This window comes from Variovorax sp. P2_H12, from assembly GCF_056403395.1.
The window spans coordinates 54,767-165,077 of the sequence record NZ_JBFUFO010000033.1 but is presented as its reverse complement, the minus strand read 5'-3'; the positions used below and the strand labels follow the sequence as shown (position 1 = coordinate 165,077).

Below are 110,311 nucleotides of genomic sequence, written 5' to 3'. Positions count from 1 at the left end.
GGCATCCGCGACCTCGAACAGGGCGAGGACATCACGCTGCCCAAGCGCGACGTGTCCGAGCCGGTGTTCGGCCACGGCCAGGGCGGTGACCGCGAGTACGTGCATCCGGGGAACAAGGAGTACGTCAAGGGCGACCGCATCGAACGTCCGCAGGGCGGCGGCGGCTCGGGCAGCGGCTCGCAGGCCGGCGACGGCGAAGGGGGCGAGGACGACTTCGTCTTCCGCCTGACCAAGGAAGAGTTCATGCGGGTGTTCTTCGAGGACCTCGCCCTGCCCCACCTGATCCGCACCCAGCTGGCCGAGGTGCCCGAGTGGAAGAGCCAACGCGCCGGCTTCGTGAGCGACGGCAGTCCGAGCAACCTTCACGTGGTGCGCTCGATGCGCGGCGCGCTGGCCCGGCGCATCGCGCTCGGCGGGGATTCGCGGCGCGAGATCCGCGAACTCGAGGCCCATCTGCTGCACCTGCAGCGCAGCCCGCGCGCCACGGACGCGCTGATTCAGCGCGAGATCCGCGAGACCGAGGCCAAGATCGAGGAGTTGCGCGCCAAGGCCAAGCACGTGCCCTTCCTCGACCCGATCGACCTGCGCTACCGCAACCGCATCAAGGTGCCGATCCCGTCGGCCAAGGCCGTGATGTTCTGCCTGATGGACGTCTCGGGTTCGATGGACGAGGCGCGCAAGGACATGTCCAAGCGTTTCTTCATGCTGCTCTACATGTTCCTGACGCGGCACTACGAGAAGATCGACCTGGTCTTCATCCGCCATCACACGCAGGCCTCGGAAGTTACCGAGGATGAGTTCTTCCATGCCACCGAGACCGGCGGCACCGTGGTCTCCAGCGCACTGACGCTGATGCTCGACATCGTGCGCGCGCGCTATCCCAGCGGCGAGTGGAATATCTACGGCGCGCAGGCCAGCGACGGCGACAACTGGCATCAGGACAGCGGCCGCTGCCGCGAGCTTCTGAGCGATCACCTGCTGCCGCTGGTGCGCTACTACGCCTACGTGCAGGTGGCCGAGGCCGAGCAGAACATGTGGGAGGAATACAGCCAGTTGGTCGACGCCCACAAGAACTTCGCAATGCGCAAGGTGAGCGACGCGCAGGACATCTATCCGGTGTTCCGCGACCTGTTCAAGAAAGAAAGAGGTGCGGCGTGAACGACAAGACACGGACGCCCTTGCCCAGTCCCTCCGACTGGACCTTCGAGCTGATCGAGCAGTACCACACCGAGATCGCGCGGGTGGCGCGCGGCTACAAGCTGGACACCTACCCCAACCAGCTCGAGATCATCACGGCCGAGCAGATGATGGACGCCTATGCCTCGGTCGGCATGCCAGTCATCTATCGCCACTGGTCCTACGGCAAGCAGTTCATCGCCACCGAAAAGAACTACCGGCGCGGCCACATGGGCCTGGCCTACGAGATCGTGATCAACTCCGATCCCTGCATCGCCTACCTGATGGAAGAGAACACCATGGCCATGCAGGCCCTGGTGATCGCCCACGCGGCCTATGGCCACAACAGCTTCTTCAAGGGCAACTACCTGTTCAAGATGTGGACCGATGCGTCGTCCATCATCGACTACCTGGTCTACGCCCGGAACTTCATCTCCGAATGCGAGGAGCATCACGGCGTGTCGGCGGTCGAGGACCTGCTCGATTCCTGCCACGCGCTGATGAACCATGGCGTCGATCGCTACCGCAGGCCGCAGCGGCTGTCGCTGAGCCAGGAGCAGGCGCGGCGCGAGGAGCGCGAGCACCATCTGCAGCAGCAGGTCAATGACCTCTGGCGCACCTTGCCGCGCAAGAGCGGCCGCAGCGCGGAAGATGAAGAGGCCTCGAAGCGCTTTCCGTCCGAGCCCCAGGAGAACCTGCTCTACTTCATCGAGAAAAATGCACCATTGCTGGAGCCCTGGCAACGCGAAGTGGTGCGCATCGTGCGCAAGATCGGGCAGTACTTCTATCCGCAGCGCCAGACGCAGGTGATGAACGAAGGCTGGGCCACCTTCTGGCACTACACCCTGCTCAACACGCTCTACGACGAAGGCCTGCTGGCCGACGGCTTCATGATGGAATGGCTGCAGTCGCATACCAACGTGGTGTTTCAGCCGCCGATCGGCCATCGCGCCTACAGCGGGATCAATCCGTATGCGCTGGGCTTCGCGATGTTCACCGACCTCAGGCGCATCTGCGAGAAGCCGACCGAGGAAGACCAGCGCTGGTTCCCCGATCTGGCGGGTTCCGACTGGGTCGCGTCGCTCGACTATGCGATGCGCAATTTCAAGGACGAGAGTTTCATCGGCCAGTTCCTGTCGCCGAAGCTGATGCGCGAATTCCGCTTCTTCACCGTCAGCGACAAGGAGAGCGAGTCCGAACTCGAGGTGTCGGCGATCCATGACGACAGCGGCTACCGGCAGGTGCGCGAATCGCTGTCTCGCCAGTACGACCTGAACCATCGCGAACCCAACATCCAGGTGTGGAGCGTGAACCTGCGCGGCGACCGCTCGTTGACGCTGCGCCACACGCAGCACAACAACCGGCCGCTGCACGACGATTCGAACGAGGTGCTCAAGCACGTGGCCCGGCTATGGGGCTTCGACGTCCATCTCGAGAGCGTCGACAGCCAGGGGCGGATCAATCACCGCAAGGTGCCGGGGCCGCAGGCCAACTGAGCGCCGGGCGTCACTTGAGCTTTCTGCGGGCCGTCAATGCCTGCTCGCGCGCATGGCAGCCTTCGACGTGGTCGTTGACCAGCCCCATGGCCTGCATGAAGGCATACACGGTGGTCGGGCCGACGAAACTCCAGCCGCGCTTTTTCAGGTCCTTGGACATCGAGATCGATTCGGGCGATGTCGTCATGGTCCTCAACGCCTCGTGCGTGATGCGCTTCGGACGCGAGGCCGGATCGGGCTCGAAGCCCCACGCATAGGCAGCCAGCGAGCCGAACTCGGCGCGCAGCTCGATGACCCGCCGGGCGTTGTTGATGGCCGACTCGATCTTGCCGCGATGGCGCACGATGCCGGCATCGGCGAGCAACCGCTCGATGTCCTTCGGACCGAAGCGCGCCATGCGCTCGGCATCGAACTCCGCGAAGCCGCGCCTGAAGGCCTCGCGCTTGTTGAGGATGGTGAGCCAGCTCAGGCCGGCCTGGAAGCCTTCGAGGCACAGCTTCTCGAACAGACGACGCTCATCGGTGACCGGGAAGCCCCATTCGCTGTCGTGGTAGTCGCGGTAGACCTGCGTCGATTCGCACCAGCGGCAGCGCCAGGCGCCATCCGCACCTTCGAACAGGCCGGGTCGCTCGAGCGTCACGCCGCGCTCACGCGCACCAGCGCCTCGATCGCGAGCGGATAGCCCTTGACGCCGAGTCCGACGATGATTCCCCGCGCTGCCGGCGAGATGTACGAGTGATGGCGGAACTCCTCGCGGGCATGCACGTTGGAGATGTGCAGTTCGATCAGAGGCACGCTCGCACCCTTGATCGCATCGTGCAGCGCGATGGAAGTATGGGTATAGGCCCCGGGGTTCATCACCACGCCGAGCATGCGCCCGGCCGCGATCTCGCGCCCGGCCTCGTGGATCCAGTCGATCAACTGGCCCTCGTGGTTGGACTGGCGGCATTCGACTTCGACGCCGAGCGTGGCGCCTGTTTCCTGGCACATGCGCTCGACGTCGGCCAGCGTCTCGTAGCCGTATTGCGCGGGCTCGCGGGTGCCGAGCAGGTTGAGATTCGGGCCGTTGAGGACAAGGACTTTCTTCATGACATGGCGCTCCAATTGGCAGGCATCTTATAGTGCCCGGTTCCTGAACCGAATCCGCAAGACCCATGAAAACCAAAGCCGCCGTCGCCTGGAAATCCGGAGCCCCGCTGACCATCGAAACCGTCGACCTCGAAGGGCCGAAGTTCGGCGAGGTGCTGGTCGAGATCAAGGCCACCGGCATCTGCCATACGGACTACTACACGCTCTCGGGCGCCGACCCCGAAGGCATCTTCCCGGCCATCCTCGGCCACGAGGGCGCTGGTGTCGTGGTGGACGTCGGCCCCGGCGTGACGACCCTCAAGAAGGGCGATCACGTCATCCCGCTCTACACGCCCGAGTGCCGCCAGTGCAAGTTCTGCCTGAGCCGCAAGACCAACCTGTGCCAGCTGATCCGCGGCACCCAGGGCAAGGGTCTGATGCCCGACGCCACCAGCCGCTTCAGCCTCGACGGCAAGCCGATCTTCCACTACATGGGCACCAGCACCTTCAGCAACTACACGGTGGCGCCCGAGATCTCGCTGGCCAAGATCCGCGAGGACGCGCCCTTTGACAAGGTCTGCTACATCGGCTGCGGCGTGACCACCGGCATCGGCGCGGTGATCTTCACGGCCAAGGTCGAGGCCGGCGCCAACGTGGTCGTCTTCGGCCTGGGCGGCATCGGCCTGAACGTGATCCAGGGCGCGAAGATGGTGGGCGCCGACAAGATCATCGGCGTCGACCTGAACCCCGAGCGCGAGGCGATGGCGCGCAAGTTCGGCATGACGCATTTCATCAACCCGAAGGACACGCCCAACGTGGTGGACGCCATCGTGCAGCTGACCGACGGCGGCGCCGACTACAGCTTCGAGTGCATCGGCAACACCCAGGTGATGCGCCAGGCGCTCGAATGCACGCACAAGGGCTGGGGCCGCAGCATCATCATCGGCGTGGCCGAGGCCGGCGCCGAGATCAGCACGCGGCCGTTCCAGCTCGTCACCGGGCGCAAGTGGGAAGGCTCGGCCTTCGGCGGCGCGCGCGGGCGCACCGACGTGCCGAAGATCGTCGACTGGTACATGGAGAACAAGATCAACATCGACGACCTGATCACGCACACCATGCCGCTGGAGGACATCAACAAGGGCTTCGACCTGATGAAGCGCGGCGAGTCCATCCGTGGGGTGGTGATTTACTAACCCCCAGGTTGGGCTCACTGCGTGTAGCCCGCCCACCCCCTTTCAGGGGGCGATACCGGCGGCCCGGCGAAGCCGGATCCGCGGTATCCCTGGAAGGAAACCGTGCGATCTAGGAGCTTCGATGGATTTCATGCAACCCCTGCGAACGATCGAAGCTGGCGTGCTCGAGATCGCGTACTTCGAGGCCGGGCCGTCCGATGGCCCGCCGGTGCTGCTGATGCACGGCTTCCCCTACGACATCCACAGCTACGCCGAGGTCGCACCGATGCTGGCGGCGGCGGGCTGCAGGGTCATCGTGCCGTACCTGCGCGGCTACGGCGCCACGCGCTTCCTGAGCGATGCCACGCCCCGTTCGGGCGAGCAGGCGGCGCTGGGCGCCGACCTGCTCGCGCTGCTCGATGCGCTGGCGATCCCGCGTGCCGTGCTGGCGGGCTACGACTGGGGTGGGCGCGCGGCCTGCGTGGTGGCGGCGCTATGGCCCGAGCGTTGCGCCGGGCTGGTCTCGTTCAACAGCTACAACATTCAGGACATCGCGCAGGCGATGCGCCCCGAGGCCGCCGAGAACGAGCACCGGCTCTGGTACCAGTACTACTTCCACAGCGAACGCGGCCGCGCCGGGCTGGCGGCCGACCGGCGCGGCATCACGCGCCTGCTCTGGCGGCTCTGGTCGCCGACCTGGCCCTTCGACGAAGCCACCTTCGAGCGCAGCGCGGCCGCCTTCGACCACCCCGACTTCGTCGAGGTGGTGATCCAGTCGTATCGCCATCGCTTCGGCCTGGTGCCTGGCGATCCTGCCTATGCCGCCATCGAGGCGCGGCTCGCCGCCCAGCCACCGATCTCCGTTCCCGCCATCACCTTCGACGGCGCCGACGACGGCGTGCGTCCCGCGAGCGATGCATCGGCACATGCCCACCGCTTCACCGGCCCCCGCTCGCACCGCATCGTGCCCGGCGTGGGCCACAACATGCCGCAGGAGGCGCCGCGCGTGTTCGCCGATGCGGTGCTCGAACTCATCCCCACAGCGAAGACATGACAGACAGCCCCAAGATCCTTTCCGAACACCGCTGCTTCGGCGGCACGCAACGCTTCCTCGAACACGACTCGCGCGAGATCGGGCTGCCGATGCGCTTCTCGGTCTTCCTGCCGCCGCAAGCAGCGCGCGGGCCGGTGCCGGCGGTGCTGTACCTCGCCGGCCTGACCTGCAACGAAGAGACCTTCATGGTCAAGGCCGGCGCCCAGCGGCTGGCGGCCGAACTCGGCCTGGCGCTGATCGCACCCGACACCAGTCCGCGCGGGCCCGGCGCCGAGGACATCGAGGGTGCGACCGCAAGTTGGGATTTCGGCATCGGCGCCGGCTTTTACCTCGACGCCACCGAGGCGCCCTGGGCCGCCCACTGGCGCATGGAAAGCTGGCTGATCCGCGAGCTGCTGCCGCTGGTCGCGAGAAGCCAACCGGTGGACGGCGAGCGCCTCGGCGTCTTCGGCCATTCGATGGGCGGCCATGGCGCGCTGACGCTCGCGCTGCGCCATCCGGGCCGCTTCAAGTCGCTCTCGGCCCTGGCGCCGATTTGCGCGCCGACGCAGTGCCCATGGGGCGAGAAGGCGTTCAACGGCTACCTCGGCGCCGATCGCAGCCGGTGGCTGACGCACGACGCCAGCGCCCTGATGCAATCGCAATCCGTGGCACCCTTCCCCGAAGGCATCCTGGTCGACCAGGGCCTGGCCGACAAATTCCTCGCCGAGCAGCTCCACCCGCATCTGTTCGAGGCCGCCTGTGCGAGCGCCGGCCAGCCGCTCACGCTGCGCCGCCACGAAGGCTACGACCACGGCTACTACTTCATCCAGAGCGTCGTTGCGGACCACCTGGCGCACCATGGCCGGAGCCTCTTGCGGGCCTGAACACGCGATGACAGCCGCACCCGCCTTCCTCCCCTTGCTGAGCTACGAAGTCAACAGCGCGTCGGACGCGCTGCGTCGCAGCGCCGCCCTGCGTTTTCGCAGGGAGCACGACGTGAGCCTGATGGAATGGCGCACGCTCGCGCTGATCGAGCACCTGCAGCCGGTCACCCTGCGCGCCCTGACCGACTACTCCAGCACCGACAAGGCGCAGATCAGCCGCATCGTGAGCGCGCTGGTGGAGCGCGCCATGGTCGAGCGGCGCGCGCACAGCACCGACGCCCGATCGGCCCAGCTCTCCCTCACCGCCGCGGGCCGCAAGAAGGCCAGGAGCCTGGCGCGCACCGCGCAGTTGCGCGACCGCAGTTTTCGTGAAGAACTGAGCGAGGAAGAGGCCGCCCAGCTGGTCGCCACCCTGCGCAAGCTCAAGGCCAAGGCGCTCGCGCTGATCGAGGAAGAAGAAAAGACGCAGCCCTGAACGCCGTCCGCACCACTTTCAACCGCCCGCGTCCGCGGGTCGCGGATCGTGGAAATTGCCGGCCTCGAAGCGCACCAGATCGTCTCCGGGGTCGAAGCCGACACCGGCCGGATCGCCGCCTTCGGCCACCACCTTGACCTGCGTCGCCAGCAGCCGGCGCAACAGCACGATGCCGCGATCGCTGGTGGCGAGGTTTTCGTGCGAATGCCAGGTGATGTCGCCCTGGCTCTTCTGCGCTTCGTAGTCGCCCGGAAAACGCCGGTGCTCGTCGGCGCTGAGTTCGCTCCAGAACTTGCCGCCCTGGCGCGAACGGAATCCCGTCAGCTCGCCGGGCGTGCGCACCCGCGCCACCGTGTAGATGCGGAAGTGCGTGTCGTCGATCGGCAGCACGAAGCCGAGCGACTCGACCCGCGCGTACTGGCCCACGCGCGGATTGGGGACCACGCGCCAGGTCGGCACGCAGGCCTCGGTCACGCGGCGAAAGATCGAGCCGTCGTCGAGCGTGCGCAGCGAGGTCACCTTCACGCCGCGCGGCGTGGCGTCGAAGCGGATGGTCGGCGCCCGCAGCATCGCGTCGGTGAACTGCACGCCCGAGAAGCTCCCGTGCAGCACCATCACGTGCCAGGGATCGACCACGTTCTCGTAGTGCTGGAACCAGTTGCAATCGACGATCACCGGGCCGCCGCCACCGATGCTCTGGTCGTCGGCCTCGAGGAACTCGCCGTCCTCCAGGGCTTCGAAGGGCTCGAAGCGCGGCAGCACCGGCTGTCGGTCCGGTGGGCCCATGTAGGTCCACACCAGGCCGTAGCGCTCCGCCACCGGATAGGCCGGCTGCAGCATGCGGCCGACGCGAGAGCCGCCGTCAGGCTCGCAGGGCTGCTCCAGGCATTGCCCGCCGGGGCCGAACTTCCAGCCGTGGTAGCAGCAGCGGATGCCGTCGTGCTCGACCTTGCCGTAGAGCAGCGAAGCGCCCCGGTGCGCGCAGCGCGGATGCAGCAGGCCGGCTTCGCCGCTGCCGGCGCGGAACAGGATCAGGTCTTCGCCGAGCACCCGGATCTGGCGCGGCGTATCTGTCGCATCGCTCGTCAGGCCGACGGGGTGCCAATAGCGGCGCAGCAGCTCGCCCATGGCGGTGCCGCGCCCGGTGCGCACGAGCTCGTCGCGCACGACGGGTTCCGGCAGCTCGTAGGCACTGCGGATCGGAATGATGCGGAGGTGGTCTTGCGGTACGTTCATGCGCGGGAGTCCTTGGGATCGTTTCATTCCGGCTCGACACCGGCGGCCTTCATCAGCGCCAGCCATTGCGGCGCGTCGCGCTTGTAGACCTCGGCCAGTTCCTCCGGCGTGCTCGCGATCGGGTCCTGGCCCTGGTCGACCAGGCGCTGCGAGACTTCGGGCGTGCGGATCGCGGCCACGAAGGCCTTGTTCAGCCGGTCGATCACCGGCTTGGGCGTGCCGGCGGGGACATACACAGCCACATAGCCCGCCAGCTCGAAACCCGCGAAGCCTTGCTCGCCGAAGGTGGGCAGCTCGGGCAGCCCGCCCGAGCGGCGCGGCCCCGTCATGCCGAGCGCCTTGATGGCATTCGCGCGTACCAGCGGCCTGGCGCTGACCGGGCTGGAGAAGGTGGTGTCGAGCACGCCGCCGCGCACGTCGCTGAGCGCGGAGACATCGCCCTTGTACGGCACGTGCTGCATGTCGAGGCCGTAGCGCGTGCGCAGCAACTCGCCGAAGAGGTGCGCCGAGGAACCCTTGCCCCAGGTGCCGTAGGAGATCGGGCGGTTCTGCGCCTTGGCCCACTGCGCGAACTCCTGCAGGTTGTTGTAGGGCGCGGTGGCAGGCCCGGCGAACATCACGCTGCCGAGCGAGACCAGCGTGACCGGCGCGAAGCCGGCGACCGGGTCGTAGGGCAGCTTCTTGAAGGCGCCGGCATTGTTGATCGTCGTGCTGCTGGTGGTGACCAGCACCGTGTAGCCGTCGGGCGCCGCCTTGGCGGCGGCATCGGCACCGACGATCGTCGCGGCGCCGGGCTTGGCGTCCACCACCACCGGCTGGCCGACCTCGAGCGCCACCTTGTCCGTCATCGCGCGCACCGCGACGTCGATCGCGCCGCCTGGCGCGAACGGCACGATCACGCGGATCGGCTTGGCCGGAAACGGATCCTGGGCCCAGGCCGCGGGCCACGCGCCCGCCGCCATGGCCGCCGCAAGGAGGCGGATCGCATCCCTGCGCCCGCCGTCGAATGTCTCGTGCATCGCGTCTGTCTCCGTGGGATTTTTATGTTGTTGATACTATCAACCATATCTGCCGACGTCAACGAACGACAATCGGAGACTTCACCGCCCTTTCGAATGAACGACACACCTCCCCCGCTCCCCGAGCGCGAACAGATCGCCCTGCTCGAGCCTTTCGAGGGCCTGGGCCTGGGGGACATCCGCGTGGTCGCCACGGCACAGGACGCGCAGGCCGCCACGGCGGCGCTGCTGGCGAGCCGCGTGGTCGGCTTCGACACCGAGTCCAAGCCGACCTTCGCCAAGTTCGAAGTCTCGGGCGGACCGCATGTGGTCCAGTTCGCGACCCGCGACCAGGCCTGGCTGTTCCAGCTGCATCGCACCGAGTTCCACGGCGCGCTGGCCGCGCTGCTGGGCTCGGCCGAACTGGTCAAGGCCGGCTTCGGCCTGTCGACCGACCTGAGCCTGATCCGGCAGCGCTTCGGCGTCGAGCCGCAGGCCGTGCTCGACCTCGACACCGAGTTCCGCCGCCGCGGCTACCGCAAGTCGGTCGGCGTGAAGTCCGCCGTGGCGCTGGTGTTCGACCGCCGCTTCGTCAAGTCGCGCAAGGCCACGACCTCGAACTGGGCCAACCGCCAGCTGACCGACGCGCAACTGCGCTATGCGGCCAACGATGCGTATGCAGCGATCCGGGTCTTCGACGCGCTGGGGCTCCGCCCCGACGGCTGAGTCACCGCGCGCTCAGACCCAGACCCGCACGCGCGCCACCAGCTCGGGCAACGGCGCGGTGGCGTCCACCTCCAGTACCCCCGGTTCGCCGACCGGGGATTCCAGCGTCGCGAACTGGTTGGCGACCAGGCTGGCCGGAAACATGTGCGCGCCGGCGCGCGCCGCCACGCGACGCTCGGCCTCCTCGCGCGTCAGCGCCATGAAGACGAAGCGCAGGCCCGGAACTGCGGCGCGCAACCGCTCGCGGTAGTCGCGCTTGAGGGCCGAACAGGTCAGCACCGCCCCACCCTGGTGACGCGCCATTTCAAGGCCCAGCGCGGTCAGCCAGCCCGCACGGTCGGCGTCGGTGAGCGCAATTCCGGCGCGCATCTTGGCAACGCTTTCGGGCGAATGAAAGTCATCGCCTTCGATCAGTGGCAGTTCCATGTCCCGTGCCAATGCGGCGCCCAGGCTGGACTTGCCGCAACCGGAAACCCCCATCACCACCCACCAGGGAGTCGTCGTTGGTGGGGGAACGCAATTTTTTGCCATTCACTGCATTGTGTAACCAACTCGACCCATCCCGCTAGAACAGACTGCCCTGCCCTGCGGCGCCAGGTGGTCGGAACGCGCCGAGGTCGAGTGCGATGCGCTCGCGGTTGAAGCCGATGCGCCGGGCCGCCTTCTCGAAACGCTGACGGATCAAGTCGGCCCACAGCCCGCTGCCCTTCATGCGGGTCGCGAAGTCGGCGTCGTAGTCCTTTCCGCCACGCATCTCGCGGATGCGCGCCATGATGCGGTCCGCGCGCTGCGGGTAGTGCAGCTCGAGCCATTGCTTGAACAGCGGCGCCACCTCCCACGGGAGCCGGATGACCGTATAGAAAGCGCAACGCGCACCCGCCTCCCAGGCGGCCTCCAGCACTTGTTCCATGTCCTCGGTGACGAAGGGAATCTGCGGCGCCACGCTGACGCCGACCGGCACGCCCGCATCGGCCAGCGTGCGCAGGGTGCGCAGCCGCCGGTGCGGCGCGGCGGCGCGCGGCTCGAGCTTGCGCGCCAACTCGCCGTCGAGCGTGGTGATCGTGACGTAGACCGCCGCCAACCGGTCGGTCGCCATCGGCGCGATCAGGTCGAGGTCGCGCTCCACCGCGCTCGACTTGGTGACCAGGCCGAAGGGATGGCGGGTTTCCTTCAGCAGTTCGATGACCGAACGCGTAAGCCGCAGCTCGCGCTCGATCGGCTGGTAGCAGTCGGTGGCGGTGCCGATCGCGATCTGGCTGGGACGATAGCCCCTGCGGCCGAGTTCGCCGCGCAGCACCTCGGCGATGTTGCGCTTGGCGATCAGCTTGGTCTCGAAATCGAGGCCGGGCGAGAGATTGAGGTAGCTGTGCGTGGGCCGCGCGAAGCAGTAGATGCAGCCGTGCTCGCAGCCGCGGTAGGGATTGAGCGATCGATCGAAGGGGATGTCGGGCGAATCGTTGTCGCTCAGCACCGACTTCACGTCCTCGAAGCGGACCTCGGTCGCCAGCGGCGGCAGGCCCTCGGACTCGGCCTCGCCTTCTTCCAGCGTGCCCCAGCCGTCGTCGAAGGCATCGCGAACGTCGCGCTCGAATCGATGCGGCAGGCGCGTGGCCGCGCCGCGGCCCTTGAGGGCGTGGACGGGGATGAAGGTGTCGGCCATGGGGCGATCCGCATACTGTATGAAATCACAGTATTTCACGGTTTAACCCGGGCTGCAGCAACCGTTTGTACATATCTTCGGGAATTTTCGATCTCGAAAAGTAGCGTGCGCTCACAGACAGCAAAGCCGCCGAAATCTGAAGATCGCAACCACAAGAGTTTCTAGGACGGATGGGGTGCATGCGGTCGATGTACGGAATCACGCGCGGGCCGCGAGGCTGGAAAGTTCAATTGAAGCGCAGCGGCGTCACGCTGTTCAGGCAGTTCGGCTTCAAGATGCACCAGGGCGAGGCGATCGCGCTGTTGCGAGCCCAGGGATGGCGCGATCAGATGGTCAAGAAGCATCCGCCCGTTCCGCGGCGCAAGAGAGCCGACGTCCTCAGACGCAATAACAAGACCGGCATTCCGGGCGTGACCTGCCAGTTGGGCCCCGACGGCAAACCCCGCGCCTGGACCGCAAGGACCTATCTCGGCCCAGGCGAAATAGCCAACAAGTACTTCAGCGTCGGCCGCTATGGCCTCGAAGCCAAGCTGCTGGCTATCGCCGAACGTCAAGCGCAGCTTCGCCGGATGTCAGGACTGGCTTGCCCCCATCCGGACGAAGCGGATCTGCGCCTGGCGCCACCAAGGTCGTTGCCGTCGGATGGCCTTGCGCCTGTGACCGCAAGGGAAATAGTCCGCAGCAACAACAAGAGCGGCGTCGCCGGAGTTGCCTACCGACGGCAACACCCGGGAGATCCCGGTCGATGGACGGCCACCACCCGAGCGAGAGATGGCAAGCACCTGCGGCTGTCCTACTCCGTGCGGGAGCACGGAGAGGAGGCGGCCAAGGCGCTGGCCATCGCGGCGCGGCAAGACCAACTAAGGCAAATGGCAGCCAAGGCGAAGCGGAGGCCGGCGGAGCAAGCGTCCGCGTGCCCGGAGGGCAGCAATTCCGCCAAGGCAGCAGCATCGGATAACCCAACGAATGACGGAACGCGCGATCTGTAAAGCCCTGGCTCCGTGAAGCAGAGCCAGAGTTGGCACACAGGAAAAGGTTGGGGGCGGGCCTCCAGGCCTCCGAGAACCTGCTTGACGCCGTCCAGGCGTCGGCGCAATCGTCGGACAGGCGCTATGCCATCGGGGCGGCCGATATCCTGGAACTGATCAGCACCCAGGGGATGCTTGCCGAAGCACAACAAGAGCGCATTCGCTGCCGGGCCGAATGGCGATCGGCTCGGCTCCGGCTTCTTGCAAGTGCAGGCAGGTTAGGTCGCATGGAACTGGACCTTGCGGAACGCGCCGTTCGATGAACACGCTTGACGCATCCAGACACTCGGCTAAGCTGCAGATCGTCCGCCAGCACACCATGCCCCGCCGTCCCGAAAACCTCTACCCGCAGTACCACGCCCACATCTACTTCGGTCCCGGTACGGTCGCCCAGGCGCGCAAGATCGCCGAGGACGCGGGACACGAACTTCTGGTCGTGGTCGGCCGGGTGCACGAGCGACTGGTCGGCCCGCACCCGCACTGGAGCTGCCAGATCGCCTTCGACGCCGCCGAGTTCGACGAGGTCGTCGCGTGGCTGGACAACCACCGTGGCGGCCTGGACGTGTTCGTGCACGGCGTCACCGGCGACGATTACCTGGACCACACCGCGCACGCCATGTGGCTCGGCAACGAGTCGGCGCTCGACCTGCGCATGTTCCGCCGCCCGGGCGGCTGAACCCGCAGCGACCGGGCCTCAGAACTCGGCGTCGAGCTCGTCGATCTCGTCGGGCTCCTGCTTCGCCGCCTTGATCCATTCCTGCATCGCCGGCAGTTCCATGATGCGCTTGCAATAGCCGGCGCAGGCGGCGTCCAGCGTGACGTCGTAGGTGATGAAGCGCGTCACCACCGGCGCGTACATCGCGTCCGCCATGCACGGCTGCTTGCCGAACAGGTAGGGGCCGCCATGGGCCTGGAGGCATTCGCGCCAGATCGCGACCACGCGGTCGATGTCGGTCTGGGCGCGCGACCAGATCTTGAAGTTCGGGAACCGGGCCTTGACGTTCATCGGCAGCGAACTGCGCATCGAGCTGAAGCCGGAATGCATCTCGCCGCAGATCGCCCGGCAGATCGCCCGGGCCTCGGCATCGGCGGGCAGCAGCCCGGCCTTGGGCTTGATCTCGTGGAGGTACTCGCCGATTGCGAGCGTGTCCCAGACCTTGATGCGGCCGTGCTGCAGCGAGGGCACCAGCATCGAGGCCGACAGCAGCAGCATCTCGGCCTTCATGGCCGGATCGTCCGGCGGGATCACCTTCTCGCTGACATCCAGCCCCGCAAGCCGGCACATCAACCAGCCGCGCAGCGACCACGCACCGTAGTTCTTGCTGCTGATGGTGAGGACGGGTTTGGCCATGGGGACGCTCCTGGGCTGCCGGATCGGCTTTGCGGGTGTGCAAGGCCCATGCCAGAACAGGGCACCGCGGCGGCTTGGCCCGCAACTTGCCTGCACTCCAGGCATGCTGTACCGGGCCTACCAAACACACACCGACCTGCTCTCGCCGTCCCGGCTCGCAGCCCAGTACCTCGGCAGCGGCGCGTGGCAGGCCCCTTCGGACCGCGGCGCCCGCCGCCGGATCGCAGCGGCCATGGAGGTCTATGCCCACATGCGCCTGACCCACACGCGGCCGGACTACGGCATCCAGAGCGTGGTGTGCGAGGGCGAGGAGGTCCCGGTGCACGAAGAGGTGGCGCTGGTCGCGCCCTTCGGCACGCTGCTGCACTTCCGCAAGAACACCAAGGCGGTGCAGCCCAAGGTGCTGCTGGCCGCACCACTGTCGGGCCATTTCGCGACCTTGCTGCGCGAAACGGTGCGCACCCTGCTGCGCGACCACGACGTGTACCTGACCGACTGGCACAACGCACGCGACGTGCCGCTGTGGAACGGCGGCTTCGGCCTGGACGACTACACGCTGCAGATCGTGAGTTTTCTCGAGGCGATCGGCCCCGGCGCCCACATGGTGGCGGTCTGCCAGCCCTGCGTGGCGGCCCTGGCGGCCACCGCGCTGATGGCGGAAGACGGCAACCCGGCCTCGCCGCTGAGCCTGACCCTGATGGCCGGACCGGTCGACTGCCGCATCAACCCGACGGCCGTGAACAAGCTGGCGACCGACCGCCCGATCGGCTGGTTCGAACGCAACCTGATCAGCCGCGTGCCCTGGCCGCACGCCGGCGTGATGCGGCGCGTCTATCCGGGCTTCCTGCAGCTCAGCGCCTTCATGAGCATGAATCCGGACCGCCACAAGGAACAGTTCAGGAAGCTCTACCACCACCTGGTCGAAGGCGAACTCGAGCAGGCGGCCACGATCCGCGATTTCTACGACGAGTACCTGGCGGTCAACGACCTGCCGGCCGAGTTCTACCTGGAGACGGTGGCGCGCGTGTTCCAGACCTACGACCTGCCGCGCGGCGAGCTGACCGTCGGCGAGCGCAAGGTCGATCCGTCGGCGATCCGCCGCACCGCCTTGATGACCGTGGAAGGCGAACGCGACGACATCTGCGCGGTCGGCCAGACCGTGGCAGCCCAGGACCTCTGCCCGAGCATCCGCCCCTACCTCAAGACCCATCACCTGCAGGCCGGCGTCGGCCACTACGGCGTCTTCAGCGGCAGCAAGTGGAACGCCCAGATCTACCCCCGCGTGCGCGAGATGATCCACACGGCGCAAGAGCTGCACTAGGCCGGCGTCACCAGGGCAAGCCGCAGATGCGCAATCAGCGCCTGCGACACCACGTTGCGCATCGGCCCGGGCAGGTAGACCAGCACCACGCGGCGCTCGACGTGCGGCTTCACGAGCGGGAGCACCACCAGGTCATCGTCGCGAAGCGACGAGGTGTAGAGCTTCGGCATCAGGCCCAGCGCCAGCCCGCCGCGCACCAGGGCGTAGAGCGTTTCCGAGTAGCTCACGCGATAGGGCTCCGAACCCTGCGCGAACTGGGCGCGGGCCGGGTCGCCGAGCGCCGGCATGCTGCCGCTCTCGAACAGCACCAGGCGCTCGCCGCCGATGGCCTCCCAGTCCGCCTCGCCAAGCGCGGCCAGCGGATGGTCGCGCCGCACCACCAGCACCAGCGGATCGCGGAACAGGTCGACGCATTCCAGCCCGCCCGGCGGCTCGGTGATGGCCGCCACGGCCAGGTCGAGCCGGCCGCTGCGCACTTCGGCCAGCAGCTGGTTCGACGGCGCGTCGCGCCAGGCGAACTCGATCCCGGGCGGCGCATCACCGCCGATGAACCCGGCCACCGCCGTCGCGACGCGGGCGCTGGCCGAAGGGATCACGCCGATGCGCACGAAGGCGCGTCCGCGCTGCACCGTGCTCTCGATATCGCGCAACGCGACCTCGAAGGTATTGACCAGGTAGTCCGTGCGCGCCAGCACCTCGGCGCCGACCGGCGTGAGCTCGAGCCGGTGCGTCGAACGGGTCAGCAACTCGGCACCGAGGAGCTTCTCCATCTGCTTGATCGCGTTGCTCAGGGCCGGCTGGGTGATCGACAGCCTGCGCGCGGCGCGGCCGAACTGGCCCTCCTGCACCAGCACCGAGAAGCACTGGAGCTGGCGAAGCGTCAATGCACGCAGGGGCAAGGAGCTCATCGCTTGGTTATCAATTGAATGAATGAAATTATAGGAATTCAAAATTTTCCTTATTTCATCACCCTCCCTAGACTGGCCGGCATGAGCACTGCCGTCGCAACGCCTGGCGCCCTGGAGCCCTTCCTGCGAGCGATCCCGAAGGTCGAATTGCACTGCCATCTGTTCGGCACGGTCCGGCACGGCACCTTCGCGGACCTCAACCGCCGGGCCGGTTCGCCGCTGGCCGACGACGAGATCGAGGGCTTCTACACCCGCGGCGAGAAGCCGGTCGGCGTGCTGCGGGTGCTGCGCGCGCTCGATGCCCAGCTGGTGCGCAGCGCCGACGACCTGCACCGGCTCACCTTCGAATACCTGCAGGACGCGGCGTCGCACAACGTCCGCTACAGCGAGTTCTTCTGGAACCCGACGGGCACCGTGCACGCATCGGGCATCGGCTATCGGAAAGCGCAGGATGCGATCGTCAACGCCATCCATGACGCGCAACGAGAGTTCGGCATCGTTGGCCGGCTGATCGCGGCGATCGATCGCGAGGCCAGTCCCGAGGCGGCCGTCGAGATGGTGCGATGGGTCACGCAGAGCCGGTGCGAGGAAGTGATCGGCATCGGCATCGACTACCGCGAGGTCGATCGGCCGCCCGAGCTCTTTCTCGCGGCCTACCGCGCCGCCCGGCGCGCGGGCCTCAAGACCACCGCGCACGCCGGTGAGTTCGGCATGCCCTGGACCAACGTGCGCACCGCCCTCGATCTGCTGCAGGTCGACCGCATCGACCACGGCTACACCGTGGTCGACCAGCCCGGGTTCGCGCGCGAATGCGCCGAGCGCGGCGTGCTGTTCACCGTGGTGCCGACCAACTCCTACTACCTGCGCACCCTGCCGCCGGAACGCTGGGCGCTCGACCATCCGATCCGCCGCATGCCGGGCCTGGGCCTGCGGATCCACCCGAACACCGACGACCCGACCCTGCACAAGGTCACGCCCACCGGGGCCTGGCTGATGATGGTGCGCGACTTCGGTTTCGGCCTGGACGACCTGCGCGGCTTCATGCACAACGGACTCGACGGTGCCTGGATCGATGATTCCTTGCGCCGCCACTGGCGCAGCCAATGGAGCGCCGAGTTCGATGCGCTGCGGGCCCTCCTTCCACAAGAACCCACCACGCTGAACCCATGAACACCCCGATCCCGAAACCCCTGCTGCTGGCCTCGATGCTGATCGCGGCCCTGCCCGGCGCCGCCAGCGCACAGCCCTCCGCCTGGCCCGGCGCCAAGCCGATCACGCTGATCGTTCCCTATTCGGCGGGCGGCAGCGTGGACTTCAACGCACGGCTGGTCGCAACCAGGCTCGGCGAACGCCTCAAGCAGTCGGTCGTGATCGAGAACGTGACCGGCGCAGGCGGCGCCATCGGGGTCGCCAAGGCGGTGAATGCGGCGCCGGACGGCTACACCCTGGTCGCCGGCCCGGACAGCGCGATCGCGATCGGAAAACTGATCAACCCCGCTGCCTTCAAGTTCGACCCGCTGAAGGACCTGGCGCCGGTGGGCATGCTGAACACCGCGCCCATGGTGCTGGTCGCCCGGCCGGGCCTGCCGGTGAAGGACTTCGCCGACTTCGTCAAGCTCGCGAAGGCCTCGCCCGGCAAGTACAACTACGCCACCTCGGGCGTCGGCACCGTGCTGCAGCTGGCGATGGAACTGCTGAAGGAGCGCACCGGCATCTTCGTCACCCACGTGCCCTACCGCGGCGGTGCGCAGATCGCGACCGACGTGATCGGCAACCAGGTCGACCTCGCGATGCTGGTCAGCACCAGCGCCATCCCGCATGTGAGCGGCAACCGGCTGAAGGCGCTCGGCGTGACCGGCGGCCAGCGGCTCGATGCGCTGCCGCAGGTGCCCACCTTCAACGAGATGCCGGGCCTGAAGGGCTACTCGATGGTGAGCTGGACCGGCATCTTCGCCCCGGCCGCCACGCCAGCCCCGATCGTGAGCCGCCTCAACCAGGAACTCAACGCGGTGCTGAAAGACCCGGAAGTGCGCGCCAAGCTGCAGGAGCAAGGCGCCATCCCCGGCAGCGGCTCGGCCGAAGAGCTCGCCCAGTTCATCAAATCGGAATACGCCCGCAACCAAAAAATCGTGCAAGCCGCCAACATCAAAGAATGACCGGCCCCGGCCGGCGCAGCCAGGCCCGTTGGTGAAACACCGCGGAACTGGCTTCGCCAGGCCGCTGGTGTTGCCCCCGGTAGGGGGCTGAGGAGCCGCGGCTCCGAGCCTGCCTGCGCAGGCTTGGACGGCTCCGAAGGGCCGCTGTCTCTGGCAGCGACTCGAGGCGCCCGGACACGCAGTGCCGGGCAACCTGGGGGCGAGCTACTGCTCTTCGGGCCAGTCGCGAATGTAGGCCTTGAGCATCTTGTTCTCGAAGTTCTGGCTGTCGACCACCGCCTTGGCGACGTCGTAGAAGCTGATCACGCCCATCAGCATGCGCTTGTCCATCACGGGCATGTAGCGCGCGTGGCGCTCGAGCATGATGCGGCGGATCTCGTCGAGGTCGGTTTCGAGGGTGCAGGTCACGGGATGGTCGTCCATCGCCTTGCGCACCAGGGTGCCGCCGACCTGGCCGCCGTTGGCGACGATGGCGACGATCACTTCGCGGAAGGTGAGCATGCCGACCAGGTCGCCGTGCTCCATGACCACCAGCGAGCCGATGTCCTTGTCGGCCATGACGTCGACCGCACTGGCCAGGGGCTCGTCGGGCGTGACCGTGAAGAGCGTGTTGCCCTTCACTCGCAGGATGTCGCTGACTTTCATGTAATTGCTCCTCACTTGCTCGGCGGCGTGCCGATTTGAATATAGCCCACAATGGCCGCCCGTCCACCGACCCCGCGATTTCGCCGTGCAGGATGCACGCGTAACGGGGCATTGCAGAAACGATCTCGAAAGGCGCTCATGTCCGGCTACTCCGACCCCGGCTTCGACACGCTGGCATTGCATGCCGGCGCCGCACCCGACCCCGCCACCGGCGCGCGGGCGGTGCCGATCCATCTCACCACCTCCTTCGTCTTCGAGTCCAGCGACCATGCCGCGGCGCTGTTCAACCTCGAGCGCGCCGGCCACGTCTACTCGCGCATCAGCAACCCGACCAACGCCGTGCTCGAGCAGCGCGTGGCGGCGCTCGAAGGCGGCATCGGCGCGATCGCCACCGCCAGCGGCCAGGCGGCACTGCACCTGTCGATCGCGACGCTGATGGGTGCCGGCTCGCACATCGTCGCCAGCACCGCGCTGTACGGCGGCTCGCAGAACCTGCTGCACTACACGATGCGCCGCTTCGGCATCGACACCACCTTCGTGAAGCCGGGCGACCTCGACGGCTGGCGCGCCGCGATCCGGCCCGAGACCAAGCTGCTGTTCGGCGAGACCGTGGGCAATCCGGGCCTCGACGTGCTCGACATTCCCGCGGTCAGCGAGATCGCGCACGCGGCCAAGGTGCCGCTCCTGGTCGATTCCACCCTGACCTCGCCCTACCTGATCAAGCCCTTCGACTGGGGCGCCGACCTGGTCTATCACTCCGCCACCAAGTTCCTCTCGGGCCACGGCACCGTGATCGGCGGCGTGGTGGTCGACGGCGGCAGCTTCGACTGGGAGCGCTCGGGCAAGTTCGCCGAGCTGACCCAGGCCTACGACGGCTTCCACAACATGGTCTTCAGCGAGGAGAGCACGGTCGGCGCCTTCCTGCTGCGCGCACGCCGCGAGGGCCTGCGCGACTTCGGCGCCTCGATGAGCCCGCACACCGCCTGGCTGATCCTGCAGGGCATCGAGACGCTGCCGCTGCGCATGGAGCGCCACATCGACAACACGCAGAAGGTGGTGGAGTTCCTGGTTTCGCATCCCTTCGTGTCGCACGTGGGGCATCCGCTGCTCGAATCGCACCCCAGCCATGCGCTGGCCAACAAGCTGCTGCGCCATGGCGCCAAGGGCGCCGGTGCGGTGTTCAGCTTCGACCTCAAGGGCAACCGCGAACAGGGCAAGAAGTTCATCGAGGCGCTCAAGCTGTTCAGCCACCTGGCCAACGTGGGCGATTGCCGCAGCCTGGTGATCCATCCCGCGAGCACCACGCATTTTCGCATGAGCGACGAGGCGCTGGCGGGTGCCGGGATCTCGCAGGGCACCATCAGGCTGTCGATCGGGCTCGAAGACCCGGCCGACCTGATCGACGACCTCAAGCGCGCGCTGAAGGCGGCGGAAAAGGCAGGTGCGTGATGGAGTTCGTCGTCAACGGCCACGCCACCTACTGCTACACCGGCGGCAAGCCGCTCGACCCCGCCAAGCCGACCGTGGTCTTCATCCACGGCGTACTCAACGACCACAGTGTCTGGATCCTGCAGAGCCGCTGGTTCGCCAACCACGGCTGGAACGTGCTCGCGGTCGACCTGCCGGGGCACTGCCGCAGCGAGGGCCCGCCGCCCGCCACGGTCGAGGACGCCGCGGCCTTCGTGGTCGCGCTGCTCGATGCGGCCGGCGTCGCCAAGGCGGCGCTGGTCGGCCACAGCTTCGGCTCGCTGATCGCACTCGAGACCGCCGCCCGCGCGCCGGAACGCGTCTCTCACCTGGCGCTGGTCGGCACCGCCTATCCGATGACCGTGTCGCCGGCGCTGCTGGACGGCGCGCTCAACGATCCGCAGCGCGCGATCGCGATGGTCAACACCTTCTCGCATTCGATGCTGGCGCCGCCGCTCGGTCCGGGCGCCTGGCTCTACGGCAGTTCGCGGGCCCTGATGCGCCGCGTGCTCGCGAGCAACCCGAACGCCAATGTGTTCCACATCGGCTTCAAGGCCTGCAACGACTACGCCAACGGCGAACAGGCGCTGGCGAAGCTGAAGTGCCCGGTGCTGTTCCTGCTCGGCGAGGCCGACCAGATGACGCCGCCGCGTGCGGCCCGCACGCTGGCGCAGAAGGCCGCAGGTGCCAAGGTCGTGACCGTCAAGGCCGGCCACGCGCTGATGTCCGAGGCGCCCGACGAGGTGCTGTTCGCGTTGCGCGATTTCATCAAATGAAACACCCCCCGAAGCGCCTGCGGCGCCTCCCCCTCTCAAGGGGGCGATACCGGCGGCCCGGCGAAGCCGGTTCCGCGGTATCCCTGGCCTTGGGCTGCGACGGTTTCAACGAGCCCGATCCGGCGTCAGCGCAGCATCAGGCGACCGAGTAGGCCCCAGGTTCGCGCTGGAGCGCGCCGAGCAGGGTCGCCACCTCGGGCGCCGATGCCTGCGCCGGCTGCAGCGCATCGAGCAGGCGCGCCAGGGTTTCGGCGTGGGGCAGCAAGGGCCCGATGAAGCGGGTTCCGGCCTCGCTGGCGATCAGAAGCGTCGGAAAGGTCTCGACGTCGAAATCGTCCGCGATGTCCGCGTGGTCCTCGATGTCGACCCAGGCGAAGCGGAACTGCGGATGGGCGCGCGCCACTTGTTCGAACAGCGGACGGTACTCGCGGCAGGCACCGCACCATTCGGCGCACAGGCAGACGACCCAGAGACGGTCGTCGGCAGCGGAGACGGAAAAGTCGGTCACGGCAGGGTCGGAAGATGGAGGGGTGGCGGAGAATCCGGCGCCATTATCGATTCGCCAGCAGATCCTGCAGCCGCAGGCTGTCCAATGGGCCTTGGTGCCAGAGGCTGCGCAGCGGCGGCGCCTGCGGCATCAGCAGCTCCCGCAGCAGCGGCTCGAGCGAGTCGGCGGGGTCGGCCAGCAGCACGAAGCGCGGGTCGTCGTTGTCGCGCTCCTCGGCCAGCGGCGCGATCCAGTCGAGCGCCACCAGGGTCTCGAGCACCGGCGCGAGCTGCAGCGCATCGACCCTCATGCGGGCCACCAGCTCGGCTGCGCCCAGGCCGCTGGCGGGCGTGGACTTGGCGGCGTGGAGGTACTGCAGCACCTCGGCCGCGAGCTGCAGCGTCCAGCCGGCGGCGCCMCCGCGCCGCGCCACCCCGGTCAGCAGGCTGGGCAGGTAGGCCGCGATCACGGCGCCGAACAACACGATGACCCAGGCCACGTAGATCCACACCAGCAGGATCGGCACGGTCGCGAAGGCCCCGTACAGCACCGAATAGGTCGGCACCAGGCTCAGGTAGTAGGCCAGCACGCGCTTCGCGGCCTCGATCGCGACTGCGACGAAAACGCCCCCGGCCCAGGCGTGCGACCACCTGACGTGGGTGTTCGGCACAAAGCGGTAGAGCGCCGCCATGCCGCCGGCCAGCAGCACGAATTCGAAGGTGTCGAACAGCAGCTTGACGATCGCACCGCCCACCACCTCGCGCGAGGCCGAGAAAAAGGCCGCCGTGGTACTCAGGCTCAGCGCCAGCACCGGTGGCCCGAGCGTGATCACAGCCCAGTAGATCAGCACCCGCTGGGCCAGCGGCCGCGGCTTGCGCACCCGCCAGATGTTGTTGAGCGTCTTGTCCATCGTGAGGATCAGCGCCACCGCGGTCACCAGCAGCACCACCAGCCCGGCCACGCCCAGGCCGCTGGCCTTGCTCGCGAACTGGTTCAGGTAGCCCAGCACCTGGCGCGCGATGTTGTCCGGGATCAGGCTGTCGATCAGCCAGCGCTGGACCCGGCCCTGCATCGTGCTGAACATCGGGAACACCGTGAACAGCGCCGCCGCCACGGTGAAGAAGGGCACCAACGCGATGGTGGTGGTGAAGGTCAGGCTGCTGGCCGTCAGGCCCAGGCGGTCTTCGCGAAAACGCTCGCCCAGCACGGCGGCGGTGTTGCCCCAGGGAAAGCGCGAAAGATCCCTCCAGAGTTGCCGGCGATTCATGGCCGGTATCATGCCACCGGGTCCTCCGCCGCTCCGGCGCAACCCGTTCGAACTGACCTGCCGTGACCGCGTCCCACCTCCCTCCCGCCTCCGTTTCCGCCACCCGCTGGCTCGCCGTCGGCAGCCTCGTCGGGCTGATCGTGCTCGGACTCGCCTGGGAGCTGTGGCTGGCACCGCTGCGCCCGGGGGGATCCTGGCTGGCGCTCAAGGTGCTGCCGCTGGTGGTGCCGCTGGCTGGCCTGCTCAAGAACCGCATGTATACCTATCGCTGGGTCAGCCTGATGGTCTGGCTCTATTTCACCGAAGGCGTGGTGCGCGCCTGGAGCGACACCAACGGTGTCGGCGAGGTGCTGGCGCTGATCCAGGTCCTGTTGTGCCTGGCGCTTTTCACGGCCTGCGCCTGGCATGTGCGGCTGCGGCTGCGCAACGCCGCCCAGGCACGCAAACTCGAAGGGGCGACGCCATGAGCGTTTTGTTGGACAGGCTTCGCTCGATCGTCGGCGCGGCGAATGTGCTGACCGAAGGCGACCTCAGCGCCTGGGAGCAGGACTGGCGCAAGCGCTCGCGCGGCAAGGCGCTGGCGGTGGTGCGCCCGGGCAACACCCTGCAGGTGGCCGAGGTGGTCACGGCCTGCGCCGCGGCCGGCACCACGCTGGTCCCACAGGGCGGCAACACCGGCCTCGCGGTCGGCTCGATTCCGGACGAGAGCGGCACCCAGGTGCTGTTGAGCCTGCAGCGTCTGAACCAGATCCGCAACATCGACGCCGCCAACCTCACGATGACGGTCGAAGCCGGCTGCGTGCTGCAGACCTTGCAGGAAGCGGCGCGCAACGCCGGCTTCCTGTTCCCCCTGAGCCTGGCGGCCGAAGGCAGCTGCACGATCGGCGGCAACCTGGCGACCAACGCCGGCGGCACCCAGGTCGTGCGCTACGGCAACACGCGCGACCTCTGCCTCGGGCTCGAGGTCGTGACGCCGCAAGGCGCGGTCTGGGAAGGCACCAGCGGCCTGCGCAAGGACAACACCGGCTATGACCTGCGCGACCTGATGATCGGCAGCGAGGGCACGCTGGGCGTCATCACCGCCGCGACCATGAAGCTGTATCCGCTGCCGGCCGCCCAGCTCACGGCCTGGGCGGCGGTGCCTTCGCTCGACCATGCGGTCAGGCTGCTCGGCCTGGCGCACCAGCGGCTGGGCCCCGGCCTGACCGGTTTCGAAGTGATGGGCCGGTTCGCGCTGAGCCTGGTCGCCAAGCACTTCCCCGCCCTGCGCGTGCCGTTCATCGACGATGCGGCCGTGCCCTATTGCGTGCTGCTCGAGAACTCCGACAGCGAGTCCGAGGACCATGCCCGCGCGCGCTTCGAGGCACTGCTCGAAACGGCATTCGAGGACGGCTGCGTGACCGATGCGGTGGTCGCCGAAAACCTCACGCAGGCACACCAGCTCTGGCACATCCGCGAGAGCATCCCGCTGGCGCAGGCCGAGGAAGGCCTGAACATCAAGCACGACATCTCGATCGCGGTGTCGCGCATCCCGGCTTTCGTGGCCGAGACCGACGCGCTGCTGGCGCGCGAGATCCCGGGCGTGCGGCTGGTGAACTTCGGCCATCTCGGCGACGGCAACCTGCACTACAACGTGCAGGCGCCGGAGGGCGGCGACAACAAGGCCTTCCTGCGCGACCACGAGGACCGCATCAACACCCTGGTCTACGACGCGGTCGAGGCCTTCGAAGGCTCGTTCTCGGCCGAGCATGGCGTCGGCTCGCTCAAGGTCGACAAGCTCGAGAAGCACAAGTCGCCGGTGGCGCTCGAGATGATGCGCGCCATCAAGCGCGGGCTCGATCCGCAGAACATCCTGAATCCGGGTCGGGTGATCCGGATGGAGACTCCCCAATGAACCGCCCCATCCGCTCCCAATACGAAGACTTCATGCGCCACGTCGACACGACGGGCGTGCAAAAGGGCGACCGCACCGGCACCGGCACCAAGAGCGTGTTCGGCTACCAGATGCGCTTCGACCTCCAGGAGGGCTTCCCGCTGGTCACCACGAAGAAGGTGCACCTGAAGTCCATCATCCAGGAACTGCTGTGGTTCCTGACCGGGTCGAGCGACAACAACTGGCTCAAGGCGCGCGGCGTCACGATCTGGGACGAATGGGCGCGCGAGGACGGCGACCTGGGCCCGGTCTACGGCGTCCAGTGGCGCAGCTGGCCGACGCCGGACGGCGGCCACGTCGACCAGATCCAGCAGGTGATCGACACGCTCAAGAGCAACCCCGATTCGCGCCGCATCATCGTCAGCGCCTGGAACGTGGCCGAGCTGTCGAAGATGGCGTTGATGCCCTGCCATGCCTTCTTCCAGTTCTACGTCGCGCCGCCGCAGGCGCCGGGCGAGCGCGGCAAGCTCAGCTGCCAGCTCTACCAGCGCAGCGCCGACATCTTCCTGGGCGTGCCCTTCAACATCGCGAGCTACGCGCTGCTCACGCACATGGTGGCGCAGCAATGCGACCTGGACGTCGGCGACTTCATCTGGACCGGCGGCGACTGCCACATCTACAGCAACCACGCCGAGCAGGTGGCGCTGCAGCTGAGCCGCCAGCCCCTGCCCTACCCGACGCTGCACATCAAGCGCAGGCCGGCCTCGATCTTCGACTACCAGTACGATGACTTCGAAGTGGTCGGCTACGAGCACCACCCCGCCATCAAGGCGCCCGTGGCGGTCTGAACGCGATGCGCATCAACCTGATCCTCGCGCGCGCCGCCAACGGCGTGATCGGACTCGACGGTGTCATGCCCTGGCACCTGCCCGAAGACATGGCGCATTTCAAGCAGCAGACGATGGGTGCGCCGGTGATCATGGGCCGCAAGACCTGGGACTCGATCCCGGCGCGCTTCCGCCCGCTGGCCGGCCGCCGCAACATCGTGGTCACGCGCAATGCCGAGTGGCAGGCCGAAGGCGCAGAGCGGGCGGGCAGCCTCGATGAGGCGATCGCCCTGTGCGAGCGCGGGCAGGCCACCGAGGCCTGGGTGATGGGCGGCGCACAGATCTATGCCGAGGCCGAGCCGCTGGCCCAGCGCGTGGTGCTGACCGAGATCGACCGCGACTACGACGGCGACGCCTGGGCGCCCGAATTCGGCGCCGGCTGGCAGCAGACGGCGCGCGAATCGCATGTCGCGGCCAACGGCTTGCCGTTCAGCTTCGTGACGCTCGAGCGAGGCTGAATCGCCCCTGTGGACGGGCAGACGGCCCAGACGGCCGATTCTTCTCGACGCTCGACGGCTTCTGCCGCTGCACTTGCGGTACATCGTAGGGTACGACAGGCCCACCGCTCGACGACCCTGCCGCCGGCCCCGCGCATCACGCCTCGCACCGAGGCGGTCTGACAGCGTCGGCGCGGCGCACGCGCTCGCCACGGGCGGCCTCGTCGGCCGTCAACGGCCCGAGTGAGGCACGCTTGCACACCTCCCGCCCCCTTGCGCGCGGTCCTGGCCGACCTGCGCCCCATGCTCCAAAACCCTGATTGATTTAATTATTGATGTTATTACGATCACCGCCTCGATCCACGCTTCCTCCTCCATGTCCTCCGCTCCCACCATCGCCGACATCGCCCGCACCGCCGGTGTGGGTACGGCCACGGTCGACCGGGTGCTCAACCGCCGACCGGGCGTCAATGCCGAGACCGTCCAGCGGGTGATGCAGGTGGTCGAGGAACTGGGCGCCCCGCAGCAGCCGGGCCGGCCTCGCCGAGGCGCGAACGCGCGCTTCGCCTTTGTGCTTCCCGCCGATGCCTCGCCCTTCCTCGACCTGGTCGAGCGGCAGATCGCGCAGGCCGCCGGCGATTTCCGGCACGCCCACATCACCGAGATCACGCACCGCCTCGACGCCACCGACCCGGCGCGCTTCGCCGAGGAGCTCGCGCAGGTGAGCGACTGCGAAGGCATCGCCTTGCTGGCGCCCGACCTGCCGCCGATCAAGCGCGCCATCAACGAACTGGTGCGCACGGGAGTCCACGTCGTGACCCTGTTCTCCGACGTCGCGGGCTCCATGCGCGAGACCTGCATCGGCGCCGACAATCGCGCCGCCGGCCGCACCGCCGGCCTGCTGCTGGGACGGATGGCCAACGACAGCCGGCGCGACACCTTGCTGCTGTCGTCGCAGGCGACGCGGCTGTCAGCCGAGATCGAGCGCCGCATCGGCTTCGCCCACGTCATCGAGGAGCGCTTCCCCCGACTGCGCATGGTGCGCACGCCGGACCTGCCGGCCGATGACGACGGCGCCTGCCGCGCGCTGCTCGATGCACTGAAGAACGGCATCGACCCGGCGCGCGTGGCCGGCATCTACAACGTGGGCTCGGGCAGCGCCGGCGTGGCGCGCGCGCTGGCCGAGGCCGGGCTGGCACCCCACGCCGGCGTGGCGGCGCACGACTTCACCGACGAGAACGCCTCGCTGCTGAGCGCCAATGCCCTCTCCTACGTCCTGCACCAGGACATCCATTACTGCGTGTTGACGGCGGCGCGTGTCCTGCGCGCGCTGTGCGAGAACGTCCGTGGCGCACTCAACGTGGTGCAGCCGCGCATCGAGATCCTGACGGCCGAGAACCTTCATTGAGCGGACGCCCGGTATGTGCCCCTGAACCCAAACCTTTTGGAGACAGCTCATGAAATCGATGTCGAAGATGCTCCCGGGGGTGATCGCCCTCGCCGCAGCCACCGTGCTCAGCCTGACCAGCGCCGACGTGCGCGCGCAGGACAAGACCATCACCCTGTGCTGGGCTGCCTGGGACCCGGCCAACGCGCTGGTCGAACTCTCGAAGGACTTCACCACCAAGACCGGCATCAAGATGAAGTTCGAGTTCGTGCCGTGGACCAGCTTTGCCGACCGCATGCTCAACGAGCTCAACTCCAAGGGCAAGCTGTGCGACCTGATCATCGGCGACAGCCAGTGGATCGGCGGTGCGGCCGAGCAGGGCCAGTACGTCAAGCTCAACGAGTTCTTCAGCAAGGAAGGCATCAAGATGACGGACTTCGCGCCCGCCACCGTGGTGGGCTACGCCGAGTGGCCGAAGAACACGCCGAACTACTGGGCGCTGCCGGCGATGGCAGACGCGGTCGGCTGGACCTACCGCAAGGACTGGTTCGCCAAGCCCGAATTGCAGGCCGAGTTCAAGAGCAAGTACAACCGCGACCTGGCGCCGCCGAAGACCTGGGCCCAATTCAAGGAGGTGGCCGAGTTCTTCCAGGGCCGCATGATCGACGGCAAGAAGGTCTACGGCGCCTACCTGTTCACCGAGCGCGGCTCCGAAGGCATCACGATGGGCGTGACCAACGTGCTCTATCCGATGGGCTTCAAGTACGAGGACCCGAAGAAGCCGTATGCCATGGACGGCTTCGTGAACTCGCCCGACGCGGTGCGCGGCCTCGAGTTCTACAAGGCGCTCTACAAGGGCAGCACGCCGCCCGGCCTGACCAATGCCTACATGACTGAAGGGCTCGATGCCTTCAAGTCGGGCCAGGTCGCGATGATGATGAACTGGTTCGCCTTCTTCCCGGGCCTCTACAAGGACCCGAACGTCGGCGGCGACAAGATCGGCTTCTTCGTCAATCCGTCGGACAAGGCCAAGGGCGTGCAACTCGGCGGCCAGGGCATCTCGGTGGTCTCCTATTCGCCGAACCGCAACGAGGCGCTGCAATACATCAAGTGGTTCGCCAACCCCGAGGTGCAGAAGAAGTGGCAGGCCATCGGCGGCTCGTCGGCCGCCAAGGCGGTGCTCAACGACCCGGCATACCCGAAGAGCTCGCCGTTCGCGCAACCCTTCCTCGACTCGATGGACATGGTGGTCGACTTCTGGGCCGAGCCTTCGTATGCGCAGCTGCTGCTGTCGATGCAGAAGCGCGTGCATGATTACGTGGTCGCCGACAAGGGCACCGCGAAGGAGGCACTCGATGCGCTGGTGGTCGATTGGAAGAAGGTCTTCAAGGACGACGGCAAGTCGAAGTAGGCGCCCTCCTTCGGCACCCACCCAACTGTCACCGATGCAAAACCCGGCCGTCATCGTCACCCGCGCCGCACAGGCCAAGCCGGCCGGCGCGGCGGTGCGGATGCGCGGCCTCTCCGACCGCGCGATCGCATGGCTGTTCGTCGGCCCGACGATGCTGCTGCTGCTGGCGATCAACATCTTCCCGCTGATCTGGACGATCAAGCTGTCGTTCACCAACTACCGCGCCAACCGGCCGAACGCGGCGGTGGTCGATGTCGGCATCGACAACTACGTGTCGGTGCTGACCGACCCCGACATCTGGCTGGCGATGCAGGCCACCGCCCACTTCCTGTTCTGGACCATCTTCCTGCAGGTGCTGATCGGCTTCTCGCTGGCCTACCTGATCGATCGCAAGTTCCGCGGCCACGGCTTCTGGACCACGATGATCCTGATCCCGATGATGCTGTCGCCCGCGGTGGTCGGCAACTTCTGGGCCTTCCTCTATCAGCCGCAGACCGGCCTGTTCAACTACGCCGTGTCGTACCTCTCGGGCGTTCCGGCGTCGTCGTTCGAGATGATCGGCTCAGTCAAGCTCGCGCCCTGGGCGATCATCATCGTCGACACCTGGATGTGGACGCCCTACGTGATGCTGATCTGCCTCGCCGGGCTGCGATCGATCCCCGACTACATCTACGAGGCGGCCGAAGTCGACCGGGCCTCGAAGTGGCGCCAGTTCTGGTCGATCACGCTGCCGATGGTGCTGCCCTTCATCATGCTGGCAGTGCTGTTCCGCGGCATCGAGAACTTCAAGATGTTCGACATGGTCAACCTGCTGACCTCGGGCGGTCCCGGCTCGGCCACCGAGCTGGCGTCGATCACCCTCAAGCGCGAGGCCTTCGAGAAATGGCGCACCGGCTATTCGTCGGCGTTCGCGATCATCCTTTTCGTGGCGGTGTTCGGCCTGGCGAACATCTACGTCAAGGCGCTCAACCACGTGAAGAACCGCTGAAGGCATCACCATGAGCACYGGCATCAGCACCGCGCACTCCGTCGTCGAACCGAGTTCACGCACCCGGACCTTCGCGGGCGCCATCGTGGTCTTGTACGCCCTGGTCACGATGATCCCGCTGGCCTGGATCATCCTGACCGGCTTCAAGACGCCGCCCGATTCGATCAGCTATCCGCCGAAGGTGCTGTTCACACCCTCACCGCAGGGCTACTGCAACCTCTTCACCACGCGCTCGCGCCAGACGCCCGAATACATCGCCGCGCTGCCGCCGCCGAGCGACATCTGCGACAAGGTGGCGCGCGACGACAACATGGTGGTGGCCGGCCGGTCGAACTACATCCCACGCTTCGTCAACTCGCTGATCATCGCCTTCGGCTCCACCGTGCTGTCGGTCGGCATCGGCGTGATGGCGGCCTACGCCTTCTCGCGCTTCGACGTGCCGCTGAAGGACGACCTGCTGTTCTTCATCCTGTCGACGCGGATGATGCCGCCGATCGCGGTGGCGATCCCGATCTACCTGATGTACCGCGAGCTCGGGCTGTCGGACACGCGCCTGGGCATGATCCTGCTCTACAGCGCGGTCAACGTGTCGCTCGCGGTGTGGCTGCTCAAGGGTTTCATCGACGAGATCCCGCGCGAGTACGAAGAGGCGGCGATGGTCGACGGCTACACGCGGCTGCAGGCCTTTCGCAAAGTGGTGCTGCCGCAGGCCACCACCGGCATCGTCGCCACCTCGATCTTCTGCCTGATCTTCGCCTGGAACGAATACGCCTTCGCGGTGCTGCTGACCTCGGGCACGGCGCAGACCGCGCCGCCCTTCATTCCGATCATCATCGGCGAAGGCGGGCAGGACTGGCCCGCGGTCGCGGCCGGCACCACGCTGTTCCTGATTCCGATCCTGGTGTTCACGATCCTGCTGCGCCGGCACCTGCTGCGCGGCATCACCTTCGGCGCCGTGCGCAAGTAGGAGTGATTTCAGCCATGCCGACCGCCCTGCCCCCGACCGCACCGCGCCGCTGGCCGCGCTGGCTGCGCCGCGGACCGATGGAGATCGTCGCCTGCATCGTGATCACCGCGGGCCTCGTGATGATGCTGCAGCCGCTCGCGATGAGCCTGTTCACCTGGTCGTTCCTGACCACCCTGGTCGGCACCGCGCTGTTCATGGTGGTCTCCAAGTTCCCCGTCTGAGCCATGGCCGAGATCCGCGTCCACCAGCTGCACAAGGCCTTCGCCGACTTCACCGCGGTGAAGAGCTCGAGCTTCACCGTGCGCGACGGCGAGTTCTTCTGCCTGCTCGGTCCCTCGGGCTGCGGCAAGACCACCACGCTGCGGATGATCGCCGGACTCGAGCTGCCGACCTCGGGCCAGATCTTCCTCGGCGACGAGGACGTCAGCTTCAAGCGCGCGTCGGCACGCGACATCGCCTTCGTGTTCCAGATGTTCGCGCTCTATCCGCACATGAACGTGCGGCGCAACATCGGCTTCCCGCTGGTCTCGCAGGGCATGGCGCGCGCCGAGATCGGCCGCCAGGTCGAGCAGGCGGCGCGCACGCTGCGCATCACGCACCTGCTCGACAAGCCGGTCTCTCAGCTGTCGAGCGGCGACCGGCAGCGCGTCGCGCTCGGCCGCGCCATCGTGCGCCAGCCGCTGGCCTTCCTGATGGACGAGCCGCTCGGCGCACTCGACGCCGAGTTCCGCGAAGTGATGTGCCAGGAGCTGCGCGCGCTGCACGACCGGCTGCGCGCCACCACCGTCTACGTGACGCACGACCAGATGGAGGCGATGGCGATGGCCGACGTGATCGCGATCATGAACGACGGCGTGATCGAGCAGCTCGGCGCGCCGCTCGAGGTCTACGAGCGGCCGGCCAGCGTCTTCGTGGCCGACTTCATCGGCGCGCCGTCGATGAACTTCCTGCCCTTCGAGGCGGGCCTCGCGAACGGCGAGCAGGCGATCCGGATCGGTGCCGCGCCGGTCGACGTGCCGGCCTTGCGCGAAGACGTCGCGCCACGGGCCCTGCTGTGCGGCGTGCGGCCCGAACACGTGCGCTTCGACGCGGCATCCGCGTTGCGCGCCGAAGTGCTCGCCACGGAATACCTGGGCACCAGCACGGTCGTGACGCTGGCCACCGCACAGGGCGCGACGGTGCGCGCCAAGGTCGACGTCGCGCTGCCGGTGGCGCGCGGCGACCACGTCGGGCTGGCCTTCGATGCCTCGGCGATCTCGCTGTTCGATGCGGCCTCGGGCCGTGCGCTTCGCACCGCCCGCGACGAGGCCCCGCAGCGAGCCCGGCAGGGAGCGCGCCATGGCTGAGCTTCGACTCGCGAATGTAGGCAAGCGCTTCGGCGCGGTGCAGGCGGTCGACGGCCTGAGCCTGGACATGGCCAGCGGCGAATTCTTCGTGCTGCTGGGCCCGAGCGGCGCCGGCAAGACCACCACGCTGCGCCTGGTGGCCGGCCTCGAACGGCCGGACGCCGGCCGCGTATCGATCGGCGGGCGCGACGTCACCGGCCTGGCGCCGGCGCTGCGCGACGTGGCCTTCGTGTTCCAGCAGTATTCGCTCTATCCGCACCTGAGCGTGTACGACAACCTGGCCTTCCCGCTTCGCTCGCCGCTGCGTCCGGTGCCGGAGACCGAGGTGCGGCGCAAGGTCGAGGACGTGGCGCGCATGCTGCGCATCCACGACAAGCTCAAGAACCCCGCGACCCGGCTCTCGGGCGGCCAGATGCAGCGCGTGGCGATCGGCCGCGCGCTGGTGCGCAGCCCCTCGCTCTACCTGATGGACGAACCGCTGTCCTCGCTCGATGCCAAGCTGCGCAACGACCTGCGGCTCGAACTCAAGCGCATCCAGCAGGACCTCGGCGCCACCCTGCTGTACGTGACGCACGACCAGATCGAGGCCATGACGATGGCCACCCGCATTGGCGTGCTCGACGCCGGCGCGCTGGTGCAGGTCGGCACGCCGCAGCAGATCTACGAGAACCCGAGCAGCGCCCACGTGGCCTCGCGACTCGGCTCGCCGCGCATCAACCTGTTCGCGCGCGCGCTGGTTCCGGCGCTCGACGCGCCGCCGCTTGCGACGACCGTCGGCGTGCGGGCCGAGCACCTGCGGCTGCATCGCCCAAAAGGGGCGAGCACTGCACATCGCCCCGCCCGGGTCCGGCGCATCGAGCGACTGAGCGACCTGCACCTGGTGCACGTCGGCCTCGACGACAGCGAGCAGGAGCTGATCGTCTCGGCGCCCGCGAGCGAGAGCTTCGAGCCGAACGACGCGGTGCAGGTCGAGCTGACGCGCCCGCTCTGGTTCGATGCCGAGGGCCGGCGCATCATCGCCTGAACACGCACACATCATGGGAACGGAGCACGCATGGCCGACATCGAACTGATCCGCAACGCAACCCAGACGCTGATCGACCACGTCGATGAGCTGACCGCGCTCGACCAGGCCATCGGCGACGGCGACCACGGCCTCAACATGCGGCGCGGCGCGCTGGCCATCCAGGCCAAGCTCGACGAACTGGGCGGCCAGTCGCTCAACGAGGCGCTGCGCACGATGGGCATGACCTGCATGTCGACCATCGGCGGTTCCTCGGGTCCGGTGTTCGGCACGCTGATGGTCACGCTCGGCAAGGAGCTGCCCGATCCGCCCACGGCGAGCAGCCTGGCCAGCGCGCTGGACGCGGGCATCAAGGCCCTGACCCGGCTGGGCAAGGCCGAGGTCGGCCAGAAGACCTTGCTCGACGTGCTCGACCCAGTGCGGAGGGTGCTCGCCGAAGGCGGCGGCGACCTGGCCGGCCGGGTCCGCGCATGCGCCTTCACGAGCGCCGACGCCACCGCCGCGATGGATGCCATCAAGGGCCGCGCGTCCTTCCTCGGCGAGCGGGCTCTGGGCCACGTCGACCCGGGCTCGCGCTCGGTGGCACTGATCATCGGCGCGATCTGCGACAGCCTGCAATCGCCCGCCCGACCGACTTCCCTTTCCGCCTGAAAGCGCACCATGAAGAAGCTCATCAACGAGGTCGATTCCCTGCTGTCCGAATCCCTGGACGGCTTCGCGGCCGCGCACGCCGATATCGTGACCCTCGGCGAGGGCGGCCAGTTCGTGCGCCGGCGCGCACCGAAGCCCGGCAAGGTCGCGCTGATCTCGGGCGGCGGTTCGGGGCACGAGCCGCTGCACACCGGCTTCGTCGGCCACGGCATGCTCGATGCGGCCTGTCCGGGCCAGGTGTTCACTTCGCCCACGCCCGACCAGATGCTGGCCGCGGCGCAGGCCGTGGACACCGGCGCCGGCGTGCTGTTCATCGTCAAGAACTATTCCGGCGACATGATGAATTTCCAGATGGCCGCCGAGATGGTCGACTGCGACAACGAGACGGTCATCGTCAATGACGACGTCGCCGTCGAGAACTCGACCTACACGACCGGCCGCCGCGGCGTCGCCGGCACCCTGATCGTCGAGAAGATCGTCGGCGCCGCGGCCGAACGCGGCGATGGCCTGGCGGCGCTCAAGGCGCTCGGGGATTCGGTCAACAAGGCGACGGCTTCGATGGGTGTCGCGCTCAGCTCGTGCACCGTGCCGGCGGCCGGCAAGCCAACCTTCCAGATCGGTCCGGACGAGATGGAGATGGGCGTCGGCATCCACGGCGAGCCCGGCCGGCGCCGGGTCAAGCTGGCGTCGGCCGACGACATCGCGGCCGAGCTCAGCGGCGCGATCCTCAAGGATCTGTCGCTCAAGCCCGGCCAGGAGGTGCTGCTGCTCGTCAACGGCTTCGGCGGCACGCCGCTGATGGAGCTGTACCTGATGGTGCATGCGGTGCGCAGGGTGCTCGACGGCCACCGGCTGAAGGTGGCGCGCCATCTGACGGGCTCCTACGTGACCTCGCTCGAGATGGCGGGCTGCTCGGTCACCGTGAGCGCCATGGATGCCGCGACTTTGGCGCTGTGGGACGCGCCGGTGCATACGGCGGCGCTGCGCTGGGGGATGTAATCCGGGCTTCCGGCGGCTAAAGTCCTAGGAAATCATCCTGGACTTTCCCCTTCATGAAAATTGCCACCTGGAACGTCAACTCCCTCACCGCCCGCCTGCAGCACGTGCTCGACTGGCTGATCGCCAACCCGGTCGACGTCCTGTGCCTACAAGAGCTCAAGATGAGCGACGACAAGTTCCCGCTTGAGGTGCTCAAGGCCGCCGGCTACGATGCGGCCGTGTTCGGACAGAAAACCTACAACGGGGTCGCGATCCTGAGCCTGGCGCCGGCGCGCGACGTGCTGAAGAACATCGGCGGCTTCGCCGACGAGCATTCGCGCGTCATCAGCGCGACCATCGACACACCGGCCGGCGAACTGCGCATCGTCAACGGCTACTTCGTCAACGGACAGGCGCCCGACAGCGACAAGTTCGCCTACAAGATGAAGTGGCTCGAAGGCCTGCACGACTGGCTCGAACAGGAACTGGCCGCCCATCCGAACCTCGTGCTGCTCGGCGATTTCAACGTCGCGCCCGAAGACCGCGACAGCTACGACCCGGTCGGGCTCGCCGAGACCATTCACCACACGACCCAGGAGCGCGACCACTTCAAGGCGCTGCTCGCGCTCGGCCTGACCGACAGCTTCCGCCTGTTCGAGCAGCCGCCGAAGAGCTACTCCTGGTGGGACTACCGCATGCTCGGCTACCAGAAGAATCGCGGGCTGCGCATCGACCACATCCTGGTGAGCGAGCCGCTGGTGCCGCGCGTCAAGGGCTGCGTGATCGACCGCGTGCCGCGCAAGTGGGAGAAGCCCAGTGACCATGCGCCCGTGATCCTGGAGCTCGAACCATGAAAACCACCGCACTGCTGCTTGGCATGGCCGCGGCGCTCGCGCTCGGCGGCTGCGGGGTACTGAAGCCGGACGCCAGGCGGGACGCCGCGTCCCGGGCAGGGCCGAGCAGCGGCGCAGGGCCGTCGGTCGGGGCGTCTGCCGAGCGCCAGATCACGGTCCAGACGCCGGCGGTGCGTGCCTACCGCAAGGTGGGTGCCGCCGCCATCTACAAGAAATATCCGCAACGCATCTACAAGGGCAAGATTCCGCCGCTGGTGTACGCCGTGGTCGTCACCGAGACCGACGTCGATGCCGACGGCCGCGTCACCGCCGTGCACTTCAGCCGGACGCCCAGCCATGCGCCGGAGGTCAGCGGCATGATCGCCGATCTGATCCAGGGCGCGTCGCCGCTGCCGAGCCCGGGCAAGATCGGCGCCCACACCTATGTCGACACCTGGCTGTGGGACAAGAGCGGCCAGTTCCAGCTCGACACGCTGACCCTCGGCCAGCGAAATCGCTAGGATAAGAAATCACCCCCGAAGCGCCTGCGGCGCTGCCCCCTCGAGGGGGCGATACCGGCGGCCCGGCAAAGCCGGTTCCGCGGTATCCCTGGTATCGGACTGCGCCGGTTTGATGCAGCGTCACACGAAGCGAGGAGCGCGGAGACCACGTTCACTCCAGCCCGAGTTCCTGGATCTTGCGCGTGATGGTATTGCGGCCGATGCCGAGCTTCTGAGCCGCCTCGATGCGGCGGCCGCGCGTGCTGGCCAGCGCCGTCAGGATCAGGCGCGACTCGAAGCGACGCGACAGCGCGTCCCAGACGTCGGTGCGACCCGCGGCCAACATGCTTTGCGCCTCGAGTTCCAGGCCACCCTCCCACGCCAATGCCGAAGCTGCGGCGGCAGAAGGCGTCGCAACGGCCGGTAATCCGGCCATCGGCGCGGCGGCCTCGCCCTCGGTCGTCACCGCGACCGGCGCGGCGGCAGCCGCCTGCGGCTGCGCGAGCGCCGTCGCCATCACTTCGGGCGGCAGGTCCTTGGCCTCGATCAGCTGCGCCGGCGCCATCACGGTCAGCCAGTGACAGATGTTCTCGAGCTGGCGCACGTTGCCGGGAAAGCCGAAGCTCGCCAGCTGAGCCAGCGCCGCATCGGAAATACGCTTGGGCTCGACACCCAGCTGCTTGGCGCTTTGCTGCAGGAAGTGCCGCGTGAGCGACGGCACGTCCTCGCCGCGTTCGCGCAGGGCGGGCAATCGCAGACGGATCACGTTGAGCCGATGGAAAAGGTCTTCGCGGAAGCCGCCGAGCTTCACGCGCTGCTCCAGATCCTGGTGGGTCGCCGCGATCACGCGCACGTTGGCCTTGACCGAGTTGTGGCCGCCGACGCGGTAGAAATGGCCGTCGCTGAGCACGCGCAGCAGACGCGTCTGAAGGTCGAAGGGCATGTCGCCGATTTCATCGAGAAACAGCGTTCCGCCCTCCGCCTGCTCGAAGCGGCCGCGCCGCATCGTCTGCGCGCCGGTGAAGGCGCCGCGCTCATGGCCGAACAACTCGCTCTCGAGCAGGTCCTTCGGAATCGCCGCGGTGTTGATCGCGACAAAGGGGCCGGTCGCGCGCGGCGAATGCTTGTGCAGGGCGCGCGCCACCAGTTCCTTGCCGGAGCCCGACTCGCCGGTGATCAGCACCGTGACATTGCTTTGCGACAACCGCCCGATGGCGCGGAACACATCCTGCATCGCCGGCGCCTGTCCCAGCATCTCGGGCGCCGCCGCCATGCGCTCCTCGGCCACTTCCTCGCGCTGGCTCTCGTCGACCGCGCGCCGGATCAGTTCGACCGCGCGCGGCAGGTCGAAGGGCTTCGGCAGGTATTCGAAGGCGCCGCCCTGGAAGGCCGAGACGGCGCTGTCGAGGTCGGAGAAGGCCGTCATGATGATGACCGGCAGGCCCGGATGCTTGGCCTTGATCTTGTCGAGCAGGTCGAGGCCCGAGCCACCGGGCATGCGGATGTCGCTCACCAGGACCTGGGGGCCTTGCGTCTCGTCGTCGGCCGCCGCTTCGAGGGCGGCGAGCACTTCGCGCGTGTTGGTGAAGCTACGGGTCGGCAGGTCTTCGCGCAACAGCGCCTTTTCCAGCACGAAGCGGATTGATTGATCATCATCCACTATCCAGATCGGCTTCATGCAGCTCCTTGTTGCTTGGCTGCTAGGGCAGCGGTATCAGTATCTTGAAATCGGTCCGTCCCGGGACGCTGTCGCACTCGATCACGCCATGATGCTGCTGGACGAAAGTCTGCGCCAGCGTCAATCCCAAGCCAGTCCCGCCTTCCCTGCCCGACACCAGCGGATAGAAAATGCGGTCCTTGATCGCGTCCGGCACGCCCGGTCCGTTGTCGATGACATGCAATTCCAGTGCCAGTCGATACCACTGCTTGTTGAAGATGACCTGGCGCGCGATTCGGGTCTTGAAAGTGATCTGCGCATCGCCCGCGGCACGCCGCTCGGCGAGCGCCTGGGCGGCGTTGTGGACGATGTTGAGCGTGGCCTGGATCAGTTGCTCGCGGTCACCGCGGAACTCCGGGATCGACACATCGAAGTCCCGCTCGATGTGCAGGTCGCGCGGAAACTCCGCCAGGATCACCGAACGCACCCGCTCGCAGACCTCGTGGATGTTGACGTCGCCCACCACGTGAGGGCGCCGGTGCGGCGCCAGCAACCGGTCGACCAGCGTCTGCAGCCGGTCGGCCTCGTGGATGATGACCTGCGTGTACTCGATCAGGTCGCGCGACTCGACCTCCATCTGCAGCAGCTGCGCCGCGCCGCGGATACCGCCGAGCGGGTTCTTGATCTCGTGCGCGAGGTTGCGGATCAGCTCCTTGTTGGCCTGCGCCTGGTCGAGCAGCCGTTCTTCGCGGTCCTGCCGCACCTGTTGCTCGAGCGGCGTCAGCTCGATGATGAGTTCACCGGCCTTGTCGCTCTGCGCCAGCGTCACCAGCACCGGCATCAGGTCGTGGTTGACGCGCCGCAACAGGGCCTCGTAGCGCAGCGTGGCGAAATCGTTGCTGCGGGCGCCGTCGATCGCGGTTCGCAGCACCTGGGGCTCATGGAAGCAGGCGCCGAACTGCGAGCCCTCGAGCGTGCGGCGCGAGGTGCCCAGCGCATCCTCGAGGCCCGAATTGGCGAACAGCACCGAGCCGTCCGCCCGCACCACCGCGATAAGCGTCGACAGCAGGTCGAAAGCCTGGAAGCGCTTGCCCGGCCCCGCCGATTTGCCAAAAGCCATGATTTTTGAGTGAGTCTTTTCGTGGAACACCGCGGAACCGGCTTCGCCGGGCCGCTGGTGTTGCCCCCGGAGAGGGGGTGGGCGGCTACACGCGGTGAGCCAACCTGGGGGTGAACTTCATCTCGGAAGGCGGCCGATCTCGCGCTGCAGGCCTGCGATGTCGCTCTCGTTGCGCGCGAGCTCGGCCTTCATTTCCGACACCCGGTCGAGATACTTCTGGTAGTTCTTGCTCTCGCTGCCCTGCTTCTCGGGCTCGCCGTTGTTGTATTCCTTGAGCAGCTGGGCCTGCCGCTCCTGCGCCTTGCGCAATTCGGCCTCGAGCACCGAGCGGGCCTCGCCGTCGCGTGCGCGCTGATCGACGCCGTCGACCCGCGGACTGCCCGCCGGCGCCCGCACCGCCGCGCCGGGAGCCGCCGAGGCGACCGGCCGCGTGCCCTGCACGATGGTCAGGTTGCCGCCTTCCATCACCTTGCAGCCGCGCTGCTGGGCGATGACCGCGTTGTTGGTGTATTCGTTGCCGCAGCGCCAGACGCGCTCTTGCTGCGCCTGGGCCTGCAAGGGCACGCCGGCCGCCGCCAGGGCGGTCAGCAGGAAAACAGAGAGGGTCTTCATGGTCTTGAGTTAGTGCGCCGCAAAACGGCATTTTCATGCAATTCGAAACCGATCCGGCCCAGATGTTCCCTCCCAATGAAAAAGGACGGCCGAGGCCGTCCTTTTTTGATTCCAATCAGTTGAGGACAGAGCAAAAACTGCTGCGCAGTTTCTTGGTCTGTCCCGCAAGGCCTCACAGGGAGTAATACATGTCGAACTCGACCGGATGGGTCGCCATCCGGAAGCGCGTGACTTCCTGCATCTTGAGGTCGATGTAGGCATCGATGTACGAATCGGTGAACACGCCGCCCTTGGTCAGGAAAGCACGGTCCTTGTCGAGGTACTCGAGCGCCTGGTCGAGGCTGTGGCAGACGGTCGGGATCAGCGCGTCTTCTTCCGGCGGCAGATGGTAGAGATCCTTGCTGGCGGCTTCGCCCGGATGGATCTTGTTTTCCACGCCGTCGAGGCCGGCCATCAGCAGCGCCGCGAAGCCGAGGTACGGATTCATCAGCGGATCGGGGAAGCGCGCTTCGACGCGGCGGCCCTTCGGGTTCGCCACGAATGGAATGCGGATCGAGGCCGAGCGGTTCTTGGCCGAGTAGGCCAGCTTCACCGGGGCTTCGAAGCCGGGCACCAGGCGCTTGTAGCTGTTGGTGCCGGGGTTCGTGATGGCGTTCAGCGCGCGGGCGTGCTTGATGATGCCGCCGATGTAGTGCAGCGCGAAGTCGCTCAGGCCGGCATAGCCGTCGCCGGCGAACAGGTTCTTGCCGTCCTTCCAGACCGACTGGTGCACGTGCATGCCCGAGCCGTTGTCGCCGACGATCGGCTTGGGCATGAAGGTGGCGGTCTTGCCGTAGGCGTGGGCCACGTTGTGGATCACGTACTTCTGCAGCTGGACCCAGTCGGCGCGCTGGATCAGCGTGCTGAACTTGGTGCCGATTTCCATCTGGCCGGCGTTGGCCACTTCATGGTGATGCACTTCGACCGGGATGCCGAGCGACTCGAGCACCAGGCACATCTCGGAACGCATGTCCTGGAAGCTGTCGACCGGCGGTACCGGGAAGTAGCCGCCCTTGACCGCCGGACGGTGGCCGGTGTTGCCGTGCTCGAATTCCTTGCCGGTATTCCAGGCCGCTTCCTCGGACTCGATCTTGACCGAGCAGCCCGACATGTCGTTCTGCCAGCGCACGCCGTCGAACACGAAGAATTCGGGTTCCGGTCCGAAGAAGGCGGTGTCGCCCAGGCCCGAGGCCTTCATGTAGGCTTCGGCGCGCTTGGCCAGCGAGCGCGGGTCGCGTTCGTAGGGCTTGCCATCCGTCGGATCGACCACGTCGCAGGTCAGGATCAGCGTCGTTTCCTCGAAGAAAGGATCGATGTTGGCCGTGTTGGGATCGGGCATGAGTTGCATGTCCGACGCTTCGATGCCCTTCCAACCGGCGATCGAGGAGCCATCGAAGGCGTGGCCCGACGTGAACTTGTCTTCATCGAAATGCGAGACGGGCACGGTCACGTGCTGCTCCTTGCCGCGCGTGTCGGTGAAGCGGAAATCGACGAACTTGACCTCGTTTTCCTTCACGAGTTTGAGTACGTCGGCGACGGTCTTGGCCATCAGGTTCTCCTTGGTATGGACAGGGTTGGTAGTACGGGAATCGGGAATGCAGTTTCTATGCCATTGTCACTGCCGCGAGCGGGGCCTTGGCGCCCTTGCAGGCACCCAAAACAAGGCAATTTGTAACCACTTTGGTGCGCTTCGCCTCAACGCACCATTTCGGGGCCAAGTCGCGCCTCAAAACCGTGCAGGCCCGCGAGCAACTGCGCGTAGGCGGCCTCGATCAGGCTCGCGTCGCCCTTGACGCCGAGTTCGATATGGCGCCCGTGCTGCGGATGGTCGACGCTCGGCAGGCTGAACACCTTGATCCCTGCGTGGTCCCGCTCGACGGCTTCCATGAGCGGGGTCAGCGCGGCCTCCATCGCGCCATAGACGATCACCGATTTCTCGGCGGCGCGGCCGCGCGCGAACAGTTCGGCATAGCGGCCGTCCAGCACCGACTCGATCATCGGCCAGGCCATCACCGGGAAGCCGGGTACGAAGTGCACGTCGCCGACGCTGAAGCCCGGGATCTTGTTGTAGGTGTTGGGAATGATGCGGGCGCCCAACGGGAACACGCCCATGTTGAGCCGATGGATGTTGTCCGGACGGTCGGGCTCGTAGACCGTGCCCTGCTCGCGCGCCGTGTCCTGCATGCGCTCGCGGATCAGCAACTCGGCCTCGGGGTGCAGCGCCAGCGGCACGCCCAGCGCCGCCGCCGCGCACTGGCGCGTGTGGTCGTCGGGCGTGGCGCCGATGCCGCCGGTGGAGAACACGATGTCTCCCGATGCGAAGGCGCGACCCAGCGCCGCGGTGATGCGAACAGGCACGTCGCCCACGTACTCCGCCCAGCCGAGCTCGAGCCCGCGCGCGGCGAGCAGCTCGATGACCTTGGGCATGTGCTTGTCGACGCGCTTGCCCGACAGGATTTCGTCACCGACGACGATCAGACCGAAAGAACGACTCATGGCGCACTCCATTGGCTCGCGGCCGCGCTGGCATCCGCCAGCTCGGCCGTGGAAGCTGACACGGCGGCCGCCGCCCGCTGCGCACGCAGTTGGGCCAGGGCATCCAGGCAGTAGTGCGCGAACCACAACGCCGAGAAGGCGAACACCAGCGTATAGATCCAGATCGCGAGCGGCGCCAGCACGAAGAAGGCGGCGGCGAACAGCAGGCCCGAGGCCCAGACGATGCTCGGCGCCGCGCCGAGATAGCCGCACAGCACGCCGATGCCGAGCAGGGGCAGCCGGTGCGTGCGCAGCAGCGTGTCGCGCTCCTCCGGACTCGCATGCTCGGCCAGGGCATCGAAGCTCATCACGCGGTAGGTCAGCCAGCCCCAGATCAGCGGCGGAAGAATGAGCACCAGCGGCGGGATCAGCCAAAGCGGCATCGACACCACCAGCGCCAGCAGCGCCAGCACCGTCAGCCCGATCGAGCGGGCCATGCTGCCGAAGAAGGAAGCCCCCTTCTTCTGTTCCAGGGTCGCGAAGCGCCGCTCGGCCACCAGGCGTGTCAGCGCCGGCGCCATGACGCCCGCCACGACCAGCAGCGACACCACCACGAGCAGCGGCGTGGCGGCGAAGACGACGACCAGCGGCGCCAGCATGGCCGTGACGTCGCCCGAGAAAAAATGTCCGATCCAGGCCCAGAAACCGGCCAGCAGGGGCCAGGCGTCGAGCGCCGCGCGGGTCCAGGTGACCGCGGCATCCCAATAGAAATAGCCGAACACCGCCGCCAGCGCGACCATGAGGCCGAGCGGCAGCAGCGACAGCACGATCACCCGCGGGTGCAGGCAATAGGCGACCGATCGCCAGAAGGAATCGAGGAGAAGACGCATCGGGTGCCGAGGATAACCTCAGCCCTTGCCGGCCAGGCGGCGCAGCCCGAGCCATTGCTGGGCCCAGAAGCCGCGACCGTAGTCCCGCACCCGGCCGCGCTCGTCGGGCTCGACCTGGTCGCGGATGCCGGTGGCGTCGTAGCGGTCTTCGAAGTTCGCCGTTCGCAGGAGCATGTCCCACCACGGAAGCAGCACGCCGAAGTTGTGGCCGCCCAGCGTCTTGGGCCCCCCGGACTCGTGGCCGATGCCGATGCTGTGGTGCACGCGGTGAAAGCGCGGGCTGATCCACAGGCGTTCGCCGAGAGCGCCGAAGCCGATGCGCAGATTGGCGTGCTGCAGGCTCTCGCTGAGCTGCGTGAAGGCGACGATCGCGATGAACTGTCCCGGCGCCACGCCGATCAGCTGCGCGACGACGACGATGATCGCGTCGTGGATCAGGTCGTCCAGCAGATGGTTGCGGTTGTCGCTCCACATCGTCATCTGGCGCTGCGAGTGGTGCAGCGAATGCAGCGCCCACCACCAGCGGAAGCGGTGCTGGCCGCGGTGGATCAGGTACTCGACCCCGTCCAGCACCACCAGGTAGATCAGGAACGCGATCCACGGCACGTCGGTCACGCCGGGCCAGAGTTCGTCCAGGTGCACCGAGCCCCAACCGGCCCCGCGCACCATGCCCAGCAGGTCGTCGAAGAGCGGGTCCACGGCGAAGAACATCGCCAGCCGGAACAGGCCGAGCCGGTGGATCAGCGTGTAGATGACGTCGGTGCGGATCGCACGCCGGTCGACCACCGGCTCGACCGGCCGCCAGCGCTGCAGCGGGCCGATCACGGCGACCAGCACGGCGATCTGGATCAGGCCGACCAGCAGCCAGCCGGTGGCGTCGAAGGCGTCCTCGACCCGGCCGCCGAGCCCGATGGCGTAGACCAGCGGCTGCACCGCCGTCTCGAACAGCCATTGCTGCAAGGTCGCGAATTGATCGGTGAGCCAGTCCATCGGCGTGCGGTTCCGGTCGAGGGCCGAAGGTTCAGGAATGGGCCGCGATCCAGCCGCGATAGGCCGGATGCTGCCGCAGCGTCTCGAAGCAGTAGCCCTTGATCTTGAGCCCGGCGATCAGCGGCTCCAGGTCGGCCGGCGCCCAAGGGTCCTTGCGCGACCAGATGCCCAGGTGCGCGAGCAGGATGTCGCCAGGCTGGATCTTGTCGAGCGCCTGCGCCAGCAGCCGCTCGTTGCTGAACGTCTCGCTCGGCAGTTCGTCGCCGAGGAAGCCCGCCGGCGCCCAGCCCACGTGCTCGTAGCCGCAGGCCTTGGCCGCCGCGAGCAGCCGCGGCGAGGTCTTGCCGCCCGGCGCGCGGAACAGCGGCAGCGGCTTCTTGCCCGTGATGAGCTGCAGCCGCTCGGCGGACTTGGCGATGTTGGCGCAGTACTGCACCGCATCCCAGGTGAACTCGCGGCCGGCGAAGGCGCCGGCCGTGGGGCGGATTCGGAAGCGCGGCTCGACGCCCTTGACATCGCCCCGCCAATAGGCGTGGTCGTAGGTGTGGGAGGCGAATTCGTGGCCCTCGGCCCCCCTCGCCTTCCACCACGGCGCCCAATGATTGTCCAGGCTGTCGCCGTCGGTCTGCGTGCGCTCGGCGGCGGCGAAGAAGGTCACGCGCACGTCCTGGCGCTTGAGCACTTCGGCCACCAGCGGGGCGATGCCCATGTGGCCGGTGTCGAAGGTCAGGTAGACCGGCTTGGCGCAGCCCTGGGCCCACGCCGCGCCGGACGCGGCGCCGGCCGCGACCAGCAGCCAGGCCGAGGCGACCCTACGATTTCGCATGGTCGAGCGTCCAGACGCCGTGCGGCGAACGCCCGACGTTGACCTGCCGCACCACCTTGCGGCTCGCCAGGTCGACCACGCTGAGCTTCTTGGCCCAGCGGGAGGTCACGTAGAGCGTCTTGCCGTCGGCCGAGACATCCATGCAGTCGGGTCCGCCCGGCACCGGGTAGGTGTCGGTGACCTGCAGCGTCTGAAGGTCGATCCGGCTGATCGTGTTGGCCACGCGGTTGCTGACGAAGACGCTGCGGCCGTCGCCGGCCGAACGGAAGGCATGGGCGCCCTTGCCGGTCGAAATCTTGCCGACCAGCAAGGGCCGCGCGCCGGCGACATCGAACACCTGCACGCCGTCGCTCCCGGTCAGGCCGACCAGCAGCGTCTTGCCGTCGTGGAGGCCGAAGATGTCGGCCGGCATCGGGCCGGTGGCCGTGCGCCAGCGGATGGTCTGCGTGGCCAGGTCGACCGCGATCAACTCGTCGCTGTCCTGCATCGAGACATAGGCCGTGGTGCTCTTGCCGTCGATCCAGATGTGGCTGGGCGTCTTGCCGGTCGGAATGCGCTTGACAAGCTTGGGCTCCTTGCCGTCCCAGCGGTAGAGGTCGACGTGGTTCAGGCGATTGCCCGCGGTGACGAACCACTTCATGTCCGGAGAGAAGCGCAGGTGGTAGGGATCGATGATGCCGTAGACCACGCGCTGGACCTCGGCCGTGCGCGGGTTCAGGAAGGTCAACGAGTCGCCGGCGGAGTTGGCGACGATCACCGACTGCTCGTCAGGCGTCAGGTAGAGGTGGTGCGGCTCCTTGCCGGTCGGAATACGCACCTTTTCGGTCCAGCCCGTCGGCTCGATCACGCTCACGGTGGCGTCGAGGGAGTTGAGCACGAAGATCGGAGGCGGTTCGGCCGCCTGCGACGAAAGCGACGCGCCAACAAACAAAAAGGCCGCGAAACGGCCTGTGAGGGAGGAGATGGAGCGCAAGGGGGAGATTCCGAAGGAGGATTTCAGATCTTAACGGTCGACCCCGACGGTTGGCTGACCGGCACGCGAAGTTCGCAGCGCTTCCACCTCTTCGGCCCGCAGCCAGCGCCACTGGCCCGGCAGCAGGTCCTCGGACAGCGCCAGCTGGCCGATGCGCGAGCGGTGCAGCCCCTCGACCCGGTTGCCCACGGCCGCCAGCATGCGCTTGACCTGGTGGTACTTGCCTTCGGTGAGCGTCAGGCTCAGGTTCAGCGGCCCGGCGAGTTCGCAGGCCGCGGCCCGCACCGGCTTCGGGTCGTCGTCCAGCACCACGCCGGCCAGCAGGCGCTCGACCTGGTTCGGGTCGACCGGGTGCTTGGTCGTCACCTCGTAGACCTTCGGCACGTGGTGCTTCGGCGACCCCATCCGGTGAATGAACTGGCCGTCGTCGGTCAGGAGCAGCAGGCCCGTGGTGTCCTGGTCGAGCCGTCCGATCGCCTGCACGCCCTGGACCGCCCCCTTGTTCGGCCGCAGGCGCAAAGGAGACGGCAGCAGCGTGTAGATGCTCGGGTAGGTCGAAGGCTTCTGGGAGCACTCGGTGCCGGCCGGCTTGTGCAGCATCAGGTAGGCCTTCTCGTGGTACTCCCAGGCCGCGCCCTGGACCGTGAAGCGCAGGCCCTCGGTGGCGAAGTCCTCGCCGGGATCGGTGACCGCGGTGCCGCCAACCGACACGAAGCCCTGCTGCACGAGGCCGGCGCAGACCCGGCGCGTGCCGAAGCCCTGGGTATAGAGGATTTCTTCGAGACGCATCAGTAACCCAGCGCCAGGCCGGTGTTGCGGCGCGGGTCGTTGGCGCCGTAGAAACGATTGGCGCCCACCGGCTTGCCGCCCAGCGAGGGCGCGCCGACGATGATCGCCGTCAGGTGGTTGGCGGGCTGCGCCTCGCCGAGGTTGTGGCCCATGCCGACCAGGATCTTGCGAGTGTCGGGCGAGAGCGCGAAAGGCTCGACGTTGGTCACGTCCGGCAGCCATTGCTGGTGAAAGCGCGGCGCGTCCACGGCTTCCTGCACATCCATGCCGTAGTCGACCACGTTGAGGATGCTGTGCAGTACCGTGGTGATGATCCGGCTGCCGCCCGGCGTGCCGACCACGAACACCGGCCGGCCGTCCTTGGTGAGGATGGTCGGGCTCATCGAGCTCAGCGGCCGCTTGGCCGGCGCAATGGCGTTGGCTTCGCCCTGGATCAGGCCGTACATGTTGGGCTCGCCGATCTTCGCCGTGAAGTCGTCCATCTCGTTGTTGAGCAGCACGCCCGTGCCTGCCGCCGTGACCTTGGCGCCGAACCAGTCGTTCAGGGTGTAGGTCACCGCCACCGCGTTGCCCCATTGGTCGAGGATCGAATAGTGCGTCGTGTTGCTGCCCTCATGCGGCGCGACGCCCGGCTTGATGTCCTTGGAGACGCCGGCCCTGGTCGGATCGATGACACCGCGGACCTTCTCGGCATAGTGCTTGTCGATCAGGCGATCGACGGGGTTCTGCACGAAATCCGGGTCGCCCAGATAGCTGTTGCGGTCGACGTAGGCATGGCGCATGGCTTCGATCTGGTAGTGCACCGCCTGCGCCGATCGGAAGCCCAGTTCCTTGAGCGGATAGCCTTCGAGGATGTTGAGCATCTCGCAGATCGCCACGCCGCCCGAACTCGGCGGCGGCGCCGAGATCACCCGATAGCCGCGGTAGCCGCATTCGATCGGCACCAGTTCACGCGTCTTGTACTGGTCGAGGTCGGCCTGCGTGATCAGCCCCTTGCCCGCCCGGCTGGAGGCCACGATCGCGCTTCCCACCGGCCCCTTGTAGAAGCCGTCGGGGCCGTTGCGGCTGATCGCCTTGAGCGTCCTTGCGAGATCTGTCTGGACCAGCTTCTGGCCGACCGCGAAGGGCTCGCCCTTGCGCAGGAAGATCGCAGCCGAGGCCGGGTCCTTGCCGAAATCCGTCGTGGCAGTCGCCAGCATGTCGATGTCGCCCCGCTGGAGCACGAAACCGCGCTCGGCCAACGCGATCGACGGCGCGATCAGCACGCCCCGCTTCATGGTGCCGTAGCGCTCGCGCGCCCATTCGAGGCCGGAAACCGTGCCCGGGACGCCGACCGCAAGATGCCCGCGGGTGCTCAGGCCCGCGACGACCTTGCCATCCTTGTCGAGATACATGTCGGCCGTCGCGGCCAGCGGCGCCTTCTCGCGGAAATCGAGAAAGGTCCTGCGGCCGTCGGCGAGTTGCACGGTCATGAACCCGCCGCCGCCGAGATTGCCGGCCGCCGGATAGACCACCGCGAGTGCATAGCCCACGGCCACCGCCGCGTCGATCGCGTTGCCGCCGCGCTTGAGCACCTTGACGCCGACCTGGGTCGCCAGGTGCTGCGCGCTCACGACCATGCCGTTCTCGGCGGCGACCGGGGCCTGGGAGGCGGCCGGCGCAGCCGCGCCAGACAGTGCGAACACCGCGGCGACAACCAGGCGAAGCGCCGAGGTCCACTGAATCTGTTGCATCGAACTTGTCCCCATGGGCCGCCCGGGCCTCTGTGCACGGGACCGCGTTGAGGGTTTGGAACGCAAACGCGGCGCCGATGCAAAATGCATCGGCGCCGCCTTCTTGTATGGTGGAGCTGGGGGGATTTGAACCCCCGTCCGCAAGCCTTCTTCGCGCAGATCTACATGTTTAGCGGTCTGATTTAAGTCTCGCCACCGGTGTCGCGCAGTCGCACGCTACACCGGCCGCCAGCACCCTATTTTCTCGTCCCGACCCAAGGTACCCGGATCGGAGCCAGCCCATGTAGATTATCTTTGCAGCCGGGAGGCGTCAGATTGCTCTAGCGCCCCCTTGCCCAGCCCATCGGCCTGCTGTTGCAAAGCTCACCGGCAATTAAGCGGCGAGTGCGAAACGTTCGTCGTTTGCAGTTAGTTTGTTTGAATCTGTTTTACGAGCGCATTCAGCTCGACATGCCCCGCTGCGATTCCGAACCCACGTCGAAACCAGTGCAGCCCCAAGTGAGCTATTTTAGGCCTGTTTGAGCAACTGCAAGAGGGCCATGGGGGTTTCGATCGCAGCATCGGCCTCCCAACGGGCCACTTCGGCCTGTTCACCCATGTATCCGTAGGTGGCGGCCACCGTCCGCATACCGGCGGCGCGGCCGGCCACGATGTCGCGCTCGTCGTCGCCGACGTAGACACAATGCACGGGCGCCACGCCCAGCCGGCGTGCGGCCTCGAACAGGGGCTCGGGGTGCGGCTTGGCATACGGCGTGGTGTCGCCGCTGACGATCGCCCGGGCGCTCTCGAACAGCGGCATTGCACGCGTCAGCGGCGCGGTGAACCGAACCGATTTGTTGGTGACGACGCCCCAGGGAAGCCCGCGTGCGCGCAGCTCCTCCACCAGTTCGGCCACGCCATCGAAGACTTGCGTGTTGCGCAGCATCCGCGACTCGTAGTTGACGAAGAATTCCTCGCGCAACGCCGCAAATTCGGGGGCCTCGGGCGTGAGCCCGAAGGCCACCCCCAGCATGCCGCGGGCGCCGGCACCGGCCATCGGCCGGTAGCGTTCGAGCGGCAGCGAAGGCAGGCCACGCTCGGTGCGCATCTGGTCCGCCGCGGCGCCGAGGTCGGGAGCGCTGTCGATCAGGGTTCCGTCCAGGTCGAACAGGACGGCGTCGATACGGCCCTCCATCACAGCCCCGCCGCCGGCTTCTGGGTGGCGAACATGTAGTTCACGCTGGTGTCGCCGCTGAGCCAGTAGCGACGGGTCAGCGGGTTGTGTTCCAGGCCGCGGGTATGGCGCAGGTCGAGCCCGGCGGCGCGGCAGTGGGCAGCCAGTTCGCTCGGGCGGATCAGCTTCTGGTATTCGTGCGTGCCGCGCGGCAGCATGCCGAGCACATACTCGGCGCCGACGATCGCCAGCATGAAGGCCTTGAGATTGCGGTTGATGGTCGAGAAGAAGACCCAGCCGCCGGGTTTCGCGAGATCGGCGCAGGCCTTGACGACCGAGGCCGGTTCGGGCACGTGTTCGAGCATTTCCATGCAGGTGACGACATCGAAGCTGGCCGGCTGTTCGGCCGCCAGCGCCTCGGCGCTGACCGCACGGTACTTGACGCCGCGCGTGCCGGCCTCGAGCGCATGCAGCTGCGCCACCTTCAGCGCCTTGTCGGCGAGGTCGATCCCCAGCACCTCGGCGCCCTTGCGCGCCATCGAATCGGCCAGGATGCCGCCGCCGCAGCCGATGTCGAGCACCCTGCGGCCGGCGATCGGCGAAATGCCGTCGATCCAGTCGAGGCGCAGTGGATTAATTTCGTGCAGCGGGCGGAATTCACTTTCGAGATCCCACCAACGGTGCGCGAGTTCGGAGAATTTGGCGAGCTCTGCCGGATCGGCATTCACGGGTTCGGTCATGCAGCGATTATGAATCGCCGCGAATTGCTTCGGAATCCAGCGCGTCGAAACCAAATGCCGACATCGGACCGGCCATAAAAAAACCCCGCCGGGGCGGGGTTTTTTTCAGTGATTCTTGCAAATCACTTGTTGGGGCGGGTACCGACCACTTCGATTTCCACGCGGCGGTTCTTGGCGCGGCCTTCGGCGGTGCGGTTGTCAGCGATCGGCTGGCTCTTGCCCTTGCCTTCGGTGTACACGCGGTTCTTTTCGATGCCCTTCGAGACCAGATAGGCCTTGACGGCTTCAGCGCGGCGGACCGACAGCTTCTGGTTGTACTGCACGGTACCGATCCAGTCGGTGTGACCCACGGCGATGATCACTTCGAGGTTCACGTCCTTGATCTTCGAGACCAGGTCGTCCAGCTTGGCGCGGCCTTCAGGCTTCAGGACGTACTTGTCGAAGTCGAAGAAGGCGTCAGCAGCGAAGGTAACCTTCGAAGCAGCGACTGCCGGGGGAACCGGAGCCGGTGCAGGGGCGGGTGCAGCCACAGGAGCGACAGGAACCAGAGCACCGTCGCAGCCAGCTGCAGCCGTTGCGGGCGTCCAGTTGGCATCGCGCCAGCACAGTTCATTGGTGCCGTTCTTCCAGACCAATTCGCCGGTGCCGTTTTGCCAGTTATCGATCGCCGGGCCGCCATTCGCGGCGGTGACACGGGTCTGCGCGCCGGCGGCAGTGGCGAGCGCAGCGACTGCAAACATCATCGCCACTTTATTCAGTTTCTTCATGGTTCTCCTCTTGGGGAAAAAGCCGCAGCCGCGCTGCGAATCAAGGACGCTTTAAGTGACCACCACCCAAAACGTTGAGGCGATTGTGCCATAGGGTCTTTGGCAAACACCCCGGCAGACGCCCCGGAAGCGTGGGACTGGGGCCGAATACAGGCCATGTGTTGCGGCGGTGCGACACCCTTCGCAGCGTAAAATTCCGCCTCCCTTGCCGTCTGCGTGCCGCCCATGACCTCGTTCGCCAAAGAAACACTCCCCATCAGCCTCGAAGAGGAAATGCGCCGCAGCTATCTCGATTACGCCATGAGCGTGATCGTCGGGCGGGCCCTTCCCGACGCCCGGGACGGCCTCAAACCGGTGCATCGGCGCGTGCTGTTCGCCATGCACGAGCTCAACAACGACTGGAACCGGCCCTACAAGAAGTCGGCCCGTATCGTCGGCGACGTCATCGGCAAGTACCACCCGCACGGCGATCAGTCGGTCTACGACACGATCGTGCGGATGGCGCAGAACTTCTCGATGCGACACATGCTGGTCGACGGCCAGGGCAATTTCGGCTCGGTCGACGGTGACATGGCGGCCGCCATGCGCTATACCGAAATCAGGCTGGCCAAGATCGCTCATGAAATGCTGGGCGATATCGACAAGGAAACCGTCGATTTCGGTCCCAATTACGACGGCTCGGAAAAAGAACCGCTGGTATTGCCGAGCAAGTTGCCGAATCTGCTGGTCAATGGCGCCGGCGGTATCGCGGTCGGCATGGCGACCAATATTCCGCCGCACAATCTGAACGAGGTGGTCGACGCCTGCCTGCACCTGTTGCGCCATCCCGAGGCCAGCATCGACGACCTGATGGAGATCGTGCCGGCGCCCGACTTCCCCACGGCCGGGATCATCTACGGCATCAACGGCATCAAGGACGGCTACCGCACCGGCCGCGGCAAGGTCGTGATGCGCGCCAAGTGCCATTTCGAGGACATCGACCGTGGCCAGCGCCAGGCGATCATCGTCGACGAGCTGCCCTACCAGGTCAACAAGAAGACGCTGCAGGAGCGCATGGCCGAACTGGTGCACGAGAAGAAGATCGAAGGCATCAGCCACATCCAGGACGAGTCCGACAAGTCGGGCATGCGGCTGGTGATCGAGCTCAAGCGCGGCGAGGTGCCCGAGGTCGTGCTGAACAACCTCTACAAGCAGACCCAGCTGCAGGACACCTTCGGCATCAACATGGTGGCCCTGGTGGACGGCCAGCCCAAGCTGTGCAACCTGAAGGACCTGATCGAGGTCTTCCTGCAGCACCGCCGCGAGGTGGTGACCCGCCGCACGGTGTTCACGCTGCGCAAGGCGCGCGAGCGCGGCCACGTGCTCGAGGGCCTGGCGGTGGCGCTGGCCAACATCGACGAGTTCATCGCGATCATCCGCAACGCACCGACGCCGCCAGTGGCCAAGGCCGAACTCATGACCCGCGCCTGGGACAGCAAGCTGGTGCGCGAGATGCTGACCCGTACCCGCACCGACGGCGGCGTGATCAACGCCGACGACTACCGGCCGGACGGGCTCGAGCGCGAATACGGCATGCATGCCGACGGCCTTTACAAGCTGTCGGACACCCAGGCCCAGGAAATCCTGCAGATGCGCCTGCAGCGCCTGACCGGCCTGGAGCAGGACAAGATCGTCGCCGAGTACAAGGAAGTGATGGCGGAGATCGACGACCTGCTGGACATCCTCGCCAAGCCGGCGCGGGTCTCGGTGATCATCGGCGACGAACTCGCCACCATCAAGCAGGAGTTCGGCCAGAGCAAGCTCGGCGCGCGCCGCAGCCTGGTCGAGCACAGCGCCTTCGACCTGTCGACCGAAGACCTGATCACGCCCACCGACATGGTCGTGACCCTGTCCCACAGCGGCTACATCAAGAGCCAGCCGCTGGGCGAGTACCGGGCGCAGAAGCGCGGCGGCCGCGGCAAGCAGGCCACGGCGACCAAAGAGGACGACTGGATCGACCAGTTGTTCATCGCGAACACGCACGACTACATCCTGTGCTTCTCGAACCGCGGCCGGCTCTACTGGCTCAAGGTCTGGGAAGTGCCGGCGGGATCGCGCGGATCGCGCGGCCGGCCGATCGTCAACATGTTCCCGCTGCAGGAAGGCGAGAAGATCAACGTGGTGCTGGCGCTCACGGGGGAGAAGCGCACCTTCCCGGCCAACCAGTACGTCTTCATGGCGACTTCGATGGGCACGGTCAAGAAGACCGCGCTCGACGAATTCAGCAACCCGCGCAAGGCCGGCATCATCGCGGTCGACCTCGACCCTGGCGACTACCTGATCGGCGCCGCGCTGACCGACGGCGCGCACGACGTGATGCTGTTCTCCGACGGCGGCAAGGCGGTGCGCTTCGACGAGAACGATGTCCGTCCGATGGGCCGCAATGCCCGCGGCGTGCGCGGCATGACGCTGGAGGACAGCCAGGGCGTGATCGCCATGCTGGTGGCCGAGGACGAAGCCCAGAGCGTGCTCACGGCGACCGAAAACGGTTACGGAAAACGTACAAGCATTACCGAGTACACGCGACACGGCCGGGGAACCAAGGGCATGATCGCGATTCAACAGAGTGAACGTAACGGCAAGGTGGTGGCTGCGACTCTCGTGCATGCCGACGACGAGATCATGCTCATCACCGACAAGGGTGTCCTCGTGCGCACCCGAGTCTCCGAAATCCGCGAAATGGGGCGTGCGACGCAAGGCGTCACCCTGATCGGACTCGACGAAGGCGCCAAGCTCAGCGGGCTGCAGCGCATCGTCGAGAATGACGCGAATATCGAGAATGAACCCGGCGCCGACGACCCTACCACCCCATCTTCAACGGAGAATCCCCAGTGAAAAAAATCAAACTCGCGCTTCTGACGGTCGCACTCGCCGGCAGCTCGCTCGCCATGGCCCAGGACAAGGCGACGCTGATCAAGCAGTTCATCGACATGCAGCGCCCCGGCATCGAATCGCTTGCGCGCGGGCTGGTCGAGCAGTCGAGCGCTCCGATCGCGCAGGCCGGTTCGCAGTACCTGCAGACCCAGGTGCCGGCCGACAAGCGCGAAGCCGCCGCCAAGGCAGCTGACGCCGAACTCAAGAAATACTTCGACGACGCCTACCCGATCGTGCGCGACAAGGCCGTGCAGCTCGCCCCGGGCGCGCTGACCCCGATCATGGAGCAGAACTTCAGCGAAGAAGAACTGCGCCAGCTCATGGCCTGGATCAGCTCGCCGCTGAGCAAGAAGTACCAGGAAATCAACCCCAAGCTGCAGACCGCGCTGACGGAGAAGCTGGTGGGCGAAACCCGCGCCACCATCGAACCGAAGATGGTCGCACTCGACGCCAGTGTCGCCAAGGCGCTGGGCGCACCGACCAACGCGGGTGGAGCAGCCAAGGCAGCGCCGGCCAAGGCGCCCGCCAAGAAGTGACGCAGCGCGCGGGTCCGCGCCCGTACAACTTTTCCGCCGGTCCGGCCGCAATGCCGGAAGCGGTGCTGCAGCGCGCCGCCTCCGAGATGCTGGACTGGCACGGCAGCGGCATGGGCGTGATGGAGATGAGCCATCGCGGCAAGGAGTTCGGCGCGATCTGCACGCAGGCCGAGGCCGACATCCGCAGCCTGCTCGCGGTGCCGTCGCAGTTCCACATCCTGTTCATGCAGGGCGGCGGGCTCGGCGAGAACGCGATCGTGCCGATGAACCTGTCGCGCGGGACCCGCGCCGACTTCGTCCTCACGGGCAGCTGGAGCGTCAAGTCGCAGAAGGAAGCCCAGCGCTACTGCGAGGCCAGGGTGGTCGCGAGCAACGCGGCAGACGGGCACACCCGGCTGCCGGACCCGGCCGGCTGGCAGCTGTCGACGGATGCCTCGTACGTGCACGTCTGCACCAACGAGACCATCAACGGCATTGAATTCCAGCAGTTGCCGGACCTGGCCGCGCTCGGCAGCAAGGCGCCGCTGGTGATCGATTTCTCCTCGCACGTGGCGTCGCGGCCGGTCGACTGGTCGCGCGTGGGACTGGCCTTTGGCGGCGCCCAGAAGAACCTCGGCCCGGCCGGCCTCACGATCGTGATCGTGCGCGACGACCTGCTTGGGTCTGCCCTCGAGATCTGCCCGAGCGCCTTCAACTACAAGACGGTGGCGGACAACCACTCGATGTACAACACGCCCCCGACCTGGGGCATCTACATCGCCGGGCTGACCTTCCAGTGGCTCGCGCAGCAGACCGAAGGCGAACTCACGGGCATCGCGGCCATGGAAGCTCGCAACATCGCCAAGGCGCGGCTGCTGTACGACTTCATCGACGGCTCGGACTTCTACGCCAACAAGGTCGACCCTGGTTGCCGCTCGCGCATGAACGTGCCTTTCTTCCTTGCCGACGAGAGCCGCAACGAAGCCTTTCTCGCGGGCGCGCGCGAGGCCGGACTGCTGCAGCTCAAGGGCCACAAGTCGGTCGGCGGCATGCGCGCGAGCATCTACAACGCCATGCCGCTGGCCGGCGTGCAAGCCCTGGTGGGCTACATGCGAGAATTCGAACGGTCGCGTGCGTAGAGGCACGCGCAACTGACCGAATGACCGCACCTGAACCCACGCCCTCCGTCCCTGACACCTCCTCCGGCCTGGCCGATCTGCGCGTGCAGATCGACTCGCTCGATCAGCAGCTTCTCGACCTCCTGAACCGGCGCGCCCGCGTCGCCGAACAGGTTGGCGAGGTCAAGAAGCGCGAAGGCACGCCCTTCTTCCGTCCCGATCGCGTCGCGCAGGTGATCGAGAAGATGCAGCAGAGCAACGCCGGCCCGCTGAAGGCGCTGCACGTCGCGGCCATCTGGCGCGAGATCATGTCGGCCTGCCTGGCCCTCGAGTCGCCGCAGCGCGTCGCCGTGCTGGGCCCCGAGGGCACCTTCTGCGAACAGGCCGCGGTCGAGTACTTCGGCGGCGCCGCCGACCTGGTCTATTGCGCCAGCTTCGACGAGGTCTTCCATGCCACGGCGGCCGGCAGCGCGCAATACGGCGTGGTCGGCGTCGAGAATTCCACCGAAGGCGTGGTCACCCGATCGCTCGACCTGTTCCTGCATTCGCCCACCCACGTGGTCGGCGAGGTCAGCCTGCTGGTGCGCCATCACCTGCTGCGCTCGAGCAATTCGCTCGAAGGCGTCGAGGCCGTGCTGGCCCACCCGCAGGCGCTGGCGCAGTGCCAGACCTGGCTCGCGAAGCACCTGCCGAATGCGGAGCGGCGCGCCGTCTCCAGCAACGCCGAAGGCGCCCGGCTGGCGGCCGGCAACCCGGCCTGGGCCGCGCTCGCCAGCGAGCGCGCGGCCACCCGCTTCGGGCTGCACATCGTCGCCCACGCGATCCAGGACGACTCCTACAACCGCACCCGTTTCGCCATCATCTGCCTGCCCCAGACGCTGGCGATGCCGCCGGCCTCGGGCCGCGATTGCACCAGCCTGGTGGTGTCGGTGCCGAACCAGCCCGGCGCGGTCCACGACCTGCTGATGCCGCTCAAGACCAACAACGTCTCGATGACCCGCTTCGAATCGCGCCCCGCGCGCACCGGCCAGTGGGAGTACTACTTCTACATCGACCTCGACGGGCATCCTTCGCAGCCCAACGTCGCCGCCGCGCTCGTCGAACTGCGCAAGCTGTGCGCGTTCTACAAGGTTCTCGGCGCCTACCCCATCACTGCCTGAGGCCACCGGACGATGTTCGAACAGTTGGGTCTGATCGGCTGCGGATTGATGGGCGGCTCGTTCGCGCTGGCGCTCAAGCGCGCCAAGCTGGTCAAGCGGGTGGTGGGCTACAGCAAGTCGCCCTCGACCACCGAACGCGCCCGGCAGCTCGGCGTGATCGACGTCGCGGCGCCCTCGGCGCTGCTCGCGATGTCGGGCGCCGACCTGGTGCTGATCGCGGTCCCCGTGGGTGCTTCCGAGCAGACCTTCAAGGCCATCCGCCACGGCATCACGGAGCAGATGCTGGTGATGGACGTGGGCTCGACCAAGGGCGACGTCATCGAGGCCGCGCGACGCGGGCTGCAGGACCAGATCGGCGCCTTCGTCCCCGCGCATCCGATCGCCGGCAAGGAAGTGGCGGGCGTGGAGCATGCGGATGCCGGCCTCTACGCCGGACGCCAGGTGGTGCTGACGCCGATCAAGGCCACCCTGCGCTCCAACGTCCAGCGCGCCACGCGGGTCTGGACCAGCATCGGCGCCAAGGTGGTGACGATGACGCCCGAGGCGCACGACAGCGCCTTCGCCGCCGTCAGCCACCTGCCCCACCTGCTGGCCTTCGCGTTCACCAATGCGATCGCCGCCAACCCGCAAGGCGGGCGCTTCCTGGAACTGGCCGGCCCGGGTTTCCGCGACTTCACGCGCATCGCGGCCGCCGACCCGACCATGTGGCGCGACGTGCTGCTGGCCAATCGCGACCAGGTGCTGCTGCAATCGCGCGCCTTTCGCGATGCATTGGCCGAACTCGAGGCACTGATGAGCGCGGGCAACGCACAGGCGCTCGAAGATGCGATAGCAGCCGCCAGCCGGGTGCGGGCCCAATGGCAGCCAGGCGCCGCCGCTTCGCCCGACTGAGACGACACCCCTCCCCCAGGCCTGCCCATCCCGGCTGACATGTTCTCAACACCTTTCCTCGACATTCCGCCGCTGGCGGCGGCGGCCGGCACGGTTCGCCTGCCGGGCTCCAAGAGCATCTCCAACCGCGTGCTGCTGCTGGCCGCGCTGGCCAGCGGCACGACCACCGTGCACGACCTGCTCGACTCGGACGACACGCGGGTCATGCTCGACGCGCTGGCGGCACTGGGTTGCGGCATCGAGCGGGCCGGCGACAAGCTGCGCATCGAAGGCCTCGGGGGAAAGCTGCGAACGCCCTCGGCCTCCCTGTTCCTCGGCAACGCGGGCACCGCGATGCGACCGCTGACCGCCGCACTCTCGCTGCTCGGCGGCGAGTTCGATCTGCGCGGCGTGCCGCGGATGCACGAGCGGCCCATCGGCGACCTGGTCGACGCGCTGACGCAGCTCGGCTGCCGCATCGACTACCTCGGCAACCCGGGCTTCCCGCCGTTGCGGATTCACCCGGTCGCGCTCGATGCGCTCCAGCTCGACGGCCCGATCCGCGTGCGCGGCGACGTCTCGAGCCAGTTCCTGACCGCCCTGCTGCTGGCGCTGCCACTGGCGTCCAATGCACCTGCCCCCACGCTCCCCGCTTCGCGTGGTTCGCTGCCCCCCCCTGGGGGCGGCCCGGCGGCGGGACGCGACATCGTGATCGACGTGGTCGGCGAACTGATCTCCAAGCCCTACATCGAGATCACGCTGAACCTGCTCGCGCGCTTCGGCATCGCGGTGCAGCGCCAAGGCTGGCAGCGCTTCACGATTCCGGCCGGCAGCCGCTACAGCTCGCCCGGCGATATCCACGTCGAAGCCGATGCCTCGTCGGCCAGCTACTTCATTGCGCTGGGCGCCATCGCCAACGGCGCGGGCATCCGGATCGAAGGCGTCGGCGCCGACTCGATCCAGGGCGACATCCGCTTCATCGATGCCGCGCGGCAGATGGGCGCGCACATCGACAGCGGGCCGAACTGGCTCGCGATCTCGCGCGCGGCCTGGCCCCTGAAGGCGATCGACCTCGACGCCAACCACATTCCCGATGCCGCCATGACCCTGGCCGTGATGGCGCTCTACGCCGACGGCCCGAGCACGCTGCGCAACATCGCGAGCTGGCGCGTGAAGGAAACCGACCGCATCGACGCCATGGCCAACGAATTGCGCAAGCTCGGCGCCACGGTCGAGGACGGGCCGGACTTCATCCGCGTCCATCCCCTGGCGGCGGCAGACTGGCGGGCGGCCAGCATCAAGACCTACGACGACCACCGCGTGGCGATGTGCTTTTCGCTGGCGGCCTTCAATCCGGCCGGCGTCGGCGTGCGGATCCTGGAGCCGCACTGCGTTGCCAAGACCTTCCCGGACTATTTCGAGACCTTGTTCTCGGTGGCCGAGGCCGCCGAGGTGCCGGTGATCTGCATCGACGGTCCGACCGCGTCCGGCAAGGGCACGCTGACGGTCCAAGTCGCGCTGCGGCTCGGCTACCACTACCTCGACTCGGGCACGCTGTACCGCGTGACGGGGCTCGCGATGCGCCGCGAGGGCCTCGACGCACTGCCCGAGCACGAGACGCACATCGCCGAGCTGGCACGCGCGCTGCCCCTGGTCTTCAGCGAGGGCAAGGTGCTGCTGGCCGGCGAGGACGTGAGCGACGCGGTCCGCACCGAAGCCGCCGGCATGGACGCCTCCCGCGTGTCGGCGCTGCCGGCCGTGCGCGCCGCCCTGCTTGCACTGCAACGCAGCTTCCGGCGCCTTCCCGGCCTGGTGGCCGATGGTCGCGACATGGGCACGGTGATATTCCCCGACGCCGATCTCAAGATCTATCTCACGGCGAGCGCCGGCCAGCGCGCCGAACGGCGCCATAAGCAGTTGATTTCAAAGGGTATTTCAACTACAATTGCCAGCCTTCGCGCCGACCTGGAAGCGCGAGACCTGCGGGATTCGTCCCGCAAGGTGGCGCCACTCAAGCCGGCGCCTGATGCCCGCCTCCTGGACAACTCCTTGCTTTCGGTCGAGCAATCGATCGAACAGGTGCTGCACTGGTGGCAGGAAGTACAGCCTTTCAAGTCTTCTTGATCGGCATTTCGATCCAGCAGGTCCCCGCCGCGCGACAGCGCACCGGCCTGCTGGTTGTTCAACCCTAACCGGGCCCCAAAGCCCACACAACCGCCGTCTCCAGACCCAAGCCAGTCGCAATCGTGCTGCTGCAAACCCTGCGTGACGGAAGGAAAAACACATGTCTGAATCTTTTGCCGACCTATTCGAAGAATCCCTGAAGCGTTCGGAGATGCGCACCGGTGAGGTCATCACCGCCGAAGTCGTGCGCGTCGAACACAACCACGTCGTGGTCAACGCAGGCCTCAAGTCCGAAGCCTACGTGCCGATCGAAGAGTTCAAGAACGACAAGGGCGAGCTCGAAGTCCAGGCCGGCGATTTCGTTTCGGTTGCCATCGGCAGCGTCGAAAACGGCTACGGCGACACCATCCTCTCGCGCGACACCGCCAAGCGTCTGGCTTCGTGGCTCGCGCTCGAGAAGGCCCTCGAATCCGGCGACTTCGTCACCGGCACCACGAGCGGCAAGGTCAAGGGCGGCCTCACGGTGCTGGTCAACGGCATCCGCGCCTTCCTGCCGGGCTCGCTGATCGACACGCGTCCGATCAAGGACCTGACCCCGTACGAGAACAAGACCCTCGAATTCAAGGTCATCAAGCTCGACCGCAAGCGCAACAACGTGGTGCTCTCGCGCCGCGCCGTGGTCGAAGCCAGCATGGGCGAAGAACGCGCCAAGCTGATGGAAACCCTGAAGGAAGGCGCAGTCGTGCGCGGCGTCGTCAAGAACATCACCGAATACGGTGCGTTCGTCGACCTCGGCGGCATCGACGGTCTGCTGCACATCACCGACATGGCATGGCGCCGCGTCCGCCATCCGAGCGAAGTGGTGCAGGCCGGCCAGGAAATCACCGCCAAGATCCTCAAGTTCGACACCGAGAAGAACCGTGTCTCGCTGGGTCTGAAGCAAATGGGCGACGACCCGTGGATGGGCGTTTCGCGCCGCTACCCGCAATCGACCCGCCTGTTCGGCAAGGTCACGAACATCGCCGACTACGGCGCGTTCGTCGAACTCGAGCCCGGCATCGAAGGCCTGGTGCACGTCTCCGAGATGGACTGGACCAACAAGAACATCGCTCCGAACAAGATCGTCTCGCTGGGCGACGAAGTCGAAGTCATGGTTCTGGAAATCGACGAAGACAAGCGCCGCATCAGCCTCGGCATGAAGCAGTGCAAGGCCAACCCGTGGCAAGAGTTCGCGCAGAACACCAAGCGCGGCGACCGCGTCAAGGGCCCGATCAAGTCGATCACCGACTTCGGCGTGTTCGTGGGTCTGGCTGCCGGCATCGACGGCCTGGTTCACCTGTCCGACCTCTCGTGGAACGAGCCCGGCGAAACCGCCGTGCGCAACTACAAGAAGGGCCAGGAAGTCGAAGCGATCGTGCTGGCCGTGGATGTCGACCGCGAGCGCATCTCGCTGGGCATCAAGCAGCTCGACAGCGATCCGTTCACCACCTTCACGACCGTGAACGACAAGGGCCAGATCGTGACCGGCAAGGTCAAGACCGTGGACGCCCGCGGCGCTGAAATCGACCTCGGCGAAGACATCATCGGCTACCTGCGCGCCAGCGAAATCTCCCGCGATCGCGTGGAAGATGCACGCAACGTGCTCAAGGAAGGCGACGAAGTCACGGCCGTGGTGGTCAATGTGGATCGCAAGACCCGCAACATCCAGCTGTCGATCAAGCAGAAGGACATGGTCGACGAGCAAGGCGCCATGGCCAGCCTGAGCCAGCAGTCGGCACGCGAGAACGCGGGCACGACCAGCCTGGGCGCCCTGCTGCGCGCCAAGCTGGACAACAGCGACAAGTAAGCTGCGTCCGGGGACAGAGCTGGCGCCCGGCGCCGCTCTGTCCTTTTTTTTTCGTCCTACATTCCTCTTTGCCATGACCCGCTCCGATCTCGTCGAGGAACTCGCAGCCCGCTTCGCGCAGCTGACGCACCGCGATGCCGAATACGCCGTCAAGACCATCCTGGACGCGATGGGCGATGCGCTGGTGCGCGGGCATCGCATCGAGATCCGCGGCTTCGGCAGCTTCACGGTGAACCGGCGCCCGCCACGCATCGGACGCAATCCGCGTTCGGGCGAGAGCGTGCAGATCCCCGAGAAGCGCGTGCCGCACTTCAAGCCGGGCAAGGCCCTGCGCGAGGCGGTCGACGCGCGCACGGCGTTGCTCGACGCAGAGAAGCAGAAACACGGCTGACGATCCAGCCGACATAGAATTCCCCGGCCAACGGGGACCCGCATGAAATATCTCCTGTGGCTGCTCAAGGCAGCCATTTTTTTTACCCTCTTCGCCTTCGCGCTGAACAACCAGCACGACGCCACCGTCTACTTCTTCTTCGGCACCTCGTGGCGCGCGCCGCTGGTGCTGGTGGTGCTGGCCGCCTTCGCGGGCGGCCTCGTGGTGGGTGCGCTCGGCATGCTGCCGGGCTGGTGGAAGCACCGCAGCGCGGCGGCGCAACTGCCCGCGGCCCCGGTCCCGCCCGTGACCGCCTCCGCCGCCCCGGCGCCACCCGCGGCCACCACCGACCTGCCCGCCGTGCGTCAACATGGACTTTGATTTCAGCTGGTTGCTGCTCAGCCTGCCGCTGGCGTTCGTGCTCGGCTGGCTGGCTTCGCGCTTCGACCTGAGGCAGCTCAGGATCGAGAACCGCCAGGCCCCCAAGGCCTACTTTCGCGGCCTCAACTTCCTGCTCAACGAGCAGCAGGACCAGGCCATCGACGCCTTCATCGAGGCGGTGCAGAACGACCCCGATACGCAGGAGCTTCACTTTGCGCTCGGCAACCTGTTTCGGCGCCGCGGCGAATACCAGCGCGCGGTGCGCGTGCACGAGCATCTGCTGGGCCGGGGCGACCTGAGCCGCGCCGACCGCGACCGCGCACAGCACGCGCTGGCGCAGGACTTCCTGCGCGCCGGATTGCTCGACCGCGCCGAAGCCGCACTGCAGAAGCTCGAAGGGACACGCTACGAGAACGAGGCCCGGCTGTCGCTGCTGGCGATCTACGAGCGCTCGCGCGAATGGGCACAGGCCGAAGACGTCGCCCAGAAGCTCGAGGGGGGGCGGCTGCCGCCGGCGGGGGCGCGGGCGCGGGCGGCSCCGCGCCCGGCGATCGACACCGCCACGCTGCAACTGCGCAAGGGCGAGGCGGCAACGGCTTTCGACACGCTGGCGGCGCTGAGTGAAACCGCCCCGCTGGCGCTCCCGCTGTATGCGGCGGCCATGCAGCAAGCCGCGGTCGCGTCGCAGCGCTCGGGCGAGGCGCTCGCGCTGCTGCAGCGCCGCTATATCGCATCGCCCTCGATCGACGTGCTCGAGGCGATCATCGCGCTCGGCGGCACGCCGGCATTGCCCGAGGACGCCCCGTCGGACGACGCGGCGACCTCACCCGAGCCGCGCGACGGTTACATCGCCCATCTGGCGCATCACCCCTCGCTGGTGGCGGCGTCGCGCTGGCTGGCGGGCGAACGCTTCGAGAACGAGCAGTTCCACCCGCAGGTGCAGCGCTCGCTCGACCAGGCGACCCGGCCGTTGATGCGCTACCGCTGTGCAGCCTGCGGCTTCGAGGCCCACCAGTACTTCTGGCATTGCCCGGGCTGCCAGGCCTGGGACAGCTACCCGCCGCGGCGCGTCGAGGAACTCTAGAGAACAAGGCCCCCACGCTCCCCCACTGCGTGTGGGTCGCTGCCCCCCGAGGGGGAAGCAGCAGGCCGCCCGTCCGTGCGAAGCGCGGACTTCGCCGCGCTGGCGGCCCGGCGCCGGCCTGACTTCCGCCGGCCGCCCTTCGCCGCTATCATGTTCCGCGCCGGGCGCACTCGGCGCGCGGTGGGGCGTTTCGGCGCTTCTCACACCATGTCAGGGAGAGAAAAAATGATGAAGAAGATCGTGGCCATTGCGGCCATGTTGTTTGCGGTCGCCTCCTGGGCGGCGGTCGATGCCAACAAGGCGACCGATGCGGAGCTCGATGGCGTCAAGGGCGTGGGTCCGGCGCTTTCCAAGCGCATCATCGAAGCGCGCAAGGAGGCGCCGTTCAAGGACTGGCCGGACTTCATGACCCGGGTCAAGGGCGTGAAGGAGAAGGCGGCGGCCAAGCTGTCGGCCGAGGGCCTGACGGTGAACGGACAGGCATTCGGTGCAGCGCCGGCGCCGGCGCCGGCGCAGGTTGCCACGAGCGAGGTCAAGGCCGAGCCGAAGAAGGCCGCCGCCGGCGCAGCCAAGGCGGCTTCCAAGCCGTGATCGCACGCACGGCGCACGAGCGCCGTTGCTGATCCCAAGCCGCCCCCGGGCGGCTTTTTCATGGCCGCGTTACTCCTGCGCGGCGCCGCCGATGGCAGGGAAATGCCCAAGCGGTGGCCCGATATTTGCACGTATGCTGCCCGTCGCCTGTTCCACTTTCGCACGTTCCGGAGAGCCCATGAATCACAAGTTCGGCATCGCACTCGCTGGCCTCACCCTCAGCGCGGCAGCCTTCGCTCAGACCAAGTGGGACCTGCCCACGGCCTACCCCGCCACCAACTACCACACCGAGAACATCACCCAGTTCTCGAAGGATGTCGATGCGGCGACCGGCGGCAAGCTCAAAGTCACCGTGCATGCCAACGCCTCGCTGTTCAAGGCGCCCGAGATCAAGCGCGCGGTGCAGAGCGGCCAGGCCCAGGCCGGCGAGATCCTGCTGGCGAACTTCGCCAACGAGAACCCAATCTACGCGATCGACGGCGTGCCCTTCCTCGCCACCACCTACCCGGAGGCGAAGAAGCTGTACGACGCGTCCAAGCCGGCGATGGAAAAGCTGCTTGCGGCCCAGGGCATCAAGGTGCTGTTCGTGGTGCCCTGGGCGCCGCAGGGCATCTACTCGAAGAAGGAGATTGGCTCGGTGGCCGACCTGCGCGGCATCAAGTGGCGCGCCTACAGCCCAGCCACCGCCAAGATCGCCGAACTGATCGGGGCGCAGCCGGTGCAGATCCAGCAGGCCGAACTCAGCGCGGCCATGGCCACCGGCGTGATCGAGAGCTACATGAGCTCGGGCTCGACCGGCTACGACACCAAGACTTACGAGAACATCAAGAACTTCTACGACACGCAGGCCTGGATTCCGAAGAATGCGGTGCTCGTGAACCAGAAGGCCTTCGACGCGCTCGACCCTGCCACCAAAGGCGCCGTCACGAAGGCCGCCGCGGATGCCGAAGCGCGCGGCTGGAAAGTCGCGCAGGAGAAGAACGAGGAATACAAGCGCCTGCTGGCTGAACGCGGCATGAAGATCCACAAGCCGTCGCCGAAGCTTGATGCCGACATGAGGCAGGTCGGCGGCATCATGCAGGCCGACTGGCTCAAGGCGGCCGGCGCCGACGGTGCGGCGATCATCGACACCTACAAGAAAAAATGATGAAGCCCCCACGCTCATCGCTTCGCGTATCGCTGCCCCCCGAGGGGGCTGAATGCCGCGGCTCCACGCCTGCCTGCGCAGGCTTGGACGGCATGAAGAGCCGCTGCGTCTCGCAGCGGTGCGGCCTGCAAGGCCAGGCCTCCCGCCGGGCCGCCCCAAGGGAGGCCTGAGCGATGCGTCGCTGGCTCAACCGCCTGTACGACGGCGCCGGGGCACTGGGCGCGTTCTGCGTGTTCCTGATCTTCGTGCTGATGGTCCTGGCCGGCGTCGGCCGCCAGGTGAACTGGCACGTGAGCGGGCTCAACGACGTGGTCGCCTGGCTGTGCGCCGCCGCGGCTTTCTTCGCCATGGCCCACGCGTTCCGCCATGGCGACTTCGTGCGCGTCACGCTGCTGCTCGAGGCCGTGTCGCCGAAGTTCCGGCGCGCGCTGGACGTCGGCTGCCTGCTGATCGCCGCGGTCGCGGTGGCCTACCTCACCTACTCGGCGACCAGCTTCACCTGGGAGAGCTACGAGTTCGCCGAGATGGCGACCGGTCTGGTCGTGATCCCGATCTGGATTCCGCAATCGACCTTCGTGCTCGGCTGCTGGCTGCTCTTGATCGCGATGATCGACGAGCTCGTCGGCGTGGTGCGGGGCGAGAAGCCCAGCTACCAGCGCGCGGTCGAGGAACGCCACGCGGCCGGCGATTTTTCTTCGGACGTCTAAGGCATCCATGCTCGAAACTCTTCTGATGGGCGCGCTGCTGCTCGCCATCATGCTGGTACTGCTGGCCGGCGGTGTCTGGATCGCGATGACCCTGGCCATCGTCGGCTGGGTCGGCCAGGCCTTCTTCGCCAACACGCTGCCGGCCAAGAACCTGTTCTCGTCCTTCTGGGAATCAAATGCGTCCTGGGAACTGGCGGCGCTGCCGCTGTTCATCTGGATGGGCGAGATCCTGTTTCGCACCAAGCTCAGCGAGGAGATGTTCGAAGGCCTGCGCCCCTGGCTCAACCGCGTGCCCGGGCGGCTGATGCACACCACCATTCTCGGCTGCGGCGTGTTCGGCTCGGTCTCTGGCTCGTCGGCCGCGACCTGCGCCACGATCGCCAAGGTGGCGCTGCCGGAGCTGCTGCGTCGCGGCTACAACGAGAAGCTGGCGATCGGCTCGCTCGCGACCGCAGGCACGCTCGGCATCCTGATTCCGCCCTCGATCACGATGGTGGTCTATGCGGTGGCAGCCGACGCATCGATCATCCGCATCTTCCTGGCCGGCTTCCTGCCGGGCCTGCTGCTGATGGTGCTGTTCTCGGGCTATATCGGCTGGTGGAGTCTGCGAAATCCGGACCAGGTGCCGCCAGCCGATCCGCCGACCAGCTTCATGGAGAAGATCCGGCTCTCGGGCAACCTGATCCCCTGCGCGCTCCTGATCGTCTTCATCGTCTGGGTGCTGGTCGCGGGCTGGGCCACGGCGACCGAATGCGCGGCCTTCGGCGTGCTGGGCGCGCTGGCCATCGCCGCCTGGGGCCGAAGCCTCACCTGGAAGAACTTCAAGGACGGGATCATGGGTGCCACGCGCACCAGTTGCATGATCATGTTCATCCTGGCCGGCGCGGCCTTCCTGACCAAGACCATGGCCTTCACCGGTATCCCGCGCGAACTCGCCGAGTGGGTCGACTCGATGCACCTGTCGCCCTATGCGCTGATCGGCGCGCTGGTGGGGGTGTATCTCGTGCTCGGCACCGCTCTGGACGGTATCTCGATGATCGTGCTGACCAGCGCCGTGGTGCTGCCGATGATCCAGAAGGCAGGCTTCGACCTTGTGTGGTTCGGCATCTTCATCGTGCTGCTGGTCGAGATCGCCGAGGTGACGCCGCCGGTCGGCTTCAACCTCTTCGTGCTGCAGAACATGACCGGCAAGGACAGCAACCTGATCGCCAAGGCGGCGATCCCCTTCTTCTTCTGCCTCGTGCTTTGCATCGCGATCATCACGGTGTTCCCCGCCATCGTGACGATCCTGCCCGATCTGGTGATGGGCGCGGAGAAGTAACCGGCAGGTGGCTGGCTATCATCGCCCGATGTTGTTGAACGTCGTCGTCATCTGCGTCTCGGCCTGCGCCGGCGCCCTGCTGCGATGGGGCTTCTCGGCCTGGCTCAGTCCGGGCGGCCTGCTGCCCTGGGGCACGCTGGCGGTCAACCTGATCGGCGGCTATCTGGTCGGGCTCGCCATCGCCGGGTTCACCGCGCTGCCGGACATCGATCCGGTCTGGCGCCTGGTCGTCGTCACGGGCTTCCTCGGATCCCTCACCACCTTCTCGAGCTTCTCGGCCGAGGTCGTCGGCATGCTGGTCGGCGGCCGGCCCGGGCTGGCCTTAAGCACCGTGGCGCTCCACCTGGGCGGCTCGCTGCTGCTGACCTGGCTGGGCTTCCGGACCGTGCAGCAATTCATCGCCTGATCCGGGGATTGGCCGCGGGGTCGGTCGATAGAATCGACCGCAATGCCCCTTGTTTCCCTCGTTGCACTCCCCTTCATCGCCAGCGTGCTCGCCGCACTGCTGCCATCGAACGCGCGCAACCGGGAGTCGACACTGGCGGGCCTGGTCGCGCTGGGCTGCGCGGTGCAGGTCGGGTGGCTGTTTCCGAGCATTTCCAACGGCAACGTGATCCGTCAGCAAGTCGAGTGGCTGCCCGCGCTCGGCCTCGACCTGACGTTCCGCATGGACGGCTTCGCCTGGCTCTTCTGCATGCTGGTGCTGGGGATCGGCGCGCTGGTGGTGCTCTATGCGCGCTACTACATGTCGGCCTCGGACCCGGTGCCGCGCTTCTTCTCGTTCCTCCTCGCCTTCATGGGCGCGATGATGGGCGTGGTGCTGTCGGGCAACACGATCCAGATGGTGATGTTCTGGGAACTCACCAGCCTGTTCTCCTTCCTGCTGATCGGCTACTGGCACCACCGGCGCGATGCGCGGCGCGGCGCCAGCATGGCGCTCACCGTGACCGCCGCCGGCGGCCTGTGCCTGCTGGCCGGCGTGCTGCTGCTCGGCCGCATCGTCGGCAGCTACGACCTCGACATGGTGCTGGCCTCGGGCGACCTGATCCGCGCCAGCACGCTCTATCCGGTGGTGCTGGTGCTGGTGCTGCTCGGCGCCTTCACCAAGAGCGCACAGTTCCCGTTCCACTTCTGGCTGCCGCGCGCCATGGCGGCGCCGACACCGGTCTCGGCCTACCTGCACTCGGCCACCATGGTGAAGCTCGGCGTGTTCCTGCTGGCGCGGCTGTGGCCGGTGCTCTCGGGCACCGAGCAGTGGTTCTGGCTGGTGGGTGGCGCCGGTGCGATCACGCTGCTGCTCGGCGGCTACATCGCGATGTTCCAGCGCGACCTCAAGGCGCTGCTGGCCTATTCGACGATTTCCCACCTCGGGCTGATCACGCTGCTGCTCGGCCTCAACAGCCCGCTGGCAGCGGTCGCGGCGGTGTTCCACATCATGAACCACGCGACCTTCAAGGCCTCGCTGTTCATGGCGGCAGGCATCATCGACCACGAGACCGGCACCCGCGACATCCGCAAGCTCAGCGGCCTGCTGAAAGTGATGCCGATCACCGGCACGCTGGCGATCATCGCCAGCGCGTCGATGGCCGGCGTGCCGCTGCTCAACGGCTTCCTGTCGAAGGAGATGTTCTTCGCCGAGACCGTCTTCATCCAGTCGACGCCCTGGGTCGACAAGAGCCTGCCGGTCATCGCCACGCTGGCGGGCATCTTCAGCGTCGCCTATTCGGCGCGCTTCGTCTTCGACGTCTTCTACGGCCCGCCCTGCGGACCCGACGTACCGAAGCAGCCCCATGAACCGCCGCACTGGATGCGCGTGCCGGTCGAATTGCTGGTGCTGGTCTGCCTGGTGGTCGGGGTGGCGCCGGCCTGGTCGGTCGGCGCCTTCCTCGCCGCGGCGGCCACGCCGGTGGTGGGCGGCGAGCTGCCCGCCTACAGCCTGGCGCTGTGGCACGGCTTCAACCTGCCCTTGCTGATGAGCTTCATCGCACTGGCGGGCGGTGCCCTGCTCTATCTGATGCACCGACGCGGCCGCCGCCGCGGCGCCCTCGAGTACACGCCGCTGCTGCACGGCCTCGATGGCCAGCGCGTGTTCGAGAACGTGATGGCCCGGCTCAGCGAGGCCGGCCGCCGAAGCCGGCGCCTGCTCGGCACCCGCCGGCTGCAGACGCAACTGATGCTGCTGGTCGCGGTCGCAGTGGCCGGCGCCGGCGCCGCGCTCTGGATCACGCCGGTGGCCCGCGGCGCGCGCGCGCCGCTGCCGTTCTCGCCGATGTTCGCGATGACCTGGCTGATCGGCGCGGTCTGTGCGCTGAGCGCGGCCTGGCAGGCCAAGTTCCACCGGCTCGCCTCGCTGATGCTGGCCTCGGGTGCGGGGCTGGTGTGCTGCATCACCTACATCTGGTTCTCGGCGCCCGACCTGGCGCTCACGCAACTGGTGGTGGAAGCCGTGACCACCGTGCTGATCCTGCTCGGCCTGCGCTGGCTGCCGATGCGCGATGCGCAGGCCGATCGCGATCGCCACGGCCTGCGGCCGCTGGCGCGACGCGGGCGCGACCTGGGGCTGTCCATCGCGGCCGGCGCCGGCCTCGCCGCGCTGGCCTGGACCGTGATGACCCGCAATTTCCCGCAGAGCATCTCGCCCTTCTTCCTCGACCATGCACTGACCGACGGCGGCGGCAGCAACGTGGTCAACGTGATGCTGGTCGACTTCCGCGGCTTCGACACCTTGGGCGAGATCACCGTGCTGGGCGTGGTGGCGCTGACGGTCTACGCGCTGTTGCGCCGCTTTCGTCCGGCGCCCGAATCGATGGCGCTGCCGATCCAGCAGCGCCTGCAGCCGGACGACGGCAGCAGCGACCTGATCAACCCGCGCCGGGCCAAGGACACCGCGGTCGGCTACCTGATGGTGCCGGCCGTCCTGGTGCGGCTGCTGCTGCCGCTGTCGGTGCTGGTGTCGGTCTATTTCTTCATGCGCGGCCACAACCAACCGGGCGGCGGCTTCGTCGCCGGGCTCGTGATGTCGGTGGCGCTGGTGCTGCAGTTCATCGTCTCGGGCACCGAATGGGTCGAGGAACACCTGCGCATCTACCCGCGGCGCTGGATCGCGGCCGGCTTGTTGCTGGCGCTGGCCACCGGCGGCGGCGCCATGGCGCTGGGCTACCCCTTCCTCACCACCCACACCGCGCACCTGCACCTGCCGCTGCTGGGCGAGGTGCACGTGCCGAGCGCGCTGTTCTTCGACATGGGCGTGTTCTCGCTGGTGCTCGGAGCGACCATGCTGATCCTGACTGCCCTCGCCCACCAATCGATCCGCAGCCATCGCTGGGTCGACGAACAGGAAGAGAAGGAAGCCGCGCGCACCGCGGCCGAAGCGGAGGCCGCCGCCTGATGGAAGTCGTGCTCGCCATCGCCATCGGCATCCTGGCCGGCTCGGGTGTCTACCTGCTGCTGCGCCCGCGCACCTTCCAGGTCATCATGGGCCTGACCCTGATCTCCTATGCGGTCAACCTCTTCATCTTCAGCATGGGCCGGCTCAAGGTCGACAGCGAACCGGTGCTGACGCCGGGCGTGCGCGCCACGCTCGCCAACACCGCCGACCCGATGCCGCAGGCGTTGGTGCTGACCGCGATCGTGATCGGATTCGCGATGACCGCGCTGTTCCTGGTCGTGCTGCTGGCCTCGCGCGGCCTCACGGGCACCGACCACGTGGACGGCCAGGAACGCCGGGAGCCGCAGGAATGAACGAGCTGTTCGCCTTCCTCGACCGCCTGCTCGACTTCAGCATGCCGCACCTGATCGCGGTGCCGATCCTGGTGCCGATGCTCACCGCCGCCCTGATGCTGCTGCTCGGCGAGCAGCGCCGCCGCACCAAGTCGGCGCTCAGCGTGGTCTCGGGCCTGGTCGGCCTGCTGGCCGCGCTGGCGCTGCTGCGCTGGGTCAACGCGCCCGACACCGGCGGCGGGCCCGGCTCGATCGGCGTCTACCTGCCGGGCAACTGGCGCGCGCCTTTCGGCATCGTGCTGGTGGCCGACCGGCTGTCGACCATGATGGTCGCGCTGACGGGCGTGGTGGCCTTCGCCGCTTCGATCTACTCCACCTCGCGCTGGGACCGCGCCGGGGTTCACTTCCACCCGCTGCTGCAGCTGCAGCTCATGGGCCTCAACGGCGCCTTCCTGACCGGCGACCTGTTCAACCTGTTCGTCTTTTTCGAGGTGATGCTGGCCGCCTCCTACGGCCTGCTGCTGCACGGCTCCGGCCGGCTCCGGGTGCAGGCCGGACTGCACTACGTGGCGATCAACCTCGCGGCCTCGTCGCTGTTCCTGGTCGGCGCCGCGCTGCTCTACGGCGTGACCGGCACGCTCAACATGGCCGACCTCGGCGTGCGCATCGCGCAGATCGCGCCGGCCGACCGCGGACTGGTGCACGCCGCCGCCGCCATCCTGGCCACCGCCTTCTTCGCCAAGGCCGGGGCCTGGCCGCTCAACTTCTGGCTGGTGCCGGCCTACAGCGCCGCGGTGTCGCCGGTGGGCGCGGTGTTCTCGCTCCTGACCAAGCTCGGCATCTACACGCTGTTGCGCCTCTGGACCCTGCTGTTCGCGCCCGACACCGGCGCCTCGGCCCAGTTCGGCCAGGGCGTGCTGGTGGTGATCGGGCTCGCGACACTGTTCGTCGGCGCGCTCGGCATCGTCGGCACGCAGCGGCTGTCGAACCTCGCGGGCTTCAGCGTGCTGATCTCGGCCGGCACCCTGCTGGCTGCGATCGGCTTCGGCCAGCCGGCCGTCTGGGCCGGTGCGCTCTATTACCTGCTGAGCTCGACGCTGGCGGCCAGCGCCTTCTTCCTGCTGATCGACATGGTCGAGCGCTGGCGCAACGCCGGCTTGAGCGTCGCGCCGCACGAAGCGGCCGGCGGCGCCCCCTTCCTGTCGGAGGACCTCCAGAGGCTCGACGACGTGAACCTCGACGACGATGCCCAGGCGCTCTACGGCCGCGCCATCCCGGCCGGCGTGGTCTTCCTCGGCCTCAGCTTCGTCGGCTGCACGGTGCTGCTGGCGGGCCTGCCGCCGCTGTCGGGCTTCGTGGGCAAGTTCGCGATGCTCTCGGGACTGCTCGACGCCGGTCATGTCACTTCGGCGGCCTGGACCTTCATGACGCTGCTGCTGGTGTCGGGCTTCCTGTCGCTGCTCGCGCTGGGCCGCACCGGCATCCGTCATTTCTGGACCCAGGCCCACGCGACCATGCCCGCGCTGCCCGCGCTCGAGGTGCTGCCGGTCGCCGCGCTGCTGGGGACCTGCCTTGCGCTCACGCTCGCCGCCGGCCCGGTGATGCTGCATGCCGCCGCCACCGCCGAGGGCCTGCTCACGCCCACCGCCTATCGCAACGCCGTGCTCGGCGCGATCCAGGTCCCCAATCCGGTCGCCCCTGCTGCGAAAGCCGCCAAATGATGAAGCGCTGGCTGCCCTCCCCGTCGCTGTCGCTGGCCCTGTTCGTGGTCTGGCTGCTGTTGAACCAGTCGCTGGACGCAGCCACGCTGCTGCTGGCGGCGATCCTCGCGCTGGCGGTGCCGGTGCTGACCCAGTCGCTGCGCCCCGCCAGGGTCCGGATGCGCCGCCCCGCGGTGGCGCTGCGCCTCTGCGGTGTGGTCGCCTACGACCTGGTCCATTCGGCGCTGACGGTGGCGCGCCTGCTGCTGACCCGGCGCAATGACCAGATGGCGCCGCACTTCGTGCGCGTGCCGCTCGAAGTGCGCGACCCCAACGCGCTGGCGGTGCTCGCGATGATCATCTGCCTGACGCCCGGCACCGCCTGGGGCGAGATCTCCCTCGACCGCTCGACCCTGCTGATCCACGTGTTCGACCTCGACGACGTGCCGGCCTTCGTCGCCATGGTCAAGGCGCGCTACGAACGGCCGCTGATGGAGATCTTCGAATCATGACGCCCGTCCTCCTGTGGGCGCTCAAGCTCGCGCTGCTGCTGCTGGCGGTGGCCATGCTGTGCGCGCTCTACCGCCTGCTGATCGGCCCCACCGCGCAGGACCGCGTGATGGCCCTCGACTGCCTCTACATCAACGGCATGCTGATGATGCTGGTGCTCGGCATCGTCTATGCCAGCAACGTCTACTTCGAGGCCGCGATGCTGATCGCGCTGTTCGGCTTCGTCGGCTCGACCGCGATCGCCAAGTTCCTGCTGCGCGGCGAGGTGATCGAATGAGCGCCGCGCGTGGGGAATGGAATGACTGAAGCCTTGCCGCTGTGGGCGGAAATACTCACCGCGGTGTTCGCGGTGGTCGGCGCCGCCTTCGCCGCCATCGGCTCGTTCGGGCTGGTGCGCGTGCCCACCTTCTTCCGCCGCATCCATACGCCGACACTCGGCGCGACCCTGGGCGTGTGGTGCATGACGCTGGCGACCATCATCTACTTCTCGGTGCAGGGACACAGCCTGTTCCTGCACGCCGTGCTGATCGCGCTCTTCGTCGCGCTGACGGCACCGGTCACGACCATTTTCCTGATGCGCGCGGCGCTGTTCCGCGAGCGGCAGAAGAAGGGCGACGTTCCGCCGGAGTAGAGCTCGCCCCCAGGTTGCCCGCACTTCGTGTCGGGCGCCCACCCCCTACCGGGGGCAACACCAGCGGCCTGGCAAAGCCAGTTCCGCGGTGTTTCACCAACAGGCCTGGCTGCGCCGGCCGACGCGAAAACCAGCGCTGCCACCGTTTCTCGGCTGCGCGCAGCGCGCCTGTTCGTGGGCAGCCGTGGAACCGGCTTCGCCGGGCCACTGGCTGCGCCCCCGGTAGGGGGTGGGCGCCCGGACACGAAGTGCCGGGCAACCTGGGGGCGAGCAACAATGCCCCATGCACCTGTCCGACCTGCTTCAGCAATATGGCTACTACGCAGTCTTCATTCTGGGGCTGTTCGAGGGCGAGACGATCCTGATGCTGGGCGCCTTCGCGGTGCACCAGGGCTATCTCTCGTTCTGGCCGCTGATCGCCTGCGGCGCGGCGGCCGCCTTCCTGACCGACCAGTTCTATTTCCACCTGAGCCGCCGCAAGGGCGCCGAACTGCTCGCGACACGGGCCACACTGCGGGGCCACATCGAACGGGTCAACGGCTTCGTCGGCCGGCATCCGGTGGCGACGATCTTCCTGATGCGATTCGCCTGGGGCCTGCGCATCGCACTGCCGGCCACGCTGGGCATGGGTCCGATGCGCGCGGCGGTCTATGCGGCGCTGGACGCGATCGCGGCCGTGCTGTGGGCGACCGTGGTCAGCCTGTTCGGCCTCAAGCTCACGGCCTGGGTGCATGCGTCGGTCGGCCACCTGCGGCCCTACGAGCACCTGCTGATCGCCGGCGCCCTGGCGATCACGCTGGCCGTGGGGCTCTTGAGCCAATGGCGCTCGCGGCGCTGAAAGCGCCGCGCACTTTCAGCTCATGGATCCGTCGTACCCCGCGCCGTCGCGTGGCCCGCGATGCATCAACCGGCGTAGCCCAAGGCCAGGGATACCGCGGAACCGGCTTCGCCGGGCCGCTGGTGTTGCCCCCTGGGGGGAGGCGCCGCAGGCGCTTCGGGGGGGTCTATTCCCGTTCTTCGAGCGCCCGGTTGACCCGCAGCGCGGCGAGCGTGCAGACCGCGCCCGACAGCAGGTAGACGCTGACATAGCCCAGCCCGAAGTTGGCCGACAGGCCCAGCGCCACCAGCGGCGCGAAGGCGGCACCGATCAGCCAGGCCAGGTCGGAGGTCAGCGCGGCGCCGGTGTAGCGGTACTTCGGCTCGAAATTGGCCGTCACCGCGCCGGCCGCCTGGCCGTAGGAGAGTCCCAGGATGACGAAGCCCAGCAGGATGAAGACGTCCTGCCCGAGTTTGCCGCCGTCCAGCAGCGTCGGCGCGAAGCCGCTGAAGACCGCGATCAGCACCGCCAGGCTGCCGAGCGTGCGGCGCCGTCCCATGCGGTCGGCGATCACGCCGGAGGCCACGATGCCGGCGGCGCCGAGCACCGCGCCGATCATCTGGATGACCAGGAATTCGGTCACCGACTGGGTCGAGTAGAGGGTGATCCAGGACAGCGGGAACACCGTGATCAGGTGGAACAGCGCATAGCTCGCCAGCGCCGCGAAGGCGCCGATGAGCAGGTTGTAGCCCTGCGAGCGCGTCATCTCGACGACGTCGGTCGGCTCCAGCTCACGCTGCTCGAGGAGCCGGTCGTACTCGTTGGTGGCCACCAGACGGAGCCGGGCGAACAGCGCCACGACGTTGATCGCAAACGCCACGTAAAAGGTGTAACGCCATCCCCAGTCGAGGAAATCCTCGCTCGACAGGCTCGAATAGAGGTACGCGAACAGCGCGCTGGCAACAAAAAAGCCCACCGGCGCCCCCAACTGGCCCAGCATGGCGTACCAGCCGCGACGGTTTTCGGGGGCATTGAGCGCCAGCAGCGAGGGCAGGCCGTCCCAGGAGCCGCCGAGCGCAATGCCCTGGCCGACGCGCAGGATCGACAGCACCACGATGGAGGCGAAGCCCATGCTCGCGTAGCCCGGCAGGAAGGCGATGCCGGCCGTGGAGATGCCGAGCAGGAACAGCGCGGCGGTCAGCTTGGCCTCGCGGCCGAAGCGGCGCTGGATCGCCATCGAGGCCACCGTGCCGAAGGGCCGCGCGATGAACGCGAAGGAAAAGATCACGAAGGCGTAGAGCGTGCCCTCGAGGCGGTTCTCCATCGGGAAGAACACCGCCGGGAACACCAGCACCGAGGCGATGCCGTAGACGAAGAAGTCGAAATACTCGGACGCGCGGCCGATGATCACGCCGACCGCGATCTCGCCCGGGGCGATCGGCGAATGGTCCGACGCGGCGTCTGGGCTGTCGTGCTGGGTGCCGTGCAGCGCGGAGGCGTCGCGCGAAGGACTGATGCTGGACGTCGTCATTTCTGCTTTGGGGTCGTATTCAACTGGATACTCCGAGCGTCTCACCGAATCGAGATTGCCGCCATAGGACAAAACGTCCAATATCCCGCAGTCGCCAAACGAAGTAGATTGTGGTCCCTTTTGCGCACCAAACGCTCATTCTCCGGCATGCCTCCCCTCAAGAACTTTCGCGGACTGCTCCTGCTCCCGCTCGCCCTGCTGGCGGGCTGCGACATGGTGCTGTTGAACGCATCCGGCGACATCGCCCGCCAGCAAGGCCAGCTGATCATCGTCTCCACGGTCCTGATGCTGCTGATCATCGTGCCGGTGATCGGGCTCACCATCTATTTCGCCTGGCGCTATCGGCAGTCGAACAAGGAGGTGAACTATTCGCCCGACTGGGACCATTCGACCGAACTCGAACTGGCCATCTGGGGCGCCCCGCTGCTGATCATCATCGCCCTCGGCGCGATCACCTGGATCAGCACCCACACGCTCGATCCCTACCGTCCGCTGCGCCGCATCGAGGCGGGTCGTCCGGTCCCGGCCGAGGTCAAGCCGCTGACGGTCGAAGTGGTCGCCCTGGACTGGAAGTGGCTCTTCATCTACCCCGAGCAGGGCATCGCCACGGTGAACGAGCTGGCGGCGCCGATCGACCGCCCGATCGTCTTCAAGATCACCGCTTCCTCGGTGATGAACTCCTTCTACATCCCGGCGCTGGCCGGCCAGATCTACGCCATGCCGGGCATGGAGACCAAGCTCAATGCGGTCATCAACAAGCCGGGTGACTTCGAGGGCTTCTCGGCCAACTACAGCGGCGCCGGCTTCTCCGGCATGCGCTTCCGCTTCCACGGCGTGAGCGAGCCCGATTTCGAGGCCTGGGTCCAGAAGGCCAAGGCCGCCGGCGGCGAGCTGAGCCGCGACGCCTACCTGGCGCTCGAGCGCCCGAGCGAGCGCGATCCCGTGCGCCGCTTCGCCACGGTCGCGCCCGACCTCTACAACGCCATCGTCAACCGCTGCGTCGATCGCAACAAGATGTGCATGGACCAGATGATGGCCATCGACGCGGACGGCGGACTCGGCAAGGTCGGCGCCTACAACGTCTCGCCGCGGCCCTGGCAGCCCGAGGCCAGCATTCCGCCCCGCACCTACGTCGCGGCCATGTGCAGCGTCAACGATCCCACCGGACTTTCGCTTCCGCTTTCCACCGCTCGCATCCGCGAAGAATAACGATGCTCGACCATCCTGATCTGACGAAGCTCATCTTCGGCCGCCTCTCCTGGGAGGCCATTCCCTTTCACGAACCGATCCTGCTGGCGACCTTCATTGCGGTCGTCCTCGGCGGCCTGGCCCTCGTCGGCGCGATCACCTATTTCCGCGTCTGGGGCACCCTCTGGCGTGACTGGATCACCAGCATCGATCACAAGAAGATCGGCATCATGTACATCATCCTCGGGTTGGTGATGCTGCTGCGCGGCTTCTCCGACGCGATCATGATGCGGGCCCAGCAGGCCTTCGCCTTCGGCGACAACGCCGGCTTCCTGCCGCCGCACCACTACGACCAGATCTTCACGGCCCACGGCGTGATCATGATCTTCTTCGTCGCGATGCCGCTGGTCACGGGCCTCATGAACTTCGTCGTGCCGCTGCAGATCGGCGCCCGCGACGTGGCCTTCCCCTTCCTCAACAACTTCAGCTTCTGGATGACCACCTTCGGCGCCGGGCTGGTGATGGCCTCGCTGTTCGTGGGCGAATTCGCGCGCACCGGCTGGCTCGCCTACCCGCCGCTGTCGGGGATCGAGTTCAGTCCCGACGTGGGGGTCGACTACTACATATGGTCCTTGCAGATCGCGGGGGTCGGCACCTTGCTGTCGGGCATCAACCTGATCGCCACCATCGTGAAGATGCGCGCCCCGGGCATGACGCTGATGAAGATGCCGGTGTTCACCTGGACCGCGCTGTGCACCAACATCCTGATCGTCGCCGCCTTCCCGGTGCTGACCGCCGTGCTGGCCCTGCTGTCGCTCGACCGCTTCGTCGGCACCAACTTCTTCACGAACGACTTCGGCGGCAACGCCATGATGTACGTGAACCTGATCTGGATCTGGGGCCACCCCGAGGTCTACATCCTGGTGCTGCCGGTGTTCGGCGTGTTCTCCGAAGTCGTCGCCACCTTCAGCGGCAAGCGCCTGTTCGGCTACGCCTCGATGGTCTATGCCACGCTGGTGATCACGATCCTGTCGTACCTGGTCTGGCTGCACCACTTCTTCACCATGGGGTCGGGCGCCAGCGTCAACTCGTTCTTCGGCATCACGACGATGATCATCTCGATCCCGACGGGCGCGAAGATCTTCAACTGGCTGTTCACGATGTACAAGGGCCGCATCCGCTTCGAGCTGCCCATGATGTGGACGATCGCCTTCATGATCACGTTCGTGATCGGCGGCATGACCGGCGTGCTGCTGGCCGTGCCCCCGGCCGACTTCGTGCTGCACAACAGCCTGTTCCTGATCGCGCACTTCCACAACGTGATCATCGGCGGCGTGCTGTTCGGCCTCATGGCCGGCATCACCTACTGGTATCCGAAGGCTTTCGGCTACAAGCTCGAACCGTTCTGGGGCAAGTGCTCGTTCTGGTTCTGGGTGATCGGCTTCTACTTCGCCTTCATGCCGCTGTACGTGCTGGGCCTGATGGGTGTGACCCGCCGCGTGAGCCACTTCGAGGATCCGTCCTACCAGATCTGGTTCCAGATCGCCGCCTTCGGCGCGGTGCTGATCGCGCTGGGCATCGGCTCGTTCCTGATCCAGCTGGTGGTGAGCTACGTGCGCCGCGACTCGCTGCGCGACGAGACCGGCGACCCGTGGGACGGCCGCACCCTCGAATGGTCGACCTCCTCGCCGCCGCCGGCCTACAACTTCGCCTTCACGCCGCGGGTGCACGACAACGACGCCTGGACCTACATGAAGAAGCACGGCTATGTGCGGCCGCTCGAAGGCTTCATCCCGATCCACATGCCGAAGAACACCGGCGCCGGCTTCATCATCGCGGCCCTGGCCGCGGCCTGCGGCTTCACGCTGATCTGGCAGATGTGGCTGCTGGCCGGCGTGTCCTTCGTCGCCATGCTGCTCGCCGTGATCATCCATACCTTCAACTACAAGCGCGACTACCACATCCCCACGGAGGAAGTCGTCCGCACCGAAGGCGCCCGTACCCGCCTGCTTGCCGGCCATGTCTGATACCACCGTCCTTTCCCCCCATGGCGCGCTGAGCGCCAGCCAGCAGCCGCGCTTCCACGTGCAGGGCGAGCATCACCCCGAGAACGGCACCCTGCTCGGGTTCTGGCTCTACCTGATGAGCGACTGCCTGGTGTTCGCCTGCCTGTTCGCGATGTACGCGGTGCTGGGCCGCAGCTACGCCGCCGGCCCTTCGGGCGCCGACCTGTTCGATCTCAGGCTGGTCGCGCTCAATACCGCCTTCCTGCTGCTGTCGTCGATCACCTACGGCTTCGCGATGATCGAGATGCAGCGCAAGCGCATGCGCGCCACGCTGGTCTGGCTGGCCATCACGGGCCTGTTCGGCGCCGGCTTCATCGCGATCGAGCTCTATGAATTCGCGCACCTGATCCACGAAGGCGCGGTGCCGCAGCGCAGCGCCTTCCTGTCGTCCTTCTTCGCGCTGGTCGGCACCCACGGCCTGCACGTCACCTTCGGCCTGGTCTGGCTGGTGGTGCTGATGGTGCAACTGGCGCAACACGGCTTCATCGCCGACAACCGCCGCCGGCTGATGTGCCTGTCGATGTTCTGGCACTTCCTGGACGTGGTCTGGATCGGCGTCTTCACCTTCGTGTACCTGATGGGAGTGTTGCCATGAGCACGCACAACGAACACGCCGGTCACGGCGGCCACGACGACCACGCCCACGACGACGGCGCGCCCCACGCCACCTTCAAGGGCTACATGACGGGTTTCATCCTGTCGCTGATCCTGACCGCGATCCCCTTCTGGCTCGTGATGGGCAACGTGTTCGACAAGAGCAGCACCACGGCCTTCGTGGTCCTCGCCTTCGCCGCGGTGCAGATCGTGGTCCACATGGTGTATTTCCTGCACATGAACGCCAGGTCCGAGCACGGCTGGACCATGCTGGCCCTGATCTTCACGGTGGTCATTGTCGTGATCACGCTGAGCGGCTCGCTGTGGGTGATGTACCACCTCAATCACAACATGATGCCGGGGTTGATGCCCGAGACGCACAAGATGCCGTGACCCGGGCAGGCGCGGCGCTTCGGTGAGACGGCTTCTTCCGCGGCTTGCGCTGGCCCTGGGCGCGCTGCTGGCCTTCGCGGCCTTCTTCGCGCTCGGCACCTGGCAACTCGAGCGCCGGGCCTGGAAGCTGGACCTGATCGAGCGCATCGACCAGCGGGTCCACGCCCCCGCGACCGACGCGCCAGGGCCCGCGCAATGGTCGCGGATCAACCGGGCCGACGACGAATACCGGCGCGTGCGCGCCAGCGGCACTTTCCTCCATGACCGCGAGACCCTGGTCCAGGCCACCACCGAACTCGGCAGCGGCTACTGGGTGCTGACGCCGCTGCGCCTGTCCGGCGGCCAGGTGCTGCTTGTCAACCGCGGCTTCGTGTCGCCGCCGCAGCAGAAGGAACGCCTGGCGCGACGCGCCGACGAACCCGCAGGCGAAGTCGCCGTCACCGGCCTGCTGCGCATGACCGAGCCTCGCGGCGCCCTGCTGCGAACCAACGACCCTGCCGCCGATCGCTGGTACTCGCGCGACGTTCAGGCGATCGCGGCGGCGCGCGGCCAGGGCCAGGCGGCGCCCTACTTCATCGATGCGGACGCCGCCGCGCCGGGCAGCCCTCGCGGCGGGCCGGTCGGCGGCCTGACCGTGATCGCCTTCCCCAACAACCATCTGGTCTACGCCCTTACCTGGTACGCGCTGGCGCTGATGATCGCCGGCGCGGCCTGGTTCGTCGTCCGCGAGCGGCGCCGGCCGCAGAATGCCGGCGAGGAGGACCACGATGGCCCGCGAGACTGACACCGGCGACGCCACCGGCCTGGACAACATGCAGCAGCTGATCCAGCTGCGCTGGCTGGCGGTGGTCGGCCAGGTCGCCACCATCGCGGTGGTGCACTACGGCTTCGGCATCCGCCTGCCGCTCGACCAGATGCTGGCGGTGCTGGCCTTCCTGGCCGCCTTCAACGCCGCCAGCCAGCTGCGCTGGCGCATCCACCGCGACGTCAGCAACGGCGAACTGTTCGTCGCGCTGCTGGTCGACGTCGCGATGCTGACCGCGCAGCTCTACCTGAGCGGCGGCGCCGCCAACCCCTTCGTCTTCCTCTACCTGCTGCAGGTGATCCTGGGTGCGGTGCTGCTGGAGGCCTGGTCGACCTGGACCATCGTCGGCATCACCAGCGTCTGCTTCGCCGGCCTGGCGATCTTCAGCGGCCCGCTCGAGTTGCCGATCGACCACGGAAACGGCCTGCTGAGCCCGTACATCCTCGGCATGCTGATCTGCTTCGGGCTCAACGCCGCGCTGCTGGTGATCTTCATCAGCCGCATCAGCCGCAACCTGCGGGCGCGCGATGCGCGTCTCGCGGCCCTGCGTGAACGCGCGGCCGAGGAGGAACACATCGTACGCATGGGCCTGCTGGCCTCGGGCGCCGCGCACGACCTGGGCACGCCGCTGGCGACGCTGTCGGTGATCCTCGGCGACTGGCGGCGCATGCCCGCCTTCACCGCCAATCCGGAACTGCTGCAGGAGATCGGCGAGATGCAGGCCCAGCTGCAGCGCTGCAAGACCATCCTGAGCGGCATCCTGCTGTCGGCCGGCGAGGCGCGCGGCGAATCCTCGCTCGAGACCACGGTCAGCACCTTCCTCGACGACCTCGCCGAAGAGTGGCGCAGCACCCGCCCGGTGCAGGCCTTCGAGTATGAGAACCGCTTCGGCCACGACCTGCCGATGGTTTCCGATTCGGCCTTGAAGCAGACCATCTGCAACGTGCTGGACAATGCGCTCCAGGCCTCGCCCGATTGGGTGCGGCTCGACGCGATCCACGACGACGACACGCTGCGGCTCACGGTCACCGATGCCGGTCCCGGCTTCGCACCCGGGATGCTGGCCGATTTCGGCAAGCCCTACCTGTCGACCAAGGGGCGTCCGGAAGGTGGCCTCGGCCTGTTCCTGGTCGTCAACGTGATACGCACGCTGGGCGGCAAGGTCAGCGCCCGCAACCGGCCCGAAGGCGGCGCCGAGGTCACGCTCACCCTGCCGCTGGCGGCAATCATTCTCGAAGAGGAAGAGGACGAAGGAGATGGAAGCTGAACGCCTGCTGCTGATCGTCGAGGACGACGCGGCCTTCGCGCGCACGCTCGGCCGCTCGTTCGAACGCCGCGGCTATGCGGTGCTGTTGGCCGCCAACCGCGACGAGGTCGCCGTGCTGCTGCAGACCCACTCGCCGCGCTATGCGGTGGTCGACCTCAAGCTCAGCGGCGAGGCCTCGGGACTGGCTTGCGTCCAGACCCTGAACCGGCACGATCCGGCCATGCTGATCGTGGTCCTGACCGGCTTCGCGAGCATCGCCACCGCGGTCGAGGCCATCAAGCTGGGCGCCTGCCACTACCTGGCCAAGCCCTCCAACACCGACGACATCGAGGCCGCGTTCGGCCGCGCCGAAGGCGATACCGACGTCGAACTGACCAACCGCTCGACCTCGATCAAGACGCTCGAATGGGAGCGCATCCACGAAACCCTGGCGGAAACCGGCTTCAACATTTCCGAGACCGCGAGACGGCTCGGCATGCACCGCCGCACGCTGGCGCGAAAGCTGGTGAAGCAGCGCGTCAAATAGAGAGAGAGGCGCAAAGGCGCCCGGCCCCGCCGACTTGTGCCTTGCTTCTGTGGATAACGCTGTGCGAAGTGCGTGGAGGCCGTTGCACCGGCCCAGGCCCCATGCGGGTTCCCACTGCATTGCCTGCAAAACGGGCAGCCCGGCGACCCGGGCATAACTCGCGGACTCAGCCCTTGATGAAGGCCAGCAGGTCGGCGTTGAATTCGTCGGCCTGCGTGGTCGCCAGGCCGTGCGAGCCGCCCGGATAGATCTTCAGGGTCGCGCCTTTCACCAGCTTCGCCGACAGCAGGCCGGCGGCGCCGATCGGCACGATCTGGTCGTCGTCGCCATGCGCGATCCAGGTCGGCACGTCGAACTTCTTCAGGTCCTCGGTGAAGTCGGTCTCCGAGAACTGCTTGATGCAGTCCAGCAGGCCCTTGTGGCCGCCCAGCATGCCTTGCAGCCAGAACGCGTCGCGCACGCCCTCGGACACCTTGGCGCCCGGCCGGTTGTAGCCGTAGAAGGGCGTCGTGAGGTCCTTGAAGAACTGCGAGCGGTCGGCCGTGACGCCGGCGCGGATGCCGTCGAAGACCTCGATCGGCAGGCCGCCGGGGTTGGCTTCGGTCTTCAGCATGAGCGGAGGCACGGCGCCCAGCAGCACCGCCTTGCCGACCCGTGCGGTGCCATGGCGGCCGATGTAGCGCGTGACCTCGCCGCCGCCCGTGGAATGGCCCACCATCACGGCGTCCTGGATGTCCAGCGTGTTCATCAACTCGGCCAGGTCGTCGGCGTAGGTGTCCATGTGGTTGCCGTCCCACGGCTGGCTGGAGCGGCCATGGCCGCGCCGGTCGTGCGCGATCACCCGGAAGCCGCGTTCGCCGAGGAACACCATCTGGGCATCCCAGGCGTCCGCGGTCAGCGGCCAGCCGTGCGAGAAGACCACCGGGCGTCCCTTGCCCCAGTCCTTGTAGTAGATCTGCGTGCCGTCCCGGGTGGTGATCATGCTCATGCGCTTCGCTCCTGAGGTGAGAGGCCGCGGTTCGGCGGCGGTTGTCGCAGCGAGATTCGCTGCGAAGCGTAGTCCATCCACCCGCGCAAGGAAAGCAAGGGGCGCGCCTTGAATGAACCCTGCAGCCCTGGCCCCGTTATTGCACACTCCCGACGGCCCGCCCCGCGGCCTACATCCAAGGAGTTCCCTCATGTTCTATGGTCTGACCCCCCTGGGTATCGTCCACACGGCCATCAGTCTCGTGGCGGTGGCCGCCGGACTCGTCGCCCTCTTCCAGTACCGGGAAATCTCGCCCGCCACCCGCGCAGGGCGTGCCTATGTGATCGCCACCGTGCTCACCTGCCTGACCGGCTTCGGCATCTTCCAGCACGGCGGTTTCGGCAAGCCCCATGTGCTGGGCGTCGTGACGCTGGTGGTGCTGGGGGTGGCGATGCTCGCGGGCCGATCGGGCTTCGGCCGGCTATCGGCCTACGTGGCAGTGGTCGCCTACTCGCTGACCTTCTTCTTTCACATGATTCCGGGCGTCACCGAGACCGCGACTCGCCTGCCCCTGGACGCGCCCTGGGTGACCGATCGCGACAACTCCGATGCACTGAAAGGCACGATCGGCGCCCTGTTCGTCGTCTTCCTGGCCGGAGCGACGCTGCAGGTGCTCCGCCTGCGCGCCCGCCGCGCCAGCGCCTCGGACCCTAGAGCCCTGCAACGTACTTGAACCCGGCGACCAGCGCGACCGCCAGCACGATCAGGAACCCCAGACGGCCCCAACGCACGCGCGGGTGGGCCGACGGATCGTGCAGATCCGAGCGGTGCAGGCCGGAAAACGAGGTCGAATCGGGCTTGTCGCGCGCCCAGTCATGGAAGTTATCTTTGTCGGTGTTCATGTAATACATTTTACCTAACATTACATGATTCACTACAAGCTCCGTGTGGAGGAATCCGCAGGACCGGCGACGCGTGGCGCAACAAAAGCGAAGCAACACTACACAAGATCTCGCGCCGGCATTACGCGCGCTTCACACGCGGCATGCAGCATGAAGGCTCCTTCACGCCACGAGAGAGAGCCCCATGAACAAGATCAAGGTCGCCGCCGGTATCGCCGCCCTGCTGTCCCTGACCCTGCTCGCCGCTCCGGCCCAGGCCCAGCGGTACGACGACCGCGCCATGGTGATTCCGGCGCCGCCGCCCCCGCCGCGCGGCTATGTCGTGGTGCCGCGTCCCGCGCAGCCCTCCTACGGCTGGTACGCCCAGGGCGGTGAACGGCACGAACATCGTCGCGGCTGGGGAGACCGCGACCACGACGGCGTGCCGAACCGCTATGACCGGGATCGCGATGGCGACGGCGTGCCGAACCGCTATGACCGCCGCCCCGACAATCCCTACCGCTATTGAGCGCCCGGCAGCCCATGTGGACACCGTCCAGAATCTCTGCTAAGTTTGTGGATACCGTACACAAACAAGGAGATGCGCATGCTGCTCGAAAACCGGAGCACAGTGATCTACGGCGCGGGCGGCGCGATCGGCGGTGCCGTCGCACGCGCCTTCGCGCGTGAAGGTGCCCGGGTGTTCCTGGCCGGGCGCACGCAAGCACGACTCGATGCCGTGGCCGCCGACATCCGCGCGTCCGGCGGCCATGCCGAAACCGCCCGGCTCGACGCGCTCGATGCGGCAGCCGTCGAACGCCATGCCGATGACGTGGCGCAACGGGCCGGCGGCATCGGCATCGCGCTGAATGCGGTCGGCGTCCCACACGTCCAGGGCACGCCCCTGGCCGAGCTTTCCCTCGCCGACTTCGAATACCCGGTCGCCGCCTACGTGCGGACCCACTTCATCACCGCGAAGGCCGTCGCCCGGCACATGGCCGCGAAGGGCTCGGGCGTGATCCTCACGCTGTCCACGCCGGGGGCGCGGCTGCCCGGCCCGGGTTACCTGGGCAACTGCGTCGCCAGCGCCGCGGTCGAGGCCATGTCCCGTCATCTCGCGGGTGAGCTCGGCGCCCAGGGCATCCGCGTGGTGTGCATCCGGCCACATGCGATTCCCGAGGCCGTTGCCATGGGCTCTCACACGCGGGATGTGTTTCGCCCCATGGCCGAACGCGCCGGACTGACGGTCGAGGAAATGCTCGCAGCTGCCGCCGGCGGCACCTTGCTGAAGCGCCTGCCGACACTCGACCAGCTTGCAAACACCGCGGTCTTCCTGGCCTCCAAACACGCCGGCGCCATCACCGGCACGGTCGTCAACCTGAGCTGCGGCTTCCTCGTGGACTGACCAGACTGGATGGCTCTGAAGGTGCTCTGCCTCGGCTGATTCCTTCGGTAACGTAGGCCTCGTCCTACAGAAAAACCGCGCCCGAACGCTCACCATCGAGGCATGAAAAATCCGATCAAACTCGTCATCGACGAGCCGGCGCCCGGGTCTTTTCTCTGGACGCTGCTTGAGTGCGACGCCGGTGGCATCCCCTGCAAGGTGGTGCGCGCCGCCGAGTACAGCGCCGACACCTACGAGGCCGCGCTGGCGGCCGGCACTCGCATGATGGACGCCGAGATTCGCAAGAACCTGGCGCCGCGGCCGGCCGACGTTTCCTGACCCTAGGCCAGGTGCGTCTTGAGCGGCACGGCCGGGTCGGCCGCGACCGCCGGGTCGGGGCTGCGACCCGCTTCCAACAGCTTGCGGCTCATCATGTGGTCTACCGGCGCGTTGACTGATTCGACGCAGCGCAGCGCGCCGTCCACGTAGTGCAGCAGCGAAAACGATGCCGGATTGGCGCCGGGGCGCCGAACCGTGCGATGTCCCGCCGTGCCGGGAGCGGGCACCAGGCCCGCCATCTGCAGCCGCATCCCGCCCTGATCCGACCAGAACCATGGCACTGCATCGTGCGGCCTCGGCGCACCGGTCAGGGTCGCCACCGCGGTGCGGGCCTGGTCGTTGGCGTTCTGCACCGACTCCAGCCTGAGCGCCTGCCCGGCGCGCCGGTCCGGAAAGCGCGTGCAGTCGCCGACCGCGAGCACGGCGCCATCGCTGGTCTGCATGTAGGCGTCGACCACGATGCCGTCGGCGCACTCCAGGCCGGCAGCCTCGGCCAGCGCGGTTTCCGGCACGGCGCCGATGCCGAGCAGCAGCAGGTCGATGGCCTGCGGCTCGCCGTCGACCTCGATCGCCGCCAGGCGCGGCCCGTCGACCTGCATCACCCCGCTCTGCACGCCGACGCGCACGTCCATGCCCGCGGCACGATGGGTCGCCAGCACATGCGCCGACAGCTCCGGCGACACCGCGCGGCTCAGCAGTCGCGGCGCGCTCTCCAGCACCAGCACCCGCTTGCCGAGCGCCAGCGCGGTGGCGGCCACCTCGAGCCCGATGAAGCCGCCGCCGAGCACCGTCACGTGCTGCGCCGCCGCAAGCTGCGTACGCAGTTGGGCAGCCTCATCGGCCGCGCGCAGCAGGGCCACGTTGGACAGCCCGGCCAGCGCCGACAGCCGGCGCGCGCGGGTGCCGGTCGCCAGCACCAGCCGCTCCCAGCCGAGCACCGCGCCCGAACGCAGCGTGACCGTGCGCGCGGCGCGGTCGATCGCCAGCGCGGCGTCGCCCAGGTGCATCGTGATGCCGGCCTCGGCATACCAGGCTTCGGCCCGATGGAGTTGCGGCTGCTCGTCGGGACTCTTCAGGAAGGACTTGGACAGCGGCGGCCGGTGGTACGGAATGGCCGCCTCCTCGCAGACCAGGTGGACGCGCGCGCCCTGTCCCGCTTCGGCGAGGCCGGCGCACAGCTGGGCAGCGGCGTGGCCGCCGCCGATGATGACGATGTTCGAATGCATGGACGCTTCCTGAGGTCGATCCGCACAATGGCACGGTCGTGCCGGCAACTGTAGCCTTAGGATGCGAGGCGGGACTCCAACCCACGGAGACAAGATGAAGATACGCATCATCGGCGGCGGCCCCGCGGGGCTGTTCTACGCCTACCTCATGAAGCGCGACGACCCGTCGCACGACGTCCGGGTCTGCGAGCGCGACGCCGAGAGCGCCACCTACGGCTGGGGCGTGGTGTTCTCCGACGTGGCGCTGGCCTTCGTGCGCGAACTCGCGCCCGAGCTCTACGAGTCGATGACCGAAAACCAGGAGGTTTTCGACGAGATGGCGGTGGTGCATCGGGGCGTGCAGGTCAGGCTGGCGCACAACACCTTCCATCGCATGGCACGCATCGACCTGCTCCGCGCGCTGCATGTCCATTGCCGCCAGGTCGGCGTCGAGATCGAGTTCGAGCGGCGCGTCGACGACCTCGCGGCCTTCGCCGATGCCGACCTGATCGTGGCGGCGGATGGCGCCAACAGCGCGATCCGCACGCGCTTGGCCGAGCACTTCGGCCCGACCCTGGACGAACGGCCGAACCTGCTCGCCTGGTACGGCACCACCCGGCTCTTCGACCCGCTGTCGCTGATCTTCCGGCAGAACCCCGACGGGCTGGCGATCGCCCACACCTACCGCTACAGCCGCACGCACAGCACTTTCCTGGTCGAGGTCGATCCGCAGACCTTCCGCAAGGCGGGGCTGGACCGCATGGACGAGACGCACAGCCTCGCGTGGTGCGAGAAGGTGTTCGCCGACGACCTGCGGGGCCACAAGCTGCTGTCCAACAAGTCCAACTGGTTCCGCTACACGATCGTCAAGAACCGCCGCTGGCACTGGAAGAACGTCGTGCTGATCGGCGATGCGCTGCGCACCGGGCACCCCTCGGTCGGCTCGGGCACCCGGCTCGCGATGCAGGATTCGATCGCACTCTTCGATGCCTGCAAGACCTGCGGGCCGGACGTGCCGACGATGCTCGATGAGTTCGTTCGAATCCGCCAACCCGGCTCCGACGCGTTGCAGAAGGCGGCCATCAAGAGCACCGAGTGGTATGAGAACCTCGGCCCCAAGCTGTCGCTCGACCCGATCTCCTTCGCCTACGACTACGTCACGCGCAGCGGCCGGGTCGATCATGCGGACGTGCGGCAGCGCGACCCCGAACTCGCGGCAGCCTACGAAAAGCTGCATCCGGAACGCGGCTTCTGAACCGGAGGAACCCACCATGCTCGAAGGCTGCATCCCCTGGCCCGCCGAGGCCGCCCGCGAATACCGCAGGCTCGGCCTGTGGGAAGACCTCACGGTCGCCGAAATGGTCGAACGCAGCATGCGCGCGGCGCCCGACAAGGTGGCGCTGGTCTTCGGCGACCGGCGCATCAGCTATGAGGAGCTGGTCCGTGATTCGCGGCGCCTCGCGGTGGCCCTGCTCGATCTCGGACTGAAGCCGCGCGAGCGCGTCGTGGTGCAGTTGCCGAATGTGCCGGAGTTCGTGATCGCCTACCTCGCACTCAACTGGATGGGCGCGATTCCGGTGATGGCGCTGCGTGCGCATCGGCATGCCGAGGTCCGTCACTTCATCCGGGCCTCGGGCGCGAGCGCCTACCTGCTGCCCGACCTGATCGGGAGCTTCGACTACCGCCCGATGGCGGCCGAGCTGGCCGCCGAGTTCTCGTCGCTGCGCCACCTGATCGTCGCCGGCGAACCCGCACCGGGACAGCGCGCGCTGGACCCCTTGATCGCGGGCGACGCGGTCACCGACCACGCATCGATCGCCCGGCTCGCGGCCGTGCGGCCTTCGCCCGACGAGGTCTCGACCATGCTGCTGTCCGGCGGCACCACCTCGGTGTCGAAGCTGATCCCGCGCACCCACAACGACTACGTGCTCAACGCCCGCCTCTGCGCGCAGGCCGCGGGCTTCGACCGCGACACCGTCTTCATGGCCATCCTGCCGCTGGGCCACAACTACAACCTGGCCTCGCCGGGGCTGCTCGGCACTTTCTTCGCCGGCGGCACGGTGGTGATCGCCACCGGCACCGACACCGAAACGCTGTTCGCCGGCGTCGAGCGCGAGCGGGTTTCGGTGATCGCCGGCGTGGTGCCGCTGATCGCCGGCTGGCTCGACAGCGAAGTGCCCAAGCGCTTCGACCTGTCGTCGCTCAAGGTGATCCAGAACGGCGGCGCGCGGCTCGCGCCCGAGCTGCGCATGCGCGTGGCCGCGCAGTTCGGCTGCACCCCGCAGGAGATCTACGGCACCGCCGAAGGCCTGATCAACATGACCCGGCTCGACGATCCGCAGGCGCTGCTGCTCGAGAGCTCCGGCGCACCGGTCAGCGAGCACGACGAGATCAAGGTGCTCGACGACGACGACCGCGAGCTGCCCGACGGCGAGGCCGGCGAGCTGGTGACGCGCGGCCCCTACACCATCCGCGGCTACTACAACGCGCCCGAGAAGAACGCCGAGGCCTTCACGGCCGACGGCTTCTACCGCATGGGCGACATCGTGCGCAAGCGCGGCCGCCACGTGTTCACCGAGGGCCGGCGCAAGGACCTGATCAACCGCGGCGGCGAGAAGATCAGCTGCGACGAGATCGAGAACCTGATCTTCGGCCTGCCGCAGGTCAAGGGCGTCGCGCTGATCGGCCTGCCCGATCCGGTGTTCGGCGAACGGGCCTGCGCCTGCGTCATCCTGCAGCCGGGCACGACGCTCGGCTTCGACGAACTGATCGCCTACCTGCGCCGGCAGAAGATCGCCTCCTTCAAGCTGCCCGAGCGGCTGGAGATCATGGCGGAGTTCCCGGTCAGCCCGGTGGGCAAGATCCTCAAGCGCGAACTGCGAGAAAAGGTATTGGGATGATCGAGCTCTATCACTGTGTCAGCGCACGATCGTTCCGACCGCTCTGGACGCTCGAAGAGCTCGGCGCGCCGTACCAGCTGCGGATGCTGCCGTTCCCGCCGCGGGCGCTCCAGCGCAGCTACCTCGATCTCAATCCGCTGGGCACGGTGCCGCTGCTGCTCGACGGCGACACCCGCATGACCGAGTCGTCCGCGATGTGCCAGTACCTGGCCCAGCGCTGCGACCCGGACAATCGGCGCGGGCTGGCGGTGCTTCCGAGCGAGCCCGGCTTCGGCGCCTGGCTCAACTGGCTGCATCACGGCGAGGCGACGCTGACCTTTCCGCAGACCATCGTGCTGCGCTACGGCCACTTCGAGCCCGACGCGCGCAAGCTGCCGCAGGCGGCCGACGACTACGCCAAGTGGTTCATCGCCCGCCTGCGCGGCATCGACGCGGTGCTGGCCCAGCATGAGTTCCTCGCCGCCGACCGCTTCACGGTCGCCGACATCTCGGTCGGGTACGCGCTGATGCTGGCCAACGAGCTCGAGCTGGTGCCGCGCTTTCCGAATGCGGTGGCGGCCTACTGGGAACGGCTGCAGCAACGTGAAGGCTTCCGCCGCGCGCTCGCGGCGCAGCATGACGCGGCCCTGACGCAGGGCGTCTCGCCGTCGCCCTCAACCCGCCCGGCATGAACTTCCATCACCCGCTGTTCGAGAGCCTGGCGCTGCCGCTCGTGCTTTCTTTCGCGGTGACCGGCCTGCTGCACGCCGGCCTGGGCGCGGTGCACGGCCGACGCTGGGCCGCCGCCGGCGTGGCGCCGGCGATCATCGTCGGCTCGGCCTGGGTCCTCGGATGGCAGTTGTCGCCCGGCACCCTGACGGAGGAGCTGCCCTGGATCTACGCGGCGGCCGCCCTGCTCGGCGTGGGCCTGGAGGGGATGCGGGCCGTGATGCGGACCACCTGGCTCGCGAGCTGCGTCCTGTGGGCACTGGTGCTGGCCGGGCTCAGCGACCAGCCATTGGCGCTGCAAGCCGCCACCTGGGCCGTCGGCGCGGCGGTGATCGGCGCCGTGCTGAGTTCGCCGCCCGAGCACGCCGCCGCGCCCGTCAGTCTCGTGGTGGCCAGCCTGGGGCTGGCCGCGGTGGCTTTCATCTCCGGGTCCGCGCTGCTGTTCGAGCTTGGGCTGTCGATCGCGGCCGCCATCGCCGGCTGCGCGCCGTGGCTCTGGCTCGCGACCCGCATCGGCTTCGGCGTCTGCGGGGCGGTGGTGTCGGTGATCGCCTGGCTCACGCTGGCGCAGGGCGTGGCCCTGCTGACGCCGGTGCGGCCCGAGGTGCTGCTGCTGCTGGCCGGCGCCCTGCTGTCCGGGCCGATGGTGCGATGGGCGCGACCCGGACTTCGGCACCGCGCGGTCGACGTGCTGATCGTCGCCGCGGTGGCGGCGCTCTGGGTCGCGGCCGCCGTCGCGCTGGCGCTCCACCGCGACGTCCAGGCCCCGCGGGACGGGCAGGACGACCCTTACTACACGCCTCGCTGGTAGGCCTGTCTCCATGATGAGGACAACTTCTTCCACCCTTCCCGGCATCGATGCCCTGTGGCCCTTGTGCCTGGAGATCGCGGCGCAACGGCGCAGCGGCCGCGCGGCACGGCCGCCGGACGCCCGGCCGCCGGTCGCCTGGAGCGCGACGCGGGGCTTTGCCCTGCAGGGCCTGTGGGACGACGACGCCCTCGAACTGTTCGACCTGCTCAAGCCCCTGCTCGATCGCCCGCACGCCGGGGCGCCGTGGGCCATCGGCCAGCTCGGCCAGAGCCTCGACGGCTGTATCGCCACGCACGGCGGCGACTCGAACTACGTCAACGGACCCGAGCTGCTGGTGCACCTGCACCGCCTGCGCGCCTTGTGCGACGCGGTCATCGTGGGCGCCGCAACCGCGGCCATCGACAACCCGCAACTGACCACGCGCCGCGTGCCCGGCCCGCATCCGGTGCGCGTCCTGCTCGACCCGGCGCTGCGGCTGCCGGCGACCTTGCGCGCCTTCTGCGACCGCCAGGCCCCCACCCTGCTCGCCTGCGATGCCCTCCGCGCGGCCGAAGCGGCGCAACGCGTGGGCGCCGACCAGGTGCTTGGCGTGCCCGGCCTGACACGGCCCGATGGCAGCGCCGACCTGCGTGCGCTGCAGGCGGCCTTGCAGCGGCGCGGCCTCGGCGTGCTGTTCGTCGAGGGCGGCGGTGTCACCGTGTCGCGCTTCATCGCACAGGGCTGCCTGGACCGCCTGCACCTGTCCATCGCGCCGGTGATCATCGGCGCCGGCCGGCCCGGCCTGCAACTGCCGCGCAGCGCCCCGCCCCCCCGACTCCTAGGGCGGCATCGCGAGCAGTTCGCGGTGCCCGACGCGAAGGCGGGTGCGTGCGAGCAGACGCAGGCGCCGTGCCTCCCAATCGGTGGCCAGTGCGGCAGCAGCTGGCTCCTGCTCGCGGACCGCGGCCGCGATGCCCGCCACCATCGCGGCGAGCATGGCTTGCGCCTGCGCACCCTCGCCGCCGTCGATGACCCAGTCGCTGGTCGCCAGCTTCAATTCGCAGCCCAGCGCACCCAGCCGATCGGCCGCCAGGTCCACCGCGGCGCCGCCGAGCGCCGCGCCGAAGCCCTTGTCGCGCCGCTGGTGCGCCGCGAAGAGCCGCGCCAGTCGATCGTCGCCCGCCACGCGCGGCGTCCAGTCCAGGCGCCCATCGACCGTCAGTGCGAACAGCAGCGCCTGCCCGGCGTGGCAGGCGCGGGCCAGCAAGTCGTCGAGCCAGGCCGCCGACACCAGGTCCAGCAGCGCCGACGCCGTGACGAGCCCGACCTGGGCCAGCGGCAACGCCGCCAGGTCCTGCGCAAGGTCGATCCGCAACGGCTCGACATCGGCGCGCCAGCCCGGCCCCTCGATGCCGAAACCCCCGGCCTGGTGGCCGAACAGGAACCCCTCGGTCTCGGCCCAGGCCGCGAGTGCGCGGGGGAGCGTGGCCAGCAGCAGCGGGTCGTGATCGACCAGCAGCCAGCGCTGCGAACCGCCCAGCCGGGGCGCCAGCTCGCGCAGGTTGGCGCCGGTGCCGCAGGCCAGGTCGAGCACCCCGAGGACCGGGTCGCTGCGGCGCCGGCGCCGGCGCCGGGCCAGCGCCGGCAGATCGAAGGCGGCGGCGGACGCGCCGCGCGCCGATCGATCGAAGGGCTCGCGCAGCGCGAGCCAGTCGGCGCTGAAGCCGGTCATGCGGATGCCGCGCGCTCGGCGGGCGTGAGCGCGGCGGCGAATCGCGCCGCACTGTCGGCCCAGGTCGGCAGGTGGCGCCGGGCCTCGCGCGCACCTTCGGAGAGCCTCGCCCGCAGGCCGGCGTCGTCCAGCACGCGCTGCAAGGCGGCACGCAGCGCGTCGACCTCGCCCGGCGGAACCAGCAGGCCCGCAGCCGCCGGCACCGTGTCCGGAATGGCGCCCGCCTGGGTGCTGATCACCGGCAGCCCGTGGGCCAGCGCCTCGGCCAGCGCCATGCCGTAGCCTTCGTGGAAGGAGGGCAGCACGAAGACATCGGCGGTCGCGTAGAGCGCTCGCAATCCGGCCTCGTCGCGCTCGCCATGGAGCAGCACGCGCCCCTTCAACCCCAGCGCGTCGACGGCCCCGGCCAGTGCCGCCGCGCATGCCGGGTCCATCGTGAGGCTGCCGGCGCAATGCAGCGTCCATGGGCGGTCTCGCAGCCCGGCCAGCGCCTCGACCAGCAGCGCGTGGCCCTTGCGCGGGGTCACGGTGGCGACGCACAGCAGCACCAGCCCGGCCGGGCCCGAGCCCTGCGCCAGCGCGGCGGGATCGGTGCCGGGTTCGACCACCGCGATGCGCGCGGCGTCGACGTCGAAGGCCGCCAGCGCCCGCGCGGTGGCGCGACTGGTGACGATCACGCCGCGCGCAGAAGCCAGCGCGCGCCGTTCGCTGTCGAACAGTTTGCGCTGCCGCTCGGGGGCGAGCCCGGTCTCCAGCGACAGCGGGTGATGCACCAGCGCCACCCACCGCAGCCGCTGCGCGTGCGCGGCCGCCAGCTCGGCCAGGACGCCGAACGCCAGGCCGTCGACCACCACCAGCGTGTCGTCGGCGAGGCCCTCGACCACGCGACGCGCCATGGCTTCTGCCGCCGCACCGGGGGCCGGATAGCCGGGACCCAGCGACTGCACCTCGACCTGCCAGTGCGCCGCGCGCAGGCCGTCGATGATGCGGCGGTCGTAGGCATAGCCGCCGGTGCGGGTGCCGAGATCGCCCGGCACCAGGAAGCTGCAGCGCGCGGTCAACCCGCGCGCGCCGGCAGCGCGCCCTCGTAGGCGGCCCAGGCCACGTGCGATTCGTTGAGCCGCACGCGCAGGCCCGAGAGCCCGCTCGCATGGGGCCCGAGATCGCCGGCCGCGATGCCTGCGGCGATGCGATCGAAGATCACGCGCGCCAGGAACTCGGTGGTCGTGTTCCGGCCCGCGAAGGCCGGATCGTCGTCGAGGTTGCGCAGGTTGAGCGCGCCCAGCACGCTGCGCAGCACCTCGGTCGCCCGCGCGATGTCGACCACCATGCCGTCGGCATCGAGTTCGGCGCGGCGCAGTTCGAGATCGACCACGTAGGTGGCACCATGCAGGCGCTGGGCGGGCCCGAAGGCCTCGCCGCGAAAGCTGTGGGCGATCATGAAATGGTCGCGGACATTGACGCTGTACATGCGGGGGGTTCCTCTGCGGTTCAGGGGTAGTCGATGCGCTGGCACAGCGTGTCCGGCGCACCGGCGGCGAGGCGGGCCAGCACCTCGGGCAACTGGTCGAAGGGCGCGCTGTCGGTGATCAGCAGGTCGAGCGCCGGATCGCGCAGCAGCGACAGGGCCAGCGCCAGGCGGCGCCGGTGCGACCAGCGGGCCCGCTGGGCCGCCGCGATATGGCCGACCTGCGAGCTCTTGAGCACGAGGCGCTGCGAATGGAAGGCTTCACCCAGCGGCAGCGGCACCTCGCGCTGCCCATACCAGCTGAGGTCGACCACCGTGGCCTCGAAGGCCGCCAGCCGCAGCGCCGTGACCAGGCCCTGCGGCTGGCCGCTGGCATGCAGCACCAGATCGGCGCCGGGCCGTGCGTCCTGCGGCATTGCGAAGGCCACGCCGAGGCGCTCGGCCACCGCGCGCCGGGAGGCCCGGACATCGACCAGCTCGACCTCGCAGCCGGGCAGGCGGCCGGCCAGCCACGCGACCAGCAGGCCGACGACGCCGCCGCCGACCACCGCGATGCGGTCGCCCAGCCGCGGCGCCGCATCCCAGAGGGCATTGACCGCAGTTTCCATGTTGGCGGCCAGCACGGCGCGCGCCGGCGGCAGGCCTTCGGGCAGCGGATGCACCGCTTCGGCCGGCACCACGTAGCGGGTCTGGTGCGGATGAAGGCAGAAGACGGCGCGGCCGCGCATCGCCTCGGGGCCCTGCTCGACGATGCCGACGCTCGCATAGCCGTACTTGACCGGGGCCGGGAAGTCACCGTCCTGGAAAGGCGCCCGCATCCGGTGGAACTCGCTGGCCGGCACCTCGCCGCGAAACACCAGCAGCTCGGTGCCACGGCTGATGCCGCTGTGCAGCGCCCGGACCCGCACCTCGCCGGCGCCGGGCGCAGGCGCCGGCTCGGTGCGGATCGACGCCCGTCCCGGCGCCTCGATCCAGCAGGCGCGGGACTCGGCGGACAAGACAGGAGGCGAATATGCTGGCATGCTGTTTTCAGCGCCCGCAGGTCGCGAGCGATCCCAGTGTCAAACCATGGAATGCGATCTTAAGGCGATGCCCTCGCAGAATGTGCTGCGCCGCGATGCCTGGCGCGAGGCGCTGTCCTGCCTGGCACTGCTCCTGCTGCTGGCCGCCGGCGTGAAGCTCGCGGCGGGGCTCGGCCCCTGGTTCGGCGTCCGCGCGCTGGCCGTGTTCGGCCTGGGCTTCGCCCTGGTCCTGCGCGCCCTGCCGGCCCATGCGCCGCATCCACGCTTCGGCGCCGCCAACCGCGTGACGCTGGCACGGCTGGCGCTGGTCGCGCTGCTCGCCGCCGGCGTCGGCGAGCCGCTCACCGACGCCACCGGCCTGGCCTGGGGCGCGATCGCCGTCGCCACCACCGCGGCGCTGTGGGATGCGCTCGACGGTCCGCTGGCGCGCGCCCAGGGGCTGGCAAGCGAGTTCGGGGCCCGCTTCGACATGGAGACCGACGCGCTGCTGGTGCTGGTCCTGTCCCTGCTGGTGATTCACTTCGACAAGGCCGGCGGCTGGATCCTGGCCGCGGGGCTGATGCGCTACGCCTTCGTGCTGGCCGGCCGGGCGCTGCCCTGGCTGGCACGCCCGCTGCCGCCGAGCCAGCGGCGCAAGGCGGTGTGCGTGGTGCAGATCACCAGCCTGATCGTCTGCCTCGGACCCATCATCGCGCCGCCCTGGAGCCGCGCCATCGCCGCCGCCAGCCTGGCGGCGCTGAGCGCTTCCTTCGCGGCCGACCTGGCCTGGCTGGCCCGCCGGCGCCGTCGCCCGGGCGCCCGCCCTTCGAGCCCGGAGCCTGCGCCATGACCAGCTCGCGCTTGCCCGCCGCAAGCGTCTTCGCCCTGCTCTGCCTGGGCGCATCGGCCGTGCCGGCCCGGGCCGAGACGGCGCACTACGAGCTCGACCCGAACCACATCACGGTCGCCTTCATGGTCGACCACCTGGGCTATGCGAAAGTGCTCGGGATGTTCCGCGCCGCACGCGGCAGCTACGACTTCGACGAGGCCACCGGCACGCTGGGCAAGCTGCGCATCGAGGTCGACACCCAGAGCGTGTTCAGCAACTACGCCAAGCGCGACCAGCACCTGAAGAGCGCGGACTTCCTCAACACGGCGCAGTTCCCGCGCATGGTGTTCACGGCCGACGGCGCCCGCCGCACCGGCGAACGCACATTCGAGATCCCCGGCCAGCTCGAGCTGCTGGGCCGGCCGCAGCCGCTGACGCTCACGGCCACCTGGAACAAGAGCGGACCCTCGCCGATCGACAAGGTCTACACCATGGGCGTGTCGGCGCGCGGCAGCTTCAAGCGCAGCAGCCACGGCATGAGCTACGGCGTCAGCAACGCGTGGGTCGGCGACGAGGTGCCGCTGATCATCGAGTTCGAGGCGCAGCGCAAGTGAGGGCCGCGGCGCCGTGGCCCGGGTGGGGAGGCTGGCTGCTGCGCTTCGGCCTGCCCTTCGCGCTGCTCAACGCGCTGCTGACGCTGGAGAACGTCTGGCCGACCTGGTGGGCGCTGCCGGGGCTGCGCCTGTCGTTCGAGCTCTGCATGGCCGTGGGCGCGCTGGCACTGTGGATCCGGCTGCGCGGCTACGCCGGCGTCGGGTTGCTGCGCGCGCTCTCGATCCTCACCGTGTTCTGGGTCGCGACGCGCTATGCCGAGGTCACGGCGTCGGCGGTCTTCGGCCGCCAGATCAACCTGTACTGGGACGGGCAGCACGTGTTCGAGGTGCTGCGGATGGGCAACGCGGCCGGGTGGCAGATCGCGCTGGGCGCCGCCGCGGTGGCGAGCGCCCTGGGCGCGGTGTACGCGATCGCGCACCGCTGCTGGTCGATGCTTGCGCGCGAACTGGCCTGGCGACGGCCGCAGCCCGCGATCGGCCTGGCCGGTGCCGCCCTGCTCGCCGCGTTCGCGCTGCAGGGCGTCGGCGGCCGCGACACACGCTGGTTCTTCTCGATGCCGGTGGCGCCGATCCTCGCGCGCCAGGCGGAACTGCTCGCAGGCCTGTGGTCGCCCGGGCCCGCGGGCGCGCGGCTGCCCACCAGCCCGGCCTTCGACACCGCGCTCGCGGGCCTGGGCGGCGCCGACGTGCTGCTGATCTTCGCCGAATCCTATGGCGCCAGCACGCTCGACGATCCGCGGCAGGCGGCATGGCTGGCGCCGCACCGCGCGCAGCTGGCGCGCGCACTGCAGGCCGGCGGGCGCCAGGTGGTGTCGGCGCGGGTGCGTTCTCCGACCTTCGGCGGCGCCTCGTGGCTCGCCCATTCGGCGCTGCTGAGCGGCATCGACACCGGCGAACCGGGCGACTACGAACTGCTGCTGGCCACCGACCGACCGACGCTGGTGCGTCAGTTCAAGCGACATGGCTACCGCACGGTGAGCTGGATGCCCGGGCTGCAGCGGCCCTGGCCCGAAGGCAGCTTCTATGGTTTCGACCGCTACGCCGATGCCCGCAGCATCGGCTACCGCGGACCGGCCCTCGGCCACTGGCAGGTGCCGGACCAGGCGTCGATGGCACTCCTGCACACGCAGGAGCTGGCGCTGCCGCCCGAACGCCGCGCGCCACGGCTGGTCGTCTTCCCGACGCTGGCCAGCCACGCACCGTTCCGGCCGCTCGCGCCCTTCGTGGACGACTGGCCCCGGCTGCTGCGCGCCGACGCCTACACGCCGGCCGAAGTCGCCCACGCCCTGGCCGCACCGATCTCCTGGCTGGAACCGGTGCCCGCCTACCTCGAATCGCTGGCCTATACCTTCCGCTGGCTGGGCGACTACGTCGGCGGCCGCGCGCCGCCGAACATGCTCACCATCGTGATCGGCGACCACCAGCCCATGGCGAGCGTGAGCGGCCGCAACGCCTCCTGGGATGTGCCGGTCCACGTCATCAGCAACGACGCCTCGTTGCTGAAGCGGCTGGAGGCCGCCGGCTTCACGCCGGGCCTGCTGCCCATGCCGGCCGGGGCGATGGGCATGCACGGCCTCACGCCCTTGCTGCTCGCCGCCTTCGAGGGTCCGGGGGGCGGCGCCCCCAGCGCCGCGGAATAGCGGACCGAGGGCCGGATCCGGCACTAATTCACACGACGGCGCGCCCCTTCTCTGATAGCCTTTTGCTCCATGCGCGCGCTCATCCTCCTGCTCAACATCGCAGTCATCGCCCTCGCGGGGTATCTGGCCGGACCGCTCGGCCTTCTGGTCGCGGCAGTCCTGTGCTTCGCGCTCATCGCCGGTGCCTTCGTGTTCTCGATGGCCCGGACCGAGGCCCGCGAATCGCGGAAGATGCAGCGGGCCATGGGTCGCAACACGACCTTTCTCGCCGAACTCCTCGGTCCGCGCAAGCGCTGAGCCGCCCCTCGGGCTGGCGCCCGCACCTGGGTTGACGCGCTCAGGCGGCCGCGGCCTTGGCCACGGCGACCGCGGCCTCGCGCGGCAGGGCCACCGCGTTCTTCACGGCCAGGATCTCCGCCATCACGCTGACCGCGATCTCGGGCGGCGTCTTGCTGCCGATGTAGATGCCGATCGGGCCGCGCAGCCGGGCCAGCGATTGCTCGGTCTGCTCGAAGTGCTCGATCATGCGTTCGCGCCGCGCCTCGGCATTGCGCCGCGAGCCGATCGCGCCGACATAGAAGGCCTCGCTCTGCAGCGCCTCGAGCAGCGCCAGGTCGTCGAGCTTGGGGTCGTGCGTGAGCGCCACCACGCAGGTCCGGCGATCGGGCTTGAAGGCGACCACCGCGTCGTCGGGCATCTCGGTGGTGATGGCCACGCCCGGCAGCGTCCAGGCCGTGTGGTACTCGACCCGCGGATCGCACAGCGTGACCGCGAAGCCGCTGAACTTGGCCATCGTCGCCAGGTACTCGGCCAGCTGGCCGGCGCCGATCAGCAGCATGCGGTACTCGGGGCCGAAGGTGTTGACCAGCTCGGTGTCGTCGACCGACAGCTCGGCCGGCGAGCTGGCCTCGGCCAGCGTGGCCGCGCCGTCGGCCAGCCTGACCGTGCGCTGCATCAGGCGCCCCTGCTCGAGCGCCGCCACCAGCGCCTGCAGCGACGCGGCGTCGGGGTCGTACTCGAGCAGCAGTTCGAGCGTGCCGCCGCAGGGCAGCCCGAAGCGGTGCGCCTCGTCGGCCGTGATGCCGTACTTGACCAGCGCCGGAGCCCCCGTGGGCATCACGCCGTCGCCATGGGCGCGGCTGTAGCGCGCGATCAGGTCGTCCTCGATGCAGCCGCCCGAGACCGAACCGACCACCGCGCCGTCCTCGGCCAGCGCCATGATCGAGCCGATCGGGCGCGGTGACGAACCCCAGGTGCGCACCACGGTCGAGAGCAGCGCGCGACGGCCGGCCAGCCGCCAGTCGCGCAGGGTGCGCAGCACCATGACGTCGAGATTTTCCATATCGCTTGCTCCCGTTTGCCGCTCGCTGCTCAGCCGGCGTCCTTGTCCGGCTCGGGCGCGGCCTTCTTGCCGATGCCGAGCTTTTGCATGAAGCCCGCCATGGCCCCGGTCTTTTCGGCCGGGGCCCGCCGCTTCGTCCGCCGCCTCCTCGGGCGGCGGGCCGTAGCGGCTCTGCATCTCGGCGTCGAAGCGCTTGAAGAAGTCGTCCGCGGTCGACTTGGCGGCGCCATCGATCAGGCGCTGGCCCATCTGCGCGATCTTGCCGCCGACCTGAGCCTGCACGGTGTAGTCGAGCTCGCAGCCCTCGCCGCCATCGGCCACCGGCTTCAGCGACACGCTCGATGCGCCCTTGGCGAAGCCGGCCACGCCGCCCTGCCCTTCGAAGGACAGCTTGTAGCTGTCCGGCGCCTGGATGTCCGCCAGCGTCACCTTGCCGGCGAACTTGGCCGACACCGGGCCGATCTTGAGCGCCAGCCCGACCGTGTACTCGTTGTCGCCGGTGAGTTCGAACCGGTCGCAGCCCGGGATGCATTTCTTGAGCGTCTCGGGATCGTTGAGCGCGTCCCAGGCCTGTTGCCGCGTGACGCCGAGGCGGCGGTTGCCGAGCATTTCCATGGTGGATTCCTTGTGGTCGTTGGGAGGGTGCGGCCCTAGCGGCCGGCGCGCATCAGGGCCGCCAGGCTGGCAGCCAGTTGTTCGAGGGCACTGAGATTGTGAACCGCCAGCATCGCGTCTGCATGGCGGTGCAGCACGGCCGCGCCGCGCGCCAGGGGCGCATAGCCCTCGTAGCGCAGCAGCGGATTGAGCCACAGCAGCCGGCGCGAATGGCGCTTGAGCCACAGCAGCTCGCGCTCGAGCGCCTCGGGCTCGCCGGTGTCCAGTCCGTCGCTGATCACCAGCACCAGCGTGCGGCGCCCGGTCAGGCGGCGCGCATGGCCATGCCGCAGCTCGGCCAGCGATTCGCCGAACCGGGTGCCGCCGGCGAAATCGTCGATGGCCGCGCTGGCCGCGGCCAGCATCGCGTCGGTGTCGGCGATGCGGAAGGCCGGCGTCAGGTCGGTCAGCTGGGTGCCGAAGGCGAACACGTCGCGGCGGCCCGAACGCCGCGTCGCCGCGTGCAGAAAGGCCAGCAGCAGCCGGGCATAGCGCTCCATCGAGCCCGAGACATCGACCAGCACCAGCAGCGGCAGCGGCTGCCGGCGGCGCGACAGCCGCGGCAGCCGCAGCATCTCGCCGCCGGTGCGCGCGGCCTCGTGCAGCACGCCGGGCCAGTGCATGCGCGAATGCACGCCGCCGTCGCCGGCGGGCCGCAGCCGCCGCGACGGCAGCGTCGGCACCGGCAGCGAGATGTCGCGCGCGAGCCGTTCGACCAGCCGGTACTCGGCGGCGCCCAGCGCGTTGAAATCGGCATGGTGGACCCGCTGCCGGTCGCTGGCCGTCATCGCGGCATCGAAGTCGATCTCGCGCTCGGTCTGGGCCGGCTTGACCGCGTCGCGCGGCGCCGCCAGCGCCTCGCGCACCCGCGGCCGGCGTTTCGAGGGCTCGGCCTTGCCCTCGGCGCTGGGCAGCATCTGCGCCAGCAGCTTGTTGGCCAGTTCGGGATCGCGGAACCAGGCGTCGAAGAGCTCGCGGAACACCCCCCGGTCTTCCTCGCGGCTGATCATCACGGCCTCCATCGCGGCGGCGAAGTCGCTGCGGCTGTCGACGCCGACCAGCATCGCGGCCTCGGCCGCCAGCCCGATGCGCATCGCGTCGGTGCGCACGCCGGCACGCCGCAGCGCGCGGCCGAAGCCCGCCAGATTGCCCGCCAGCTTGCCGCGGCGCGCATCGCCGAGCTGCTGCACGCGCTCGGTCAAGACGCGGCCTCCTCCTCGGGCTTGAGCAGCTCGGAGGCCAGCTCGCGCGTCAGCGCGGCGACGTCGTCGCGCTGCTTGAACAGGATGCCGGCGGTGTCGACCACCACTTCGGGGTCGAGCTCGACCGTGTCGAGCGCGATCAGGGCCTTGGCCCATTCGACGCTTTCGGCGATGCCCGGCGCACGCTGGAAAGCGCTCACGAAGGGCGCGGTGCGCAGCCGGCCGACGAAGGTGGCGACCTGCTCCGAAAGCACCGCCGCGGCCTGCGGCACCTGGGCGCGCACGATGGCGAGCTCGCGCTCCCTCTCCGGATAGTCGAGCCAGTGATAGAGGCAGCGCCGCTTGACCGCATCGTTGAGCTCGCGCGTGCGGTTGCTCGTCAGCAGCGTGACCGGCGAGACCAGCGCCCGCACCGTCCCCAGCTCGGGGATGCTGACCTGGTACTCGCCGAGGTACTCGAGCAGGAAGGCCTCGAAGGGTTCGTCGGCGCGATCGACCTCGTCGATCAGCAGCACCGCACCGGGGGCCGGCGCCTGCAGCGCCTGCAGCAGCGGCCGGCGGATCAGGTAGCGCGGCTGGTAGACCTCGGACTCGATGTCGCTCGATGCGCCATGCGCTTCGGCGGCGCGCATGTGCAGCAGCTGCGCCGCGTAGTTCCACTCGTAGAGGGCTTCGCGCTGCTCCAGGCCGTCGTAGCACTGCAGGCGCAGCAACTCGCGCCCGAGCGCGGCCGACAGGGCCTTGGCCAGCTCGGTCTTGCCGACCCCGGGCTCGCCTTCGAGCAGCAGCGGCCGCTGCAGCTTGAGCGCCAGGAACACCGCGGTCGCGAGCCGCCGATCGGCGTAGTAGCCGACGCCTTGCAGCGCCTGCACGACCGCATCGATGGAAGGGAACGGTGATGAGGTCGTGGCAGGCGTGGTGTCGATCATCTCGATGAGCTTATCCGAGCGCCTTCGTCACGGCGCGCTGCGTCAGCACCGAGATCAGGTTGGCCCGATAGTCGGCCGAGGCATGCAGGTCGCTGTTGAGATTGGCGGCGTCGATCTTGACGCCGGCCGCCGACTCGGGCGTGAAGGCCTTGTTCAGCGCGTCCTCGAGGCCCTTGTGGCGGAACACGCCGTTGCCCGCGCCTGTGACCGCCACGCGCACGCCGCTCGGGTACTGCGCAAGGAACACACCGACCAGCGGGAAGTTCGACGCCTTCTGGCGCAGCTTCACATAGGCGGCCCGCTGCGGGATCGGGAAGCGGATCGCCTTGATCAGCTCGCCGTCCTCGAGCGCGGTGGTGAAGAGGCCCTGGAAGAAATCGTCGGCCGCGATCTCGCGCTTGCTGGTGATGACCGTGGCGCCGGAGGCCAGCACCGCGCTGGGATAGCAGGCCGCCGGATCGTTGTTGGCGACCGAGCCGCCCAGCGTTCCCATGGCGCGCACCTGCCGGTCGCCGATGCCCGACGCCAGGTCGGCGAGCGCCGGATAGGTGGCCTTGATCTCGGCGTGGTTGGCGACATCGAGGTGGCGCGACATGGCGCCGATCAGGAAGGCATCGCCGGCCTTGCTGATGCCGGTGAGCTCCTTGACGGCGCTGAGGTCGGCCAGCTGCTCGGGCGCGGAAAGCCGCAGTTTCATCGAAGCCAGCAAGGTCTGGCCGCCGGCCAGCGGCTTGGCGCCGGCTTCGGCGAGCTTGACCGCATCGGCCAGGCTGGTGGGACGTTCGAGGGTGAAGGCGTACATGGTGTGATTTCCTTCCGGATGTTCAGGGAGCGGGCCGGCCTTGGGTGCTGGCGGCCAGCGAGGGCTGCGGGACCGCGGCGGGGCGGGCCTTCTGCATCGCCTCCCAGACGCGGTGCGGCGATGCCGGCATGTCGAAGTCCTTGACGCCCAGCGGTGCCAGCGCGTCGAGCACTGCGTTGATCACGGCCGGCGGCGAGCCGATGGCCCCGGCCTCGCCGCAACCCTTGGTGCCCAGCGGGTTGTGGGTGCACGGCGTGCAGACCGTGTCGAGCTTGAACTGCGGGAAGTCGGCGGCGCGCGGCATCGCGTAGTCCATGAAGCTGCCGGTGAGCAGCTGGCCGCTCTCGTCGTAGACGCAGTTCTCCATCAGCGCCTGGCCGATGCCCTGCACCAGGCCCCCATGCACCTGGCCCTCGACGATCATCGGATTGATGATGGTGCCGAAGTCGTCGACCGCGGTGAAGCGATCGACCCGCACTTCGCCGGTCTGCTTGTCGATCTCGACTTCGCAGATGTAGGTGCCGCCCGGGAAGGTGAAGTTGGTCGGGTCGTAGAAGGCGGTCTCGTTGAGGCCCGGTTCGAGCTTGTCGAGCGGGTAGTTGTGCGGCACGTAAGCCGTCAGCGCCACCTGGCCGAACGGGATCTTCTTGTCGGTGCCCTTGACCGTGAACTCGCCGTTGGCGAATTCGATGTCGGCGTCGCTCGCCTCCATCAGGTGGGCCGCGATCTTCTTGGCCTTGGCCTCGATCTTGTCGAGCGCCTTCATGATCGCCGCACCGCCGACCGAAATCGAGCGCGAGCCGTAGGTGCCCATGCCGAAAGGCACGCGGCCGGTGTCGCCGTGCACCACGTCGACCGCTTCCACCGCGATGCCCAGGCGCGCCGCCACCACCTGCGCGAAGGTGGTCTCGTGGCCCTGGCCGTGGCTGTGCGAACCGGTGAAGACGGTCACGCTGCCGGTGGGATGGACGCGGATCTCGCCGCATTCGAACAGGCCGGCACGCGCGCCGAGCGCCCCCGCGATGTTCGACGGCGCGATGCCGCAGGCCTCGATGTAGCTCGAGTAGCCCATGCCGCGCAGCTTGCCTTGCGCCTCGCTGGCCGACCGGCGCGCAGCGAACCCGGCCACGTCGGCCAGCGCCTGCGACTTGGTCATGCAGGCGTGGAAGTCGCCGGTGTCGTACTGCAACGCCACCGGGGTCTGGTAGGGGAAGGTGGTGATGAAGTTGCGCTTGCGGATCTCGTCCTGGCCCAGGTTCATCTCCCAGGCGCAACGCGACACCAGGCGCTCGAGCAGGTAGGTGGCCTCGGGCCGGCCGGCACCGCGGTAGGCATCGACCGGCGCGGTGTTGGTGAACCAGGCATCGACCTCGACGTAGATCTGCGGCGTCGCGTACTGGCCCGCCAGCAGGGTCGCGTAGAGGATGGTCGGCACCGCGGTCGAGAAGGTCGACAGGTAGGCGCCCAGGTTGGCATTGGTGTGCACCCGCAGCGCCAGGAACTTGCCCTGCGCATCCATCGCCATCTCGGCATGGCTCACATGGTCGCGGCCGTGCGCGTCGGACAGGAAGCACTCGGAGCGCTCGCCGGTCCACTTGATGCTGCGGTTGAGCTGCTTCGAGGCCCAGGTCAGGCACACGTCTTCGGCGTAGAGATAGATCTTCGAGCCGAAGCCGCCGCCGACGTCGGGCGCGATCACGCGGACCTTGTGCTCGGGCAGGCCGAGCACGAAGGCGGTCATCAGCAGCCGCTCGACGTGCGGGTTCTGGTTCGACACGTAGAGGACGTATTCCTCGTTCGCGCGGCTGTAGCTGCCGATCGCGACGCGCGGCTCCATCGCGTTCGGGATCAGCCGGTTGTTGACGAGATCGAGCTTGGTGACATGCGCCGCATTGGCGAAGGCGGCATCGACCCCCGCCTTGTCGCCGATCGCCCACTTGTAGCACTGGTTGTCGGGGGCCTCGTCGTGGATCGTCACGCCGCTCTGCTTCTTCGCGGCATCGGCCACGCTGACCAGGGCCTGATGGACGTCGTAGTCGACCACCACCGCCTCGGCCGCGTTCTTGGCCTGCTCGACGGTCTCGGCCACCACCATCGCGACGTGGTCGCCGACATAGCGCACCTTGTTGATCGCGAGGATCGGGTGCATCGGCTCCTTCATCGGCGTGCCGTCGGGGTTGTTGATGAGCCAGCCGCAGGGCAGGCCGCCCATCTTTCCTTCGATGTCCTTGCCGGTGAAGATGCCGACCACGCCGGGCATCTTCAGCGCGGCCGCGGTGTCGACGGACTTCAGGGTGGCGTGCGCGTGCGGCGAGCGCACGAACACGGCATGGGTCTGGTTGGCCAGGTCGATGTCGTCGGTGTACTGGCCGGCGCCGGTCAGGAAGCGGTAGTCTTCCTTGCGCTTGAGTGACTCGCCGATGTGCGGCAGTCCTGCGAAATCGGGTGCGCCCATGTCGTGCTCCTCAGGCCGTGGCGGTGGATTTGGCCGGCGCGGCGGACATCGCCTCGCCGCCCATCTGCACCGCCTTGACGATGTTCTGGTAGCCGGTGCAGCGGCACAGGTTGCCCTCGAGCAGCTCGCGGATCTCGGTCTCGCTCGACTTGGGGTGATGGGTGCACAGGTCGATGGCGCTCATCACCATGCCGGGCGTGCAGAACCCGCACTGCAGGCCGTGGCACTCCTTGAACGCCGCCTGCATCGGGTGCATGGTGCCATCGGGTTGGGCGATGCCCTCGATGGTGGTGATGGTCGCGCCGGCCACCTGGGCGACCAGCACGTTGCACGACTTCACCGCGCGGCCGTTGACGTGGACCGTGCAGGCGCCGCACTGCGCGGTGTCGCAGCCGACGTGGGTGCCGGTCAGGTGGAGATGCTCGCGAATCGCTTGCACGAGGAAGGTGTTCGGGGGCGCGTCGACCGTGACTTCGCGGCCGTTGACCGTGAAAGGAACCTGCATGTTGGCTGTCTCCGTATAGGTGATGGCTGAATCGGCCGATTGAATCTTGGACGCCCGACCGGGGCACCATCCTAGGCAAAACCCTAGGCGCTTGCGCGTTGCCCTCGAAATTCTCAAAATGAAACAGCTTGCCGTGCGGCGAGCCTCCGAACAGGCGCCCTTGCGGGCCCGATCCCACACGATGACGCCCCACTCCGCTTCGCCCCTGCCCGAGCGCTCCCTCACCATCGCCCAGGCGCGACGCGAATGGATCGACGGCGAGCGCGCGGCCGAACCGCTGGCCCCGCGCGTCGAGCCCTGGCTCGTGCGTTCCTGGCAGCGCTGCCTGGCGGCCGGCCACCGGCCGCAGCAGCGCGTGAGTTTCGATCCGGTCTCGGCGCCGCACGCGCGGCAGGTGGCCGAACGCAACCGTGCGCTGCTGCTGGCCGCGCGGCCGGTGCTCGACCGGCTGTCGCGCGCGATCGCGGACACGCGCTACTTCGCGATCCTGACCGACGCCGACGGCATCGTGGTCGACGTCGGCGCCCTGCCCTCCGGCAGCGACGCGGCGGCCCGGCATGCGCGCGACATCGCCCGCATCGGCGTCGACCTGTCGGAGCGCGCGGTCGGCACCACCGCGATCGGCGCCGCGCTGGCCGAGCACGAATCGGTGTGGCTGCATCGCGGCGAGCACTTCTTCGACGACACCAGCATCTACAGCTGCGCCGGTGCGCCGCTCTTCGGTCCGCAGGGCGATTGCATCGGCATGCTGGACCTGACCGGCGTGCAGGTGGTCGAGCGGCCCGAGCTGCGGCACCTCGCGGCGTCCTCGGCCCGCAGCATCGAGAACGCGCTGGTGCAGGGCCACCCCTGCGAACTGCTGCTGCAGATCGGCTGGCCGGGCAGCAGCGTGGGTGCCGACACCGAAGGCCTGCTGTGCATCGACGCCGACGGCAACGTGACCGGCGCCAATGCGGCCGCGCGCCACATGCTGCACCAGCCGCTGGGCAGCCGCCCGTCGCTGCATTGCAACGACCTGTTCGCGCTGCCGCCGCAGATGCTGTTCGATGCCGCGCGACGCGGCGACCCGGCGCTCGAGGTGCCGCTGTGGTCGGGGCTGCGCGTGCAGGCCAGGCCCCGGATGCCACGGCAGGGAACGCCGGCGGCCGCCGCCGCGGCCACCCAGCTTCCTCGGCTGCGCGATGTCGAGTCGGCGATGATCCGCAAAGCCGTGGACGATGCCCGCGGCAACGTGGCGCAGGCGGCGCGCGCGCTCGGCATCAGCCGCGCCACGGTCTACCGCAAGCTGGGCCGGGGTCATTGCTAGTGACTTTCTTACATTTTGTTGCTATTGTCAGCGTTTGCTAAAAATTGATCGCCGACCCGGCGGCGCGACAGGACGTTGACCATGAGCGAATCCAAGGCCCGATCTCAATCCATGCCGTCGAAACCCGGCCGGCGCCAGGCCATCGCGCGCCTGGCCGGCGGCGTCGGCATGGGTGCCGCTGCCGCCCTGGGATGGCCGGCGTTCGCACAGGCCAGGGCCATCCGCGTCGGTGCCACCTTCGACAACAGCGGCGTCGAGAAGGCCAACGGCGCCGGCCTGTTCGTGGGCTCGTCGGCGTACTTCAACGCACTCAACCGCGCCGGCGGCATCAGCGGCACGAAGGTCGAGCTGATCATGGCCGACGACCAGTTCAAGCCCGAGATCGCCAAGGCCAACGCGCTCGCCTTCGCCGCCGACGGCTCGGTGCTGGCGATGCTGCACCCGCTGGGCACCCGCCAGGCGGCCGCAGTCATTGACGCGGTTCCCGGCATGGCGGTGGTCGGCCCGAACACCGGCACCGTGTCGCTGCGCAAGAAGGCGGCGCCGAACACCTTCTGGGTGCGCGCCAACTACGACCAGGAACTCGAGCGGCTGATCGCCACCGCGGCCGTGCTCGGCCAGTCGCGCATCGGCATCGTCTATTCTGAAGACCCGCTCGGGCAGTCGCTGCTGGCGGGCTTCAAGGCCGCGCTGGCCAAGGTCAAGCTCGAGCCGGCAGTGATCGCCAGCACGCCGGGCACCACCAGCATGGAGGTCGATCCAGCCGCCGCGAAGATCGCCGCGGCCGCGCCGCAGATCGTCATCATCGGCCTGGCCGGCACCGCCCCGGCCTTCGTCCGCGCACTGCGCAAGGCAGGCGGCAAGAGCAGCGCCTATGGCCTGTCGATCACGGCCAGCTCGCTCGGCGCGATGGGCGACCTGGCGCACGGGCTGGGCTTCGCGATCGTCGTGCCCTCGCCGTTCGCCACCAAGTACGAGATCGTGCGGCGCTACCAGGCCGACATGCTGGCCAGCGGCAACAAGGAGTTCTCGCTGCCGAGCCTGGAGGGCTACATGGACGCCTGCGTGCTGGCCGAAGGCCTGCGCCGCGCCGGCCCGTCGCCGACGCGCGCGAGCGTGATCGCCGCGCTCGAGCACATCGAGGCCTATGACCTCGGCGGCGTCAAGATCAACTACGGCCGCGGCAACCGTGAAGGCAGCCAGTTCGTGGACGTGGCGGTCATCAGTGCCAATGGAAGGCTAATTAGCTGACCCCGGAAGTGTTGCTCGCCCCCAGGTTGGCTCACTGCGTGTAGCCGCCCACCCCCTACCGGGGGCGCCGCCCTGCGGCCCGGCAAAGCCGGTTCCGCCGCGGCCCCCGAACGGGCGCGCTGCGCGCAGCCGC

At 68.1% G+C, this 110,311-nt stretch carries 111 protein-coding genes, 1 other RNA gene and 2 pseudogenes (1 of these 114 only partly in view); 73 read left to right on the top strand and 41 right to left on the bottom strand.

The features are described from left to right. Both AC1DYK_RS24955 and AC1DYK_RS24950 read left to right on the top strand, forming a co-directional pair. Positions 1-1,158, top strand: the 3' portion of a protein-coding gene (locus AC1DYK_RS24955) for a YeaH/YhbH family protein (protein ID WP_478168734.1). 126 nt of this gene lie to the left of the window's left edge; only the last 1,158 of its 1,284 coding nucleotides appear in the window; its start codon lies beyond the left edge, outside the window; it ends in the stop codon at positions 1,156-1,158. After that, the gene (locus AC1DYK_RS24950; RefSeq protein WP_478168721.1) at positions 1,155-2,672 is read left to right on the top strand and encodes a SpoVR family protein; all 1,518 of its coding nucleotides are present in this window, start codon (positions 1,155-1,157) and stop codon (positions 2,670-2,672) included. The genes AC1DYK_RS24955 and AC1DYK_RS24950 overlap by 4 nt, the downstream gene beginning before the upstream one ends. A gap of 10 nt (positions 2,673-2,682) precedes the next feature. On the opposite strand, the gene AC1DYK_RS24945 is transcribed toward AC1DYK_RS24950, so the two are convergent. Then, positions 2,683-3,312: a DNA-3-methyladenine glycosylase I gene (locus tag AC1DYK_RS24945; RefSeq protein WP_478168720.1), complete on the bottom strand. Its 630-nt coding sequence runs from the start codon at positions 3,310-3,312 to the stop codon at positions 2,683-2,685. After that, complete coding sequence (gene aroQ / locus AC1DYK_RS24940) at positions 3,309-3,761, bottom strand: type II 3-dehydroquinate dehydratase (protein WP_478168719.1); 453 nt, start codon at positions 3,759-3,761, stop codon at positions 3,309-3,311. The genes AC1DYK_RS24945 and aroQ overlap by 4 nt, the downstream gene beginning before the upstream one ends. Before the next feature lie 65 nt (positions 3,762-3,826). Here aroQ and AC1DYK_RS24935 point away from each other — a divergent pair, with 65 nt between their 5' ends. The 4 genes from AC1DYK_RS24935 to AC1DYK_RS24920 all read left to right on the top strand — a co-directional run bounded on the left by AC1DYK_RS24935 (position 3,827) and on the right by AC1DYK_RS24920 (position 7,307). Continuing rightward, positions 3,827-4,933: an S-(hydroxymethyl)glutathione dehydrogenase/class III alcohol dehydrogenase gene (locus AC1DYK_RS24935; RefSeq protein WP_478168718.1), complete on the top strand. Its 1,107-nt coding sequence runs from the start codon at positions 3,827-3,829 to the stop codon at positions 4,931-4,933. A 121-nt stretch (positions 4,934-5,054) separates the two neighbouring features. Beyond that, positions 5,055-5,966 (top strand): alpha/beta fold hydrolase, encoded by a 912-nt coding sequence (locus AC1DYK_RS24930; protein WP_478168717.1) that lies wholly within the window; start codon positions 5,055-5,057, stop codon positions 5,964-5,966. Further along, positions 5,963-6,832 carry an S-formylglutathione hydrolase gene (gene fghA, locus AC1DYK_RS24925; RefSeq protein ID WP_478168716.1) on the top strand — a complete coding sequence of 290 codons (870 nt, stop codon included), beginning with the start codon at positions 5,963-5,965 and terminating at the stop codon, positions 6,830-6,832. The genes AC1DYK_RS24930 and fghA overlap by 4 nt, the downstream gene beginning before the upstream one ends. A 7-nt stretch (positions 6,833-6,839) precedes the next feature. Continuing rightward, entirely contained in the window at positions 6,840-7,307 is a 468-nt protein-coding gene (locus AC1DYK_RS24920; RefSeq protein WP_478168715.1) for a MarR family winged helix-turn-helix transcriptional regulator, read from the top strand. An 18-nt stretch (positions 7,308-7,325) separates the two neighbouring features. On the opposite strand, the gene AC1DYK_RS24915 is transcribed toward AC1DYK_RS24920, so the two are convergent. After that, positions 7,326-8,543: a Rieske 2Fe-2S domain-containing protein gene (locus tag AC1DYK_RS24915; protein ID WP_478168714.1), complete on the bottom strand. Its 1,218-nt coding sequence runs from the start codon at positions 8,541-8,543 to the stop codon at positions 7,326-7,328. Positions 8,544-8,566: 23 nt separating this feature from the next. Continuing rightward, a complete protein-coding gene (locus AC1DYK_RS24910) occupies positions 8,567-9,562 on the bottom strand; it encodes a Bug family tripartite tricarboxylate transporter substrate binding protein (RefSeq protein ID WP_478168713.1) in 996 nt (331 codons plus the stop codon). Positions 9,563-9,658: 96 nt separating this feature from the next. Here AC1DYK_RS24910 and AC1DYK_RS24905 point away from each other — a divergent pair, with 96 nt between their 5' ends. Continuing rightward, positions 9,659-10,267 carry a 3'-5' exonuclease gene (locus tag AC1DYK_RS24905; RefSeq protein WP_478168712.1) on the top strand — a complete coding sequence of 203 codons (609 nt, stop codon included), beginning with the start codon at positions 9,659-9,661 and terminating at the stop codon, positions 10,265-10,267. Positions 10,268-10,279: 12 nt separating this feature from the next. On the opposite strand, the gene AC1DYK_RS24900 is transcribed toward AC1DYK_RS24905, so the two are convergent. After that, positions 10,280-10,747 carry a gluconokinase gene (locus AC1DYK_RS24900; protein ID WP_478168711.1) on the bottom strand — a complete coding sequence of 156 codons (468 nt, stop codon included), beginning with the start codon at positions 10,745-10,747 and terminating at the stop codon, positions 10,280-10,282. An 85-nt stretch (positions 10,748-10,832) separates the two neighbouring features. Further along, the gene (locus tag AC1DYK_RS24895) at positions 10,833-11,927 is read right to left on the bottom strand and encodes a PA0069 family radical SAM protein (protein ID WP_478168710.1); all 1,095 of its coding nucleotides are present in this window, start codon (positions 11,925-11,927) and stop codon (positions 10,833-10,835) included. 179 nt (positions 11,928-12,106) lie between these two features. On the opposite strand from AC1DYK_RS24895, the gene AC1DYK_RS24890 reads away from it, so the two are divergent. Next, positions 12,107-12,916, top strand: a complete 810-nt coding sequence (locus AC1DYK_RS24890) for an AP2 domain-containing protein (protein ID WP_478168709.1) — start codon at positions 12,107-12,109, stop codon at positions 12,914-12,916. 358 nt (positions 12,917-13,274) lie between these two features. Then, positions 13,275-13,631 carry a DOPA 4,5-dioxygenase family protein gene (locus AC1DYK_RS24885; RefSeq protein ID WP_478168708.1) on the top strand — a complete coding sequence of 119 codons (357 nt, stop codon included), beginning with the start codon at positions 13,275-13,277 and terminating at the stop codon, positions 13,629-13,631. Positions 13,632-13,649: 18 nt separating this feature from the next. Here the strand turns inward: AC1DYK_RS24885 and AC1DYK_RS24880 are convergent, their stop codons facing one another. After that, a complete protein-coding gene (locus AC1DYK_RS24880; RefSeq protein WP_478168707.1) occupies positions 13,650-14,306 on the bottom strand; it encodes a glutathione S-transferase in 657 nt (218 codons plus the stop codon). A gap of 103 nt (positions 14,307-14,409) precedes the next feature. On the opposite strand from AC1DYK_RS24880, the gene AC1DYK_RS24875 reads away from it, so the two are divergent. Beyond that, positions 14,410-15,627 (top strand): polyhydroxyalkanoate depolymerase, encoded by a 1,218-nt coding sequence (locus AC1DYK_RS24875; protein WP_478168706.1) that lies wholly within the window; start codon positions 14,410-14,412, stop codon positions 15,625-15,627. Here the strand turns inward: AC1DYK_RS24875 and AC1DYK_RS24870 are convergent. Next, positions 15,624-16,535: a LysR family transcriptional regulator gene (locus AC1DYK_RS24870; RefSeq protein ID WP_478168705.1), complete on the bottom strand. Its 912-nt coding sequence runs from the start codon at positions 16,533-16,535 to the stop codon at positions 15,624-15,626. The genes AC1DYK_RS24875 and AC1DYK_RS24870 overlap by 4 nt on opposite strands. Before the next feature lie 81 nt (positions 16,536-16,616). Between AC1DYK_RS24870 and AC1DYK_RS24865 the strand changes: the two genes are divergently transcribed. Continuing rightward, the gene (locus AC1DYK_RS24865) at positions 16,617-17,705 is read left to right on the top strand and encodes an adenosine deaminase family protein (protein ID WP_478168704.1); all 1,089 of its coding nucleotides are present in this window, start codon (positions 16,617-16,619) and stop codon (positions 17,703-17,705) included. Next, entirely contained in the window at positions 17,702-18,691 is a 990-nt protein-coding gene (locus tag AC1DYK_RS24860; RefSeq protein WP_478168703.1) for a Bug family tripartite tricarboxylate transporter substrate binding protein, read from the top strand. Before AC1DYK_RS24865 ends, AC1DYK_RS24860 begins: the two co-directional genes overlap by 4 nt. A gap of 204 nt (positions 18,692-18,895) precedes the next feature. Here AC1DYK_RS24860 and AC1DYK_RS24855 read toward each other — a convergent pair whose 3' ends face one another. Then, positions 18,896-19,336: a CBS domain-containing protein gene (locus tag AC1DYK_RS24855; RefSeq protein WP_478168702.1), complete on the bottom strand. Its 441-nt coding sequence runs from the start codon at positions 19,334-19,336 to the stop codon at positions 18,896-18,898. Positions 19,337-19,474: 138 nt separating this feature from the next. On the opposite strand from AC1DYK_RS24855, the gene AC1DYK_RS24850 reads away from it, so the two are divergent. Beyond that, positions 19,475-20,785: an O-acetylhomoserine aminocarboxypropyltransferase gene (locus AC1DYK_RS24850; protein WP_478168701.1), complete on the top strand. Its 1,311-nt coding sequence runs from the start codon at positions 19,475-19,477 to the stop codon at positions 20,783-20,785. Further along, a complete protein-coding gene (locus AC1DYK_RS24845; RefSeq protein WP_478168700.1) occupies positions 20,785-21,579 on the top strand; it encodes an alpha/beta fold hydrolase in 795 nt (264 codons plus the stop codon). The genes AC1DYK_RS24850 and AC1DYK_RS24845 overlap by 1 nt, the downstream gene beginning before the upstream one ends. Before the next feature lie 136 nt (positions 21,580-21,715). On the opposite strand, the gene AC1DYK_RS24840 is transcribed toward AC1DYK_RS24845, so the two are convergent. Continuing rightward, positions 21,716-22,087 (bottom strand): thioredoxin family protein, encoded by a 372-nt coding sequence (locus AC1DYK_RS24840; RefSeq protein ID WP_478168699.1) that lies wholly within the window; start codon positions 22,085-22,087, stop codon positions 21,716-21,718. 43 nt (positions 22,088-22,130) lie between these two features. Beyond that, a complete protein-coding gene (locus AC1DYK_RS24835) occupies positions 22,131-23,345 on the bottom strand; it encodes a YihY family inner membrane protein (protein WP_478168698.1) in 1,215 nt (404 codons plus the stop codon). 50 nt (positions 23,346-23,395) lie between these two features. Between AC1DYK_RS24835 and AC1DYK_RS24830 the strand changes: the two genes are divergently transcribed. The 15 genes from AC1DYK_RS24830 (at position 23,396) to AC1DYK_RS24760 (ending at position 36,636) form a co-directional block, all read left to right on the top strand. Next, positions 23,396-23,800, top strand: coding sequence for a DUF2069 domain-containing protein (locus AC1DYK_RS24830; RefSeq protein ID WP_478168697.1), 405 nt, complete (start codon positions 23,396-23,398; stop codon positions 23,798-23,800). Continuing rightward, positions 23,797-25,227 carry an FAD-binding oxidoreductase gene (locus AC1DYK_RS24825; RefSeq protein WP_478168696.1) on the top strand — a complete coding sequence of 477 codons (1,431 nt, stop codon included), beginning with the start codon at positions 23,797-23,799 and terminating at the stop codon, positions 25,225-25,227. The genes AC1DYK_RS24830 and AC1DYK_RS24825 overlap by 4 nt, the downstream gene beginning before the upstream one ends. Continuing rightward, positions 25,224-26,054 carry a thymidylate synthase gene (locus tag AC1DYK_RS24820; protein WP_478168695.1) on the top strand — a complete coding sequence of 277 codons (831 nt, stop codon included), beginning with the start codon at positions 25,224-25,226 and terminating at the stop codon, positions 26,052-26,054. Before AC1DYK_RS24825 ends, AC1DYK_RS24820 begins: the two co-directional genes overlap by 4 nt. Before the next feature lie 5 nt (positions 26,055-26,059). Then, positions 26,060-26,551: a dihydrofolate reductase gene (locus tag AC1DYK_RS24815; protein WP_478168694.1), complete on the top strand. Its 492-nt coding sequence runs from the start codon at positions 26,060-26,062 to the stop codon at positions 26,549-26,551. Between the two features lie 355 nt (positions 26,552-26,906). Next, positions 26,907-27,938, top strand: coding sequence for a LacI family DNA-binding transcriptional regulator (locus tag AC1DYK_RS24810; RefSeq protein ID WP_478168693.1), 1,032 nt, complete (start codon positions 26,907-26,909; stop codon positions 27,936-27,938). Between the two features lie 58 nt (positions 27,939-27,996). Further along, positions 27,997-29,328 carry an ABC transporter substrate-binding protein gene (locus AC1DYK_RS24805; RefSeq protein ID WP_478157594.1) on the top strand — a complete coding sequence of 444 codons (1,332 nt, stop codon included), beginning with the start codon at positions 27,997-27,999 and terminating at the stop codon, positions 29,326-29,328. A 34-nt stretch (positions 29,329-29,362) separates the two neighbouring features. Then, the gene (locus tag AC1DYK_RS24800) at positions 29,363-30,316 is read left to right on the top strand and encodes a carbohydrate ABC transporter permease (protein ID WP_478168692.1); all 954 of its coding nucleotides are present in this window, start codon (positions 29,363-29,365) and stop codon (positions 30,314-30,316) included. Between the two features lie 10 nt (positions 30,317-30,326). Further along, entirely contained in the window at positions 30,327-31,283 is a 957-nt protein-coding gene (locus AC1DYK_RS24795) for a carbohydrate ABC transporter permease (RefSeq protein ID WP_478168691.1), read from the top strand. 14 nt (positions 31,284-31,297) lie between these two features. After that, positions 31,298-31,504 carry a hypothetical protein gene (locus tag AC1DYK_RS24790; protein ID WP_478168690.1) on the top strand — a complete coding sequence of 69 codons (207 nt, stop codon included), beginning with the start codon at positions 31,298-31,300 and terminating at the stop codon, positions 31,502-31,504. A 3-nt stretch (positions 31,505-31,507) separates the two neighbouring features. After that, positions 31,508-32,629 carry an ABC transporter ATP-binding protein gene (locus tag AC1DYK_RS24785; protein WP_478168689.1) on the top strand — a complete coding sequence of 374 codons (1,122 nt, stop codon included), beginning with the start codon at positions 31,508-31,510 and terminating at the stop codon, positions 32,627-32,629. After that, positions 32,622-33,653, top strand: coding sequence for an ABC transporter ATP-binding protein (locus AC1DYK_RS24780; RefSeq protein WP_478168688.1), 1,032 nt, complete (start codon positions 32,622-32,624; stop codon positions 33,651-33,653). The genes AC1DYK_RS24785 and AC1DYK_RS24780 overlap by 8 nt, the downstream gene beginning before the upstream one ends. 30 nt (positions 33,654-33,683) lie before the next feature. Then, a complete protein-coding gene (gene dhaL / locus AC1DYK_RS24775) occupies positions 33,684-34,304 on the top strand; it encodes a dihydroxyacetone kinase subunit DhaL (RefSeq protein WP_478168687.1) in 621 nt (206 codons plus the stop codon). A 9-nt stretch (positions 34,305-34,313) separates the two neighbouring features. After that, the gene (gene dhaK, locus AC1DYK_RS24770; protein ID WP_478168686.1) at positions 34,314-35,303 is read left to right on the top strand and encodes a dihydroxyacetone kinase subunit DhaK; all 990 of its coding nucleotides are present in this window, start codon (positions 34,314-34,316) and stop codon (positions 35,301-35,303) included. Between the two features lie 53 nt (positions 35,304-35,356). Further along, positions 35,357-36,136, top strand: coding sequence for an exodeoxyribonuclease III (xth, locus tag AC1DYK_RS24765; RefSeq protein WP_478168685.1), 780 nt, complete (start codon positions 35,357-35,359; stop codon positions 36,134-36,136). Continuing rightward, on the top strand, positions 36,133-36,636 hold the full coding sequence (locus tag AC1DYK_RS24760; RefSeq protein ID WP_478168684.1) for a hypothetical protein: 504 nt from the start codon (positions 36,133-36,135) through the stop codon (positions 36,634-36,636). Before xth ends, AC1DYK_RS24760 begins: the two co-directional genes overlap by 4 nt. Positions 36,637-36,787: 151 nt before the next feature. Here the strand turns inward: AC1DYK_RS24760 and ntrC are convergent, their stop codons facing one another. From ntrC to ompA, 15 genes are all read right to left on the bottom strand, one after another. Then, positions 36,788-38,293, bottom strand: coding sequence for a nitrogen regulation protein NR(I) (gene ntrC / locus AC1DYK_RS24755; RefSeq protein WP_478168683.1), 1,506 nt, complete (start codon positions 38,291-38,293; stop codon positions 36,788-36,790). A gap of 22 nt (positions 38,294-38,315) precedes the next feature. Further along, on the bottom strand, positions 38,316-39,392 hold the full coding sequence (glnL, locus tag AC1DYK_RS24750; RefSeq protein WP_478168682.1) for a nitrogen regulation protein NR(II): 1,077 nt from the start codon (positions 39,390-39,392) through the stop codon (positions 38,316-38,318). A gap of 117 nt (positions 39,393-39,509) precedes the next feature. Then, positions 39,510-40,004: a hypothetical protein gene (locus AC1DYK_RS24745; protein WP_478168681.1), complete on the bottom strand. Its 495-nt coding sequence runs from the start codon at positions 40,002-40,004 to the stop codon at positions 39,510-39,512. Positions 40,005-40,176: 172 nt separating this feature from the next. Then, the gene (gene glnA, locus AC1DYK_RS24740; protein WP_442281615.1) at positions 40,177-41,592 is read right to left on the bottom strand and encodes a type I glutamate--ammonia ligase; all 1,416 of its coding nucleotides are present in this window, start codon (positions 41,590-41,592) and stop codon (positions 40,177-40,179) included. A gap of 146 nt (positions 41,593-41,738) precedes the next feature. Continuing rightward, positions 41,739-42,539 (bottom strand): competence/damage-inducible protein A, encoded by an 801-nt coding sequence (locus AC1DYK_RS24735; protein WP_478168680.1) that lies wholly within the window; start codon positions 42,537-42,539, stop codon positions 41,739-41,741. Beyond that, entirely contained in the window at positions 42,536-43,408 is an 873-nt protein-coding gene (locus AC1DYK_RS24730; protein ID WP_478168679.1) for an EI24 domain-containing protein, read from the bottom strand. Before AC1DYK_RS24730 ends, AC1DYK_RS24735 begins: the two co-directional genes overlap by 4 nt. Before the next feature lie 18 nt (positions 43,409-43,426). Next, positions 43,427-44,398 (bottom strand): sterol desaturase family protein, encoded by a 972-nt coding sequence (locus AC1DYK_RS24725; RefSeq protein ID WP_478168678.1) that lies wholly within the window; start codon positions 44,396-44,398, stop codon positions 43,427-43,429. A gap of 31 nt (positions 44,399-44,429) precedes the next feature. Continuing rightward, entirely contained in the window at positions 44,430-45,224 is a 795-nt protein-coding gene (locus AC1DYK_RS24720; RefSeq protein ID WP_478168677.1) for a polysaccharide deacetylase family protein, read from the bottom strand. Beyond that, complete coding sequence (locus AC1DYK_RS24715; protein WP_478168733.1) at positions 45,211-46,188, bottom strand: YncE family protein; 978 nt, start codon at positions 46,186-46,188, stop codon at positions 45,211-45,213. The genes AC1DYK_RS24720 and AC1DYK_RS24715 overlap by 14 nt, the downstream gene beginning before the upstream one ends. A 39-nt stretch (positions 46,189-46,227) precedes the next feature. After that, the gene (locus AC1DYK_RS24710) at positions 46,228-46,986 is read right to left on the bottom strand and encodes a pseudouridine synthase (protein ID WP_478168676.1); all 759 of its coding nucleotides are present in this window, start codon (positions 46,984-46,986) and stop codon (positions 46,228-46,230) included. Next, complete coding sequence (ggt, locus tag AC1DYK_RS24705) at positions 46,986-48,719, bottom strand: gamma-glutamyltransferase (RefSeq protein WP_478168675.1); 1,734 nt, start codon at positions 48,717-48,719, stop codon at positions 46,986-46,988. The genes AC1DYK_RS24710 and ggt overlap by 1 nt, the downstream gene beginning before the upstream one ends. 108 nt (positions 48,720-48,827) lie before the next feature. Further along, positions 48,828-49,215, bottom strand: a transfer-messenger RNA (tmRNA) gene (ssrA, locus tag AC1DYK_RS24700). A gap of 12 nt (positions 49,216-49,227) precedes the next feature. Continuing rightward, on the bottom strand, positions 49,228-49,893 hold the full coding sequence (gene gph / locus AC1DYK_RS24695) for a phosphoglycolate phosphatase (RefSeq protein WP_478168674.1): 666 nt from the start codon (positions 49,891-49,893) through the stop codon (positions 49,228-49,230). Next, positions 49,893-50,612 (bottom strand): bifunctional 2-polyprenyl-6-hydroxyphenol methylase/3-demethylubiquinol 3-O-methyltransferase UbiG, encoded by a 720-nt coding sequence (gene ubiG, locus AC1DYK_RS24690; protein WP_478168673.1) that lies wholly within the window; start codon positions 50,610-50,612, stop codon positions 49,893-49,895. Before ubiG ends, gph begins: the two co-directional genes overlap by 1 nt. 122 nt (positions 50,613-50,734) lie before the next feature. Then, positions 50,735-51,379: an outer membrane protein OmpA gene (gene ompA / locus AC1DYK_RS24685; protein ID WP_478157555.1), complete on the bottom strand. Its 645-nt coding sequence runs from the start codon at positions 51,377-51,379 to the stop codon at positions 50,735-50,737. 225 nt (positions 51,380-51,604) lie between these two features. Here ompA and gyrA point away from each other — a divergent pair, with 225 nt between their 5' ends. From gyrA to AC1DYK_RS24575, 22 genes are all read left to right on the top strand, one after another. Then, positions 51,605-54,253, top strand: a complete 2,649-nt coding sequence (gene gyrA / locus AC1DYK_RS24680; protein ID WP_478168672.1) for a DNA gyrase subunit A — start codon at positions 51,605-51,607, stop codon at positions 54,251-54,253. Next, positions 54,250-54,828 (top strand): DUF2059 domain-containing protein, encoded by a 579-nt coding sequence (locus tag AC1DYK_RS24675; RefSeq protein ID WP_478088148.1) that lies wholly within the window; start codon positions 54,250-54,252, stop codon positions 54,826-54,828. The genes gyrA and AC1DYK_RS24675 overlap by 4 nt, the downstream gene beginning before the upstream one ends. Before the next feature lie 50 nt (positions 54,829-54,878). Then, complete coding sequence (gene serC / locus AC1DYK_RS24670) at positions 54,879-55,946, top strand: 3-phosphoserine/phosphohydroxythreonine transaminase (protein ID WP_478168732.1); 1,068 nt, start codon at positions 54,879-54,881, stop codon at positions 55,944-55,946. A 20-nt stretch (positions 55,947-55,966) separates the two neighbouring features. Further along, entirely contained in the window at positions 55,967-57,085 is a 1,119-nt protein-coding gene (gene pheA / locus AC1DYK_RS24665) for a prephenate dehydratase (protein ID WP_478168671.1), read from the top strand. Between the two features lie 12 nt (positions 57,086-57,097). Then, positions 57,098-57,976 (top strand): prephenate dehydrogenase, encoded by an 879-nt coding sequence (locus AC1DYK_RS24660; protein ID WP_478168670.1) that lies wholly within the window; start codon positions 57,098-57,100, stop codon positions 57,974-57,976. A gap of 39 nt (positions 57,977-58,015) precedes the next feature. Then, the gene (locus AC1DYK_RS24655) at positions 58,016-60,079 is read left to right on the top strand and encodes a bifunctional 3-phosphoshikimate 1-carboxyvinyltransferase/cytidylate kinase (protein ID WP_478168669.1); all 2,064 of its coding nucleotides are present in this window, start codon (positions 58,016-58,018) and stop codon (positions 60,077-60,079) included. Positions 60,080-60,239: 160 nt separating this feature from the next. Continuing rightward, entirely contained in the window at positions 60,240-61,925 is a 1,686-nt protein-coding gene (gene rpsA / locus AC1DYK_RS24650) for a 30S ribosomal protein S1 (RefSeq protein WP_478157550.1), read from the top strand. A 73-nt stretch (positions 61,926-61,998) separates the two neighbouring features. After that, the gene (locus AC1DYK_RS24645; RefSeq protein WP_478088158.1) at positions 61,999-62,316 is read left to right on the top strand and encodes an integration host factor subunit beta; all 318 of its coding nucleotides are present in this window, start codon (positions 61,999-62,001) and stop codon (positions 62,314-62,316) included. A 42-nt stretch (positions 62,317-62,358) separates the two neighbouring features. Next, positions 62,359-62,676 (top strand): LapA family protein, encoded by a 318-nt coding sequence (locus tag AC1DYK_RS24640; RefSeq protein WP_478088160.1) that lies wholly within the window; start codon positions 62,359-62,361, stop codon positions 62,674-62,676. Next, positions 62,666-63,760 carry a lipopolysaccharide assembly protein LapB gene (locus AC1DYK_RS24635; protein WP_478168668.1) on the top strand — a complete coding sequence of 365 codons (1,095 nt, stop codon included), beginning with the start codon at positions 62,666-62,668 and terminating at the stop codon, positions 63,758-63,760. The genes AC1DYK_RS24640 and AC1DYK_RS24635 overlap by 11 nt, the downstream gene beginning before the upstream one ends. Positions 63,761-63,985: 225 nt before the next feature. Continuing rightward, entirely contained in the window at positions 63,986-64,351 is a 366-nt protein-coding gene (locus tag AC1DYK_RS24630; protein WP_478168667.1) for a ComEA family DNA-binding protein, read from the top strand. Positions 64,352-64,529: 178 nt separating this feature from the next. After that, positions 64,530-65,498, top strand: a complete 969-nt coding sequence (locus tag AC1DYK_RS24625) for a TRAP transporter substrate-binding protein (protein WP_478168666.1) — start codon at positions 64,530-64,532, stop codon at positions 65,496-65,498. 173 nt (positions 65,499-65,671) lie between these two features. After that, the gene (locus AC1DYK_RS24620; protein WP_478168665.1) at positions 65,672-66,205 is read left to right on the top strand and encodes a TRAP transporter small permease; all 534 of its coding nucleotides are present in this window, start codon (positions 65,672-65,674) and stop codon (positions 66,203-66,205) included. A 7-nt stretch (positions 66,206-66,212) separates the two neighbouring features. Further along, entirely contained in the window at positions 66,213-67,526 is a 1,314-nt protein-coding gene (locus tag AC1DYK_RS24615; RefSeq protein WP_478168664.1) for a TRAP transporter large permease, read from the top strand. Positions 67,527-67,554: 28 nt separating this feature from the next. Next, the gene (crcB, locus tag AC1DYK_RS24610) at positions 67,555-67,932 is read left to right on the top strand and encodes a fluoride efflux transporter CrcB (RefSeq protein ID WP_478168663.1); all 378 of its coding nucleotides are present in this window, start codon (positions 67,555-67,557) and stop codon (positions 67,930-67,932) included. Positions 67,933-67,974: 42 nt separating this feature from the next. Beyond that, the gene (locus AC1DYK_RS24605) at positions 67,975-70,914 is read left to right on the top strand and encodes a monovalent cation/H+ antiporter subunit A (protein ID WP_478168662.1); all 2,940 of its coding nucleotides are present in this window, start codon (positions 67,975-67,977) and stop codon (positions 70,912-70,914) included. Continuing rightward, positions 70,914-71,267 carry a Na+/H+ antiporter subunit C gene (locus tag AC1DYK_RS24600; protein WP_478168661.1) on the top strand — a complete coding sequence of 118 codons (354 nt, stop codon included), beginning with the start codon at positions 70,914-70,916 and terminating at the stop codon, positions 71,265-71,267. Before AC1DYK_RS24605 ends, AC1DYK_RS24600 begins: the two co-directional genes overlap by 1 nt. Beyond that, a complete protein-coding gene (locus AC1DYK_RS24595; RefSeq protein WP_478168660.1) occupies positions 71,264-72,967 on the top strand; it encodes a monovalent cation/H+ antiporter subunit D in 1,704 nt (567 codons plus the stop codon). Before AC1DYK_RS24600 ends, AC1DYK_RS24595 begins: the two co-directional genes overlap by 4 nt. Continuing rightward, the gene (locus tag AC1DYK_RS24590) at positions 72,967-73,458 is read left to right on the top strand and encodes a Na+/H+ antiporter subunit E (protein ID WP_478168659.1); all 492 of its coding nucleotides are present in this window, start codon (positions 72,967-72,969) and stop codon (positions 73,456-73,458) included. The genes AC1DYK_RS24595 and AC1DYK_RS24590 overlap by 1 nt, the downstream gene beginning before the upstream one ends. Then, positions 73,455-73,733: a K+/H+ antiporter subunit F gene (locus AC1DYK_RS24585; RefSeq protein ID WP_478092978.1), complete on the top strand. Its 279-nt coding sequence runs from the start codon at positions 73,455-73,457 to the stop codon at positions 73,731-73,733. The genes AC1DYK_RS24590 and AC1DYK_RS24585 overlap by 4 nt, the downstream gene beginning before the upstream one ends. A gap of 21 nt (positions 73,734-73,754) precedes the next feature. Further along, entirely contained in the window at positions 73,755-74,087 is a 333-nt protein-coding gene (gene mnhG, locus AC1DYK_RS24580; RefSeq protein WP_478092976.1) for a monovalent cation/H(+) antiporter subunit G, read from the top strand. 283 nt (positions 74,088-74,370) lie between these two features. Next, positions 74,371-74,925, top strand: coding sequence for a DedA family protein (locus AC1DYK_RS24575; RefSeq protein WP_478168658.1), 555 nt, complete (start codon positions 74,371-74,373; stop codon positions 74,923-74,925). A 166-nt stretch (positions 74,926-75,091) separates the two neighbouring features. Here the strand turns inward: AC1DYK_RS24575 and AC1DYK_RS24570 are convergent, their stop codons facing one another. Continuing rightward, a complete protein-coding gene (locus tag AC1DYK_RS24570) occupies positions 75,092-76,435 on the bottom strand; it encodes an MFS transporter (protein ID WP_478168657.1) in 1,344 nt (447 codons plus the stop codon). A gap of 147 nt (positions 76,436-76,582) precedes the next feature. Here AC1DYK_RS24570 and cyoA point away from each other — a divergent pair, with 147 nt between their 5' ends. From cyoA to AC1DYK_RS24535, 7 genes are read left to right on the top strand one after another with little or no spacing between them, the layout of a single operon-like run. Then, positions 76,583-77,644, top strand: a complete 1,062-nt coding sequence (gene cyoA / locus AC1DYK_RS24565; protein ID WP_478168656.1) for a ubiquinol oxidase subunit II — start codon at positions 76,583-76,585, stop codon at positions 77,642-77,644. A gap of 2 nt (positions 77,645-77,646) precedes the next feature. Then, positions 77,647-79,650, top strand: coding sequence for a cytochrome o ubiquinol oxidase subunit I (cyoB, locus tag AC1DYK_RS24560; protein ID WP_478168655.1), 2,004 nt, complete (start codon positions 77,647-77,649; stop codon positions 79,648-79,650). Further along, positions 79,643-80,284 carry a cytochrome o ubiquinol oxidase subunit III gene (gene cyoC / locus AC1DYK_RS24555; protein ID WP_478168654.1) on the top strand — a complete coding sequence of 214 codons (642 nt, stop codon included), beginning with the start codon at positions 79,643-79,645 and terminating at the stop codon, positions 80,282-80,284. Before cyoB ends, cyoC begins: the two co-directional genes overlap by 8 nt. After that, a complete protein-coding gene (gene cyoD, locus AC1DYK_RS24550) occupies positions 80,281-80,676 on the top strand; it encodes a cytochrome o ubiquinol oxidase subunit IV (protein WP_478168653.1) in 396 nt (131 codons plus the stop codon). The genes cyoC and cyoD overlap by 4 nt, the downstream gene beginning before the upstream one ends. A gap of 22 nt (positions 80,677-80,698) precedes the next feature. Next, entirely contained in the window at positions 80,699-81,460 is a 762-nt protein-coding gene (locus tag AC1DYK_RS24545; protein WP_478090587.1) for an SURF1 family protein, read from the top strand. Further along, a complete protein-coding gene (locus tag AC1DYK_RS24540; protein WP_478168652.1) occupies positions 81,444-82,748 on the top strand; it encodes an ATP-binding protein in 1,305 nt (434 codons plus the stop codon). Before AC1DYK_RS24545 ends, AC1DYK_RS24540 begins: the two co-directional genes overlap by 17 nt. Then, positions 82,738-83,274, top strand: a complete 537-nt coding sequence (locus AC1DYK_RS24535) for a response regulator transcription factor (RefSeq protein WP_442281881.1) — start codon at positions 82,738-82,740, stop codon at positions 83,272-83,274. The genes AC1DYK_RS24540 and AC1DYK_RS24535 overlap by 11 nt, the downstream gene beginning before the upstream one ends. Positions 83,275-83,440: 166 nt before the next feature. On the opposite strand, the gene AC1DYK_RS24530 is transcribed toward AC1DYK_RS24535, so the two are convergent. Next, the gene (locus AC1DYK_RS24530; protein ID WP_478168651.1) at positions 83,441-84,262 is read right to left on the bottom strand and encodes an alpha/beta fold hydrolase; all 822 of its coding nucleotides are present in this window, start codon (positions 84,260-84,262) and stop codon (positions 83,441-83,443) included. Between the two features lie 190 nt (positions 84,263-84,452). Between AC1DYK_RS24530 and AC1DYK_RS24525 the strand changes: the two genes are divergently transcribed. Continuing rightward, a complete protein-coding gene (locus AC1DYK_RS24525) occupies positions 84,453-84,974 on the top strand; it encodes a hypothetical protein (protein WP_478168650.1) in 522 nt (173 codons plus the stop codon). On the opposite strand, the gene AC1DYK_RS24520 is transcribed toward AC1DYK_RS24525, so the two are convergent. Further along, a complete protein-coding gene (locus tag AC1DYK_RS24520; protein WP_478168649.1) occupies positions 84,952-85,143 on the bottom strand; it encodes a hypothetical protein in 192 nt (63 codons plus the stop codon). The genes AC1DYK_RS24525 and AC1DYK_RS24520 overlap by 23 nt on opposite strands. 184 nt (positions 85,144-85,327) lie before the next feature. On the opposite strand from AC1DYK_RS24520, the gene AC1DYK_RS24515 reads away from it, so the two are divergent. The 3 genes from AC1DYK_RS24515 (at position 85,328) to AC1DYK_RS24505 (ending at position 86,845) form a co-directional block, all read left to right on the top strand. After that, positions 85,328-85,651: a hypothetical protein gene (locus AC1DYK_RS24515; RefSeq protein ID WP_478168648.1), complete on the top strand. Its 324-nt coding sequence runs from the start codon at positions 85,328-85,330 to the stop codon at positions 85,649-85,651. 78 nt (positions 85,652-85,729) lie between these two features. Continuing rightward, entirely contained in the window at positions 85,730-86,527 is a 798-nt protein-coding gene (locus AC1DYK_RS24510) for an SDR family NAD(P)-dependent oxidoreductase (RefSeq protein ID WP_478168647.1), read from the top strand. Between the two features lie 102 nt (positions 86,528-86,629). Next, a complete protein-coding gene (locus tag AC1DYK_RS24505; protein ID WP_478168646.1) occupies positions 86,630-86,845 on the top strand; it encodes a hypothetical protein in 216 nt (71 codons plus the stop codon). A gap of 2 nt (positions 86,846-86,847) precedes the next feature. Here AC1DYK_RS24505 and AC1DYK_RS24500 read toward each other — a convergent pair whose 3' ends face one another. After that, complete coding sequence (locus tag AC1DYK_RS24500) at positions 86,848-88,071, bottom strand: NAD(P)/FAD-dependent oxidoreductase (RefSeq protein ID WP_478168645.1); 1,224 nt, start codon at positions 88,069-88,071, stop codon at positions 86,848-86,850. 94 nt (positions 88,072-88,165) lie between these two features. Here AC1DYK_RS24500 and AC1DYK_RS24495 point away from each other — a divergent pair, with 94 nt between their 5' ends. The 5 genes and pseudogenes from AC1DYK_RS24495 to AC1DYK_RS24475 form a co-directional block, all read left to right on the top strand. Continuing rightward, positions 88,166-89,305, top strand: coding sequence for an FAD-dependent monooxygenase (locus AC1DYK_RS24495; RefSeq protein WP_478168644.1), 1,140 nt, complete (start codon positions 88,166-88,168; stop codon positions 89,303-89,305). 16 nt (positions 89,306-89,321) lie between these two features. Next, a complete protein-coding gene (locus AC1DYK_RS24490; protein ID WP_478168643.1) occupies positions 89,322-90,950 on the top strand; it encodes a (2,3-dihydroxybenzoyl)adenylate synthase in 1,629 nt (542 codons plus the stop codon). Next, positions 90,947-91,621, top strand: coding sequence for a glutathione S-transferase family protein (locus tag AC1DYK_RS24485; protein WP_478168642.1), 675 nt, complete (start codon positions 90,947-90,949; stop codon positions 91,619-91,621). The genes AC1DYK_RS24490 and AC1DYK_RS24485 overlap by 4 nt, the downstream gene beginning before the upstream one ends. Next, the gene (locus AC1DYK_RS24480) at positions 91,618-92,469 is read left to right on the top strand and encodes a hypothetical protein (protein WP_478168641.1); all 852 of its coding nucleotides are present in this window, start codon (positions 91,618-91,620) and stop codon (positions 92,467-92,469) included. The genes AC1DYK_RS24485 and AC1DYK_RS24480 overlap by 4 nt, the downstream gene beginning before the upstream one ends. Before the next feature lie 10 nt (positions 92,470-92,479). Next, positions 92,480-93,235, top strand: a pseudogene (locus tag AC1DYK_RS24475) (RibD family protein); the annotation flags it as partial. Between the two features lie 51 nt (positions 93,236-93,286). On the opposite strand, the gene AC1DYK_RS24470 reads toward AC1DYK_RS24475, so the two are convergent. The 4 genes from AC1DYK_RS24470 to AC1DYK_RS24455 are packed head-to-tail and all read right to left on the bottom strand — an operon-like array spanning position 93,287 to position 96,646. After that, positions 93,287-94,180: a class I SAM-dependent methyltransferase gene (locus AC1DYK_RS24470; protein ID WP_478168735.1), complete on the bottom strand. Its 894-nt coding sequence runs from the start codon at positions 94,178-94,180 to the stop codon at positions 93,287-93,289. After that, positions 94,177-95,241 carry a glycosyltransferase family 4 protein gene (locus AC1DYK_RS24465; RefSeq protein ID WP_478168640.1) on the bottom strand — a complete coding sequence of 355 codons (1,065 nt, stop codon included), beginning with the start codon at positions 95,239-95,241 and terminating at the stop codon, positions 94,177-94,179. Before AC1DYK_RS24465 ends, AC1DYK_RS24470 begins: the two co-directional genes overlap by 4 nt. Continuing rightward, the gene (locus tag AC1DYK_RS24460; RefSeq protein ID WP_478168639.1) at positions 95,238-95,651 is read right to left on the bottom strand and encodes a 6-pyruvoyl trahydropterin synthase family protein; all 414 of its coding nucleotides are present in this window, start codon (positions 95,649-95,651) and stop codon (positions 95,238-95,240) included. Before AC1DYK_RS24460 ends, AC1DYK_RS24465 begins: the two co-directional genes overlap by 4 nt. Before the next feature lie 20 nt (positions 95,652-95,671). Beyond that, positions 95,672-96,646, bottom strand: coding sequence for a zinc-dependent alcohol dehydrogenase (locus tag AC1DYK_RS24455; RefSeq protein ID WP_478168638.1), 975 nt, complete (start codon positions 96,644-96,646; stop codon positions 95,672-95,674). A gap of 70 nt (positions 96,647-96,716) precedes the next feature. On the opposite strand from AC1DYK_RS24455, the gene AC1DYK_RS24450 reads away from it, so the two are divergent. From AC1DYK_RS24450 to AC1DYK_RS24435, 4 genes are all read left to right on the top strand, one after another. Then, positions 96,717-97,499: a CDP-alcohol phosphatidyltransferase family protein gene (locus tag AC1DYK_RS24450; RefSeq protein WP_478168637.1), complete on the top strand. Its 783-nt coding sequence runs from the start codon at positions 96,717-96,719 to the stop codon at positions 97,497-97,499. Further along, positions 97,496-98,092 carry a YceI family protein gene (locus AC1DYK_RS24445; RefSeq protein WP_478168636.1) on the top strand — a complete coding sequence of 199 codons (597 nt, stop codon included), beginning with the start codon at positions 97,496-97,498 and terminating at the stop codon, positions 98,090-98,092. Before AC1DYK_RS24450 ends, AC1DYK_RS24445 begins: the two co-directional genes overlap by 4 nt. Continuing rightward, positions 98,089-99,732, top strand: a complete 1,644-nt coding sequence (locus AC1DYK_RS24440) for an alkaline phosphatase family protein (RefSeq protein WP_478168635.1) — start codon at positions 98,089-98,091, stop codon at positions 99,730-99,732. Before AC1DYK_RS24445 ends, AC1DYK_RS24440 begins: the two co-directional genes overlap by 4 nt. A 69-nt stretch (positions 99,733-99,801) precedes the next feature. Beyond that, complete coding sequence (locus AC1DYK_RS24435; protein ID WP_478168634.1) at positions 99,802-100,029, top strand: hypothetical protein; 228 nt, start codon at positions 99,802-99,804, stop codon at positions 100,027-100,029. 40 nt (positions 100,030-100,069) lie between these two features. Here the strand turns inward: AC1DYK_RS24435 and AC1DYK_RS24430 are convergent, their stop codons facing one another. From AC1DYK_RS24430 to AC1DYK_RS24400, 7 genes and pseudogenes are all read right to left on the bottom strand, one after another. Then, entirely contained in the window at positions 100,070-101,074 is a 1,005-nt protein-coding gene (locus AC1DYK_RS24430; RefSeq protein WP_478089149.1) for an XdhC family protein, read from the bottom strand. A gap of 240 nt (positions 101,075-101,314) precedes the next feature. Continuing rightward, positions 101,315-101,683 (bottom strand): annotated as a pseudogene (locus AC1DYK_RS24425) (CoxG family protein); the annotation flags it as partial. A 41-nt stretch (positions 101,684-101,724) separates the two neighbouring features. Beyond that, on the bottom strand, positions 101,725-102,930 hold the full coding sequence (locus AC1DYK_RS24420; RefSeq protein WP_478168633.1) for a vWA domain-containing protein: 1,206 nt from the start codon (positions 102,928-102,930) through the stop codon (positions 101,725-101,727). Further along, positions 102,927-103,859: an AAA family ATPase gene (locus tag AC1DYK_RS24415; protein ID WP_478089146.1), complete on the bottom strand. Its 933-nt coding sequence runs from the start codon at positions 103,857-103,859 to the stop codon at positions 102,927-102,929. The genes AC1DYK_RS24420 and AC1DYK_RS24415 overlap by 4 nt, the downstream gene beginning before the upstream one ends. A gap of 10 nt (positions 103,860-103,869) precedes the next feature. Beyond that, positions 103,870-104,661: an FAD binding domain-containing protein gene (locus AC1DYK_RS24410; protein WP_478168632.1), complete on the bottom strand. Its 792-nt coding sequence runs from the start codon at positions 104,659-104,661 to the stop codon at positions 103,870-103,872. 22 nt (positions 104,662-104,683) lie between these two features. Next, positions 104,684-107,116: a xanthine dehydrogenase family protein molybdopterin-binding subunit gene (locus tag AC1DYK_RS24405; RefSeq protein ID WP_478168631.1), complete on the bottom strand. Its 2,433-nt coding sequence runs from the start codon at positions 107,114-107,116 to the stop codon at positions 104,684-104,686. 10 nt (positions 107,117-107,126) lie between these two features. Beyond that, positions 107,127-107,621: a (2Fe-2S)-binding protein gene (locus AC1DYK_RS24400; RefSeq protein ID WP_478093079.1), complete on the bottom strand. Its 495-nt coding sequence runs from the start codon at positions 107,619-107,621 to the stop codon at positions 107,127-107,129. Between the two features lie 181 nt (positions 107,622-107,802). Between AC1DYK_RS24400 and AC1DYK_RS24395 the strand changes: the two genes are divergently transcribed. Then, positions 107,803-108,927 carry a helix-turn-helix domain-containing protein gene (locus tag AC1DYK_RS24395; RefSeq protein WP_478168630.1) on the top strand — a complete coding sequence of 375 codons (1,125 nt, stop codon included), beginning with the start codon at positions 107,803-107,805 and terminating at the stop codon, positions 108,925-108,927. Positions 108,928-109,008: 81 nt separating this feature from the next. Beyond that, complete coding sequence (locus tag AC1DYK_RS24390; protein ID WP_478168629.1) at positions 109,009-110,178, top strand: ABC transporter substrate-binding protein; 1,170 nt, start codon at positions 109,009-109,011, stop codon at positions 110,176-110,178. Positions 110,179-110,311 lie beyond the last annotated feature (133 nt).

Excerpts from the sequence above, each read along its gene's own strand:
- aroQ (WP_478168719.1), bottom strand. The coding sequence starts at position 3,761 with ATGAAGAAAGTCCTTGTCCTCAACGGCCCGAATCTCAACCTGCTCGGC.
- AC1DYK_RS24935 (WP_478168718.1), top strand. The coding sequence starts at position 3,827 with ATGAAAACCAAAGCCGCCGTCGCCTGGAAATCCGGAGCCCCGCTGACC.
- AC1DYK_RS24930 (WP_478168717.1), top strand. The coding sequence starts at position 5,055 with ATGGATTTCATGCAACCCCTGCGAACGATCGAAGCTGGCGTGCTCGAG.
- fghA (WP_478168716.1), top strand. The coding sequence starts at position 5,963 with ATGACAGACAGCCCCAAGATCCTTTCCGAACACCGCTGCTTCGGCGGC.
- AC1DYK_RS24920 (WP_478168715.1), top strand. The coding sequence starts at position 6,840 with ATGACAGCCGCACCCGCCTTCCTCCCCTTGCTGAGCTACGAAGTCAAC.
- AC1DYK_RS24915 (WP_478168714.1), bottom strand. The coding sequence starts at position 8,543 with ATGAACGTACCGCAAGACCACCTCCGCATCATTCCGATCCGCAGTGCC.
- AC1DYK_RS24910 (WP_478168713.1), bottom strand. The coding sequence starts at position 9,562 with ATGCACGAGACATTCGACGGCGGGCGCAGGGATGCGATCCGCCTCCTT.
- AC1DYK_RS24905 (WP_478168712.1), top strand. The coding sequence starts at position 9,659 with ATGAACGACACACCTCCCCCGCTCCCCGAGCGCGAACAGATCGCCCTG.
- AC1DYK_RS24900 (WP_478168711.1), bottom strand. The coding sequence starts at position 10,747 with ATGGGGGTTTCCGGTTGCGGCAAGTCCAGCCTGGGCGCCGCATTGGCA.
- AC1DYK_RS24895 (WP_478168710.1), bottom strand. The coding sequence starts at position 11,927 with ATGGCCGACACCTTCATCCCCGTCCACGCCCTCAAGGGCCGCGGCGCG.
- AC1DYK_RS24890 (WP_478168709.1), top strand. The coding sequence starts at position 12,107 with ATGCGGTCGATGTACGGAATCACGCGCGGGCCGCGAGGCTGGAAAGTT.
- AC1DYK_RS24885 (WP_478168708.1), top strand. The coding sequence starts at position 13,275 with ATGCCCCGCCGTCCCGAAAACCTCTACCCGCAGTACCACGCCCACATC.
- AC1DYK_RS24880 (WP_478168707.1), bottom strand. The coding sequence starts at position 14,306 with ATGGCCAAACCCGTCCTCACCATCAGCAGCAAGAACTACGGTGCGTGG.
- AC1DYK_RS24875 (WP_478168706.1), top strand. The coding sequence starts at position 14,410 with ATGCTGTACCGGGCCTACCAAACACACACCGACCTGCTCTCGCCGTCC.
- AC1DYK_RS24870 (WP_478168705.1), bottom strand. The coding sequence starts at position 16,535 with ATGAGCTCCTTGCCCCTGCGTGCATTGACGCTTCGCCAGCTCCAGTGC.
- AC1DYK_RS24865 (WP_478168704.1), top strand. The coding sequence starts at position 16,617 with ATGAGCACTGCCGTCGCAACGCCTGGCGCCCTGGAGCCCTTCCTGCGA.
- AC1DYK_RS24860 (WP_478168703.1), top strand. The coding sequence starts at position 17,702 with ATGAACACCCCGATCCCGAAACCCCTGCTGCTGGCCTCGATGCTGATC.
- AC1DYK_RS24855 (WP_478168702.1), bottom strand. The coding sequence starts at position 19,336 with ATGAAAGTCAGCGACATCCTGCGAGTGAAGGGCAACACGCTCTTCACG.
- AC1DYK_RS24850 (WP_478168701.1), top strand. The coding sequence starts at position 19,475 with ATGTCCGGCTACTCCGACCCCGGCTTCGACACGCTGGCATTGCATGCC.
- AC1DYK_RS24845 (WP_478168700.1), top strand. The coding sequence starts at position 20,785 with ATGGAGTTCGTCGTCAACGGCCACGCCACCTACTGCTACACCGGCGGC.
- AC1DYK_RS24825 (WP_478168696.1), top strand. The coding sequence starts at position 23,797 with ATGAGCGTTTTGTTGGACAGGCTTCGCTCGATCGTCGGCGCGGCGAAT.
- AC1DYK_RS24820 (WP_478168695.1), top strand. The coding sequence starts at position 25,224 with ATGAACCGCCCCATCCGCTCCCAATACGAAGACTTCATGCGCCACGTC.
- AC1DYK_RS24815 (WP_478168694.1), top strand. The coding sequence starts at position 26,060 with ATGCGCATCAACCTGATCCTCGCGCGCGCCGCCAACGGCGTGATCGGA.
- AC1DYK_RS24810 (WP_478168693.1), top strand. The coding sequence starts at position 26,907 with ATGTCCTCCGCTCCCACCATCGCCGACATCGCCCGCACCGCCGGTGTG.
- AC1DYK_RS24805 (WP_478157594.1), top strand. The coding sequence starts at position 27,997 with ATGTCGAAGATGCTCCCGGGGGTGATCGCCCTCGCCGCAGCCACCGTG.
- AC1DYK_RS24800 (WP_478168692.1), top strand. The coding sequence starts at position 29,363 with ATGCAAAACCCGGCCGTCATCGTCACCCGCGCCGCACAGGCCAAGCCG.
- AC1DYK_RS24790 (WP_478168690.1), top strand. The coding sequence starts at position 31,298 with ATGCCGACCGCCCTGCCCCCGACCGCACCGCGCCGCTGGCCGCGCTGG.
- AC1DYK_RS24785 (WP_478168689.1), top strand. The coding sequence starts at position 31,508 with ATGGCCGAGATCCGCGTCCACCAGCTGCACAAGGCCTTCGCCGACTTC.
- AC1DYK_RS24780 (WP_478168688.1), top strand. The coding sequence starts at position 32,622 with ATGGCTGAGCTTCGACTCGCGAATGTAGGCAAGCGCTTCGGCGCGGTG.
- dhaL (WP_478168687.1), top strand. The coding sequence starts at position 33,684 with ATGGCCGACATCGAACTGATCCGCAACGCAACCCAGACGCTGATCGAC.
- dhaK (WP_478168686.1), top strand. The coding sequence starts at position 34,314 with ATGAAGAAGCTCATCAACGAGGTCGATTCCCTGCTGTCCGAATCCCTG.
- xth (WP_478168685.1), top strand. The coding sequence starts at position 35,357 with ATGAAAATTGCCACCTGGAACGTCAACTCCCTCACCGCCCGCCTGCAG.
- AC1DYK_RS24760 (WP_478168684.1), top strand. The coding sequence starts at position 36,133 with ATGAAAACCACCGCACTGCTGCTTGGCATGGCCGCGGCGCTCGCGCTC.
- ntrC (WP_478168683.1), bottom strand. The coding sequence starts at position 38,293 with ATGAAGCCGATCTGGATAGTGGATGATGATCAATCAATCCGCTTCGTG.
- glnL (WP_478168682.1), bottom strand. The coding sequence starts at position 39,392 with ATGGCTTTTGGCAAATCGGCGGGGCCGGGCAAGCGCTTCCAGGCTTTC.
- AC1DYK_RS24745 (WP_478168681.1), bottom strand. The coding sequence starts at position 40,004 with ATGAAGACCCTCTCTGTTTTCCTGCTGACCGCCCTGGCGGCGGCCGGC.
- glnA (WP_442281615.1), bottom strand. The coding sequence starts at position 41,592 with ATGGCCAAGACCGTCGCCGACGTACTCAAACTCGTGAAGGAAAACGAG.
- AC1DYK_RS24735 (WP_478168680.1), bottom strand. The coding sequence starts at position 42,539 with ATGAGTCGTTCTTTCGGTCTGATCGTCGTCGGTGACGAAATCCTGTCG.
- AC1DYK_RS24730 (WP_478168679.1), bottom strand. The coding sequence starts at position 43,408 with ATGCGTCTTCTCCTCGATTCCTTCTGGCGATCGGTCGCCTATTGCCTG.
- AC1DYK_RS24725 (WP_478168678.1), bottom strand. The coding sequence starts at position 44,398 with ATGGACTGGCTCACCGATCAATTCGCGACCTTGCAGCAATGGCTGTTC.
- AC1DYK_RS24720 (WP_478168677.1), bottom strand. The coding sequence starts at position 45,224 with ATGCGAAATCGTAGGGTCGCCTCGGCCTGGCTGCTGGTCGCGGCCGGC.
- AC1DYK_RS24710 (WP_478168676.1), bottom strand. The coding sequence starts at position 46,986 with ATGCGTCTCGAAGAAATCCTCTATACCCAGGGCTTCGGCACGCGCCGG.
- ggt (WP_478168675.1), bottom strand. The coding sequence starts at position 48,719 with ATGCAACAGATTCAGTGGACCTCGGCGCTTCGCCTGGTTGTCGCCGCG.
- gph (WP_478168674.1), bottom strand. The coding sequence starts at position 49,893 with ATGGAGGGCCGTATCGACGCCGTCCTGTTCGACCTGGACGGAACCCTG.
- ubiG (WP_478168673.1), bottom strand. The coding sequence starts at position 50,612 with ATGACCGAACCCGTGAATGCCGATCCGGCAGAGCTCGCCAAATTCTCC.
- ompA (WP_478157555.1), bottom strand. The coding sequence starts at position 51,379 with ATGAAGAAACTGAATAAAGTGGCGATGATGTTTGCAGTCGCTGCGCTC.
- gyrA (WP_478168672.1), top strand. The coding sequence starts at position 51,605 with ATGACCTCGTTCGCCAAAGAAACACTCCCCATCAGCCTCGAAGAGGAA.
- serC (WP_478168732.1), top strand. The coding sequence starts at position 54,879 with ATGCCGGAAGCGGTGCTGCAGCGCGCCGCCTCCGAGATGCTGGACTGG.
- pheA (WP_478168671.1), top strand. The coding sequence starts at position 55,967 with ATGACCGCACCTGAACCCACGCCCTCCGTCCCTGACACCTCCTCCGGC.
- AC1DYK_RS24660 (WP_478168670.1), top strand. The coding sequence starts at position 57,098 with ATGTTCGAACAGTTGGGTCTGATCGGCTGCGGATTGATGGGCGGCTCG.
- AC1DYK_RS24655 (WP_478168669.1), top strand. The coding sequence starts at position 58,016 with ATGTTCTCAACACCTTTCCTCGACATTCCGCCGCTGGCGGCGGCGGCC.
- rpsA (WP_478157550.1), top strand. The coding sequence starts at position 60,240 with ATGTCTGAATCTTTTGCCGACCTATTCGAAGAATCCCTGAAGCGTTCG.
- AC1DYK_RS24645 (WP_478088158.1), top strand. The coding sequence starts at position 61,999 with ATGACCCGCTCCGATCTCGTCGAGGAACTCGCAGCCCGCTTCGCGCAG.
- AC1DYK_RS24640 (WP_478088160.1), top strand. The coding sequence starts at position 62,359 with ATGAAATATCTCCTGTGGCTGCTCAAGGCAGCCATTTTTTTTACCCTC.
- AC1DYK_RS24630 (WP_478168667.1), top strand. The coding sequence starts at position 63,986 with ATGATGAAGAAGATCGTGGCCATTGCGGCCATGTTGTTTGCGGTCGCC.
- AC1DYK_RS24625 (WP_478168666.1), top strand. The coding sequence starts at position 64,530 with ATGAATCACAAGTTCGGCATCGCACTCGCTGGCCTCACCCTCAGCGCG.
- AC1DYK_RS24620 (WP_478168665.1), top strand. The coding sequence starts at position 65,672 with ATGCGTCGCTGGCTCAACCGCCTGTACGACGGCGCCGGGGCACTGGGC.
- AC1DYK_RS24615 (WP_478168664.1), top strand. The coding sequence starts at position 66,213 with ATGCTCGAAACTCTTCTGATGGGCGCGCTGCTGCTCGCCATCATGCTG.
- crcB (WP_478168663.1), top strand. The coding sequence starts at position 67,555 with ATGTTGTTGAACGTCGTCGTCATCTGCGTCTCGGCCTGCGCCGGCGCC.
- AC1DYK_RS24605 (WP_478168662.1), top strand. The coding sequence starts at position 67,975 with ATGCCCCTTGTTTCCCTCGTTGCACTCCCCTTCATCGCCAGCGTGCTC.
- AC1DYK_RS24600 (WP_478168661.1), top strand. The coding sequence starts at position 70,914 with ATGGAAGTCGTGCTCGCCATCGCCATCGGCATCCTGGCCGGCTCGGGT.
- AC1DYK_RS24595 (WP_478168660.1), top strand. The coding sequence starts at position 71,264 with ATGAACGAGCTGTTCGCCTTCCTCGACCGCCTGCTCGACTTCAGCATG.
- AC1DYK_RS24590 (WP_478168659.1), top strand. The coding sequence starts at position 72,967 with ATGAAGCGCTGGCTGCCCTCCCCGTCGCTGTCGCTGGCCCTGTTCGTG.
- AC1DYK_RS24585 (WP_478092978.1), top strand. The coding sequence starts at position 73,455 with ATGACGCCCGTCCTCCTGTGGGCGCTCAAGCTCGCGCTGCTGCTGCTG.
- mnhG (WP_478092976.1), top strand. The coding sequence starts at position 73,755 with ATGACTGAAGCCTTGCCGCTGTGGGCGGAAATACTCACCGCGGTGTTC.
- AC1DYK_RS24575 (WP_478168658.1), top strand. The coding sequence starts at position 74,371 with ATGCACCTGTCCGACCTGCTTCAGCAATATGGCTACTACGCAGTCTTC.
- AC1DYK_RS24570 (WP_478168657.1), bottom strand. The coding sequence starts at position 76,435 with ATGACGACGTCCAGCATCAGTCCTTCGCGCGACGCCTCCGCGCTGCAC.
- cyoA (WP_478168656.1), top strand. The coding sequence starts at position 76,583 with ATGCCTCCCCTCAAGAACTTTCGCGGACTGCTCCTGCTCCCGCTCGCC.
- cyoB (WP_478168655.1), top strand. The coding sequence starts at position 77,647 with ATGCTCGACCATCCTGATCTGACGAAGCTCATCTTCGGCCGCCTCTCC.
- cyoC (WP_478168654.1), top strand. The coding sequence starts at position 79,643 with ATGTCTGATACCACCGTCCTTTCCCCCCATGGCGCGCTGAGCGCCAGC.
- cyoD (WP_478168653.1), top strand. The coding sequence starts at position 80,281 with ATGAGCACGCACAACGAACACGCCGGTCACGGCGGCCACGACGACCAC.
- AC1DYK_RS24540 (WP_478168652.1), top strand. The coding sequence starts at position 81,444 with ATGGCCCGCGAGACTGACACCGGCGACGCCACCGGCCTGGACAACATG.
- AC1DYK_RS24535 (WP_442281881.1), top strand. The coding sequence starts at position 82,738 with ATGGAAGCTGAACGCCTGCTGCTGATCGTCGAGGACGACGCGGCCTTC.
- AC1DYK_RS24530 (WP_478168651.1), bottom strand. The coding sequence starts at position 84,262 with ATGAGCATGATCACCACCCGGGACGGCACGCAGATCTACTACAAGGAC.
- AC1DYK_RS24525 (WP_478168650.1), top strand. The coding sequence starts at position 84,453 with ATGTTCTATGGTCTGACCCCCCTGGGTATCGTCCACACGGCCATCAGT.
- AC1DYK_RS24520 (WP_478168649.1), bottom strand. The coding sequence starts at position 85,143 with ATGAACACCGACAAAGATAACTTCCATGACTGGGCGCGCGACAAGCCC.
- AC1DYK_RS24515 (WP_478168648.1), top strand. The coding sequence starts at position 85,328 with ATGAACAAGATCAAGGTCGCCGCCGGTATCGCCGCCCTGCTGTCCCTG.
- AC1DYK_RS24510 (WP_478168647.1), top strand. The coding sequence starts at position 85,730 with ATGCTGCTCGAAAACCGGAGCACAGTGATCTACGGCGCGGGCGGCGCG.
- AC1DYK_RS24505 (WP_478168646.1), top strand. The coding sequence starts at position 86,630 with ATGAAAAATCCGATCAAACTCGTCATCGACGAGCCGGCGCCCGGGTCT.
- AC1DYK_RS24500 (WP_478168645.1), bottom strand. The coding sequence starts at position 88,071 with ATGCATTCGAACATCGTCATCATCGGCGGCGGCCACGCCGCTGCCCAG.
- AC1DYK_RS24495 (WP_478168644.1), top strand. The coding sequence starts at position 88,166 with ATGAAGATACGCATCATCGGCGGCGGCCCCGCGGGGCTGTTCTACGCC.
- AC1DYK_RS24490 (WP_478168643.1), top strand. The coding sequence starts at position 89,322 with ATGCTCGAAGGCTGCATCCCCTGGCCCGCCGAGGCCGCCCGCGAATAC.
- AC1DYK_RS24485 (WP_478168642.1), top strand. The coding sequence starts at position 90,947 with ATGATCGAGCTCTATCACTGTGTCAGCGCACGATCGTTCCGACCGCTC.
- AC1DYK_RS24480 (WP_478168641.1), top strand. The coding sequence starts at position 91,618 with ATGAACTTCCATCACCCGCTGTTCGAGAGCCTGGCGCTGCCGCTCGTG.
- AC1DYK_RS24470 (WP_478168735.1), bottom strand. The coding sequence starts at position 94,180 with ATGACCGGCTTCAGCGCCGACTGGCTCGCGCTGCGCGAGCCCTTCGAT.
- AC1DYK_RS24460 (WP_478168639.1), bottom strand. The coding sequence starts at position 95,651 with ATGTACAGCGTCAATGTCCGCGACCATTTCATGATCGCCCACAGCTTT.
- AC1DYK_RS24450 (WP_478168637.1), top strand. The coding sequence starts at position 96,717 with ATGGAATGCGATCTTAAGGCGATGCCCTCGCAGAATGTGCTGCGCCGC.
- AC1DYK_RS24445 (WP_478168636.1), top strand. The coding sequence starts at position 97,496 with ATGACCAGCTCGCGCTTGCCCGCCGCAAGCGTCTTCGCCCTGCTCTGC.
- AC1DYK_RS24435 (WP_478168634.1), top strand. The coding sequence starts at position 99,802 with ATGCGCGCGCTCATCCTCCTGCTCAACATCGCAGTCATCGCCCTCGCG.
- AC1DYK_RS24430 (WP_478089149.1), bottom strand. The coding sequence starts at position 101,074 with ATGGAAAATCTCGACGTCATGGTGCTGCGCACCCTGCGCGACTGGCGG.
- AC1DYK_RS24415 (WP_478089146.1), bottom strand. The coding sequence starts at position 103,859 with ATGATCGACACCACGCCTGCCACGACCTCATCACCGTTCCCTTCCATC.
- AC1DYK_RS24410 (WP_478168632.1), bottom strand. The coding sequence starts at position 104,661 with ATGTACGCCTTCACCCTCGAACGTCCCACCAGCCTGGCCGATGCGGTC.
- AC1DYK_RS24405 (WP_478168631.1), bottom strand. The coding sequence starts at position 107,116 with ATGGGCGCACCCGATTTCGCAGGACTGCCGCACATCGGCGAGTCACTC.
- AC1DYK_RS24400 (WP_478093079.1), bottom strand. The coding sequence starts at position 107,621 with ATGCAGGTTCCTTTCACGGTCAACGGCCGCGAAGTCACGGTCGACGCG.
- AC1DYK_RS24395 (WP_478168630.1), top strand. The coding sequence starts at position 107,803 with ATGACGCCCCACTCCGCTTCGCCCCTGCCCGAGCGCTCCCTCACCATC.
- AC1DYK_RS24390 (WP_478168629.1), top strand. The coding sequence starts at position 109,009 with ATGAGCGAATCCAAGGCCCGATCTCAATCCATGCCGTCGAAACCCGGC.